This window comes from Oceaniserpentilla sp. 4NH20-0058, from assembly GCF_040371755.1.
Classification (GTDB): domain Bacteria; phylum Pseudomonadota; class Gammaproteobacteria; order Pseudomonadales; family Oceanobacteraceae; genus Bermanella.
This window is the reverse complement of sequence record NZ_BAABWE010000009.1, coordinates 1-115,343: the sequence shown is the minus strand read 5'-3', so window position 1 is coordinate 115,343 and position 115,343 is coordinate 1. Positions and strand designations below refer to the sequence as shown.

114 protein-coding genes and 2 tRNA genes (1 of these 116 running past the window's edge) are annotated in these 115,343 nt (G+C 41.8%); 61 read left to right on the top strand and 55 right to left on the bottom strand.

Annotation, left to right across the window (positions count from 1 at the left end):
* Positions 1-1,394: the 3' portion of a ribosome biogenesis GTPase Der gene (gene der, locus ABWV45_RS12595; RefSeq protein ID WP_353352063.1), read on the top strand. It extends 67 nt beyond the left edge of the window; the window shows 1,394 of its 1,461 coding nt (coding positions 68-1,461); the start codon falls outside the window, past its left edge; it ends in the stop codon at positions 1,392-1,394.
* Positions 1,395-1,543: 149 nt separating this feature from the next.
* Positions 1,544-1,942, top strand: a complete 399-nt coding sequence (locus ABWV45_RS12590) for a group II truncated hemoglobin (protein WP_353352062.1) — start codon at positions 1,544-1,546, stop codon at positions 1,940-1,942.
* A gap of 55 nt (positions 1,943-1,997) precedes the next feature.
* Here the strand turns inward: ABWV45_RS12590 and ABWV45_RS12585 are convergent, their stop codons facing one another.
* A complete protein-coding gene (locus ABWV45_RS12585; protein ID WP_353352061.1) occupies positions 1,998-2,414 on the bottom strand; it encodes a hypothetical protein in 417 nt (138 codons plus the stop codon).
* A gap of 114 nt (positions 2,415-2,528) precedes the next feature.
* Positions 2,529-3,902, bottom strand: a complete 1,374-nt coding sequence (locus ABWV45_RS12580) for a PhoH family protein (RefSeq protein ID WP_353352060.1) — start codon at positions 3,900-3,902, stop codon at positions 2,529-2,531.
* Positions 3,903-4,115: 213 nt separating this feature from the next.
* On the opposite strand from ABWV45_RS12580, the gene ABWV45_RS12575 reads away from it, so the two are divergent.
* The 3 genes from ABWV45_RS12575 (at position 4,116) to trxB (ending at position 10,244) form a co-directional block, all read left to right on the top strand.
* Positions 4,116-5,267 carry a response regulator gene (locus tag ABWV45_RS12575; RefSeq protein ID WP_353352059.1) on the top strand — a complete coding sequence of 384 codons (1,152 nt, stop codon included), beginning with the start codon at positions 4,116-4,118 and terminating at the stop codon, positions 5,265-5,267.
* Positions 5,264-9,046 carry an ATP-binding protein gene (locus tag ABWV45_RS12570; RefSeq protein WP_353352058.1) on the top strand — a complete coding sequence of 1,261 codons (3,783 nt, stop codon included), beginning with the start codon at positions 5,264-5,266 and terminating at the stop codon, positions 9,044-9,046. The genes ABWV45_RS12575 and ABWV45_RS12570 overlap by 4 nt, the downstream gene beginning before the upstream one ends.
* Positions 9,047-9,290: 244 nt before the next feature.
* Complete coding sequence (gene trxB / locus ABWV45_RS12565; RefSeq protein ID WP_353352057.1) at positions 9,291-10,244, top strand: thioredoxin-disulfide reductase; 954 nt, start codon at positions 9,291-9,293, stop codon at positions 10,242-10,244.
* 126 nt (positions 10,245-10,370) lie between these two features.
* Here the strand turns inward: trxB and ABWV45_RS12560 are convergent, their stop codons facing one another.
* Complete coding sequence (locus tag ABWV45_RS12560; RefSeq protein ID WP_353352056.1) at positions 10,371-10,637, bottom strand: peptidylprolyl isomerase; 267 nt, start codon at positions 10,635-10,637, stop codon at positions 10,371-10,373.
* 124 nt (positions 10,638-10,761) lie between these two features.
* Between ABWV45_RS12560 and ABWV45_RS12555 the strand changes: the two genes are divergently transcribed.
* Positions 10,762-11,049, top strand: a complete 288-nt coding sequence (locus ABWV45_RS12555; protein ID WP_353352055.1) for a hypothetical protein — start codon at positions 10,762-10,764, stop codon at positions 11,047-11,049.
* Positions 11,050-11,112: 63 nt separating this feature from the next.
* On the opposite strand, the gene minE is transcribed toward ABWV45_RS12555, so the two are convergent.
* The 5 genes from minE to ABWV45_RS12530 all read right to left on the bottom strand — a co-directional run bounded on the left by minE (position 11,113) and on the right by ABWV45_RS12530 (position 14,577).
* A complete protein-coding gene (minE, locus tag ABWV45_RS12550; protein WP_353352054.1) occupies positions 11,113-11,361 on the bottom strand; it encodes a cell division topological specificity factor MinE in 249 nt (82 codons plus the stop codon).
* A gap of 1 nt (position 11,362) precedes the next feature.
* The gene (gene minD, locus ABWV45_RS12545) at positions 11,363-12,169 is read right to left on the bottom strand and encodes a septum site-determining protein MinD (RefSeq protein WP_353352053.1); all 807 of its coding nucleotides are present in this window, start codon (positions 12,167-12,169) and stop codon (positions 11,363-11,365) included.
* A gap of 62 nt (positions 12,170-12,231) precedes the next feature.
* A complete protein-coding gene (gene minC / locus ABWV45_RS12540; RefSeq protein WP_353352052.1) occupies positions 12,232-12,906 on the bottom strand; it encodes a septum site-determining protein MinC in 675 nt (224 codons plus the stop codon).
* A 65-nt stretch (positions 12,907-12,971) separates the two neighbouring features.
* Positions 12,972-13,616, bottom strand: coding sequence for a HopJ type III effector protein (locus ABWV45_RS12535; RefSeq protein ID WP_353352051.1), 645 nt, complete (start codon positions 13,614-13,616; stop codon positions 12,972-12,974).
* Between the two features lie 61 nt (positions 13,617-13,677).
* Positions 13,678-14,577: a DUF6685 family protein gene (locus ABWV45_RS12530; protein ID WP_353352050.1), complete on the bottom strand. Its 900-nt coding sequence runs from the start codon at positions 14,575-14,577 to the stop codon at positions 13,678-13,680.
* A 140-nt stretch (positions 14,578-14,717) separates the two neighbouring features.
* Between ABWV45_RS12530 and ABWV45_RS12525 the strand changes: the two genes are divergently transcribed.
* The 3 genes from ABWV45_RS12525 to ABWV45_RS12515 all read left to right on the top strand — a co-directional run bounded on the left by ABWV45_RS12525 (position 14,718) and on the right by ABWV45_RS12515 (position 16,106).
* The gene (locus ABWV45_RS12525; RefSeq protein WP_353352049.1) at positions 14,718-15,173 is read left to right on the top strand and encodes a hypothetical protein; all 456 of its coding nucleotides are present in this window, start codon (positions 14,718-14,720) and stop codon (positions 15,171-15,173) included.
* On the top strand, positions 15,145-15,453 hold the full coding sequence (locus ABWV45_RS12520; RefSeq protein WP_353352048.1) for a hypothetical protein: 309 nt from the start codon (positions 15,145-15,147) through the stop codon (positions 15,451-15,453). Before ABWV45_RS12525 ends, ABWV45_RS12520 begins: the two co-directional genes overlap by 29 nt.
* 284 nt (positions 15,454-15,737) lie before the next feature.
* A complete protein-coding gene (locus ABWV45_RS12515; RefSeq protein WP_353352047.1) occupies positions 15,738-16,106 on the top strand; it encodes a response regulator in 369 nt (122 codons plus the stop codon).
* An 88-nt stretch (positions 16,107-16,194) separates the two neighbouring features.
* Here ABWV45_RS12515 and ABWV45_RS12510 read toward each other — a convergent pair whose 3' ends face one another.
* Together ABWV45_RS12510 and ABWV45_RS12505 are read right to left on the bottom strand one after the other, a co-directional pair.
* Entirely contained in the window at positions 16,195-16,950 is a 756-nt protein-coding gene (locus ABWV45_RS12510; RefSeq protein ID WP_353352046.1) for a DUF481 domain-containing protein, read from the bottom strand.
* Positions 16,951-16,991: 41 nt separating this feature from the next.
* Complete coding sequence (locus tag ABWV45_RS12505; protein WP_353352045.1) at positions 16,992-17,441, bottom strand: hypothetical protein; 450 nt, start codon at positions 17,439-17,441, stop codon at positions 16,992-16,994.
* Positions 17,442-17,672: 231 nt separating this feature from the next.
* On the opposite strand from ABWV45_RS12505, the gene ABWV45_RS12500 reads away from it, so the two are divergent.
* Positions 17,673-18,386, top strand: coding sequence for a TetR/AcrR family transcriptional regulator (locus ABWV45_RS12500; protein WP_353352044.1), 714 nt, complete (start codon positions 17,673-17,675; stop codon positions 18,384-18,386).
* 92 nt (positions 18,387-18,478) lie between these two features.
* Here ABWV45_RS12500 and ABWV45_RS12495 read toward each other — a convergent pair whose 3' ends face one another.
* The gene (locus tag ABWV45_RS12495; RefSeq protein WP_353352043.1) at positions 18,479-18,742 is read right to left on the bottom strand and encodes a hypothetical protein; all 264 of its coding nucleotides are present in this window, start codon (positions 18,740-18,742) and stop codon (positions 18,479-18,481) included.
* A gap of 220 nt (positions 18,743-18,962) precedes the next feature.
* On the opposite strand from ABWV45_RS12495, the gene ABWV45_RS12490 reads away from it, so the two are divergent.
* The 9 genes from ABWV45_RS12490 to ABWV45_RS12450 all read left to right on the top strand — a co-directional run bounded on the left by ABWV45_RS12490 (position 18,963) and on the right by ABWV45_RS12450 (position 27,338).
* Positions 18,963-20,444: an AbgT family transporter gene (locus ABWV45_RS12490; protein ID WP_353352042.1), complete on the top strand. Its 1,482-nt coding sequence runs from the start codon at positions 18,963-18,965 to the stop codon at positions 20,442-20,444.
* A 46-nt stretch (positions 20,445-20,490) separates the two neighbouring features.
* Entirely contained in the window at positions 20,491-20,691 is a 201-nt protein-coding gene (locus tag ABWV45_RS12485; protein WP_353352041.1) for a DUF2788 domain-containing protein, read from the top strand.
* Positions 20,692-20,828: 137 nt separating this feature from the next.
* On the top strand, positions 20,829-21,083 hold the full coding sequence (locus tag ABWV45_RS12480; RefSeq protein ID WP_353352040.1) for a DUF4404 family protein: 255 nt from the start codon (positions 20,829-20,831) through the stop codon (positions 21,081-21,083).
* 20 nt (positions 21,084-21,103) lie between these two features.
* A complete protein-coding gene (locus ABWV45_RS12475) occupies positions 21,104-21,538 on the top strand; it encodes a CBS domain-containing protein (protein ID WP_353352039.1) in 435 nt (144 codons plus the stop codon).
* Positions 21,539-21,593: 55 nt separating this feature from the next.
* Positions 21,594-22,229 (top strand): hypothetical protein, encoded by a 636-nt coding sequence (locus tag ABWV45_RS12470; RefSeq protein ID WP_353352038.1) that lies wholly within the window; start codon positions 21,594-21,596, stop codon positions 22,227-22,229.
* 505 nt (positions 22,230-22,734) lie between these two features.
* A complete protein-coding gene (locus tag ABWV45_RS12465) occupies positions 22,735-23,079 on the top strand; it encodes a hypothetical protein (protein WP_353352037.1) in 345 nt (114 codons plus the stop codon).
* Positions 23,080-23,113: 34 nt separating this feature from the next.
* A complete protein-coding gene (locus ABWV45_RS12460; protein WP_353352036.1) occupies positions 23,114-25,330 on the top strand; it encodes a CHASE2 domain-containing protein in 2,217 nt (738 codons plus the stop codon).
* 175 nt (positions 25,331-25,505) lie between these two features.
* Positions 25,506-25,844, top strand: a complete 339-nt coding sequence (locus tag ABWV45_RS12455) for a DUF6436 domain-containing protein (protein WP_353352035.1) — start codon at positions 25,506-25,508, stop codon at positions 25,842-25,844.
* Between the two features lie 9 nt (positions 25,845-25,853).
* Positions 25,854-27,338 carry a methyl-accepting chemotaxis protein gene (locus ABWV45_RS12450; RefSeq protein ID WP_353352034.1) on the top strand — a complete coding sequence of 495 codons (1,485 nt, stop codon included), beginning with the start codon at positions 25,854-25,856 and terminating at the stop codon, positions 27,336-27,338.
* Between the two features lie 43 nt (positions 27,339-27,381).
* Here ABWV45_RS12450 and ABWV45_RS12445 read toward each other — a convergent pair whose 3' ends face one another.
* Positions 27,382-27,588, bottom strand: coding sequence for a hypothetical protein (locus ABWV45_RS12445; protein WP_353352033.1), 207 nt, complete (start codon positions 27,586-27,588; stop codon positions 27,382-27,384).
* 185 nt (positions 27,589-27,773) lie between these two features.
* Here ABWV45_RS12445 and ABWV45_RS12440 point away from each other — a divergent pair, with 185 nt between their 5' ends.
* Positions 27,774-28,823, top strand: coding sequence for a patatin-like phospholipase family protein (locus ABWV45_RS12440; protein WP_353352032.1), 1,050 nt, complete (start codon positions 27,774-27,776; stop codon positions 28,821-28,823).
* On the opposite strand, the gene ABWV45_RS12435 is transcribed toward ABWV45_RS12440, so the two are convergent.
* Both ABWV45_RS12435 and ABWV45_RS12430 read right to left on the bottom strand, forming a co-directional pair.
* Positions 28,818-30,170: an ATP-binding protein gene (locus tag ABWV45_RS12435; RefSeq protein ID WP_353352031.1), complete on the bottom strand. Its 1,353-nt coding sequence runs from the start codon at positions 30,168-30,170 to the stop codon at positions 28,818-28,820. The genes ABWV45_RS12440 and ABWV45_RS12435 overlap by 6 nt on opposite strands.
* A 3-nt stretch (positions 30,171-30,173) precedes the next feature.
* Positions 30,174-30,851, bottom strand: coding sequence for a response regulator transcription factor (locus ABWV45_RS12430; RefSeq protein ID WP_353352030.1), 678 nt, complete (start codon positions 30,849-30,851; stop codon positions 30,174-30,176).
* Between the two features lie 142 nt (positions 30,852-30,993).
* Between ABWV45_RS12430 and ABWV45_RS12425 the strand changes: the two genes are divergently transcribed.
* From ABWV45_RS12425 to ABWV45_RS12405, 5 genes are all read left to right on the top strand, one after another.
* A complete protein-coding gene (locus ABWV45_RS12425) occupies positions 30,994-31,461 on the top strand; it encodes a Spy/CpxP family protein refolding chaperone (RefSeq protein WP_353352029.1) in 468 nt (155 codons plus the stop codon).
* 124 nt (positions 31,462-31,585) lie between these two features.
* Positions 31,586-32,242: a DsbA family oxidoreductase gene (locus ABWV45_RS12420; RefSeq protein ID WP_353352028.1), complete on the top strand. Its 657-nt coding sequence runs from the start codon at positions 31,586-31,588 to the stop codon at positions 32,240-32,242.
* A gap of 193 nt (positions 32,243-32,435) precedes the next feature.
* Positions 32,436-34,316 carry an alkaline phosphatase PhoX gene (locus ABWV45_RS12415; RefSeq protein WP_353352027.1) on the top strand — a complete coding sequence of 627 codons (1,881 nt, stop codon included), beginning with the start codon at positions 32,436-32,438 and terminating at the stop codon, positions 34,314-34,316.
* An 81-nt stretch (positions 34,317-34,397) separates the two neighbouring features.
* Positions 34,398-36,008, top strand: coding sequence for an Aq_1262 family (lipo)protein (locus tag ABWV45_RS12410; protein WP_353352026.1), 1,611 nt, complete (start codon positions 34,398-34,400; stop codon positions 36,006-36,008).
* 12 nt (positions 36,009-36,020) lie between these two features.
* Positions 36,021-36,713, top strand: a complete 693-nt coding sequence (locus tag ABWV45_RS12405) for a hypothetical protein (protein WP_353352025.1) — start codon at positions 36,021-36,023, stop codon at positions 36,711-36,713.
* On the opposite strand, the gene ABWV45_RS12400 is transcribed toward ABWV45_RS12405, so the two are convergent.
* The 7 genes from ABWV45_RS12400 to xseA form a co-directional block, all read right to left on the bottom strand.
* Positions 36,710-37,930: a DUF3530 family protein gene (locus tag ABWV45_RS12400; RefSeq protein ID WP_353352024.1), complete on the bottom strand. Its 1,221-nt coding sequence runs from the start codon at positions 37,928-37,930 to the stop codon at positions 36,710-36,712. The two genes, ABWV45_RS12405 and ABWV45_RS12400, sit on opposite strands and share 4 nt — an antisense overlap.
* An 84-nt stretch (positions 37,931-38,014) precedes the next feature.
* Complete coding sequence (locus tag ABWV45_RS12395) at positions 38,015-38,332, bottom strand: Rieske (2Fe-2S) protein (protein ID WP_353352023.1); 318 nt, start codon at positions 38,330-38,332, stop codon at positions 38,015-38,017.
* Between the two features lie 64 nt (positions 38,333-38,396).
* Positions 38,397-39,545 (bottom strand): methyl-accepting chemotaxis protein, encoded by a 1,149-nt coding sequence (locus ABWV45_RS12390; RefSeq protein ID WP_353352022.1) that lies wholly within the window; start codon positions 39,543-39,545, stop codon positions 38,397-38,399.
* Positions 39,546-39,609: 64 nt separating this feature from the next.
* Positions 39,610-39,804, bottom strand: coding sequence for a hypothetical protein (locus tag ABWV45_RS12385; protein WP_353352021.1), 195 nt, complete (start codon positions 39,802-39,804; stop codon positions 39,610-39,612).
* 2 nt (positions 39,805-39,806) lie between these two features.
* Entirely contained in the window at positions 39,807-40,376 is a 570-nt protein-coding gene (gene smrA / locus ABWV45_RS12380; protein ID WP_353352020.1) for a DNA endonuclease SmrA, read from the bottom strand.
* Positions 40,377-40,439: 63 nt separating this feature from the next.
* On the bottom strand, positions 40,440-41,258 hold the full coding sequence (locus ABWV45_RS12375) for a peptidoglycan DD-metalloendopeptidase family protein (protein ID WP_353352019.1): 819 nt from the start codon (positions 41,256-41,258) through the stop codon (positions 40,440-40,442).
* A gap of 2 nt (positions 41,259-41,260) precedes the next feature.
* Positions 41,261-42,604 carry an exodeoxyribonuclease VII large subunit gene (gene xseA, locus ABWV45_RS12370; protein WP_353352018.1) on the bottom strand — a complete coding sequence of 448 codons (1,344 nt, stop codon included), beginning with the start codon at positions 42,602-42,604 and terminating at the stop codon, positions 41,261-41,263.
* A gap of 124 nt (positions 42,605-42,728) precedes the next feature.
* On the opposite strand from xseA, the gene ABWV45_RS12365 reads away from it, so the two are divergent.
* The 10 genes from ABWV45_RS12365 (at position 42,729) to tadA (ending at position 52,938) form a co-directional block, all read left to right on the top strand.
* Positions 42,729-43,031, top strand: coding sequence for an alpha/beta hydrolase family protein (locus ABWV45_RS12365; protein WP_353352017.1), 303 nt, complete (start codon positions 42,729-42,731; stop codon positions 43,029-43,031).
* 107 nt (positions 43,032-43,138) lie between these two features.
* The gene (gene guaB, locus ABWV45_RS12360) at positions 43,139-44,608 is read left to right on the top strand and encodes an IMP dehydrogenase (protein WP_353352016.1); all 1,470 of its coding nucleotides are present in this window, start codon (positions 43,139-43,141) and stop codon (positions 44,606-44,608) included.
* Between the two features lie 263 nt (positions 44,609-44,871).
* Positions 44,872-46,446 carry a glutamine-hydrolyzing GMP synthase gene (gene guaA / locus ABWV45_RS12355; protein WP_353352015.1) on the top strand — a complete coding sequence of 525 codons (1,575 nt, stop codon included), beginning with the start codon at positions 44,872-44,874 and terminating at the stop codon, positions 46,444-46,446.
* A gap of 406 nt (positions 46,447-46,852) precedes the next feature.
* Entirely contained in the window at positions 46,853-47,986 is a 1,134-nt protein-coding gene (locus ABWV45_RS12350; protein ID WP_353352014.1) for a hypothetical protein, read from the top strand.
* A gap of 90 nt (positions 47,987-48,076) precedes the next feature.
* Complete coding sequence (locus tag ABWV45_RS12345; RefSeq protein WP_353352013.1) at positions 48,077-49,372, top strand: protein kinase; 1,296 nt, start codon at positions 48,077-48,079, stop codon at positions 49,370-49,372.
* Positions 49,373-49,394: 22 nt separating this feature from the next.
* Positions 49,395-49,820, top strand: a complete 426-nt coding sequence (locus ABWV45_RS12340) for a hypothetical protein (protein ID WP_353352012.1) — start codon at positions 49,395-49,397, stop codon at positions 49,818-49,820.
* 2 nt (positions 49,821-49,822) lie between these two features.
* Positions 49,823-50,986 (top strand): MalY/PatB family protein, encoded by a 1,164-nt coding sequence (locus ABWV45_RS12335; protein ID WP_353352011.1) that lies wholly within the window; start codon positions 49,823-49,825, stop codon positions 50,984-50,986.
* A gap of 84 nt (positions 50,987-51,070) precedes the next feature.
* The gene (zapB, locus tag ABWV45_RS12330) at positions 51,071-51,292 is read left to right on the top strand and encodes a cell division protein ZapB (RefSeq protein ID WP_353352010.1); all 222 of its coding nucleotides are present in this window, start codon (positions 51,071-51,073) and stop codon (positions 51,290-51,292) included.
* Between the two features lie 196 nt (positions 51,293-51,488).
* Positions 51,489-52,475 carry an alpha/beta fold hydrolase gene (locus tag ABWV45_RS12325; protein WP_353352009.1) on the top strand — a complete coding sequence of 329 codons (987 nt, stop codon included), beginning with the start codon at positions 51,489-51,491 and terminating at the stop codon, positions 52,473-52,475.
* A complete protein-coding gene (gene tadA, locus ABWV45_RS12320; RefSeq protein ID WP_353352008.1) occupies positions 52,465-52,938 on the top strand; it encodes a tRNA adenosine(34) deaminase TadA in 474 nt (157 codons plus the stop codon). The genes ABWV45_RS12325 and tadA overlap by 11 nt, the downstream gene beginning before the upstream one ends.
* 56 nt (positions 52,939-52,994) lie before the next feature.
* Here tadA and ABWV45_RS12315 read toward each other — a convergent pair whose 3' ends face one another.
* From ABWV45_RS12315 to ABWV45_RS12275, 9 genes are all read right to left on the bottom strand, one after another.
* Complete coding sequence (locus tag ABWV45_RS12315; RefSeq protein WP_353352007.1) at positions 52,995-53,360, bottom strand: DUF2306 domain-containing protein; 366 nt, start codon at positions 53,358-53,360, stop codon at positions 52,995-52,997.
* A gap of 230 nt (positions 53,361-53,590) precedes the next feature.
* Positions 53,591-54,685, bottom strand: coding sequence for a redox-regulated ATPase YchF (gene ychF / locus ABWV45_RS12310; protein WP_353352006.1), 1,095 nt, complete (start codon positions 54,683-54,685; stop codon positions 53,591-53,593).
* A gap of 216 nt (positions 54,686-54,901) precedes the next feature.
* A complete protein-coding gene (gene pth, locus ABWV45_RS12305; protein WP_353352005.1) occupies positions 54,902-55,489 on the bottom strand; it encodes an aminoacyl-tRNA hydrolase in 588 nt (195 codons plus the stop codon).
* A gap of 21 nt (positions 55,490-55,510) precedes the next feature.
* Complete coding sequence (locus ABWV45_RS12300) at positions 55,511-56,140, bottom strand: 50S ribosomal protein L25/general stress protein Ctc (RefSeq protein ID WP_353352004.1); 630 nt, start codon at positions 56,138-56,140, stop codon at positions 55,511-55,513.
* A 103-nt stretch (positions 56,141-56,243) separates the two neighbouring features.
* Positions 56,244-57,188, bottom strand: coding sequence for a ribose-phosphate pyrophosphokinase (locus tag ABWV45_RS12295; protein WP_353352003.1), 945 nt, complete (start codon positions 57,186-57,188; stop codon positions 56,244-56,246).
* Between the two features lie 51 nt (positions 57,189-57,239).
* Positions 57,240-57,314 (bottom strand) — tRNA-Gln (locus tag ABWV45_RS12290).
* Between the two features lie 8 nt (positions 57,315-57,322).
* Positions 57,323-58,165 (bottom strand): 4-(cytidine 5'-diphospho)-2-C-methyl-D-erythritol kinase, encoded by an 843-nt coding sequence (ispE, locus tag ABWV45_RS12285; protein ID WP_353352002.1) that lies wholly within the window; start codon positions 58,163-58,165, stop codon positions 57,323-57,325.
* 3 nt (positions 58,166-58,168) lie between these two features.
* On the bottom strand, positions 58,169-58,702 hold the full coding sequence (gene lolB, locus ABWV45_RS12280; protein ID WP_353352001.1) for a lipoprotein insertase outer membrane protein LolB: 534 nt from the start codon (positions 58,700-58,702) through the stop codon (positions 58,169-58,171).
* Positions 58,703-60,382, bottom strand: coding sequence for a tetratricopeptide repeat protein (locus ABWV45_RS12275; RefSeq protein WP_353352000.1), 1,680 nt, complete (start codon positions 60,380-60,382; stop codon positions 58,703-58,705). It abuts the gene before it with no gap.
* Positions 60,383-60,541: 159 nt separating this feature from the next.
* Here ABWV45_RS12275 and hemA point away from each other — a divergent pair, with 159 nt between their 5' ends.
* The 3 genes from hemA (at position 60,542) to prmC (ending at position 63,990) form a co-directional block, all read left to right on the top strand.
* Positions 60,542-61,807: a glutamyl-tRNA reductase gene (hemA, locus tag ABWV45_RS12270; RefSeq protein ID WP_353351999.1), complete on the top strand. Its 1,266-nt coding sequence runs from the start codon at positions 60,542-60,544 to the stop codon at positions 61,805-61,807.
* A gap of 173 nt (positions 61,808-61,980) precedes the next feature.
* Positions 61,981-63,069, top strand: a complete 1,089-nt coding sequence (gene prfA / locus ABWV45_RS12265; protein WP_353351998.1) for a peptide chain release factor 1 — start codon at positions 61,981-61,983, stop codon at positions 63,067-63,069.
* Positions 63,070-63,147: 78 nt separating this feature from the next.
* Positions 63,148-63,990, top strand: coding sequence for a peptide chain release factor N(5)-glutamine methyltransferase (prmC, locus tag ABWV45_RS12260; protein ID WP_353351997.1), 843 nt, complete (start codon positions 63,148-63,150; stop codon positions 63,988-63,990).
* A gap of 4 nt (positions 63,991-63,994) precedes the next feature.
* Here the strand turns inward: prmC and ABWV45_RS12255 are convergent, their stop codons facing one another.
* On the bottom strand, positions 63,995-64,600 hold the full coding sequence (locus tag ABWV45_RS12255; RefSeq protein WP_353351996.1) for a hypothetical protein: 606 nt from the start codon (positions 64,598-64,600) through the stop codon (positions 63,995-63,997).
* Between the two features lie 472 nt (positions 64,601-65,072).
* Between ABWV45_RS12255 and ABWV45_RS12250 the strand changes: the two genes are divergently transcribed.
* Positions 65,073-67,325 carry a DUF6351 family protein gene (locus ABWV45_RS12250; protein WP_353351995.1) on the top strand — a complete coding sequence of 751 codons (2,253 nt, stop codon included), beginning with the start codon at positions 65,073-65,075 and terminating at the stop codon, positions 67,323-67,325.
* Here ABWV45_RS12250 and ABWV45_RS12245 read toward each other — a convergent pair.
* Positions 67,322-67,531 (bottom strand): DUF2970 domain-containing protein, encoded by a 210-nt coding sequence (locus ABWV45_RS12245; RefSeq protein WP_353351994.1) that lies wholly within the window; start codon positions 67,529-67,531, stop codon positions 67,322-67,324. The genes ABWV45_RS12250 and ABWV45_RS12245 overlap by 4 nt on opposite strands.
* 12 nt (positions 67,532-67,543) lie before the next feature.
* Positions 67,544-67,948 carry a hypothetical protein gene (locus ABWV45_RS12240; protein ID WP_353351993.1) on the bottom strand — a complete coding sequence of 135 codons (405 nt, stop codon included), beginning with the start codon at positions 67,946-67,948 and terminating at the stop codon, positions 67,544-67,546.
* A gap of 273 nt (positions 67,949-68,221) precedes the next feature.
* On the opposite strand from ABWV45_RS12240, the gene trpE reads away from it, so the two are divergent.
* The 4 genes from trpE to ABWV45_RS12220 all read left to right on the top strand — a co-directional run bounded on the left by trpE (position 68,222) and on the right by ABWV45_RS12220 (position 71,420).
* Positions 68,222-69,706, top strand: coding sequence for an anthranilate synthase component I (gene trpE / locus ABWV45_RS12235; RefSeq protein ID WP_353351992.1), 1,485 nt, complete (start codon positions 68,222-68,224; stop codon positions 69,704-69,706).
* A 3-nt stretch (positions 69,707-69,709) separates the two neighbouring features.
* Complete coding sequence (locus tag ABWV45_RS12230) at positions 69,710-70,531, top strand: ion transporter (RefSeq protein ID WP_353351991.1); 822 nt, start codon at positions 69,710-69,712, stop codon at positions 70,529-70,531.
* Positions 70,531-71,115, top strand: coding sequence for an aminodeoxychorismate/anthranilate synthase component II (locus ABWV45_RS12225; protein ID WP_353351990.1), 585 nt, complete (start codon positions 70,531-70,533; stop codon positions 71,113-71,115). Before ABWV45_RS12230 ends, ABWV45_RS12225 begins: the two co-directional genes overlap by 1 nt.
* A gap of 68 nt (positions 71,116-71,183) precedes the next feature.
* A complete protein-coding gene (locus tag ABWV45_RS12220) occupies positions 71,184-71,420 on the top strand; it encodes a DUF1059 domain-containing protein (protein WP_353351989.1) in 237 nt (78 codons plus the stop codon).
* A gap of 277 nt (positions 71,421-71,697) precedes the next feature.
* Here the strand turns inward: ABWV45_RS12220 and ABWV45_RS12215 are convergent, their stop codons facing one another.
* Positions 71,698-73,767 carry a TonB-dependent receptor plug domain-containing protein gene (locus ABWV45_RS12215; RefSeq protein WP_353351988.1) on the bottom strand — a complete coding sequence of 690 codons (2,070 nt, stop codon included), beginning with the start codon at positions 73,765-73,767 and terminating at the stop codon, positions 71,698-71,700.
* A gap of 89 nt (positions 73,768-73,856) precedes the next feature.
* Entirely contained in the window at positions 73,857-74,816 is a 960-nt protein-coding gene (locus tag ABWV45_RS12210; RefSeq protein WP_353351987.1) for a YbgA family protein, read from the bottom strand.
* Positions 74,817-75,173: 357 nt separating this feature from the next.
* On the opposite strand from ABWV45_RS12210, the gene ABWV45_RS12205 reads away from it, so the two are divergent.
* Both ABWV45_RS12205 and pgm read left to right on the top strand, forming a co-directional pair.
* Entirely contained in the window at positions 75,174-75,503 is a 330-nt protein-coding gene (locus ABWV45_RS12205; protein WP_353351986.1) for a hypothetical protein, read from the top strand.
* A 139-nt stretch (positions 75,504-75,642) separates the two neighbouring features.
* On the top strand, positions 75,643-77,286 hold the full coding sequence (gene pgm / locus ABWV45_RS12200) for a phosphoglucomutase (alpha-D-glucose-1,6-bisphosphate-dependent) (RefSeq protein WP_353351985.1): 1,644 nt from the start codon (positions 75,643-75,645) through the stop codon (positions 77,284-77,286).
* Between the two features lie 101 nt (positions 77,287-77,387).
* On the opposite strand, the gene ABWV45_RS12195 is transcribed toward pgm, so the two are convergent.
* Positions 77,388-79,196, bottom strand: a complete 1,809-nt coding sequence (locus ABWV45_RS12195; RefSeq protein ID WP_353351984.1) for a hypothetical protein — start codon at positions 79,194-79,196, stop codon at positions 77,388-77,390.
* 476 nt (positions 79,197-79,672) lie between these two features.
* On the opposite strand from ABWV45_RS12195, the gene ABWV45_RS12190 reads away from it, so the two are divergent.
* From ABWV45_RS12190 to ABWV45_RS12170, 5 genes are all read left to right on the top strand, one after another.
* Positions 79,673-80,251 carry an RNA polymerase sigma factor gene (locus ABWV45_RS12190; protein ID WP_353351983.1) on the top strand — a complete coding sequence of 193 codons (579 nt, stop codon included), beginning with the start codon at positions 79,673-79,675 and terminating at the stop codon, positions 80,249-80,251.
* Positions 80,244-80,963, top strand: a complete 720-nt coding sequence (locus ABWV45_RS12185) for an anti-sigma factor (RefSeq protein ID WP_353351982.1) — start codon at positions 80,244-80,246, stop codon at positions 80,961-80,963. The genes ABWV45_RS12190 and ABWV45_RS12185 overlap by 8 nt, the downstream gene beginning before the upstream one ends.
* Positions 80,963-81,610, top strand: coding sequence for a leucine-rich repeat domain-containing protein (locus tag ABWV45_RS12180; protein ID WP_353351981.1), 648 nt, complete (start codon positions 80,963-80,965; stop codon positions 81,608-81,610). The genes ABWV45_RS12185 and ABWV45_RS12180 overlap by 1 nt, the downstream gene beginning before the upstream one ends.
* Positions 81,570-82,856, top strand: a complete 1,287-nt coding sequence (locus ABWV45_RS12175; RefSeq protein ID WP_353351980.1) for a hypothetical protein — start codon at positions 81,570-81,572, stop codon at positions 82,854-82,856. Before ABWV45_RS12180 ends, ABWV45_RS12175 begins: the two co-directional genes overlap by 41 nt.
* A gap of 163 nt (positions 82,857-83,019) precedes the next feature.
* Positions 83,020-85,245 carry an FG-GAP repeat protein gene (locus ABWV45_RS12170; protein ID WP_353351979.1) on the top strand — a complete coding sequence of 742 codons (2,226 nt, stop codon included), beginning with the start codon at positions 83,020-83,022 and terminating at the stop codon, positions 85,243-85,245.
* 298 nt (positions 85,246-85,543) lie between these two features.
* Here ABWV45_RS12170 and ABWV45_RS12165 read toward each other — a convergent pair whose 3' ends face one another.
* Entirely contained in the window at positions 85,544-86,224 is a 681-nt protein-coding gene (locus ABWV45_RS12165; RefSeq protein ID WP_353351978.1) for an SOS response-associated peptidase, read from the bottom strand.
* A 38-nt stretch (positions 86,225-86,262) separates the two neighbouring features.
* Between ABWV45_RS12165 and ABWV45_RS12160 the strand changes: the two genes are divergently transcribed.
* The gene (locus tag ABWV45_RS12160; protein ID WP_353351977.1) at positions 86,263-86,664 is read left to right on the top strand and encodes a S24 family peptidase; all 402 of its coding nucleotides are present in this window, start codon (positions 86,263-86,265) and stop codon (positions 86,662-86,664) included.
* Positions 86,652-87,911, top strand: coding sequence for a Y-family DNA polymerase (locus ABWV45_RS12155; protein ID WP_353351976.1), 1,260 nt, complete (start codon positions 86,652-86,654; stop codon positions 87,909-87,911). Before ABWV45_RS12160 ends, ABWV45_RS12155 begins: the two co-directional genes overlap by 13 nt.
* A gap of 622 nt (positions 87,912-88,533) precedes the next feature.
* Here ABWV45_RS12155 and ABWV45_RS12150 read toward each other — a convergent pair.
* The 5 genes from ABWV45_RS12150 to rpsU all read right to left on the bottom strand — a co-directional run bounded on the left by ABWV45_RS12150 (position 88,534) and on the right by rpsU (position 93,532).
* Positions 88,534-88,610 (bottom strand) — tRNA-Ile (locus tag ABWV45_RS12150).
* Between the two features lie 151 nt (positions 88,611-88,761).
* Positions 88,762-90,609, bottom strand: coding sequence for an RNA polymerase sigma factor RpoD (rpoD, locus tag ABWV45_RS12145; RefSeq protein WP_353351975.1), 1,848 nt, complete (start codon positions 90,607-90,609; stop codon positions 88,762-88,764).
* A gap of 119 nt (positions 90,610-90,728) precedes the next feature.
* The gene (gene dnaG, locus ABWV45_RS12140; protein ID WP_353351974.1) at positions 90,729-92,693 is read right to left on the bottom strand and encodes a DNA primase; all 1,965 of its coding nucleotides are present in this window, start codon (positions 92,691-92,693) and stop codon (positions 90,729-90,731) included.
* A 144-nt stretch (positions 92,694-92,837) separates the two neighbouring features.
* Positions 92,838-93,290 carry a GatB/YqeY domain-containing protein gene (locus tag ABWV45_RS12135; protein ID WP_353351973.1) on the bottom strand — a complete coding sequence of 151 codons (453 nt, stop codon included), beginning with the start codon at positions 93,288-93,290 and terminating at the stop codon, positions 92,838-92,840.
* 26 nt (positions 93,291-93,316) lie between these two features.
* Positions 93,317-93,532 (bottom strand): 30S ribosomal protein S21, encoded by a 216-nt coding sequence (rpsU, locus tag ABWV45_RS12130; RefSeq protein WP_283787916.1) that lies wholly within the window; start codon positions 93,530-93,532, stop codon positions 93,317-93,319.
* Between the two features lie 264 nt (positions 93,533-93,796).
* Between rpsU and tsaD the strand changes: the two genes are divergently transcribed.
* The 3 genes from tsaD to folK all read left to right on the top strand — a co-directional run bounded on the left by tsaD (position 93,797) and on the right by folK (position 95,964).
* On the top strand, positions 93,797-94,822 hold the full coding sequence (gene tsaD / locus ABWV45_RS12125; protein WP_353352130.1) for a tRNA (adenosine(37)-N6)-threonylcarbamoyltransferase complex transferase subunit TsaD: 1,026 nt from the start codon (positions 93,797-93,799) through the stop codon (positions 94,820-94,822).
* Between the two features lie 296 nt (positions 94,823-95,118).
* Positions 95,119-95,472 (top strand): dihydroneopterin aldolase, encoded by a 354-nt coding sequence (folB, locus tag ABWV45_RS12120; RefSeq protein ID WP_353351972.1) that lies wholly within the window; start codon positions 95,119-95,121, stop codon positions 95,470-95,472.
* Positions 95,473-95,481: 9 nt separating this feature from the next.
* Positions 95,482-95,964 (top strand): 2-amino-4-hydroxy-6-hydroxymethyldihydropteridine diphosphokinase, encoded by a 483-nt coding sequence (folK, locus tag ABWV45_RS12115; protein WP_353351971.1) that lies wholly within the window; start codon positions 95,482-95,484, stop codon positions 95,962-95,964.
* Positions 95,965-96,137: 173 nt separating this feature from the next.
* On the opposite strand, the gene ABWV45_RS12110 is transcribed toward folK, so the two are convergent.
* The 4 genes from ABWV45_RS12110 to ABWV45_RS12095 form a co-directional block, all read right to left on the bottom strand.
* A complete protein-coding gene (locus ABWV45_RS12110; RefSeq protein WP_353351970.1) occupies positions 96,138-96,872 on the bottom strand; it encodes an SDR family oxidoreductase in 735 nt (244 codons plus the stop codon).
* Positions 96,869-98,104 carry a multifunctional CCA addition/repair protein gene (locus tag ABWV45_RS12105; protein WP_353351969.1) on the bottom strand — a complete coding sequence of 412 codons (1,236 nt, stop codon included), beginning with the start codon at positions 98,102-98,104 and terminating at the stop codon, positions 96,869-96,871. Before ABWV45_RS12105 ends, ABWV45_RS12110 begins: the two co-directional genes overlap by 4 nt.
* A 329-nt stretch (positions 98,105-98,433) precedes the next feature.
* Positions 98,434-99,012, bottom strand: coding sequence for a YceI family protein (locus ABWV45_RS12100; protein WP_353351968.1), 579 nt, complete (start codon positions 99,010-99,012; stop codon positions 98,434-98,436).
* A gap of 32 nt (positions 99,013-99,044) precedes the next feature.
* Positions 99,045-99,566 (bottom strand): cytochrome b, encoded by a 522-nt coding sequence (locus ABWV45_RS12095; RefSeq protein WP_353351967.1) that lies wholly within the window; start codon positions 99,564-99,566, stop codon positions 99,045-99,047.
* Positions 99,567-99,791: 225 nt separating this feature from the next.
* Here ABWV45_RS12095 and ABWV45_RS12090 point away from each other — a divergent pair, with 225 nt between their 5' ends.
* Entirely contained in the window at positions 99,792-100,127 is a 336-nt protein-coding gene (locus ABWV45_RS12090) for an Mpo1-like protein (RefSeq protein ID WP_353351966.1), read from the top strand.
* A gap of 89 nt (positions 100,128-100,216) precedes the next feature.
* Here the strand turns inward: ABWV45_RS12090 and ABWV45_RS12085 are convergent, their stop codons facing one another.
* Positions 100,217-102,139: a RecQ family ATP-dependent DNA helicase gene (locus ABWV45_RS12085; protein ID WP_353351965.1), complete on the bottom strand. Its 1,923-nt coding sequence runs from the start codon at positions 102,137-102,139 to the stop codon at positions 100,217-100,219.
* A gap of 73 nt (positions 102,140-102,212) precedes the next feature.
* Positions 102,213-102,848, bottom strand: coding sequence for a TetR/AcrR family transcriptional regulator (locus ABWV45_RS12080; RefSeq protein ID WP_353351964.1), 636 nt, complete (start codon positions 102,846-102,848; stop codon positions 102,213-102,215).
* A gap of 114 nt (positions 102,849-102,962) precedes the next feature.
* Here ABWV45_RS12080 and ABWV45_RS12075 point away from each other — a divergent pair, with 114 nt between their 5' ends.
* Positions 102,963-103,805 (top strand): crotonase/enoyl-CoA hydratase family protein, encoded by an 843-nt coding sequence (locus ABWV45_RS12075; protein ID WP_353351963.1) that lies wholly within the window; start codon positions 102,963-102,965, stop codon positions 103,803-103,805.
* A 151-nt stretch (positions 103,806-103,956) separates the two neighbouring features.
* Here ABWV45_RS12075 and ABWV45_RS12070 read toward each other — a convergent pair whose 3' ends face one another.
* The 7 genes from ABWV45_RS12070 to ilvC all read right to left on the bottom strand — a co-directional run bounded on the left by ABWV45_RS12070 (position 103,957) and on the right by ilvC (position 111,552).
* Positions 103,957-105,321: a tetratricopeptide repeat protein gene (locus ABWV45_RS12070; RefSeq protein ID WP_353351962.1), complete on the bottom strand. Its 1,365-nt coding sequence runs from the start codon at positions 105,319-105,321 to the stop codon at positions 103,957-103,959.
* A 4-nt stretch (positions 105,322-105,325) separates the two neighbouring features.
* A complete protein-coding gene (locus ABWV45_RS12065; RefSeq protein ID WP_353351961.1) occupies positions 105,326-106,012 on the bottom strand; it encodes an energy transducer TonB in 687 nt (228 codons plus the stop codon).
* Entirely contained in the window at positions 106,012-106,416 is a 405-nt protein-coding gene (locus tag ABWV45_RS12060; RefSeq protein ID WP_353351960.1) for an ExbD/TolR family protein, read from the bottom strand. Before ABWV45_RS12060 ends, ABWV45_RS12065 begins: the two co-directional genes overlap by 1 nt.
* A complete protein-coding gene (locus tag ABWV45_RS12055) occupies positions 106,413-106,967 on the bottom strand; it encodes a MotA/TolQ/ExbB proton channel family protein (RefSeq protein WP_353351959.1) in 555 nt (184 codons plus the stop codon). The genes ABWV45_RS12060 and ABWV45_RS12055 overlap by 4 nt, the downstream gene beginning before the upstream one ends.
* On the bottom strand, positions 106,960-108,390 hold the full coding sequence (locus ABWV45_RS12050) for a MotA/TolQ/ExbB proton channel family protein (RefSeq protein ID WP_353351958.1): 1,431 nt from the start codon (positions 108,388-108,390) through the stop codon (positions 106,960-106,962). Before ABWV45_RS12050 ends, ABWV45_RS12055 begins: the two co-directional genes overlap by 8 nt.
* Positions 108,390-109,184: a DUF3450 domain-containing protein gene (locus tag ABWV45_RS12045; RefSeq protein ID WP_353351957.1), complete on the bottom strand. Its 795-nt coding sequence runs from the start codon at positions 109,182-109,184 to the stop codon at positions 108,390-108,392. Before ABWV45_RS12045 ends, ABWV45_RS12050 begins: the two co-directional genes overlap by 1 nt.
* A gap of 877 nt (positions 109,185-110,061) precedes the next feature.
* Positions 110,062-111,552, bottom strand: a complete 1,491-nt coding sequence (gene ilvC, locus ABWV45_RS12040; protein WP_353351956.1) for a ketol-acid reductoisomerase — start codon at positions 111,550-111,552, stop codon at positions 110,062-110,064.
* Between the two features lie 312 nt (positions 111,553-111,864).
* Between ilvC and ilvY the strand changes: the two genes are divergently transcribed.
* The 4 genes from ilvY to msrQ all read left to right on the top strand — a co-directional run bounded on the left by ilvY (position 111,865) and on the right by msrQ (position 115,314).
* Positions 111,865-112,755, top strand: coding sequence for an HTH-type transcriptional activator IlvY (gene ilvY, locus ABWV45_RS12035; RefSeq protein WP_353351955.1), 891 nt, complete (start codon positions 111,865-111,867; stop codon positions 112,753-112,755).
* Between the two features lie 118 nt (positions 112,756-112,873).
* The gene (gene pssA / locus ABWV45_RS12030; RefSeq protein WP_353351954.1) at positions 112,874-113,671 is read left to right on the top strand and encodes a CDP-diacylglycerol--serine O-phosphatidyltransferase; all 798 of its coding nucleotides are present in this window, start codon (positions 112,874-112,876) and stop codon (positions 113,669-113,671) included.
* A gap of 57 nt (positions 113,672-113,728) precedes the next feature.
* Complete coding sequence (gene msrP, locus ABWV45_RS12025) at positions 113,729-114,697, top strand: protein-methionine-sulfoxide reductase catalytic subunit MsrP (RefSeq protein ID WP_353351953.1); 969 nt, start codon at positions 113,729-113,731, stop codon at positions 114,695-114,697.
* Positions 114,697-115,314: a protein-methionine-sulfoxide reductase heme-binding subunit MsrQ gene (gene msrQ, locus ABWV45_RS12020; RefSeq protein ID WP_353351952.1), complete on the top strand. Its 618-nt coding sequence runs from the start codon at positions 114,697-114,699 to the stop codon at positions 115,312-115,314. Before msrP ends, msrQ begins: the two co-directional genes overlap by 1 nt.
* Positions 115,315-115,343 lie beyond the last annotated feature (29 nt).

Genomic DNA, 115,343 nt, shown 5'->3' with positions numbered 1-115,343 from the left:
CTCGCAGCCGTGATGCCCTTGTGGCAGATGTTGCCGGTTTGACCCGTGACCGTAAATACGGCGCAGGCAAAGTAGGAGAGCGTGATTACATTGTTGTTGATACCGGTGGTATTAGCGGCATGGAAGAAGGCTTAGATGAACGCATGGCGGAACAAAGCTTCCAAGCCATGGATGAAGCTGACGTTGTGCTATTTTTGGTGGATGCCCGTGCTGGATTAACCTCTGCAGATATGATGATTGCCAATCACCTGCGAACCATCGAAAAGAAAACCTACCTTGTTGTAAACAAAATTGATGGCCTAAATCCAGAGTTAGCCGTGCTTGAATTCCATGAATTAGGCTTAGGTGAGCTGCAAGTCATTGCTGCTTCCCATAACCGTGGCATCAACGGGCTCATGGAGAAAGTATTAGAAGAATTGCCGCCTGAGTTTGATGTTATTGAAGGCGAAGAAGAATCGAAGCACAAAGGCATTAAAATCTCTGTAGTGGGTCGACCAAACGTAGGTAAGTCTACCTTGGTTAACCGCATGTTAGGTGAAGACCGCGTAGTGGTTTTTGACCAAGCTGGCACCACCATGGACAGTATTTATATTCCTTATGAACGACATGAAAAACAGTACACTCTAATTGATACCGCAGGTGTACGCCGTCGTAAGAACATTTCAGAAGCCGTTGAAAAGTTTTCAATCATCAAAACCTTGCAAGCGATTCAAGACAGTAATGTGTGTATCTTAGTGATCGATGCCCGTGATGGCATCGTGGAGCAAGATCTTACCATGCTGAGTTTTGTGCTTAACGCAGGCCGTGCATTAGTCATCGCCCTGAATAAATGGGATGGCATGGACACTGAGCAAAAAGATTTTGTGAAAAAAGAAATTGAGCGTCGCCTGACATTTGCTGACTGGGCAGATATGCATTTCATTAGTGCTAAACATGGTACTGGTGTGGGCAACTTGTATGATTCGGTTGAAGACGCATATGAAAGTGCTCATTTAGACATGACCACATCTCAGCTTACTCGCATTCTAGAAGATGCGGTGATGGATCATCAGCCACCTGTAGTGGGGACTTCTCGAGTTAAATTACGCTATGCACACCAAGGAGGTATGAACCCCCCCATTATTGTTGTGCATGGTAATAAAACGGCATCATTGCCAGACAGTTATAAGCGTTACTTAGCCAATACGTTTAGACGTGTACTTAAAATTAGTGGCACACCAATTCGCTTTGAATTTAAATCAGGTGAAAACCCATTTGATGATAAAAAAGAAGATCGTATTTTCAATAAATCAAAACGCGGCGATCGCCTTAAGCAGACTAAATCTATTCGCCAAGCGAAACATGATAAAGTGAAACAGCGTAAGAAGAAGGTCAACCGAAAGGGGCACCCATAGATATTAATAACGCCCTACGGGGCGTTTTTTATGTTCAGGACGAACGTATGCCGCGGTGCCAAGGATGGCAAAGAGCGGCGATGTTCAGGGAAAACATTTCCAAGCCTGAAGTCAAAATAAACATCACAGTTAAAAATAAGGGTAATAAAATGAGCAAGCCCTATGGCCAAGAAGATGCCACCTATCAAGCCGCTGGCGAATACGAGGGTATCAAAAAACTAGTGGATGACTTTTATGACATTATGTCTGAATTAAAAGCATCGCAGCATATTCGTGAAATGCATCCTGAAAACCTAGAGGAATCAAGAGACAAGCTCACGCGCTTTTTATGTGCTTGGACTGGCGGCCCTAGGCTGTATCGTGAAAAGTATGGGCCTATTTCTATTCCTCAAGCACATAGTCATTTGACCATTGGCAGCGCTGAGCGCGATGCTTGGTTGCTGTGTATGAAGCAAGCGCTGGCGAAACAAGATTACCCGCAAGACTTCCAAGATTATATGATCACACAATTGGCGGTGCCGGCTGGTCGTTGTATGAATGCTGAATAAAAAAAGGGTGCTTGAAACAAGCACCCTAAAGGTCAAAGGAAGTGACATGAAACAGTTAGTGAAGCTGTAACACTAAAGCGGCTTTCTCGCAGTAATCTTTTTGTTTAGTGTCGTTCTTTTGTTTGCTTTGCGTAGATTTCACCCAAATATAACTGGACGCTTTACCCTTACATAACTCAAGGCCAAGCACAGAGTTCTTTGATTTAACAAATAAATTCATTGTAATTTCACCGCGGCCCATGGTGCGCAAATGCATTTTTTTAGGTGATAGTGTGTAAGACTTGATGCCACTACGGCCGTTTACTGAAATGGTTTTCCCTGGAGGCGCGTTAACCCATTCTGCATCATCGCGAATTTCTATGCTGGTCCAACTGCTGTCAGTAGAAACAGAAAGCTCATAGATCGTAATATCACCTTGTGCGGCAATGGCGGGTACACTTAATAGTAAAAGTGAAAGCCAGATTCCTTTCATGTCCTCATCCTTGGCAAATAGACCTATTAGAAATTTAGGCAAGGACTGGCTTTTCGTCAAATGGACAAGGTCAGCCAACCCCTTCAAAAGAAGGGATTGGCTGAATACGGTAGGTTATAAATGGCTTTCTGCGTATTCTGCCAAGGCAGATCTTGGTACGCCTTGTAACTCTATGCTGCCACCAAGTGGAAAGCCCTTAAAACGTTCATTTAAGTAAGTTAAACCAGAACTGGTGGCATTTAAATAAGGAGTGTCAATTTGAGCAAGGTTGCCCAAGCACACCACCTTAGATCCCGCACCAGCGCGAGTAATGATGGTTTTCATTTGGTGAGGCGTCAGGTTTTGGCTCTCATCAATGATGATCAAACTCTTCTGGAAACTACGCCCTCGAATATAATTTAACGATTTAAAATGAAGCGGAACCTTTTGCAGAATATAATCAATGCTGCCATTGGTGCTTTCATCATCCATATGCAGAGCTTCAAGGTTATCGGTAATTGCGCCTAACCAAGGTTCCATTTTTTCAGCTTCCGTTCCCGGTAAAAAGCCAATATCTTCATCTAAACCACGAACACTACGAGTGGCGATAATTCGCGTGTAGCGGTTTTGCGATACGGTCATATCAATGGCCGCCGCTAACGCCAATATGGTTTTACCTGAACCCGCGGCCCCTGTTAAATTCACTAAGTGAATATCAGGGTCAAGCAGTAAATCTAGCGCAACAGCTTGATAGATATCTCTTGGGGTTAGGCCCCATGCTTGTTGTTGCATGAGGTGATCACGGGAGCGATCCCATAGGGTAACTTGCTCATCATTCATATCGCAGATACGGGCTACAAAGCCTTGCTCATCTACTATGTATTGATTCACAAAAACGTCTTTACCTAGCTCACTACGGGCTATTTTATGTACCGTGCGCCCCGGTTCATGGGCGGTTTCAACTTTATTGATAGTATCCCAAAAGCTATTTTTAAATTCGTGAAAGCCCTTGGTGAGAGATTCAATATCACTGACCAGTTGATCGTTGTGATAATCCTCGGCGGCGATACCGCAGCCACGCGCTTTAAGGCGCATGTTAATGTCTTTGGTGACTAATACAATTTGTGTTTTGGGGCGTTGCTGTTGCAGAAATATTAAGCTGTTGATGATTTTATTATCATTTAAATCATTGGGTAAAACGGTGCTTTGTGAGACAGGCTTGTCCATAAGCACACTCAAGTAGCCATGTTTCTCCGTGGCTGCAGGAATGGCAACACCATCACTGATTTCTTCCGGACTAGCCTCTCCAAGGATTTTATCAATATTACGTATGGCTTGGCGGCATTCCATGGAAACGCCAGATTTGGACAGTTTGAGTTTATCGAGTTCTTCAAGGACGGTCATAGGGATGACCACTTGGTGTTCTTCAAAATTAAATATGGCAGAAGGGTCGTGAATTAAGACGTTAGTGTCGATGACGTAGGCTTTAGTACGACGTTGGTTGGGCATTCAGCACTCCTCTTTACGAGATTATGCAGGTAGCGACGATTACTACTACTGCTACCACTTTGTGTCTAAGAGAAGCCTTTTTATCGGCTTAATCTCATTCAACATGGTCTAGGTGAGAATGGCAAGCAAAATTTAGCGAAATACGACGTATGGTTTTTTTGTCTTCTGCTACTCTTTAAACAAGTGTGCGTAAATCAATCTTAGGGGCGCGATATGGCTAAAACTAGTACTAAAAGTACATATAAAGTGCTAGTTGTGAGTGATGATAAATTTGATGCCGAAGAAGTCATACGATTAATTAGAATGCCTCTTCTAAAAATTGAACATGCTCTTAATGATCAAAAGGCAATAGAGCAGTTTGATCGCAACCCGTTTGATCTAATCGTATTAAGCCATAGTGATGTGTCAATAGCTCATAGCTTTTATATGAATTTCCTTATGCAAAGCAAAAAAGCATTGGATTATCCTCACCAAGTCATTTTGATGTGCGATGGCAAAGAAATCAGTTCCGCTTATAAACTATGCAAAGAGCAATACCTTGATGATTATGTGGTCTATAAGCCACTTTATGATGTTTACGGTGCAAAATTCTCATTAGAAAAATCCATAGAGCGACTTGATTTAATCAATTATAAAACCCTCATAGAGAATAGAATTAAAAAAATACTGTCTCAAATGGAAGATATAAAATTTCTTATAAAAGAACAGTCAAATAATATAAAGCAAGAAGAGAGTTCGGCAGTCGATAAAAGTGATGAGCTTGAAGTAATTATTAAACAAGGCTTTGAGCATCTTAAAAGTAAAATAAGTGATTCTGATATAGCAAAAGAGCATAAGGATTCATTAAGCCAACAATGTGATGAAATTAAAAAAACGACAGTAGATGAAGGGTTGGAGCAGCATAAAAAAGAAATTGAAAAATTAGGGCAGTCTTGGATGGATGAGATGCTCGGTCAATTCAAAGATGAACCGGAAGAGATAAAAGAAGAAACTGAGGTGAAAGTTTTAATTGTTGAAGATGAACTGGTAAACCAAAAAGTTATGAGTTTAATTCTAACCGAAGAAGGTTTCATCACTAAAGTAGCATCAGATGGTGAAGAAGGATATTTATTAATAAAGAAATGGCAGCCGGATGTGGTTTTGATGGATATCAGGATGCCTAAAATGAACGGACTTAAGGTGGTTAAAAAACTAAAAGAGAGTGGTAACTTAGGAGAGGTAATAATCATAATGCTAACAGCACATAGTGAAAAAGTCGTTGTAAATGAATGCTTGAAGTCCGGTGCCAGTGATTTTATTGTTAAACCGGCTAAAAGAGATGTGTTGCTAGAAAGAATAAATCATTTTCTAGAGTTAAGAGGATGATTATTTTTATACTGGTAGCAATTAATTTGTTGCTTATTTTTTTAGTAAGCATGTTTAGTGAATTTTCTTACTTGATAATTACTGGGGCGGTATTAATAAATAGTCTGATTGGAATGTATTATTATAAATTAAAATCAGATGGGTTTGGTTTTAATGGATTAGAAATTCTAATAAATGAAAACGGAAAGATATTAAAGTTAGGTTCAGATCTTTCAGATATTATTGGAAACAAAACCAAAATCGTAGGTAAGGTTTTGTACGATCAGGATATTATAGAAAAAAGTTCATTATTGAAAATTAAAGACTCAATAAACAATAATAATATTAATGATTTTTTCATATATAATACAAAAACTATAAACGGACGAAATAGTATATCCATAAAATCTTTAATGTTTAAAAATGCGACCTGTTTTGTTATAGAAATATTACACATTAAACCTGAAAATAATCCTTTCTTCTATTTGCATTTTCAAACATCACCACTTGGTATGGTTGGTATAACTCTAAAAGGAAAAATTGCGTATTGGAATGACTCGGCTGAAAGAGTGTATGGCTATCACTCAAGTGAAGCAGTTGGGAAAAGCATCGTAAGCTTATTAAAATTAAATAAGGATATATTTATCGCGGATTGTAAGTCTTGTCTACGCTATGATGGTAGTCGACTTGCAAAGGTTTTAAGTAAAAGAAAAGATGGTCGTGAAGTCATATGTGAATGGAATATGGCTCCAATTTATGATGAAGAAAATAAAGTCAGAGCAATATCAGCAATGATTTCTGACGTAACTGAAAAGGTCTATGAGTATAATTATTTAGAAGACCTTGAAAGAAGATCTACGCTGATAAAAGACACAACTAGCGACATTATTAGTGAAAATAAAATCGAAGAAATAGTACATAATGCATTAGAAAATATGCATAGTTACACTATGTGGTCAGCGTATAGTATTAAGTTCCACGATAGAAATCATCCTACACAATTTAAAACAGTAGATGTTTGGTGTGCTCAGGAAGAAATAAATTTTAGTCAATTTGTTTCTGATGAGTTAAGTAAGCCAGTAATATTGGGCGAGGGTTTTCAAGGTGAGGTTTTGTGTGGAAATGAGCCTATTTGGATAGATGACCTAGCCGGTATAGAAGAGTTTAAAGTATATGGATTTAACTCGGGATATTTTGTCCCGTTATTAATATCGGGTAGACCCTTAGGGTTACTATGTATGTTCAGCGTTGAACATATACGCCATGATGATCGTATAACAGATTTAGTTGAAAAAATATTCGAACAAGTTGCAGTTTTAATAGATAGGCTGGAATCTAATTTTGAGCGTGAAAGATCGATAAAAATAATCGATAGAAAAATGATGCAAAGTAATTTTTTATATTCTTCTCTTAATATTATGTTAGATACCAGTTATGAAGCATCAGATGTATTGACTATTTTAGTCAATATGCTAATGACTGCCATGGATGAGCCGAGTTTTTCATGCGTGAAAATCACTTATTATGATAAAGAATTCATCTCTCATGAGTGGGAAGAGCCAATCGTTCATGAGTCTAGTCCATTGTTAATAGATGGTGAAGAGGTTGGAGAGTTACTTGTAGGATATAGGAAAAATGATATTAATATTAAGGAAATTTCCAGTGATGAAGAGGAAATTGTAAAATCTTTATCAGGGCAGATTTCAGTTTATTTTTCACGTATAAAAACACAGCAAGATTTACGGAAGGCGCTGTTGGATGCAGAGCAGGCAGGACAGGCAAAGGCTGAGTTTTTAGCTGCAATGAGTCATGAAATAAGAACCCCCATGAATGGTGTGGTGGGTATGATTGACCTGTTGCAATATACTGATCTTGATTCAGAACAAAATCAAATGCTATCAACGGTTAAAAATTCAGCGTTCGCCTTATTGCAAATCATTAATGATGTTTTGGACTTTTCAAAAATTGAAGCTGGAAAGCTTGAAATTGATATTCATAAATTTGATTTATATGAGTTGATAGATGATGTCGGCGTAATAGTTTCTTCATCTGCATACAATAAAAAAATTAGACTCTATACAAATATTGATCGTGATGTCTCAAGAATAGTGAATGGTGACTCTGTTCGTGTTAGACAAATCCTATTTAATTTAATTGGCAATGCAATTAAATTCACATCTTCTGATGAAAACAAAGGAGTTGTCTATATTAATGTAGAAAACTGTGATGAGAAGGTTAAGTTTTCAATCATTGATAACGGCATCGGTATGTCAGAAACCGTTGTGGATAAACTATTTTCTCCCTTTACTCAAGCTGAATCAGACACTACAAGAAAGTACGGGGGGACTGGGCTTGGATTGTCTATTTGCAAGCAATTATGTGAGATGATGGATGGTGAAATAAGCGTTGAGAGTAAAAAAGGGCATGGTTCAAAATTTTGTGTATTGTTGCCTTTGACTCAAGATATTGATGATAATAAAGAAATTCCTGATCATTTATTGAATGAAAAAATTGCTTTATGCATTGCAGATGAAACTCAAAAGAAGAATATTAAACTATATATGAGTGAGTTTAATATTACATTTGTAGATTGTATTGATACGGCTGAATCTGTTAATACAGATTATAAGTTGATTATATATGATGAATCTCTCGATAAATCGACTGTTGATTATATCCTTAAAAAGAAAGGCAATGCTCAACTACTTAGATTAAAGTATTTTGAAGATGTAGAAGGTATAAATAGTATTCCGTCAAATCCTTTAAGTAAAATAAACTTATATACGAAATTAGAAGAAATATTTAAAAACCAAGTTTCTGATAGAGTTGTTACATCAAAAATGAAAGTACCTGATAAGTTATCAGGTCATGTATTGATTGCTGAGGATAATATAACCAATCAGGCCGTACTGAAGCGTCAAATGAATTTGATTGGGCTGGATGTTGTTATAGCAGATAATGGGTTAGAGGCATTAAATCGCTATAAAGAAAATGAATATGATTTAGTGTTATCTGATATGCATATGCCAGAGTTAGATGGTGTAGGGTTAACAAAGGCGATTAGAGATATAGAGGCACAAACAAATCGTCGTCGAACGCCTATCATAGCAATCACGGCTAATGCTTTAGAAAATCAGCAGCAAGATTATTTAACCAAAGGGATAGATGAAGTTATCACTAAGCCCATAGAGTTAGAAAAACTACGAGAATGCTTGTCACGTCAGTTAGATGAGTTAAAAGAATTATCTGCATCCCACGGTCAATCAAAGCAAGGTTTACTTGCGCCAGATTTACATGATCAAGAACTTACCAGTAAGAGTGACAGCAATAATACAAGCGTAGATAATACCGACAATGTAGTGAATGACTCGGATAGTGAACAATCTAACATAGAAGCTATTAATGACTCATCAAAAGTTGAGGTGGACATAGATGAACCAGAAGGTAGTGAACTCATTAATTTAAATAGTTTGAGTGAGTTTGTGGGGGACAATAAAACCATTCAGGCTGAAATATTAAAAGAGTTCATTGCACCGACATTGGAGAATCTAGATTGTATTCGAAAATCTGTTGCTGATGGCGACATGAAAGAGGCTTCTGAACTTGGCCATAAATTAAAATCCGCTGCTAGGCTGATTGGTGCTCAAGTACTGGCCGACTATTGTGAGCAGCTGGAACATGCCGGCAAAGAAAATGACGCAGAGTTAGTCACTTCAGTTAGTGAAAAGATCTATAAAAAATCCCAAGATACAATCGCATATATTGAACTGTTTTTAATGGATTCTACCGATTCCCATTAATACTCTATCCCTCAATTGTGATTTGACTACAGTAAAGCGACCCATAAGTATTGATTTATATAATCACCCTAATAGTTAAAAATAATGGGTAAATTTGAGGTAACACTCATATATTGAATATATATCAAGATTTCCTCAGAATTTTGATATAATTCACGGCTATTGCTGCATCAAATGTAATTGTTATAAAAAGCAATTTGGAATATAAGTTTATTCCAAATTGCTTTTGTTTTAAGGAGACATCATGTCTGACCGTCACATCAAATTGTTAATTTTGGGTTCTGGCCCTGCGGGTTACACAGCCGCAGTGTACGCGGCTCGTGCTAACCTTAATCCAGTGGTCATCACAGGTATGCAAATGGGTGGTCAATTAACCACCACCACTGAAGTAGACAATTGGCCAGGGGACGTGGAAGGCCTGCAAGGCCCAGAATTAATGCAGCGCATGCAAGCCCATGCTGAGCGTTTTAATACTGAGATCCTGTTTGATCACATTAACAATGTGGATTTAAGTAAAAAACCCTATACATTAACTGGTGATCAAGGCACTTACACCTGTGATGCGTTGATTATTTGTACAGGTGCATCGGCTCAATATCTTGGCCTAGAAAGCGAAGAAGCGTTTAAAGGCAAAGGTGTATCAGCTTGTGCAACCTGTGACGGTTTCTTTTATAAAAATAAAGAAGTGTGTGTTATTGGTGGTGGTAATACTGCCGTTGAAGAAGCCCTGTATCTGTCGAATATTGCTAGCAAGGTTCACGTAATTCATCGTCGTGATAGCTTCCGCAGTGAGAAAATCCTAGCGGACAAATTGAAAGAAAAAGCCGCCAACGGTAACGTTGAAATCCACTGGTTCAATGAGCTAGACGAAGTATTAGGCGACGACATGGGCGTAACTGGCGTGCGCATTAAAAACAGCCAAACGGGTGAGAAAACTGAACTTGAGCTTGATGGCGTGTTTGTGGCCATTGGTCACACACCAAACACCGAGATATTCCAAGGTCAGTTAGACATGAATGGCGGCTACATCAAGGTACAAAGTGGCCTTGAAGGTAACGCAACACTCACCAGTAAAGAGGGTGTATATGCTGCTGGCGACGTGATGGATCATATCTACCGTCAAGCCATCACCTCCGCAGGCACTGGCTGTATGGCCGCACTCGATGCCGAGCGTTATTTAGATGGTTTAGAAAAGTAATACACGTATAGTGACTAAACATAACGGCCCATTCTTTATTAAGTTTGGGCCGTTTTTTATGTAGATAACTAGTATTTGTGGTGAGAATAAAAATATCGCACATTTCATAAACTCAATGGGCAAGCATTAAACACTTTCAAGTTTAATTAAATGTAATCCATGGCGGGTTTTAATTGGGCCAATTATCTCACCAACATTAGCTTCATTCAGGGCGTCTAAAATTTCAGTGGGTAGGGCTTCTTGAGTTAATTGCCCCCAGTCGCCATCATTTTCGGCGCTTGGACAAGCACTGTGCTCACGGGCTAGCTGTGCAAAGTCAGAACCGTGTTCCAGTAATTCTAATATGGGGTCAACCAGTAAGGGTGTTTTTAATAATATATGCCGAGCTTGCATGGTTTATCCCCCAATATAATTGTTTTCAGTCTAGACTATAAACACTGACCTCAAGTAGGTAGAATGCGTCAGCTAAACCGCCTTATGGGCGGATGTATCGTTTCATGATCATCAGGGGGAGTACATGGCTCGAGGTGGGTTTCGTCGCAACAAGGTTCAAAAGCAACAAGGTAAAGGTGAATTGCAGTCCTTTACTAGCGAAGGTCCTTTCATTGAGTGGGTAGGTAAGCCTGAATATTTTCGCCATCAATTAGTGATTGACGATAAACAGTATCGTTATGAGAGTGACAGTACTGACTTAGGGGTTGAGATTGGGGATATGGTGGTGTTTCGCTTTGTGGATCATGCTGATGGCTTGATTGTTGATCGTCGCTCCTTAGGCAAGTGGATAGATCCAGCTAGCTTTTCATAAGCGTGTTATTTGCCTTATATAAAAAACGCCAGCTAAGCTGGCGTTTTTTGTTTTGGGTTGTGATTAATTAGGCAATGTAATGTTCAACTCTAAGACTGAAAGCTTATCATTGCTGTCTATTTCGACCTGAATTTCCTCATCGGTGATGCTCACATATTTAGCCACCACCGCCATAATGTCTTTTTGCAAAGCGGGAAGGTAATCAGGGGCATTGCGCTGGTTACGCTCATGAGCGACGAGAATCTGTAATCGCTCTTTGGCTACCGATGCGCTTTTAGGTTGTTCATTTTTAAAAAAGCTTAATAGTCCCATGCTACCCCCCAAAAACTCGTGCTAGAAACCCTTTCTTTTGGGCTTCGAGGAACCGATGAGGCACGTCTTTCCCAATAAGGCGTTGTACTGCGTCGTTATAGGCTTGTCCTGCATCACTGGTGCTTTCAAGTATGACGGGAGTGCCTTGGTTAGAGGCTTTGAGTACATCTTGAGATTCAGGGATTACGCCTAATAGTTCAACCGCTAAAATTTCTTCAACGTCGGTAACCCCTAGCATTTCACCGTCGTCAACTCGCTTGGGGTTGTAACGGGTAAGCAATAAATGTTCTTTTACTTGTTCGCCATTTTCTGCTTTACGGCTCTTGCTTTGCAAAATACCAATGATGCGATCGCTGTCGCGTACCGAACTCACTTCTGGGTTGGTGACTATGATGGCTTCGTCAGCGAAATACAGGGCCATTTGAGCCCCTTGTTCGATGCCCGCTGGGCTGTCGCAAATTATGAAATCAAACTCTTGTTTAAGTTCATCAAGGACTCTGCCAACTCCTTCTTTGGTAAGCGCGTCTTTATCACGAGTTTGTGAAGCCGGAAGCACGTATAAATTTTCGGTGCGCTTATCTTTAATTAGGGTTTGTTTTAAGTTGGACTCGCCATTGATGACATTAACAAAGTCATATACAACACGGCGTTCGCAGCCCATGATTAAATCTAGATTACGTAAGCCCACATCAAAATCGATAACAACGGTTTTGTAACCGTTAAGCGCAAGACCTGTACTAATGGCGGCACTGGTGGTGGTTTTCCCCACTCCCCCTTTGCCGGATGTGACTACGATGATTTTTGACATGTGTTCTAGCTCGCTTGGCAGGCATTAAGCCTGCGTTGTCTTGATTATGTACTGAGTATTTATTAAACGCTTTGTATAATCAAGCGTTCATCTTTTAAGAATATATGGCAAGTCTGTTGTCGATGCTCGTTGGCAACATCCTCACTGACTTGGTATTGCCCTGCAATGGCCAATAGCTCACTTTCTAATTTTTGGCAGGTAATGCTGGCAGTTGTATCGCCGTTGATACCGGCTAAAGCACGACCATATAGTGTGCCGTAAATATGTATGCTGCCGCTGGCTAATACTTCGGCCCCTTGGCCTACGTTACCAAATACCACTAAGTCACCTTCAGGGTTGATGACTTGCTGGCCACTGCGTACCGCTTGTTTTACTAATTTTGCAGGTGTGCTTTGTGGGGGCTTCGTTTTATTGGCTTTTGGGCTGTCATTAAATAGAGGCAGGTTTAGGTGCTCAGCTACTTTGTGCTGTTCTTGTTGACAGCGAAGGCCCACTGGGATGAAACCGAGGACTTTTAATTCAGTAATTAATTCTTCGCTCCATTCCAAAGAAATAGGCTGATTAGGCAGCTCGATGACAATAGGGGCATTTTTTAACAACTGCGGGGCTTTTGCTAGGCGCTGCTGTAAATCAGAAACAATGGCGGATGTATCTTGAGTGTCGAGTTGTAAAACCGTAAACGGGTGCAAACTGGCTTTAAGTTGAAATGCCGCAGTGCTTTGTTTCGCCGCGTCCATGTTGAGTTCCTTGCGCGTAGATGGGCCAGTGATGACACTGGCGTTTTACTTTACTGCTTTGTGGCTTAAGCCTCAACGGCTTTTAGGCGAAGAGGCGCGTTTTCGAATTGAATACCGGCCCAGCCGTGGCGCATAAACTGGCGTATGTTTTGGTGGTCATTACCTTCTGGAGTGGCGATGACATCACGATAGTGTTCTCCAAAGCTTGCTAATGCTTGTTCAGGGGTGAAACCGTTTAATCGACCCAGAGCAAAAACCTTTAAGCTACCTTCGTTTTTGCCTTGTGGGTTGTCAACGGTGTATTCGTCTTGGCCGTTTTTAAAGGCGCTCGGGGTTAGCTCGTACCATTTATCAACAAGGGCTAGGGTTTCACTAAACTGGTTCTCACCGCTGGCTAGACGTTCGCGAAATGCGCTCATGTCTTTCTGTAGGGCTTGTTGCTGATTAAACAGGGCCATTTCATGTTCAGCTGTATCTAATTGATATTCGCTTTTCCATTGCTCATAGCTCATGCCGTAAGCCCATTGGCGGGCTGTTTGATCATCAATGCTTTCGCCTGCGTCTTCAGCGGCACTTTTATACCATTTGCTTAGGCAGTTGCGACAGAAGCCTGCAAGAGTCATTAGTTGGATGTTTTGCACATCTTTACGGGTGTCTAGGTGTTTCAAAAAGCGGCGCATAACCGCGGCTTCGATGGCGTTTTTATCCATGGTACTCAACTTAACGATTGGAAAGTTGAGCTATTGTACTTAGCTGTTTTGGTGGGTCAAATTAACGATTACGAAAAGGTACTTGGTGAGTGCAAAGATAGCGCCCCCATTCGATGAGTCCTCGGGGGAAATGGCGACGAAACATAGCTTCGACAATTTGGGCTGTGCGGTAATCGGTTTTCTTTAGGACCAAAAAGATTAAGTCACTACGGCGAGATTCAAACTCAGCCATTTGGCAGGGTATTCTAGCGGCTCGAATTAAATAGGCCACTTGGTAGGCTGTTTCACGCTTCATCAGAAGCAACCAATAACGACTGCGCATGATTTCAACGGTACGCATATCCACATGCTGGATTTCGATATCGGCTTTAACGGTTAAGTCTCGGCCTTTGTCTCGGCAGTGCTGGAGCAATGATGCAAATTTCCTAGGCTCTTCTTCATTGCAGTAATAGTAGCGGCCATCCCATTCTCGGTAGGCGAAAGGGTGGTGCATGGATTTATCGCCAAACACTTCGGCGGTCAGTTGGTCGTAATGCTCAGCGTGGTGCTTGGGTATGTCTTTACATTCGTTTTCGGAGTATTCCAAAATATCGCCATAATCATAGTCAATAATGCTGGATTTTACTGCGGTGATATTTTTCATGGAGAGATAGCGTTTAAAGCGCTTTGTTCTGTAGATTTTTCGTAATAGCTGGCTTAGATCCTTCCATTGAGGCCCTGCTTTCTCAAGGGAGTCAGCGGCGGCATTATTGGTATCAGCCACAGATAGCCAGCGATGGGCTAGAAAGCTTTTAGGGTTGATGTCACCCAGCATTTCCATGGGCATTTCAGAAACATAGCGTACACAATACCAAACAGGGAACATCTTCTGTAGCAACAGATTGGCCCATGTTTCGATATCCACAGGGCCTATTTTTGACTTTTTCGATCCGGCTGGGCCGGGCAATTTGGCATTACTCATAGGTGTGATACATCTTCCATTCTACTTCAAGTGCCGCAGGCAGCCGATTCCTTTAGGGTAATATCGGCTAATTACTCGACAACTTTAATGAACTCTGCTTTAAAACTAAGTAACCCATTCATAAAGTATAGGGGAAAAATATGGCTTCTCCTCAGGATGAACCCAAACCTAAGTACATGTGTTTGAAAGGAAAAACGCAGTTTGAAATGGCTCAGGCTATTGATGAGGCGCTGGCCCAAGCAGAGCGGAACTGTGATCAAAATGTGGAGCAGGTTGCTTATCAGCTATGGTATGAGCAATTTGAGCAAAAACTACAGGAAGTGTTGAATATTTCTCATGAATCCATGCCGACAGGTGATGTCAATTCAGCTCAGGATTTCCGATGTTTTTGCTTAAAGCTACTGAAAATGGTTGATGCTATTAATGTAGTTAAAGTGACAACGGATTCAGAGGTTGTTGCCATTTTAAAGCATAGTCAGGTGGATGCGTTGGATATGCTTAAGGCTCGTAACTTGTGGCGTTTTGATTTGCAACGATCCATGCAAGAAATTCAAGGAATAGCGCTTCATGAGTGGCGACCCCAGCGAACCTTCTAAGTTTGGATACAAACCTAGATTTCGTATTCAGCAGGCCATTCTGATTTTACGCGAAGGAAAGTCCCACCCTGCGTGGCGTGAAGCAGCTTGGCACTTGATGGAGCACGCCGGTAAAGATACTCAATTACTACTTGAAGCTCAGCGAGAGTTATTGCTGGCGGCTCAACCTAAGCCTTCTTTTTTGCAGCAGTATGGCGCTTTTTTAGTTCTGAGTATTCTAGGTATAAGCTGTTTAAGTTTTGCATTTTGGGTATATATTAATAAGTTATATTGCGGTTAATATACTTTCTTGGCGTATTTTGCGGCATAATGCACGGATGAAATCTGACATTTAAATATGGCTAAGTTGAGTTGGGATGCTCGTCATTTGTTCAGTATATATGTGACTTAGCTGGGCAAATGAGATATCTGCGTATCGATTGCAAATGAGCATGCTATAACACGGTTGCATACTTGACCAATTGGTAAGTAGACGAAACCCATGCTAGCGGGATAGACTGGCCAGATGTCATTGGGTTTTAGCCCAAAACTCCTCATAACATTAACTATAAAAACAGAGGCAACATGGCAACAGTACTGATTGTGGACGATTCCGCTACTATGATGGAAGGTCATAAACGACTTCTAGAGAAACAAGGGCACACCGTACACTGGGCAGAAGATGGCCTACAAGGTGTGGAAAAAGCCACAGAATTGCTTCCTGATATCATCTTAATGGATGTGGTGATGCCGAATATGAATGGCTTTCAGGCTACTCGTAAAATCACTAAAAGCGAAAGCACTAAGCATATTCCGGTTGTAATCGTGACATCAAAAGATCAAGAAACCGATATCATGTGGGGTAAGCGTCAAGGTGCGAGCGATTACCTAATTAAGCCTGCGGATGATGATCACTTAAAGGCGACCATTGATCGATTATTAGCCACTGCATAACTTTTCATATTTAAGTATCTTTCCCGCAGTGATGTAGAGTGGATTACTCCACTCTACATTCTCAGAACTTGCCAAATTAAAAGTAAGTTTAAAAATTATAAATAATAATGCTGTTGTAGCTTAAATCGGTTTCGCTGTTGCCGTTTGGCGCGTGGTTATCATGGGTTAGATCCCACTTTAAACGCAAGCTGATGGTTGAGGTTACGCTGATAGTGACAGCATTTTGCCAAAGGCCTTTGGTATCATTCAATGCAGCCACATCTGGTTGGTAGTAAAGCGTACTGGTGTAGGTGGTGTTTTCGGTTACGTTGTTGCGGTACGTCCAATAAATATTTAAGCGTATATTCTCTTCGTTGTCTTCGGTAATGGTGCGAGCGTATTCCTCATTTTCATAGAATAACCCTAAGCCAAAGTGGTTGGCTGTTTTTAGTGTAAGGTCTGAGTTTAAGGTGTATCGAGCACCGGCACCAATCAATGAACGGCTGCGTAAATCAGTGAATAGATCTTCTTCATATTGGGTGTATATCTCGTGTCCCCAGTGATCTGTATGCTTGGTAAGGTGTCGAAGGTGGATTAAGGTTTCGTCAGAATAGACTTCCCCTTCTTCTTCAGAGTATTCGCGATTAAATAGCACAATCCATTCGTCTTTAATGTATGAGCGTATAAGCGTCATAGAAGAGCCAAGGGTAAATCCATCGCTTTCGCCCAGTTCCCCATCAAGGGTAAAGCTGATGTTGCCAGAAGTGCCAGGCTCACTACTTTTTAAGCGTTGGCTTTCAATGTTGGTGATGGCATAGGCACTGTTAGTGAGTAACAGCAGGGCAAGTATTCTAAGTAGCATCATAAATTATATTCATAAAACTTAAGCTGTAAGTTTAACATAGTTTATGCGGCGTGCATGGATTGCTCACGAGCACTGGCTAGATTGCGAATGATGTTGAGCATGTGCTGACTTTCTTTGTAATCATCTAAGACCGCGGGTTTGTCCTTTAGGGTGCTCAAGTGGGTTTCCAGTGCCGCCTCCACGTTCATGGGGCCGGTTTGTTGGTGTTGATAGGCCAGTTGAGTTAATAAGCCTTGTGCCCGTACTTGATGAGGTTGGATCAATAATGCGTCTTTTAGGCTTTGTTGTAATGGCATTAAGTCCTGCACGGGCAATTCTTTTACATCAAACTGCTGAGATAGATAGTCAATTCGTTCACTCATGGAAGACAGGGCCATATCCACGGCGGGTGTTTTAATCGGCTTGTTTGAAACGGCGCTGGCTTTTTCAGTGTGCGCCATTTGTTCAAATTGCTGCATCATGCGCTTTGGAAAACCAAGAATATCCATCATGTTTGCTGACCAAAAAAGAATAATATGAGTATGACTAATCAAGAACTAAGCCAACTATGCAAGTAGTTGAATTTGCAGGTTTAAAATGGAGTTAGTACTCTAAAAAAGGCAAGCACTTGCCCTTTTTTGCAATTGATTTTGCCGTTGTAATCAGTAATCTAGTACGCGCTCACCAAAACTAAAAAATAAAAATAATAACAATATATATAACGCTACATTAGGAATCCGTATATGACCGCACTAGAAAAGGTTTCATATAATCAAGCTGCGCCTATTCAATATAGAGGGCGTAAAACATCCCGTGCCAGAAGCGAACAACGCCGTCGTGCTATTTTAGAAGCATCTTTGCGAATCGTGGTAAACGAAGGGGTACGTGCTATTCGTCACCGCAGTGTGGCCAAAGAAGCGAATGTCCCGCTGGCTGCAACTACATACTATTTTAAAGATATTCAAGAGCTGATCAGTGATACCTTCATGCTGTACGCTGAAAAAGCCCAGTCCATTGTTAGTGTATTTACTCGTAAAATGTATGAGCCTCTTGAAAATGCCGATGGTAAAAAGCTGGCGGAATTAACCACTGGGCCAAAACTGATTGAAGTAATGGTGGATCAACTTTTAGCCTATGTGTTAGAAAAAACCACTCACTCTCGTGAAATGGCGGTTGCTGATCAAGCTTTCCGCTATGAGGCTTTGCTAAATCCAAACCTGCGTGGCTTAGCTAATCAACACGCTCAAGCCATGGAGCAAAAGCTGATTGATTTTTTGAATCTTGTACACAGCTCACATCCTAAAGAAGATGCTAAAATTTTAATCAGCACATTAAGCCGTGTGGAATATGAAATTTTATTGATGACGGAAGATCAGCTGAGCTATAAAGCACAGCGTGATTTATTAGAACGTCAGGTGTCTTTAATCTTGAAAATTGAAGTACCCGAAAAAGACTAAATTTGTGAGCTCCACAAAAAAGGAGGCCCTAAGGCCTCCTTTTTTTGTATCTATTATTTTTATTAGTGCGATATCTTGTGTACTAGGCTGGGTTATGCAGTTTTTTGTAAGTAATAACCCAGTTCGTTTAAGGTTTTTTCAACCACTGTTAGTTCAAAATGGCTAAATGCTCGTGAGTCGCCACATGCTTTACAAGAAAGTGTTGGTAGCTTGCGCAATTGCGTCATTGTATAAGTTTGTTCATGATCACATTGATCACAACAAATAGGCATTGGGGTATTTGCTGGTAGTATTGTGGCCAAGCTTGCACTTTTACTGTGGGTGACTTGGCTGGGGGATGCTTGTATCAGCGCCATTGTTCGCTCCTAATAAATGAGATACGGGCGCCATTTTAGTTATAAAAGTTTGTATTTCTAGTACCAAAGTATCGAAAATAAATGAATTGATGTTTTAAAGTGTGCTGTGGGTTTATTTTTTCAGGGTAAGCATTTGAAAAATAACAACTTTTATGGGCTTGGCTTGAAACCGCCAATTTGAAAGCAAATTGTTTAAATAAGAATAAAGACTGAGGGTGGTATGAGTCATTTTTTACAAAATGTGGAGCGTGTCGCAAATCGTCTTCCACATCCTATGGCGTTATTTGTGTATTTGTGCGTGATTGTCTTTGGTGTGAGTGCACTGGGGCAGTTACAGAATTGGCAAGCACAGCACCCAACCACAGGAGATTGGTTAACGGTAAAAAGTCTAGCCAGTGAGCAAGGGCTGATTTTTATATTTAGCTCTATGGTGAAAAACTTTATGGGGTTTGCACCGGTGGGCCCTGTGGTAATTATGGCACTGGCGTTTTCATTGGCTGAGCGCAGTGGCTTGCTTCCAGCTCTTATTGCAAAGTTAACTCTAAATACCCCTGCCAGTTTGCTTGCGATTGCAGTGGCATTTTTAGGTGTCATGTCCAGTATTGCAGTGGATTCTGGCTATGTGGTGCTGCTGCCATTATGTGCGGCTGTATTTTTAGCCGCGGGTCGCCACCCATTAGCGGGTTTAGCCTTGGGGTTTGCCTGTGTTTCTGGTGGATTTAGTGCCAATTTATTGGTCGGCCCTGTGGACGCAATGTTATCTGGTATTAGCAGCGAGGCGTTATCTTTGGTGACAGAGCAGCCTGTTAGTATTTTGGCCAATTATTATTTTATGGTGGTCAGTGTGTTTTTGGTGGTGCTGGTGTGTGTATCAGTAAACCGATTTTGGGTTGAACCGTATTTACTAAAAACCTCACCTATCTCGCAGTTGTCTTTTGTGAGTGCAGACACTCAAACAGCAAGCCATTTTGGAAAATGGTTTTATGGCACCTTGATTTGTATTGTGGCCGCTTGGTTGGTGTTAACTTTACCCAGTGATGCAATTTTAAGAAATGAGCAAGGAGGATTGCTAAAAGGTCCGTTTATGGCCTCGTTGGTGGTGATGATTGCCTTAAGCGTAGCGGTATTAGCCACGGTTTATGGCTTAGAGAATCGGCGCTTTGCCAATTGGCAAACATGGGTTGAAACCTTAGAGCAGGGCATTAAAGACATAGCCCCATATTTGGTGCTGATGTTTGTAGTAGCCCAGTTTATTGCATGGTTTAAGTGGAGTGAGTTAGGCATTGTGCTGGCGATTCATCTTGCAGGGGTACTGCAAGATTTTGCAATTTCAGGCACGTTTGCGTTAGTGGCGTTAATGGTCTTTAGTGCGGTTTTAAATTTATTTATTGGTAGTGCGTCTGCTAAGTGGGGCTTGCTGGCACCGGTTGTGATTCCGGCTTTTTATATATTAGGGGTAGAAGCGCCAGCGGTGCAAGGGGCTTATCGTGTGGCGGATAGTAGTACTAATATCATTACTCCGTTAATGCCGTATTTCCCATTGGTACTGGCTTACGGCCTAAAATATGAGAAGCACTTATCTGTTGGACGATTGCTGACCATTATGTTGCCGTATGCAGTGGCACTTTTTTTGATCTGGGGCAGCTTATTGGTTTTATGGTACGGATTTGACTGGCCTTTAGGGCCGAGTGACTCGAAATAAATTCAAAATTGGTTATAATGCGCCCAATCTTAAAGTGAGCCCACATATGACTTTTGATCAGTTTGAAGATGCCGCGTTTTATATTGGCTTGGCCGCACTAATCGGCTTTATGATGTTCATTATTTACGATCTTGCTAAGCGCTCAAATGCCGGTAAATTTGGTATGGCTGTTTTGTTCTTTGCTTTGGGGCTGGGGATGCTTGGTTTTATCATTAAAGGGGTATTAAAACTCACGATGGGCATATAGCCTGTTATTTCTCATGCCAGTGCTCACTGGCATGTTTCTTTGTGTTTAAGTCTTTATTTCCCGTGCTTGTTAGTTTAGTTGATCTATATTGTTACAGTGGCAGTATATGAATATCCCCTTTGACTAGGAGTCGATCTATGCAGCAAGAACTTAAAAACAAGCTGACTCAGCTTAAGCAAGCTGTTTCGGATATTCGCGAGTTAGACGATGAAAGCCGTGAACTGCTTGCCCAGCTTGATGGAGACATTAAGGCGGCTTTGGATACAGGTGAGCCGGATGAGAGCTTATCTGGGCGCATTGAGCAGCAGGCCATTGAGTTTGACTCACAATACCCTAGTGCTTCGGCTGTATTGAGGGATATTATGGATGCACTTGGGAAAATGGGTATTTAACCTTAACAGGGAGTGATCACATGAAACGCATGCCAAGGGTTAAGGAAGTGATGACGGCTTTTCCGTTTTCCATTGCCGAAAGCGCCACCATGGCACAAGCAAAAGCCATGATGAAAGAACACAGAGTCGGTCATCTACCGGTGAAATTCGCAGACGGAACGTTAGGTGTACTATCTAAGAGTGAACTGCAACGTACTGAGTTGCCGGGGCACACCCATACGGATTTTGATGAGCTTAATGTGGCGGATTTATGTCCTAGCGAATGTTATATCGTTGATCTTCAGACTTCATTAATTGAAGTATTGGATTATATGAGTGAAACCCACTCAGATTGTGTACTGGTAACCCGCCATGATAAATTGGCGGGCGTATTTACCGCTTCCGATGCTTGTCATGCCTATAGTGAAGCATTAAAAGATGAGTTTTTCCCCGGAGGCGGTGACAGCGTCGCTTGATCTAACTCTTTGCCATTGTTAGTGTGTTTGCTTTCTGACAATGAGTGAACCCACCATGGCTATCACCCTTTTCATTTTGCTGTTCAGCATTGGCTTATTGGCCTTATTAACCGTCTTGTTGCATACAAAAAAAATCACCTCAGTGGTTTTCGCTGCTTTAGTTGCATTGCTAACGATATTTGATTACGCCTTATTAAGTTTAGATAAGATTTATTACCTGCACTTAGATCAAGATAAGCAGCTGCAATCACAAATGAAAAAACAAAAAGACGTGATAGGGCAATTAACTCAGGTTCAGTTGGACATGACGTTACAATTACTGAGCCAGTCCAGTAGCCAAGATAACGAGACCAGTATTACTAAAAAGCTTCAGTGGCGTGATTTACTTTTAGCTCAGTTACGTTTGGCGGAGTTCCAGCAAGTTAAAATTGATAAAGTGAAACAACAAATTGACTTGTCTGTGCATGTTTATCTAATGGAGCAATTAAATAAACAATTAATACAAAGTTTAGGGCATCGAATTTATTCAGATTTTGTGCGTTCTCGTCCAAGAGATGAATGGACGGATGAGTTATTTATTAAAGACTTAAACGAATATTTAAACAAAGAAACATTGATGAAACCTGAGATCGAATTTGCCATTAAACGTATTGTGCAATTTGATCAAACAGGGGAGTTATTAAATCGTTAGGCATCGGCCAGTTAGTTTTTGGTAGGCAAAAAAAAGCGTAGATTCATTCAGTTAAATCAAATTAATCCGTGCAAGATTAATTGGCCCCGATATAAACTGAGTCTAATGACACGAATCTACGCTATGCGAGTATGATTACCTCGCCTAATATCAATATTGCAGGTTCCTTGCCAAGTTATTAAATTCTTAAAAGTGCCTAAAATTGTCCCCTTCACGCCCAAGTTAAGATCACTTTTTAAGTAAATAGATGAATTTGATTAAATACCAATCAAAGTAGGTTTTATGCCTCATATTTTAATGGTTTCAAATGGTGCGCATAATTTTCATTATGATTTGATTTGGTGCTTTTTTTTGGGTTGTTTTGAAAATGCTTAAAACTGAATAATTAATAACATCAATAGGAATAAGGCCTTACAAAGAATGGAGCTATTTTATTTCGTTTTGATCTATTGGTACGCGCTTTGCTCATAGCCTTAATACTGAAACATCTACTCAACGAGAAATTATGATTCCTAACTTAAGTAAAGACATGATTGATATCATGCAGCAGCTTCGAAAACGGCTTCGTAGTGAGTTCGGTGTAGAGCTTAGGCTAAGTCAGGCTGATATTGTGCAAAACATATTAGAGTATGTTAGTAAAAGCCATGATCAGCGAACGCAACTGCTTTTTGCTGACCTAGAGGATATGATGGGCATTGACTTAATGCCTCGCTCTGCTGCTCAGATGGATGACAAACCTACCGCTAGCGGTAAGCGAGTATACAGGGGGCAAGTAATGCCTGACCCCATTCCTGCTGCTCGCAGAGATACACGGCCCAAACGCATTTATCGAGGACAAGTTGTGGCCTAACGCTTTTGCATGAAAACGGCTATGCTTAACAGCTATGGTCATATCAAAAGCTATCTCCAGTTATGGAACACGTTTTCTTGCAGCAGTGATCTCTGCTGTCATTATTTGGGCTGCCTTAAGCCAAGGTAGTTCAGCATCTGTTTTTACGCGTATCGAATATTTATTATACGATATTCGCTTTAATCTCTTTTTACCTATTACTAAACGCGAAAGCAGTGATCATAAAATTGCCATTATTGATATTGACGAGCAGTCCATTGTTAACGAAGGACGTTTCCCATGGAGTAGACAAAAAGTCGCCCATCTAATTGAACGTTTGGGAGAGGCTGGAGCGATTATCATTGCATTCGATGTGGTGTTTAGCGAAAAAGAAACGAACCCTGTTGAGCGAATTAATCAAACTGTCCCAGCTGACTGGCTGCAATCCATAGATACCGCTAAGTGGCAAGAAATATCTCAATTAGCCGACGCTGATGCCGTGATGGCTAAAGCGATGGGGCAAAATGACGTGGTGTTAGGTTTTTTCTTTCAAGACGAAGAAGCCTACCAAAATGGTCAGCTACCACCTTCGGTTTTTAGTGTTCCACAAGAGTGGCAAAATAAGTTAGTGGTTACACAGCGTCCGGGTTACACCGCCAATATACCGAGCCTGCAATCACATGCAGGTGGCGGTGGGTTCGTCACTATGTTTCCTGATTTTGACGGCACGGTTCGACGGGCACCGTTATTAATTCGTCATGGTGATCAACTGTACCCCTCTTTGGCATTAAGTGCCGCTATGCGTTATTTATTTATAGATTCTATTGAACCCAGTGTGGTGGAAGTGGGGGATGTGTTAGCGCTCACCCATGTGGCTGTGAGTGAAAAGCCTGCTCCGACCAGCCCTGCTGGATTTGTCTCTGTGCCATATCAAGGGCCCGCGTTTAGCTATCCCTATTATTCAGCAACCGATGTATTGCGCGGTAACCTTGAGCCGGGCGTGTTAGATGGTGCTGTGGTGTTTGTCGGCGCATCAGCCATTGGCTTAGCGGATTTAAGAAGTACTCCCATGGGGCCTCAATACCCGGGTGTTGAAGTACATGCCAATATTTTAGATGCCTTATTAAGCGGAGGTTTTCCACAAAAACCAGAGTGGCAGGCAGGTGCGGTTTTCTTACAGTTAATATTAATTGCGGTATTGATGATTGTGTTACTGCCAAAGTTAGGGCCGACGTTTATGTTGGTTGGTGGCTCGACCATTATTGTTTGCGTGATTTTATTTAACGGTTATTTGTGGTCGCTAGGTTTGGATTTGCCTATGGCTGGGGCGGTGATGCTTACGTTATTTTTAACGGCCACATTTATTACTGATGGCTTTTTAAAAGAGAGTGCAAGCAAGCGTATGCTCAAAGGTATGTTCGATCAATATGTGCCACCTGCGCATATTGATAAAATGTTATCAGACCCAGATTCCTATAGTTTTTCAGGTGAGAGTAAAGAGTTAACTGTATTGTTTAGTGATATTCGCAGCTTTACCAATATCAGCGAAACCCTTAATGCACAAGAATTAAAGCATATGCTAAATAGTTATTTCACCCCTATTACTAAAGAAATATTTGACCGAAATGGCACCATAGACAAATACGTAGGTGACATGGTTATGGCGTTTTGGGGGGCACCTATTGACGATGACAAGCATCGTGAGAACGCCGTGTTGGCGGCGTTGAATATGCAAAGAATTACTGAAGATTTAAAAGCAGAATTTAAAGAGCAGGGCTTACCTGAGGTGAATATCGGTGTGGGGGTGAACACAGGTCTTATGAATGTGGGCGACATGGGATCAAACTATCGCCGTTCTTATACTGTTTTGGGAGATGCGGTAAATTTGGGTTCACGCTTAGAAAGCATCACAAAGTTTTATGGGGCTAAAATATTAATTGGCGAAGATACCTATGACAACATCACGGGTTTTGTTTGCCGTTTTGTTGATCGCATACAGGTTAAAGGAAAAGAAGAAGCCATTAGAGTATACGAACCTTTGGGAGTTGAGGGGGAGGTTGAACAATCCACATTGGATGAAATCCAACAATACGATCAAGCATATTCGCTATACTTAAAACAAGATTGGGTTAAGGCCAGTGCTGCGTTTAGTCACCTATATGAACAAAATCCTCTTAAACTTTATCAAGTGTACATTGAACGCATAGCTGATCTGACTGAGCAAACTTTAGCGGATGATTGGGATGGCACCTTCAGGCACACCAGTAAATAACACCCCTAAACCCTCTGTTTTTCTCCTTTCCTCCATTATAGGCGCTTGGCTGATTTTGAGTGCTTGCGCCTTTTGGTGGTTTGAGTGGCGTTATTGGGGAGCGTATCCAAAACAACTTATTCAGTTTGATTCACAAGCAGTTGCTGATCTTTATCCTATACTTATGAAACATGGTATGAATCAGAAACTTGTCGTGCATTTTACTGATGCTAGTTGTCCGTGTGAGTCTTATCGAGTTGCCCATGTAGATAAATTAGAGCACATGCTAGACAGCAGTCATCAAGTTAATATCAATCCGGCTGAACAAACTCGATTACGCGTTAATATACCAGCAACCCCTGCCGTCGCCATTTGGGATGAAGATGGAGAGTTTGCATATTTTGGCCCTTACAGCAGTGGGATGACATGCGGAGCCGGACTCGATTTTATTGATTTGGTGTTTAATAAGTTGGCGGATGGGGTTAATCCAAGCTGGCTAAACACACAAGGTTATGGGTGCTTTTGTGCTTTGTAGGAGTGGTAAATGACATTATTAGATGAACACTACAAAAAAGCGGATAAAACCATGTTGTATGTGGTGTGTTTGGCATCAGCATACAGTTTAGGGTTGGCAACATGGCATAACACATGGGGGCAAGCGATTGTTATAGGCCTTGGTACATCTGCAGTGGCGTATTTATTGGTTAAGCAATTTCCAGGGCAGGTCTTGACTCGAATATTTATGGGGCTTGCATTAATGGTATTAACAGCGCTGCATGTGAATCAGGCTCACGGCATGATTGAGATGCATTTTGGTTTTTTTGCGTTTTTAGCATTACTGCTTTATTACCATGATTGGAAACCAATCATTGCGGCGGCGGGTTTAGTTGCCGTACATCACATAGGCTTGTTTTATGCTCAGCAATTGGGAAGCCCTGTTTATGTTTTGGAAGATGCAGGTCAAAGTTGGGGAGTGATTTTCTTACATGCCGGTTACTTGATTGTAGAAGCTGTTATTTTAGTGGTTATGTCTAAAAACATGTATGCCAGAGAAGTGGCAACGTTTGATTTACTTGACACGGTTTCAAAAATTAATCAAGACGATGCATTGCATCTTGACTACCGTTGTATGTCAGATCGACCTGTTAGTAAAACGTTTAATAGTTTTATTGATCAAATACAGCGTGTTGTGAAAAATATCGATACCTATGGCGGGACTTTGGATCAAGACAGTTTTAACTTAACCGACCTTATGGGGAAAAACTCACATCAACTGAAGCAGCAACATTCCGATTCACAGGCCATAGTGCAAGCTGTCACCGATTTATCTGATGCGATACAAACCATTACTCATAATGCCGAAGAAGTCTTGAAAAGTTCGAGTGAGGCTCAAGTCAGTCTTGAAAGCTGTAATCAAAAAAGCGAGCGTTCCAAGCAAAATATGAAGTTATTGGGTGGGCAGATTAATCATTCTATGACAACCATTGCTGACCTGGCTAAAGACAGTGAAAACATTGGTTCGGTATTGGACGTTATTCGCGGTATTGCTGAGCAGACCAATTTACTCGCTTTAAATGCGGCCATTGAGGCTGCTCGGGCTGGTGAGCAAGGTCGTGGTTTTGCAGTAGTAGCTGACGAGGTTCGTTCACTTGCTTCGCGAACACAAAATAGCACGCAAGAAATTCAAACGATGATCGAGAAACTTCAGCAAACCAGTAAAGAAACCGTCGATACTATGTCCAGTAGTCAGCAGACTATGGAACAATGTATAGAGGATACCGAGTCGACGAGTGCGGAATTAAAACAAGTGGTTTCGGCCATGAAAATTATTTTGCAAAAAAATCAATCCATCGCTCAAGCAACCTCAGACCAAGAGGATGTGATGCACAATATGACGAAAAGTGCGAGCGAAATGCAAATACTAAGTCAATCTAATACCGAGCAATTACTAGGTGTAAAAGCGGCTGCAGACTCGGTTCGAGAAGTGGCTGTTAAAATGAAAGATAATATAAAAGTGTTTAAGAGCTAGTGAAAAGCATAAAAAGCCCAATGATTGGGCTTTTAGTTTGAAATCAAAATTTCACGGCATTTAAGTATTGCACACCTAAACGGGCAGAAAGCCTAAAGCCCAATTGATTGCCTCGACTCCAAGCTCTTGCTGCATGAGGGCTTTGCGAGATGCAATACGGGTTTTTTGTGGTGAAAGTAGCCTTTAGGCCTTCATGAAACGCCTGTTGTTCGATGGCGGTGGTAAATTGATAGCTTTTCCCTGTATACATTTTAATGCTCCTGCTTAAAGGTGATGGCCTTAGTATTGTTATCGGACAATACCCGCAAGACTTTACTGTTTTTTTGTGCTTAATATGGTTGAATTCGTTTTTAATACACAGTGTTTCAGATCATATTGATTGCCTGACAATTTTAAATAGGCAATATGTAATCTGACTTAGAAATAGATACCGCTATGACCATTGAAATCCTGGCTGGAGCTAAAGCTCTTCATCACATACAAAACAAAGGTTTACAGCCTCAAGATATTGAATTAATGGTAGGAGCCAGTGGTGGCCCTAAATGGTTAATCCTTTCCCGTTTAGATCAGTACTTAGCAGAGCATTTTTTACCTAAAGCAACTCAATCTATTGATTTAGTCGGCTCTAGTATCGGTTCTTGGCGTATGGCTTGCTACGCCCAAAAAGATCCATTAGCCGCATTTAAGGCCTTTGAATCCATATACATGCATCAACGTTATGAAACGTTGAATCCTCAAGAAATCACTGAGTTCGTCAATTTAGTTCTTGATACCATATTTGATGACGAGCAATCTGAATTTATTGTTACTAATGAAAAGCGCCGTTTACATGTGGTGGCTGTGCGTAATCGTTTTTTGATGAATGGGCGCAGTAACGTGAGCCAAACATTGGGTTTGTTAACCGCCGCTACTGGTAACTTATTGTCGAGTAAAGTGGTCGAAGCTCTATACCCGCGAGTATTAATCTCACAGGGTGGTAGTCATGCACCATATCATGAGCGTCCAGAAATTATTGAGCTAGGTGTACATAATCTTCATGGGGCGCTAGTGGCATCTGGAGCTATTCCTATGGCTTTAGAGCCTATCAAAGTGGCTGGCGGTAAAGATCGTTGGCATTGGGATGGTGGCATGGTGGATTATCATTTTGCCGGTCCTTTTAATGCTCAAAAGGGGTTAGTTTTTTATCCTCATTTCTCACCTAAAGTGGTGCCGGGCTGGTTTGATAAAGCCATTCCATGGCGTCGTGCAAAAGCGAAAAATTATGAAAACGTGGTCATGGTTGTCCCAAGTCAGAAATTTATAGATTCGCTTCCTTACGGAAAAATTCCCGATCGTAAAGACTTTATTAAAATGGACGACATACAACGGGAGTCGTACTGGCAGAATGTACTTTCAGCAACAGATCGCTTAGTGGCTGATTTCCATCAAAAATGGCATAAAGATCAATTTGCCAGTGCAGTGAAACCAATAGAAGTGATTCTATAAGTTATTTAAGGGCAGTGTAACCATCACACAGAGCCCTTGAGGTGTATTATGAGTGGCTTGTATATTGCCACGGTGCAATTCAATAGCACGTTTGCTAATCGCTAGACCCAATCCGTGTCCACCGCTGCTTCTTTCCCGTGCTTGGCTGATTCGATAAAACGGTTTAAAGATTTCTTCTAGCTTATCTGTGTCTACCCCTGGCCCGTTGTCTAGGCATGTGATTATTAAGGCGTTGTTATTTATCTCTGAAGTCACCTTAATGTGTTGATCGCCTTGATGATAGTACTGAGCATTTTTAAGGATGTTTTCTAAAGCACTGCGTAATAATTGTGTATTGCCAGATATATTAGGCCCCGTTTCATGCTGGATGACGAGCTCAATAGGTTTGTCTTTATGGGTAAAGCTCAAATCATGACAAATGGACTTGAGCAGTTGATTAATATCGATAGTATCCTGCAATGCCAGTGACGGATCGAGTTCATAAGCGGGTAAATTTAGCAATGTATTAATAATGGTATTAAGTTGATTACATTCTTTTTCAATGCGCATCATGTCAACTTGATCATCAGGAATTTTAAGTCGTTTCTTGCATAACTCTAATGCTAGTTGAAGCCGAGCCACTGGACTGCGTAGTTCATGACTAATATCTTGAATCAAATGTTTATGAGATGACATGGTTCTATCCAGCTTATCTGCCATGTCATCAAAGTCTTGAGCCAGTAATGACATTTCCCCCCTTCCAGATTTAATATCATCCTGCACACGGATAGATAGGTCTCCCGCTGATAGCTTCTGAGTTGCTTGCCGTAAATGAGAGATGGGCTTCATTATGTAAAGGGCTAAGAGATAACTGATAAGCCCGCTAATTAAACAAGCTGAGATAACAAACCCTAGCCATTGGTCTGCAATAACATGGTGAAGTGGTGGTTTATTATGGGGGCTTTTTACTAAGATATTAACTGTTTTTCCACTTGGTAATAAAAGCTGGCGACCTACAAATACAAAACCTCTGCGAACTTTATGAATGAACGGACTGGTAGACGATAGATTTTTATTGATCTTAGCCAATGCCGGCGGTAATGATCGTTTAAGTATTTCTTGGCCATGATTAATAACAAATAGACGCTTGATTTCTCGATCCTTCTGAATTGCAAACCAAGACTGAACGTCAATATATTCGTCACTCAGTAGTTTGAGTGTGAGGGTTTGAGCAATTTTAATAGGAGGGAATTCATGTGGCTCGTGTTCATCATCGTTTTGGCTGATAAAGATGATGACCATTGCAATGACAACTAAAATCAAAGTAAGCCAAAAGCTAAAAAGTATGCGCCCCGTTAATCCAAACATAAGTTATTCAGGCTTGAGCAGGTAACCTGCTCCTCGTTGATTAATGATAACGTCACTTTGGGCCCCTGCTTCGATTAGTTTTTTGCGCAAGTTACTAACATGTACATCAATACTTCGGTCATATCGAGTTAAAGCCCTACCTAATGCCTCTTCACATAGGGTTTCCTTTGTCACAATTTCTCCAAATCGGCTATGTAATGACTCAAGGGTCTTAAATTCTGCGCCCGTTAATTTAAGGATTTGGCCTTTATATTTGGCCTCAAGTCGACGAGTATCCACACTGAAATGACTGGATTGAGGTGAGGTGGTTTGGGTATTAAGTGAGCGCCGTAAAATCGCGTTAATTCGTGCGAGTAGCTCTCTAGGGTTGCACGGCTTAGGGACATAATCATCAGCACCTAACTCTAAACCAAGAATGCGGTCAACATCATCACCTTTGGCGGTTAGCATTAAAACAGGCGTCATGATGTTGGATTGGCGCATTTGTTTTAGCACCTCAACACCATTCATATTAGGTAGCATTACATCCAGAATAATGAGCTCATATTGACCATTTTTAGCCATTTCTAAGCCTTGGTTTCCGGTGTATGCTGCTTCTATCTGGAAGTTTTCAGCTGTGAGGTACTCACACAAAAGCTCAGATAGGTCATGGTCGTCGTCAATTAGTAATATAGTATTCATGGTGACATTTTTATCTGCATATGGACTTATATCAAGCAAGTAGTCTGGGCTTTACCCTACTTTACGCTTTCTTATCCCAACTTGACCTATTCTCGAGTAGAATCTTTAGGTAGTTGCTTAAATCAATCAAGAGGAATACTTAATGAAAATTAAACAACCGGTTATTCAACTTCTAAGCGTATTATCATTATTATTGATATTTGGCATGAATGCGAATGCATTTGAAGGCAAAATGGGTAAACGTTTTGTCAAAGAACTTGATTTAACCCCTGCCCAGCAGAAGAAGGTTGAAAGCATTAAACAAAGCCAAATGGATAATAGGGCTGAAAACAAAGAAAAATTCAAGGCCCTTAAGAAAAAGAAACGTGAGTTACTTGCAAATTACTCTGACTCAAAAGCGAAAGAAATTGCTGAAGAGTCATCAAAATTACATAAAGAAAAAATGATCAAACGTCTAAAAACTCAAAATGAGATTTACCAGATTTTAGATGATCGTCAAAAAATTCTTTATCAAGCTATGTTAGAGAAAAAATCAAACCATAAAGGGAAGGGTAAACATGGTAAACGCCATGAAAAGGGTGGCCATAAGCCTAAAAATCATTCTCACTAATTTTAGTAAAAACATTTAATTAAAAACCTGATTGATCCATTGGATTGATCAGGTTTTTTTATAATTGTCATTTAATATCGCTTGTTTTAATCTATCCGTTTAGAACCTCATAAGAGTCTTAACTATGAAAGAACCTCTTGCTATCCAATATTATTCTGACGTGCTTTGTGTTTGGGCATGGATTGCACAAAGACGCATAGAGGAACTAAAAAATACATTTGGAAACTCAATTGAATTTAATTATCACTATGTTGATATATTTGGTGACGTGCCCAATAAAATGAGTACTTCGTGGCATGAAAAGGGAGGATATTCAGGTTTTGCAAATCATGTAAAAGAAAGTGCTTCTCAATATGATGCCGTTATTCACCCTGATGTATGGACTAAAACAAAACCTACGACATCAGCTAATTCTCATTTATATATAAAAGCCGTTGAGCTTAGTTATGATTCAAATGAAGCAATTAATTTTTCTCTGCTCGTGCGTAAGTATTTTTTTGAACAAGCAAAAGATATTTCTGATTTGAATGTACTTTCTGAATTAGCAAAATCCCATTGTTTAGATCCTCAAAAAATAGACGAAAAAATTGTAAATGGCTTAGCAATGGCAAGCTTAATGAGCAATTATCAAATGGCCGGACAAAAAGGCATAAAAGGAAGCCCATCTTATGTAATTGATGGCGGTCGTCAGACTTTGTATGGCAATGTTGGGTATCGAGTACTTAATGCCAATATAGAGGAAATGCTAAAACAGCCGCAATTTGAAGCCAGTTGGTGTTAATTAAATTCTTTATATTCATATTCAGAGGCTAATTTCAAGCCTCTAGGCCTAAGTCCACATTCATATTTTGTCTATATTTTATTCATAAAAAAGAAGTAAACCTTTCACATTTTATTTATCTCTCTGTCATTTTTCATCTTTAGTTTACCCACCAGGAAATGATTCCTAAATTCAGAATTAGAAGGGCATGATGATGGGTAATATAAAAAAACCTTTAGCCAGTGCAATTATGCTGGCAACACTTGGCATGTTAACGGCATGTGGTTCAGACGGTGATGAGGGTATCTCTGGCCGTAATGGCGTTGATGGTACAAACGGACTAAATGGAACAGATGGTATTGATGGCCTAAATGGCACTGACGGAAGTAACGGCTCAAATGGAGCAGATGCAGGTCTAATGACGGCAGGACTGACACGTCTTGCAACTGTACCCGCTGGCGCCGAGGTGACCGGTGCATTTTTAACGCAGCAAGGTGATTTATTTTTTAATGTTCAGCATCCGTCAGATGCTAACTTAGAAACAGACAAAGACGATAAAGTTTTTAACAAAGGTACTGTAGGTGTACTAAAAGGGGTGAATATAAATAATTTACCTAAAAACTTAATTTCATCGCCTGTGCCTCAGAGTACAAAAGAGCGCCAAACGGTTGTATCAGCATATGGTGAGTATCAAGTTATTGCACAAACCGGAGACACGTTCAGTGGTGGCTTACCAAATGGACTAGGTGTGGTTTACGATAAAAACGGAACCGCTGAAGTGGTTACCATTGATGATCCTGATTTTAATGGGTTTGTGGAAACTGCGGAAAATGAAGGTTACTTATTCACAAACTGGGAATCAATTCCTGGGGGTATGAGTCGTTTAAAAGTTAACAAAACCAATGCAGGTTGGGTTGTTGATAACTCTGATGTAATGATGTTGGACTTTGGTGATTGGGGAACAATAGCAAACTGCTTTGGCTCTGTTTCACCTTGGGGTACACCACTTACTTCAGAAGAGTGGGGCAACTTTGGCGATTCAACTCACCTTTGGGATGACTTAAGTGCTGACGATTCTTATGGTAACCGTGATGCATTAAAAGCATATATGGACCCAACCAATTCATCTCCTAACGTCGTGCCAAATACATATCGTCTTCACTATATTGTTGAAATCGAAGATGCTATCTCTGCAAACCCTACCCCAGTTAAGCGTTATGCAATGGGTCGATTTGAACACGAAAACTCAATTGTTATGCCTGACCGTAAAACCGTATATCTTTCACAGGATAATACAAACGGTGTGATGTTTAAGTTTGTTGCGGATGTGGCAGAAGACTTAAGTGCAGGTACATTGTATGGCGCAAAATTAACTCAAGATACCGGTAGTACAGAGCCACAAACTACAGGGTTTGATATTACATGGATTGAACTGGCCCATGGTTCTGATGCTGAAATAGAAACTTGGATTGCTCAGTACGATGCAATTGAATATCACGATGGTGGGGATACTTCATATCTAACGGATGCTGACGCACAAGCTTGGGCAGATGGAGCCGCGAATTATCCAACAGTGGCAAACGGTGGTGGTAAAGTGACTGCTGAGCAAGCAATGGATAACAGAATAGCTTTCCTTGAGTCTCGTAAAGCTGCTCGTGCTAAAGGCGCGACAGCCGAGTGGCGTAAATTTGAGGGCATTTACGTTAACCAAAAACGTGCAGAAGAAGCGGTTGAAGGTACTGATTTAGTATCTGGTGAAGATGTTGACCAAGCATTCGTATATTTTGCTATTGCTGATATGGATAAAGGAATGATTGACGATGAGGGTGATATCCAACTTTCAGCTCGTGTGAAAGATTGTGGCGGCGTATACCGTATGCCATTGCTTGCAGGATATGACGTAGCACGCATCGAACCCGTTGTTATGGGGTCGACTTATCGTTCTAGTTTAACTGGTGCGGAACGTTGTGATGTAAACGCTCTTTCTCAGCCTGATAACGTCATCGTTATGGATGATGGTCGTATTATTATCGGTGAAGATGGCTTCCAAGAAAACAATACACTTTGGATCTACAACCCAAAAGTAAATGATTAATTGATAGTTTGAATTAGTCATAAAAATGTAAGAGGGGTGGCTTAGGCTGCCTCTCTTATAATATTTATCAAGGTGTAGAAGATGAAACGTTTGAGTTTAATTGGACTACTTTTATTACAAGTAGCTTGCAGTAATGAAGCACCGTCTCTTGAAGTGTTTACGTCAGTTCAAGCAAATGAAATAGCTGCTTTGGAATATGAAAAACATGGAGAGATATATAACCCAGAAGCGGTCATTCCTCCCCAGTGTTACACCAAAACAGAGGGGAAACATAATCCTTGTTATGTTTGTCACCAATCATATAAAGAACAAGATAGATCAAATTTAATGAATGATGGAGGCTTACAAGGTAGTTATGATTTTTCTGATGTAGGTTTAACAAATAGTTGGAAAAATCTATTTATTGACAGAAGTGAAAAGATAAAAAATATCAGTGATCACGAAATCTTAACGTATATTAATCAAAATAATTACTCAGATCTTATTACATGGATGAAAACGGATGAATGGAGTGGTGTCGTTCCTGAAATTAAAGATTATGAATATGGTGCTCAAGCATTTGGAGAAAATGGCTTAGCAAAAGATGGTTCTATGTGGGTGGCATTTAATTATAAACCAATGCCTAGTACGTTTTGGCCTACCAATGGATCAACAGATGATGTCGCAATACGTTTGCCAAAAGCGTTCTATCAAATCAGTTCTGAAACGAACATAGATGTGTACTTTATCAATCTTGCATTGCTCGAAATATCAATACTAGACTTACCGCACACGACAACAAACCCCATTAACGAAGTGGAATTGAATATTGATATAGACCTTAACGGTGTATTAGAAGAAAAAGTAACAAATGTAGTTCGCCGACCATTTTATGTGGGTGATGCAAATACCATATCTTTAGGTCATATGTTGTACCCGAAAGGTACGGAATTTATTCACAGTGTTCGCTATTTAGGTGTGAATGATTCAGGAGATATTAGTGTCGCGCCGAGAATGAAAGAATTACGCTACATGAAAAAACATACTCTATACCCACTGAGTCGTATTCGACAAACTTACTATAAAGAGTCTAAAGAAAAACATTTCGAAAACCTACCTAGGGTATCTGATTTTCAAGATAGAGGTATTGCCAATGGTTTTGGTTGGATGATTTGGGGATTCATTGAAGATGAAAAAGGAGACTTACGTCAACAAAACAAAGAAGAGCAGTTTTTTTGTGCGGGTTGCCATAAAACCATTGGTACGACCATTGATCATACTTTTTCATTTCCTAGAAAATTAACAGGTGCCAAAGGGTGGGGGTATATAGACCTGAAAGTACTTAATGATGCTCCTAATAAGGGAGAGAGCATGGGTGAGTATCAGACTTATATGTCACGAGTAAGTGGGGGGGATGAATTTAGACAGAATTCAGAAATGTTAGATAAATGGTTTAAAAAAGATGGCTCTATTCATCATGAAAAAATTGAAGCAATTTCGTCAATTTATGAACTAATAACCCCATCAAAGCAGCGTGCATTGGACTTAAATAAAGCCTATAAAACCATTGTTGAGGAGCAAAGTTATATTTTTGGTCGTGAACCTATGCTTTCTAAAAGTACGAATATCTTTAAAGAAGTGGATGCTGATGTGTCGCCACTACAGAAAGAGCATCGATATGCTTGGGATATTAGACTAGATTGGGACCAATGAGTGTAAATAGCGATGAGTGATATTTATGTGTTTTTTCTTGCCAGTACAGTAATGGCATTAGGCATAGGTCTTGATGCGGCTTTGGCAATATTTATACGCTCAGCGCAACTTAGCAGTAAAAAGCAAAAAGTATTTTGGGTAGTTGGTGTATCGGCTACCCATACTTTATTTCCTATGCTTGGCTATTTGTTGACGTATTTTGGCCTTCAAGTATTCCCTTTGATAACACCAATAATTGGTATTATGGCGTTTATCTTGGTTGCTCATTTTATTTTTAATGAGTTAACTCAGAATTCGGAGGACTCGGAGCAGTCACAGGGTTGGTTAACATTTGGCTTGATTATGGCAGTAAGTTGGGATGCGTTGTGGTCTGGCCCTGCAAAGTCTGCACAGGTGGTAGATTGGTCTACGTTAATGATTTGGTTATCCTTTCTATGGGTTGGAATGCTAGTCAGTGGACTATGTATTTTGAGCTGTATCCTTGCTAATAAAGTTTCGGTTGTATCGTTAGAGAATACAAAATATATCCACTGGATTACATGGTTGCAGTTCAGCGTGATCGGTTATTTTGGTTTGTTGGCTTTTTTCCGCTATACACTTTCGATTTCTTGGAATGAAGAATATGTCTTTTTATTAAGTGCATTGCTTATTTATATACTAATGAAACTTAATAAAACGGAATATAATCAAGCTATAAGAGCTTAATAGTTTCTGACTTTTACCGGCACTTCTTCACCTGCTGCATTGGTTAGAAGCCAACCTCGAATGCGCCTAGAAATCATATTGTCGGTATTATTTAGATTGTATTTAACAGCAGGTAAATAAATTTGTTGATACTTCTTATTTTGCTTTCGCTTAATAGAACCTTTACGTGCTTTGCTTAATCGTAATTGTTCTGGCGAGTCTTGGGTAATAATATCCAGCATGGGAATATCAAGTTCAGCGAGAGTTTCATTTAAGTCTATTTCTGGGTATTGGCTTTCTTTGGCGTCAATTAAAATTAAAGCGTAACCGATTTTATTTCCATTTAATCTTGCTTGTAACATTTTAGCGGCCCAATTAGCACTTAAACCATTAGCTATTATAGCGGTATTAAATTGCCCCATGGTATTAAGTGAATTTAAACCATCTTCTGTGCGTTGAATCATATTTTCTATAAAAATATCTTCTGTTGGTATTACTGGTTGTTTTAGTACTGATTGAGGAATGGGCGGTACAAAATCCGGTACGTCATTGATGTTTTCAGCTACTGCATCTAATGGGTCCGCTAATTCATTAGGTGTATTCGGATTTTCGCTGGTGTTTGATACTTCATTATTGTTTAAGTTGTCTGTTAGTTCATTGCTATCTGTAGGGTTAGGCTCTGCTGTGTTTTCTGATTGTTGGTTTTCTGCTTGTTGGTTTTCTGCATTGGGATCTAGTGTATTTGCATCAGTGGTTACTTGGTCGGCCTGTGATTCAGCAAGTTGTAATGGCTCAATTTTGGGAAGCGGCTTTTTGATATAACTGTTATAAAATATGCTCAAGGTATTCCATCCATAATCAGGTAAATACTCTCTGATAGGTGTGACGGTATTAGGCCAATGGGCGTGCTGCTCAATATCATGAAGAATCAACACCCCACCTTGCGGCATTCCGGTATTTTCCGGTAAATATAGGCCGCTCATATTGCCGTTTTTACCGACAATTTCGATAAGCTCATTCTCACGTTGAAAGCTCTTCAAGTAACGAATAACGTCCTGATTTCTTTCCTTTGCTTTATCTGGCGTGACGTATTCTTTAGGGGGAGAAATTTCCTTAGCGGGTTCTGGAGTATTTACTACTGCATCTTGAGAGTCTGGCGAGGGCGTTTCGGCCTCGTCGGCGGCAAAAAGTAATATTGCATGGGTTAAACCCATTACCATCATAAGAAGTTTGAACATGGAAATATAATCAGTGGCTCTGTTTAATTAGGTAATACAAGAGCTGTGCCAGATAGGATTAATAGGCTTAGCCCAAGTAGTTGGTTACAAGTCGACTATGATTTGATCGTTTTCAATTGTGAACGGGATGCTTTGAAGAGCTTGATCTAAGCAAGGGCCACTGATGCAATATCCATCTTCAATACGAAATAACGCCCCATGCATGGAACACATAATGAGGCTATCACTACTATCTAAAAATTGATCGGGCACCATTTCTAATTGTATGCCCAAATGGGGGCAGCTGTTTTTATAGATGTGAATTTTACCGTATTTTTTTACAGCAAAGATCAATTGTTGGTTTATGGTAAAACCTTTGCTGTGATTGTCTGAAATGTCATTAAGGTGGCAAAGGACGGGCATAATAATTTTTTATATGGTCAGGGAGGGTTAATCTTATCAGGTTAAGCTATTCGGTTCATATAAACTAAAAAAGAACATCCCCTTCATCCTGATTATCTTTGGTTTGGGGTGACATGAGTTGTAGTTCATCGTTGAGATTTTCTAGGTATTTAATCAATGTAATGCTTTCTTGTTCCATTTTACTTAAGCTGGCTAGCTTATCTTTTGAAGACCCTTTAGAGGCTGAATATAAAGCGTCGTATGCGTTTTTATGTAAATTAATTAAATGTTTTTCTATATTTTGATAGTTTTGTAAATGGCTAAAAGTACTTTTACCTAAACCATCGTAATACCAGCGACCAAAACGTCCGCCACTATGGTCCCTAACCATTAGAATTTTTTCATCGTCGGGACTTTCAGTGGCAATAAACTCATATACTCGGGATTTAAAAGACAGCAAACTTAACATAGCTACTTGTATGTAGCTTTCATTGGTACTGCGGTTAATGATGTTATTCATGTCTTTACTAAGGTCGGTAATTAACTTTACCGAAGACTCAATAGTAGAGGTGGTATCTTGCAAGTCTGTAGTGCCTTTTTTAATGGTATCAATACCTTGATCTACTTGCTTGATATACCCAGTGGTGGTTTGAATGATTCCGCTGATTTCTTGTGTTGTGGAGCTGGTTTGTCCCGCTAGGGTACGTACCTCATCGGCGACAACGGCAAAACCTCGGCCTTGCTCTCCTGCGCGGGCGGCTTCAATGGCGGCGTTTAACGCAAGTAAATTAGTTTGATCACTAATACCTTCAATTTGGTTTACGCATGCATTAATTTTTTGTGCTGATTGATTCAGATTTGCCATATTGGAGCTAGTTGCTGATGCTCTTTGGTTTATGTCGGAAAGATTTTTTCCAACTTGTTGCAATATGACGGTTATTTGATCAAAAGTAGCTTCACTGTCTTTAAGGCGGGTACGTTCAGCACCTAATGACTCGGCATTTTGACTAACTAGGTTGTGAATATCATTAACACTGTGGATACTTTTAAATAAAAGAGCGTTTAAATCGTCTTGCTCGCTGGCCATATCACCAATGTGATTTTTTAGCTCATCAGCAGCGACTTTACTCAACTCAGCATTTTCTAGCTGAACTTTAAGGGACTCTATTTGTTGTGTCAGCGCCTTAATCTCAGCATCTTGCTGGGGTTGTTGTTGAGTTGAAAACCAAGCCATGAGATTACCAAATAATTAGTTCTCTATTAACTTTAGCCTAGGAAGGGGTTATGACAAGTGCATTCTATTTTTCGCTTGTTACGCTACTAGGTTGTTTTTCTTGAGTTTTTTGATCATCACTAGCTGTGTCATCTAAAAACTGTTTAGCTTTAGAGAAGTCCACAGAGAATGAGATCTCCATGGCTTCTTTACTTGGACGCACTCCGCAACCTGTGCCTGTAACTGGCATGGCTGCGGCAGTTCCTGGTTTTTTACTCATGGTTATTTGATCCGGTGCTTTTCGCGGGTTTCTTGCTTTTTACGTTCACTCTTACGCAGCATCACATAAACCGCTCCTGTACCACCGTGCTGAGGTTGGGCGCTGTGAAAGGCAATGACGTCTTCAAATTCTCTGAGCCATTTATTGGTCCAGCTTTTCAAAAGGGCAGGAACCGCTTCTTTTTCACCCTTACCATGCAGGATAATCACATTACGCAGATCGTATTTCATGGCGTCTTCTATGAAGCGAAATACCTCAGTGCGGGCTTGATCTACAGTACGTCTATGTAGGTCTAAGCGGGCATCCAGCTGGTATTTACCTAATCGGAACTTGCGATAAACCCCTTCTTGAACCCCTGAATTTTTATACTCGATAATGTCATATGGCTGCACCATATCCACATAGCTGTCACTGAGATGATTTGTGTCATCTTGATTATCTGTAATCGCAGCCTGACGGCGCTGGGCCAGAGTTAATGAGTCCTTTTGAGACTTCTTAAGAATGACTTTAGGCTCCACCTTTAGCGGGGTAACGTCCCCAATGGCGGCTTTAAATTCTGAGAAATCGTCCATTGTTAGCCCCCTTATATGGTTAATTCCTGAGTATTATACGCAACTTTGGGCATTTAGGATGACCTAAGGAAGCAATAACATTGGGTCTATACGGGCATTGTTTAAACTTACCGACCAATGTAAATGAGGCCCTGTTACACGTCCTGTGGCCCCAACTTTACCAATTGGCTGTCCTTTTTTGAGTGTATCGCCTATTTCTACCTCAATTTCACTTAAGTGACAAAACATGCTGATTAAGCCTTGGCCGTGATCCACATAGACCGCATTACCATTGAAAAAGAAGTCTCCAGTTAGCACTACCTTACCGCGTGAAGGCGATAAAATCGGGGTGCCAGTGGGGGCCGCGATATCTAGGCCGCTGTGAGGATTGCGAGGCTCGCCATTAAAAAAGCGCTTTAAGCCAAATGGACTGGAATAGGGGCCATCAACGGGTTTGATGAAGCTTAAATCCATAGGTGTGTTTTCAAATACCTTAAATACTGCTTGAGCGCGCTTCTTTTCTCCGCGATGACGTTTTAAATCGGCCTCTGAAAGGTCAATGTGTTTGCGGGTTTTAAGGGTGATGTGCTGCTCTTCATATTGTTTATCGGTAACTGTAAAAGGATATCGCTTGCCCTGACTGACAATAAAGTGCTCACCTGTCTTGGTGGAAAGTTTGAGTCCGGCTACTGCAAACCATGTTTGATTGTGCTGAATAACGGCAATGGGTTTTTTATTATAAAAGGCTTGGGGCTGGGTCTCTTTTGCGTCTTGCAGCGGTATCACGGCAATGCCTCCCGGAACCAAGCTCGATTGTGGCAAGCTGTGGGTATTGCTTATGAGTAAGGTACTGCACAGTAAGACTGTAAATAGAGTGCTTAGACGCTTGAAAATAAGTTGCATGTTTATTTATCGAAAACCTCGTTTACTGTGCAGTTCAATTTACCATCGTGTAATTGTGCAATTAAAGTATCACCTTTTTTTACTTGGCTATGGGAGTGGATCACTTGCCCTAGTTCGGTGGTGTTAATGGCATAACCACGATTGAGAGTACTCAATGGGCTGACTACATTCAAGACTTCTGCTTGACTGGCTAACCGATGCTGTAAGCGGCTTAAGTTATCTCTGATCGCTTTAGTTAAGCGCATATTTAGTTGGCTATTGTGTTGCTGTAATAGAGCCAGTTGCTTATCAGGTTTGAATTGTGACAGGCTATGGCCATACTCCTGAAGCCGTTGTTTTTCATGGCTTAATTTAGTTTGAACGGCATTTTTTAAACGCATTTCTGCCATATCCAAGCGCTGCATATTCTCGTTAAGCTTTTCTTTCGGATGACGTAGTCGTTTGACTAATTGCACTAGATGGAAGCGCTGCTGGTTAATGCGATTTTGTAAAATACGTATCAGCGAGCGCTCCAGTTGTTCAAAGCGTCCAAGCCATTCAAAGCGATCAGGGCTGACTAATTCAGCTGCAGCGGATGGTGTGGGGGCGCGAAGGTCTGCTACATAATCGCTAATGGAGGTGTCCACCTCGTGACCTACGGCACTAATAGTGGGAATGCGGCTATGATAAATTGCCCTTGCGACTACCTCTTCGTTAAACGGCCATAGATCTTCTAAGCTGCCGCCTCCTCGGCCTACAATCAGAACATCACACACGTTGTCGCGATTAGCTCGCTCGATGGCTTGTGCAATTTGTGAGGCCGCTTGTTGGCCTTGTACTTGAGTCGGGTAGATAGAAATAGGTAAGTTAGGGAATCGACGCTTTAAAACAGAAATAATGTCTTTCACCGCGGCCCCTGTTGGGCTGGTGACTATGCCTAAATGTTTTGGGTGAGGTGGTAATGATTGCTTGTGCTGTGCATTGAATAAACCTTCTTGAAACAATCGCTGCTTGAGCTCTTCAAATGCCAGTTGTAACGCCCCTTCGCCAGCACTTTGCATGGCATCGACAATCAACTGGTAGTCGCCGCGGGCTTCATACAAACTGACAGAGGCCGTTACCACTACTTGATCCCCTTCTTTGGGAACAAACTTCAAATACTGGGTGCGGCTTTTAAACATGGCACAGCGAATTTGAGCTCGCTGGTCTTTAAGCGTGAAGTACCAATGGCCACTGCTGGGGCGAGCTAGGTTGGAAATTTCCCCTGTAACTTTTACTTTGTGCAAGTAGGTTTCTAGCAGCTCTTTGCTTTGTCGATTTAGCTGGCTAACACTCAGGATGTTATTTTTTTGTGCGAAGTTACTCATAACCACCTAATTAAGTGAATCAAATTTAAAAAACACTAGACAAAAACCTAGGGTTACTGGCTATGCTGGGGGCAATGCTTGATTCAACTATTTTCTTTGTATTCCAGTGAATAAGGAATCATACATGAAAAAGTTCATCGCTGGTGCTGAGGCAAGTATTGCTAGTTACATCATCACTGATGAATATGATCCAATACATTGGATCAATCACATAGGCCCTAAGCCACTGCTTATGCTTCATAGCCCTGATGATCAGACAGTTCCCTTTGGTAGAGGTCGGGATTTATATGATCAAGCCCGCGAGCCTAAAACTTGGGTGAGCACTCATGGTGCCCATATTGCTACGTTTGCTTTTGCGCAATATAGACAAACAACCCTAGAATTCATCGAAAACCTACCCTTTGGACCAGTAAAATCAAAGGAATAGGGTAATAGGCTTAAAATTCATACAAACTTAAGTAAATTTTGTTTTCGCCTATGCACCATTTAAGGTAGAATTACGCGCCATTCTTATTCAGGTATGGCGGTCCCATCATGTTGCGAATTGCCCAAGACGCATTGACGTTCGACGATCTTCTTTTAGTTCCCGGTTACAGCGAAGTACTGCCTAACCAAGTGAATCTAAAAACCAAGTTAACCCGTGATATTGAGCTTAATATTCCCCTCGTTTCAGCGGCGATGGATACGGTAACCGAGTCTCGTTTGGCCATTGCTATGGCTCAAGAAGGGGGTTTGGGTATCATCCATAAAAATATGACCATTGAGCAGCAAGCGGCTGAAGTTCGTAAAGTTAAAAAATACGAAAGTGGCGTGGTGAAAGACCCTATTACTGTTCCAAGCAATACCACGATTCGTGAGCTGATTGAAATTACCCGTCAAAACAATATTTCAGGTGTACCTGTGGTGGATGGTGCTGAACTTGTGGGTATCGTAACCGGCCGTGATGTGCGCTTTGAAACCAACCTAGACGCGAAAGTGTCTGCGGTAATGACACCTAAAGATAAACTGATCACCGTAACAGAAGGTGAAAGCAATGAAGTTGTGCAAGGCTTATTGCACAAATACCGTATTGAAAAAGTACTGGTTGTTAACGATAGCTTTGAGCTAGTGGGTTTAATGACGGTTAAAGACATCGATAAAGCCACGGCTTACCCTAATGCTGCTAAAGACGAGCAAGGTCGTTTACGTGTAGGTGCGGCCGTTGGTACAGGCCCTGAAACCCCTGACCGTATTACAGCCCTTGTGAATGCCGGTGTGGACGTAGTCATTGTGGATACCGCTCATGGTCACTCAAAAGGTGTAATTGAGCGCGTTCGTTGGGCAAAAGAAACCTTCCCTGAATTACAAGTGATCGGTGGCAACATAGCAACTGGCGCGGCGGCAAAAGCATTAGCAGACGCTGGCGCAGATGGCGTGAAAGTTGGTATTGGTCCGGGTTCTATTTGTACAACACGTATTGTTGCTGGTGTGGGCGTCCCACAAATAAGCGCCGTAGCGGATGTGGCCGCCGCACTCGAAGGTACTGGCATCCCATTAATTGCCGACGGTGGTATTCGCTTCTCTGGTGATATGGCCAAAGCGGTTGTGGCTGGCGCGTATGTGATTATGGCGGGCTCTTTATTAGCGGGTACTGATGAAGCACCGGGCGAAGTGGAATTATTCCAAGGTCGTGCGTATAAATCATACCGTGGAATGGGCTCGTTAGGTGCCATGGGTCAAAGCCAAGGCAGTGCGGATCGCTATTTCCAAGATTCAAAAGCGGGTAACGACAAACTTGTCCCTGAAGGTATTGAAGGTCGTATCGCCGTTAAAGGCCCAATGAGTAATGTTGTGCATCAAATGATGGGCGGTTTGCGTAGTGCAATGGGTTACACTGGTTGTGCCACTATTGACGATATGCGTACCAAGCCTGAGTTTGTGAAAATCTCATCAGCGGGTATGAAAGAAAGTCATGTGCATGACGTTCAAATTACCAAAGAAGCCCCCAACTACCGTTTAGGTTAAGGCGGCTTACTGGGCTCGTTCTAACTTTGTTAAAAATAAATTGGGTATCGTTATTTATAACTAATAAACGCCTCTACTCAATTTATTTTTAACCTAAAGGTCACAGGTGCCTCGTTAGACCTTTGTCAGCAGAGCCTCCCATCATTGATTGTGAGGCAGTAAAAGTATTTGTAGGTTGGGTTAGCCGCAGGCGTAACCCAACATAGAATTTCAACCTGTTGTTATTGCAACAGGTTTTTTAGTTTTAAAGATATGAGGTTTTCATGGCGGACATCCATTCACAGAAGATTCTAATTCTCGACTTCGGCTCCCAATACACTCAGTTGATTGCACGTCGCGTACGTGAATTAGGCGTGTTCTCTGAGATTCGTGCTTGGGACATGAGCTTTGAAGAAATCAAAGAGTTTGCCCCTAAAGCGATTATTTTAGCCGGTGGCCCAGAGTCCGTGCATGAAGAAAACAGCCCTCGCGCCGCGCAAGAAGTGTTTGATCTGGGCCTGCCAATTTTAGGTATTTGTTATGGTATGCAAACCATGTCAGAACAACTAGGCGGTAAAGTGGAAGGTTCTGACGTTCGTGAATTTGGCTATGCTCAAATTAAAGCAGAAGGTAACAGCGCATTATTTAAAGACATTGCCGACCATGTAAATGATAAAGGCGATAAGTTGCTGGACGTTTGGATGAGCCACGGCGATAAAGTCTCCACCATGCCAGAAGGGTTTGAGTTAATGGCGTCTACGCCGTCTTGTCCAATTGCTGGCATGTACCACCGTGAGAAAAATTTCTTTGGTGTACAGTTCCACCCAGAAGTAACGCACACCTTGCAGGGTGGTCGTATGTTAGAGCACTTTATTAAAGACATTGCTGGTTGCGAAGGCTTGTGGACCCCAGCCAATATCATTGAAGACCAAATCAAGCGCGTACAAGAACAAGTTGGCGACAAAAAAGTGCTGTTGGGTTTATCAGGTGGTGTGGATTCATCAGTGGTAGCCGCACTTTTACATAAAGCTATTGGCAGCCAGTTAACCTGTGTGTTCGTTGATAACGGCTTATTGCGTAAAAACGAAGGCGACATGGTTATGGATATGTTTGCCAAAAATATGGGTGTAAAAGTGATTCGCTCAGACAGTGCGGATTTATTCCTTGGCAAACTGGCAGGTGTGTCCGACCCAGAAGCCAAGCGTAAAGTGATTGGTAATACCTTCATTGAAGTATTTGATGAAGAAGCGGGAAAAATCAAAGACGTAGACTTTCTAGCTCAAGGCACCATTTACCCAGACGTAATTGAATCAGCAGCCTCTAAAACCGGTAAAGCCCATGTGATTAAATCTCACCATAATGTGGGCGGTTTGCCAGACGATATGAAAATGGACTTAGTTGAACCATTGCGTGAATTGTTTAAAGACGAAGTACGTAAAATTGGCTTAGAGCTTGGTTTACCTTACGACATGGTTTACCGTCACCCGTTCCCAGGCCCAGGTTTAGGGGTGCGCATTTTAGGTGAAGTGAAAAAAGAATACGCTGACGTACTGCGTGAAGCGGATGCCATCTTCATTGAAGAACTACACAACTTTGATTGGTACCACAAAACCTCACAGGCGTTTGTAGTGTTTTTGCCAGTTAAATCAGTCGGTGTGGTAGGGGATCAACGTCGCTACGAGTGGGTTGTATCTTTACGTGCCGTTGAAACCATCGACTTCATGACGGCTCGTTGGGCGCACTTGCCTTATGATTTACTAGAAAAAGTATCAAACCGCATTATTAACGAAATCGAGCATATTTCCCGTGTGGCCTATGATGTGTCATCTAAGCCTCCGGCTACGATTGAGTGGGAATAACGCTTAAAGCAGCCTAGTTCATCATGTTTTGTTGAAGATCATTTATCTTCGCGTCGCTTATAAAGCAGAAGCGCTTCTTAGATAAATGATTTTCGCTTTATCTTGTTATTGATGTTTTCTCTTTGAAGTGCGAATTGTATGAAAATGATATTCATGAAAGAGATAAGTCTTTGGTTTTTAATGCTATAAGCTTCTTTAAAATCAGATGACTACGAGTTTTTTCGATTAGTTATTCGGTGCGCATCTAAGCAAAGTTATGTCTAGCGGTCTTATATATTTAACTTGGCTTGAATCATCGTATTGTTTAATATGTATTTTGAGACTTAGTTAACAATTTAAAGGCTTGAAGTCGGAAAATAGCAATGGGCAATAGTCTTTAAAAACAAATATATTCGGAGTAGAAACAGTGAAAAATGTAATTTTACACGTGGGTCATGGTAAAACAGGAAGCTCTTATTTGCAGTCTGTTCTTGCCTTAAACACTTCTTATCTGCTCGATGCCGGAATTTTATACCCTGATCATCGCAGTTTGAGTAAGGCAGCTAAAGGACTAATTTCTTCGGGTAATCAAGGGTCTCTTGATATAGAGATGATTGAGAAAGCTGATCAAAATACTGTTTTATTTAGCGGTGAAGCATTATTTTTAAAAATGCTAAAAGGGGATTTGTTGGAGGCATTATCAAAGAATTACAAATTAAAAGTAATTATGTATACAAGAGATGTTATAGATAATGCGATTTCTAGATGGGCGCAAGAAGTTAAAAGGAGTGGCGGTACACAGGATATAGATACTTATTTGAATACAGTCTCTGTAGGTCCTTATCCTAAAGTTGTCGAATGGATTGAAAAGTCGAAAGAATTAAATTTTGAATTAGTACTGAAAAATTATTCTTTACATGAAAAAGATCTTGCTGCTGAATTCTTTAGTGATGTGATAGGGAAAGACATCGATGTTTCAAATTTGGTGTTACCAAAGGCTGAAAAAGTTAATAGAAGCTTAACTCATTCCGAAAATGAAATTCAAAGGTTGTTTAATATATTCGATCCAGAATCAAGCTCCTTATATATATCAGATTTTCTAGTTAATAAATTCCCTGACTTGGAATCATCATCAATCAAAATTTCTAAAAAAACGTTCAGAATTTTAAATAAGAAGAACTCTGAATATATTAATAAGATAAATGAGTTCACAGCTGAAAATGAGAAAGTAAATATTGGTGATGAGAAAGAGCTTGTAATTAGAAGAAATGCCGATAAATCATTACCGAATGAAGTGCTTGTTGCTCTTGGTGAGAGTATAAAAAATAAATTTTCTAAGAAGGAAGACGTCAATGAAAATCAAGTCAAGGATGGTATAAATACTTTTAAAGTGCTACGCGATACAGCTTTGAAAATCGAGAAAGGTGCCAAACTGGATTTATCTGATGCGCTTGAACTAATGAAAGCCGCTCAAGAGTTGAGACCTAATGGTGCTGTGATTAATCAAAAAGTAGAAGAGTGGTCGGAAAAACTAGCTTCAGAAGAAACAGTGGAAGCTTAAATTTCAATGACTCTTGGAAAGGGGTTAGGATCTTACTATTTTAAAATGCCTTTATAAGGCATTTTTTTGGATAAAAAATAGAGGAATAGAGTGTTCAGCTTATCGAATATAGAACATCAATTGGCATCGGATGACTACCTTTCCAATAAACGTATAAAGTTAAGTGATGACTTAACAGAATTCCCTCAGGAAATTTTCCAACGTGCCTCAGACGTTGAGATTCTAGATTTAGGTAATAATCAGCTAACAGACCTGCCGGATAATTTTTCGGACCTTAAAAACCTGCGTATTCTGTTTTTAACCAATAATCATTTCGAACATATTCCTAAGGTGCTGTCTCAATGTGAAAGCCTAGAGATGATCGCTTTTAAAACTAATCGGTTAAAAAAACTTGACGAGCACTGCTTACCTAAAAGCACTCGCTGGTTAATTTTAACCGAAAACAAAATTGAGTCATTGCCCAATTCTATGGGTGAACTTACACAGCTAAAAAAACTCGCCTTAGCAGGGAATCAGCTACGAGCCTTACCAAAAAGCATGCAGAGTTGTACGGAGTTAGAATTGGTTAGGTTGTCTGCTAATCAATTATCCGAAATACCAAATTGGTTATTACGGTTACCTAAATTAAGTTGGTTAGGGTTTTCAGGTAATCCGATATCTCAGCCTATTAGTACCGTAACCAATATTCCCGCCTCTAATATGGATAGGTTAACTTTGCACCATCAAATTGGCGAGGGAGCTTCGGGTATTATTCATCAAGGGCATTGTCATGATGCAGATCAGCTGGTGGCGGTGAAGTTGTTTAAAGGGGATGTGACCAGTGATGGTTACCCAAAAGATGAAGTTCATTGCTGCTTAAAAACGGGTTACCACCCAAATTTGATCAAAGCCATATCCAAAGTTGAAGAGCCGAATCAGCTGGGGTTGGTTATGGAGCTTATACCGCAGGGTTACGGCAACTTAGGTTTACCACCTAGTTTAGAAACCTGTACCCGCGATACGTTTCCCGATAAAACGGAATTTACCTCAACAGAGATACTTAACATTGCCAAGCAAATGGTATCGACACTTTCACAAATGCATGAAAATCAAGTGAGCCATGGTGATGTATATGCCCATAACATCATGATCGATAAACAAGCTAATATCTTATTTGGAGATTTTGGTGCGGCCACGGATTTATCGAAATTAAATGACGGGCAGCGCCAGTGCATGCAGGCAGTTGAAGTACGGGCACTGGGTTGCTTGATGGATGACTTATTATCACTATGCGAACAAGATGATTTGTATCATGCATTATCAAGCACAACAGCGTTATGCATGTCATCTGAAATGACTCAGCGACCAAATTTGGCGGATTTAAATGAAGTGCTAGCAGCCATGTGACCGTTTTGAAATAGGGATGTTTATGAAGATATATATTTTGCTTTTAATGTTAATTGGTTTGCAGGGCTGTGTTGCTTATCCAAAAGAGGTTTGGGATCGTGCGGACTATAAGCGCTGTGATCTAATTACTCGTGAATTAGAATTAAAAGTATCAAATATGGGGAAGCCAAGTCCGGGTTCAGTTCGGTTTAAGTCAGCAGAAGAATTGATTGGTTTTATTGTCGCTTCTGGCTTTGTTGTTTCGACAACGGCTGTTATTTCAGGTTCTATTGTTATTGTGGGTAACACAATTCATTTTCTAGAAAAACAAGGTCGTTGTGACGATAGTATATTGAATGAAACCATAGAAGTATTTACAGAGCCTTTCTTGGAAACTGGTGGCGAGCTGATTGAAAACACCAAGCAAGATAAGTTGGTTGTAGATAAAGACCAGCGGAGCACTGATTAAAAATGGAACCATTTTTTTTACATAATGTTGATCGCAGCGAATCCGAGTCTATTAAATGGAAGCGCTATAAAAATAAAGATGTGATTCCACTTTGGGTGGCCGATATGGATTTCCACGTGGCACCACAGATTGTTGATGCCATTAAAAATAGAGCAAATCATGGGGTATTCGGTTATGGGTCCGATAGCCCTGTATTACGTGAACTAATTATTAAACACTGCCAAACACATTATAGCTGGGCCATTAAGCCTGAATGGATTGTGTTTACTCCGGGAGTGGTGAAGGGGTTAAATCTTGCCCGCGCCATTTCTGCGAATCACGGCAAGCCCGCTGGTATTACGGCGCTGCCGGTTTATCCACACCTTATGCATAGCGCGCCTATTCTGTCGTTTAAAGATCAAACGTTTAATACCATTAAACAAGGCGATTCTTGGTCATTAGATTTAGAGGGTATGAAGGCAAGCATAACAGATGAAACAGGTGTTGTGCTTTTATGTAACCCTCACAATCCAATTGGTAAGGTGTATAACCGTGAAGAGTTGCAAGCCCTTGCGGATGTGTGTATCGAGCATGACCTAATTATTTGTTCTGATGATATCCATTGCGATTTAATCTTAAATGGCAAACAGCACATCCCTATAGCGAGCTTGAGTGAAGAAGTGGCAAAACGATCCATTACCTTAATGGCGCCAAGCAAAACCTTTAACATTCCCGGTTTAGACATGGCATTTGCCATTATTTCTGACTCGGATTTACGCAAACAATACGCCCAGTTAATGGATGGTTTAGTGGGGCATGTGAATATCATTGGCATGCACGCAGCAGAAGCTGCTTTCAAGCATGGTGAGCCATGGCGTTTAGAATTGATTGAGTATTTAAAAGGCAATGCAGTGTTAATAGAGAGCACGGTTAATGGCTTAGCACTAATTGCCATGCAGCCCATAGAAGCCACTTATCTTGCTTGGATTGACGTTTCCCAACTAAACCTAGAAAACCCATATGCTTACTTCGAATCATTTGGCTTGGGGTTCTCCGATGGAAAAGACTTTGGTGATAATCAATATGTGCGCTTGAACTTTGGTTGTCAGCGCCCGTTATTAGTTGAAGCGTTAGCTCGATTTGAAAAGGCGATTAATGCGCGTTTAAAAGAATTAGCAAAAGGCTAAATTGTCGCAGGTCTGTGAAATTTCTTGCGCCTTTATTTTTTGGCGCATATGATTCCTCCTCGATTCACCAGAGGTAGAATAGTTATGGAATTATTAGATCAATTAGAAGCAAAAATCACCTTAGCACTTGAAACCATTGAGCTGTTAAATATGGAAAATGAAGAGCTAAAACAAGAACTAGATGCGTTGAAGTTAGAAAAAACACAAACGGCTCAACAGCATATGGCGATAGAAGAAAAAATCACAAAATTAATAAGTCAATTTAATCACGAAGCAGTGGATGCTTTATTAGCCGCTAATAGCTAACTGATTAATTGAACATAAAGCCCTCTAATGGGCTTTATTATGTGTGACGACACCTTAGTATTTAAGTCGGTATGTGCTTCATATTCAAATCTCAAATCCATTAATCGAACTCATTCAAGTCACAGGTTTCTTCACCTAGGGCTGCCTTGCACGAAAGCTGCGTAATCGCTAATCTAAGCCTCTTGAGGAAATCTAAATGAAAATAATTATAAGCATTCTGGCTTTCATAATTTTGTCTGGTTGTACTAGCTTGAAGCACTCTTTATTTGATATGGGAGTGGGCATTGAACGTAGCCGATCAGACTTAGAACAAAAATCCATCATCATTGATAACTTTGAATGGGCCTACTTAGAATCCACTGAACAAACCAATAAGCCAGTGGTTGTGCTATTGCATGGTTTTGGCGCTGACAAAGACAACTGGACCCGTATGGCGGGCTTTTTGAGTAACTTTCATATCATTGCACCAGATCTCCCCGGCCATGGTGACACCCCTTTTATAGAAGGTGAGCAGTACGGCTTTGACAAACAAAGCTTACGGCTTGCTAAATTTTTAAATGAACTTGGTCTGAAACGCTTTCATTTGGTCGGTAATAGCATGGGCGGTGGCATTGCTGTGCTATATGCTCATCGTCACCCAGAGCAAGTGGCCACATTATCCTTAGTGGATGCCGTAGGCTTTTACGGCGATCAACCTAGTAAATTAGAGCAAATCATCGAAGCTAATGGACCAAACCCATTAATAGTACGCTCAAAAGCTGACATGGAGCGGTTAATGGGTTTTACCATGGAGCAAGTACCAGATTTGCCATGGCCTGCCACAGAAGTACTGGCTGATCGCGCCATGGCCCGAGAGCAAGCCAATGACAAAATATTTAAACAGCTTAATCAAGAAATAGACGTGACTCACAATGCAGGTGGATTCCGTTATGCGTTTGAAAAACTTACCATGCCCACCTATGTATTGTGGGGAGAAGAAGACCGTGTGTTAGACGTATCCAGTGTGGATAAGTTTTTGCAATATACCCCAAACGTGCAAGTGGATATCCTGCCAAAAGTGGGCCACGCCCCTATGCTAGAAGTACCAGAAAAAACCGCAGACTTATTAAAAGACTTTTGGCGTTTAAGTAACGTCACATCATTGAACGCTGAACACAGATTAACCGACAATAATGAACTCTGATGAACAATACATGCAAGCAGCCATTGAACAGGCCATGCTTGCAGATCAACTAAACGAAGTACCTGTGGGTGCGGTGGTGGTGCTGGATGACCAAATCATTGGTCGTGGATTTAACCAACCCATAACCTCCCACGACCCATCCGCACATGCGGAAATCATGGCACTGCGCCAAGCTGCACAGTTTGTAGAAAATTATCGCTTAGTGGATGCTGATTTATACGTCACAGTAGAGCCGTGCACCATGTGCTCAGGTGCCGTTGTACATAGCCGCATTCGACGTTTAATTTACGGCACCACCGAACCTAAAGCGGGCGTAGCCCAAAGCCAAGAACAGGTTTTTGAAAAGCCCTACTTTAACCATCAAGTGGACGTTATTGGCGGTGTATTAGCGCAAGAATGCACAGACGTGATTCAAGCCTTTTTTAAAAGAAGAAGGGAAGAGAAAAAAGCGGCGAAGAAATAATCGTGCTTTAAGGTGTTTTTAAACACCTTAAAAAATTGTCTTGTAGTGATTGAAGCTCAACCGCCGAATAAAAAGTTATGTACGATTCGTCCAGGTGAGACTGTTGCAACAATACCCGCGATAAACGTTCCGGTAAATGCGCCAATCATGCAGCCCTTATGTATTATTAATTTATTATTCCGTATGGCCCATATACCAACAGAGATGCTTGATATTGATATAATTGAAAGTATATGGATCCAACTAAACCCACCATTTGTTTGAATGAAAAATGAAACCAGCGAACTGGTAAGCATTAAAACGACCCATGTTTTACCTACAAGCTTATGGGTATGAGTGCCTTTTTCTTGTGTGAGTATAAAAATACCAAGTAGCAATGCAGGTATAATCGATATTAAATGGATCATGATTTGAATTGACATTAATTATTTCCTTATTAAATGTCTAATGTAAATTGTGAAGGCTGTTAAGTAAAATTATCACCCTCATGGTTGTGACAACTTAACGCAAAGCTAAGCGTCCAGTGACGAGCGTCTTTGTGGGGGTATCAAGTCCTATGGAATGGTTATCGAATGTTTAGTGCTTTATTTTGCGCATAAAAAAATCCCTTGTATTACTACAAGGGATTGTTAATTTCTAACGGATTTTTTGTTTAAACGTTAAACAAGAAGTGTAATACGTCACCGTCTTTTACTATGTATTCTTTACCTTCTATACGCAGCTTACCCGCTTGTTTGCAGCCGGCTTCGCCCTTGTATTCGATGAAGTCGTCATAGGACATGGTTTCAGCACGTATAAAGCCTTTTTCAAAATCTGTGTGGATGGCCGCAGCGGCACGTGGCGCCGTACTGTTTTGTTTAATGGTCCAAGCACGCACTTCTTTTACGCCAGCTGTGAAGTAGGTTTGCAAGCCAAGTAGCTCATAACCACCACGAATTACGCGGTTAAGCCCCGGTTCACTTTGCCCCATTTCTTCAAGGAACATGGCTACGTCTTCAGGGTCATCAAGCTCAGAAATTTCTTGTTCAATTTTATTACAAACCGGTACAACTACGGCATTTTCTTTCGATGCAATCTCGCGAACGGTATCTAAGAACGGGTTATTTTCAAAACCATCTTCGGCCACGTTTGCAATGTACATGGTTGGCTTGACGGTAATCATGTGAAACATACGCACACGTTTTGTCTCATCGTCGCTTAGGTCCATTGCACGGATTGGTAAGCTGTTTTCTAACTGAGTGATCATTTTTTCAAGCAGGGCTTTGTCAGCAACGGCGTCTTTATCACCGCTTTTTGCGGTTCGGGTAACACGCTGTAATTGTTTTTCGGCAGATTCAAGGTCTGCTAGGATGAGTTCTAAGTTGATAACATCAATGTCATCAGCTGGGTTGATACGGTTTTCAACGTGGATGACATTTTCATCTTCAAAGCAGCGTACAACGTGTGCTATAGCATCCGTTTCACGGATGTTGGCTAAAAACTGGTTTCCTAGGCCTTCACCTTTTGAAGCGCCTTTCACTAAACCTGCAATATCTACGAATTCCATGGTGGTGGCGATGACTTTTTCAGGGTTTACGATCTGGGCTAATGCATCTAGACGGGCGTCTGGCATTGGCACTACGCCGCTGTTTGGCTCGATGGTACAAAATGGAAAGTTCTCTGCACCAATACCGGATTTGGTTAATGCGTTAAAAAGAGTAGATTTACCAACGTTTGGTAAACCAACGATGCCACATTTAAAACCCATGTTGTGTTCCTCGCTGTGCGCTATACGGGAGACGGGAGACGCTCTAAAGTCTTCGTTACACCGCTGCGGATATAAAAATTCTATTAGAAAAGTGGCCGCTTAATTTTGGCATTTTTCAGGTATTAATTTTTTGTACTACTTTTAATTGATCTAGAGTTGTTTCTTTAGTTTCAGAGTTCCGAGGACTTCAGTGCGTCTCCCGTATTTCGTTGTGCTTTAACTCTTGAAGCTGTGTAAGCGATTCATGGCTCCAGCCCAGTCCCCAGTTACTAAACTGTCTATTTCGGAGGAGGCTGCATCAATGATTGTCTCAATTTTTTTCAATTCGTCTTTATTCGGTTTACCTAATACATGACCTGTAACTTTGTTTTTATCGCCCGGATGTCCGATACCAATTCGCAATCGATAAAAATTTTTGTTGTTGGCCATTTTACTAATGATGTCGCGTAAGCCGTTTTGCCCACCATGCCCACCGCCGAGTTTGAGCTTAACGGTACCTACAGGTAAATCTAATTCGTCATGTAGGACTAGAATTTCATTTACGGGGATTTTATAAAAGTTAGCAAGGGCTTGAACCGCTTGTCCGCTTAAATTCATGTAGGTAGTAGGAAGGAGTAAAAAGACTTCTTTGCCTTTGATTAAGGCTTTACCACTGAGACCGTGGAATTTTTTTTCAGGTTTGAGCTGCACGCCATATTGGCGTGCAATCTCGGCGAGTAACCAAGCACCTGCGTTGTGACGAGTATTCTCATATTCCGAGCCTGGGTTACCCAAGCCCACAATTAGACGAATGTTATCCTTCACGCAAATGCCTTTAAGTAGTAGTTACTCTGCTGGAGCTTCTTCAGCGCCATCTTCTTCATCTGCCGCAACACCTTTAGGGATGTCGATAGATACAACTGCTGCATCGTGATCAGAACCGTGAGTTAGCTCAAGGATCTCAACGCCTTCAGGTAATACAAGGTCAGAAAGGTGAAGGATAGTACCAACTTCAGCATCTTTAAGATCTACTTCGATGAATTCAGGTAGTTTACCTGCTTCACAAATTACCATTACATCAGAGATAGTGTGCTTAACTTTACCGCCTTGTAGCTTAACGCCTTTACAAGATTCTTCGTTGATGAAGTGTAAAGGAATGTGCTGCTTGATGATGGTAGTGTTAGATACGCGCTGAAAGTCAACGTGTAATACAACAGGCTTGTATGGGTGACGTTGTACGTCTTTGATTAGTACGCTTTCAGTACCACCCGCTACGTTTAGTTTAATAATGTGGCTGAAGAAACCTTCGTCTTCAAACGCTTTATTAAGTTCTTTAAGCTCTAAAGTAACCTGAGTTGGTTCTTTGTCGCCACCGTATACGATGCCTGGAGTTTTGCCAGCTTCGCGACGAAGGCGGCGGCTCGCACCCTTACCTTTCACTTCGCGAACTTCTGCATTTAATTCAAAATTTGTCATGGTTTATAACCCTTTATAAATGAACTTAGCCCTAACCCCGCGACCAGAGTTAGAGCCCTTACTTAAAGCGAACTTTAAGCTCTACCAATTACCATGTGCCGTATTAGCGGAACATGGCACTGATGGATTCTTCGTTATTAACGCGTCGGATTGACTCCGCTAATAAGCCGGCTAAAGTCAGTTGGCGAATTTGCCCACAGGCTTTAGCTTCGTCTGTTAAAGGAATGGTGTCAGTAACAACCAATTCGTCTAACTGAGACTTTTCAATATTTTCGATTGCGGCGCCGGATAGTACAGGATGTGTACAGTAGGCGACAACCTTTTTCGCACCAAATTGCTTAAGCGCGTCGGCGGCTTTACATAATGTACCAGCAGTATCGACCATGTCGTCTACGAGTACACAAGTACGATCAGTTACGTCACCAATAATGTGCATAACTTGAGCTTCGTTGGCTTGCGGACGACGTTTGTCGATGATGGCAAGATCTGCGTCGTTAAGCTGCTTAGCGATTGCGCGGGCACGTACAACACCACCCACGTCTGGAGAAACAACCATTAGGTTGTCGTAGTTTTGCTTTTCAATGTCATCCAATAAAATCGGTGAACCATAGATGTTATCCATAGGGATATTGAAAAAGCCTTGAATTTGGTCAGCGTGTAAATCAACCGTTAGTACGCGGTCAACACCAGCTGTTTGTAGCATGTCGGCTACTACTTTTGCAGAAATCGGCACACGAGCAGAACGAACACGACGGTCCTGACGGGCATAACCATAATAAGGAATAACAGCGGTAACACGTCCAGCAGAGGAGCGACGTAGTGCATCAGCCATTAACAGAACTTCCATAAGGTTGTCGTTAGTGGGTACACAAGTAGGCTGGATGATGAAAACGTCTTTACCGCGTACGTTTTCTTGAATATCAATGGTGATTTCGCCATCACTGAATTGGGCGCATGTGGCCTCACCTAGGGGAAGGTCTAGACGCTCTACAATAAGACGCGCCAATTCCGGATTTGCATTACCGGTAAAAACCATTAACTTAGACACGTCGGATACCCCATGTGCTAATTGCTTTATCAATGATGGATTTTGAGAAGATGGCAGGGGTGGCAGGATTCGAACCTACGCATGACGGGATCAAAACCCGTTGCCTTACCGCTTGGCTACACCCCTAAATTGACTCAGCTATTTAAAGCTTTTTGCATTGGCGATTGGTTTATGCCTTTCGCCACGAAAGCTTCAGTATCAGCTGGTAGCTTGGCTAGAACCGAGTTTGCTTCTTTCTCAGAATTTAATTCTAAAAATACGCAAGCGCCAGTGCCAGTCATTCTAGCAGAGCCGATTTTTTTTAGCAAATTCAATGAGTTAGAAACTTCTTGATGGAGTTTGCAAACCACTGATTCACAGTCATTTCGACCCTCGCCCCGAAGAGCGGCGCTAATTCTGCACGTTGGCGTGTCCCTTGTCAAATCTTTGTGTGAAAAAATTTCAGCTGTATTCACATGACAAGCAGGCACAACCACTACAAACCAATTTTCTTCTAAGTCATCCAACGGTATAAGTGTTTCGCCAACCCCCTGTGCCCATGCCGCTTGACCACGAACAAACACAGGAACGTCAGAACCTAGCTGTAAGCCTAGTTCAGCTAGTTCATCTTCGCTTAATTGAGTCTCCCAAAGCTGGTTTAATCCCACGAGTGCAGTGGCCGCGTTTGAACTGCCGCCCCCTAGGCCGCCGCCCATGGGTAGAATTTTGTTTAGCTGTATGTGGGCACCTTGCCTGCAGCCTGTTTTTTCTTGAAGTATTTTGGCTGCTTTGTAGATTAAGTTGTCTTCAAGAGCAACCCCTTCAATAGCAGGGGTGATGCTTATAGTGCCCGTGTGATTAGTGCTTAGGGTTAGCTCATCGCATCTATCTATAAACTGAAAAATGGTCTGTAGCTCGTGATATCCATCAGGGCGTTGGCCTGTTATGTGTAAGAACAGGTTTAATTTTGCTGGGCTTGGTAATTTAAGCGAAGTCATAAATTAGCTTACATTCCAATGTTTAATCACAATTAAAAATTTCCACTGCCCTTGGCTGATGCGAATGCGCTGTGGAAGCTGGTGATAATCGTCGTAGCGTAAAAATTCCACCTGCCATGCATCTTGTTGTAGGGAGCGTAGTTGCTTGTCATCGGTATATTGTTTTTTTACAGGTGTAAAAGGTGCTGCTTTTCCTTTTAGCCAATAGGCCAGATTTTCAATGGGGAAAAACCATCCTAGTTCATCATATATGAGCTGTTGTGGATTAATGCCTTCTACGGTTTTACCTTCACGGGTTAGGCTAATGCTGGCGGCATTACCTTGAATGCGCGTGCTGCCCACACTTAAGGGGCCACTGACATAAATATCAAAGTCGTTGCCTTTTTGTTGCCATTGGATAAAACCGGCGATGGATTCATTTGGTGTGGTGATGCCAATTTTGCCAGAAATGTCCCAGAATTCTTTTGGTTTACTTGGGGAAAGGCTGCAGCCAATAAGGCACAGGCTTAATAGGCCGGTGCTAAGTAGTTTTAACATTTATAGGTCTATGTCTAGTCGTTGCAAAGTTTGCAGTAGGATACTGCTTTGAGGCTCTTTTTCTAGAGCTTTTTTCCAAATGTCCTTTGCTTGCTGGTGTTTGCCTGTGCTCCAAAGCACTTCCCCTAGGTGAGCGGCCACTTCAGCGTCGGGGAAAATTTCAAACGCTTGCACTAGAAGTGTTATGGACTGATCAAATTGGCCTAGTCGGAAATAAACCCAGCCAAGACTGTCCATAATGGCAGGGTCTTTAGGGTTTATTGCTTGAGCTTGTTGAATAAAAGAGAGCGCCTCTTGTAAGCGAATATTCCGATCAGCAAGAGTGTAACCAAGTGCATTTAATGCAATTGAGTTGTTTGGGTCTATTTCAATAATGTGCTGAAGGTCTGCTTCTAGTACGCTTAATTGCCCAAGTTTTTCCGCCACCATAGCCCGCGCGTAACGCATTTTTTTATTGTTTGGGTACAGTGAAATGCCTTTATTTGACACCTCCATTGCGGCTAATGGTTGGTTGGTGCGGTTAAGTACGTCAATCTCCATCAAAAAATAGGTGGATTCATTTTCGTGATCGATGTTGCGTTGCTGCTGAATGTGATTAATGGCGGTGTCTATTTGCTCATTTTTTAGGTAGATGTTCACAATAGCACCTTGTGCGGATAAATACTCACGCCCGCTGGTCATGGCAAGGTAATGCTCTAAGGCAGCATTTGAATTACTTAAATGCTCTTCAATGCGGCCAAGGTAAAAATGAGCTTCGTTTTGAAACTGCTGCAAATTTAATAGTTTTTGAAAGGTTAGTTTCGCTTCTTGGTATTTCTCAAGGTCTAACTGAGTTAATGCTAAAGGCAGCAGGATGTGTGGATCATTTGGGTCTAACACACTGAGCTGATTGAATACGGCCTCTGCTTGGAGGATGTTTTTTAGCTTAATTAACAGGCGTGCTTTTAATAAAGTGAAGGACTTATCGCTTTGAAATTGCTCCAGTGCCTTATTGACGATGTTTAAGGCTTCTTTGTGTTGATCGTCATTTGCCAGAATACGGGCGTTTAATGACCATGCAGGGTAAAAACTAGGGTGATATTCCATCAAACGTTCGCAGATTTTAATGGCTTGATCATTGTTGCCTTGTTGTTGGTGTAGGCTGGCAATATTAAATAACAGTGCTTGATTTTCACTGAATTGAGAGGCCAGAGGGGTTAAGGTTTCGAGCCATAATTCCCTTGCCCCTTCGGTTAAATCATTTCCTTGGGTGCTAATGAAATTGACATTTAATAATGGGTCTAAATATAACGCTTGTTGTAAATGAAGTACCGATTCACTAAAGCGGGCGGCCTTTACCAGTTCTGAGCTAAGTGCAACTTGTGCGAGCGGGTTCTTTTCGTCCAGCTTCACCCATAACGTTGCAGCGTCTAATGCGGCTTGATCTGCACCGATGAATTGAGCAATTTGAGTGGCTCTTGCTGTAACTCCTGGGTCTTGGGTGCGGTGGGACTCTAATAAGTAATTGCCAAGGGCTAGGTCATACAACTGGCGTTGCCCAGCCATTTCTGCCACAAGCAGGGCATAGAAGGTGTTGACGCTATAGGTTTCGTTTTCCGTTAGCTCTGACGAGTCTTGTGCCCAGCTTACTGTAAGCGGTGCAAAGCAAAGAATGGCGGCTAACAATAAGCGGTTGGTCATAGTTTCTCTGGAATACTAAAAAGTTTTATAAGGCTAATATTAATAAGTTTGTCTGTCAGCCAGCTATTTTGTTCAATTATGGATATAATACGGCTCTTTTTTTAAAGTTTGAAATAAATGCCCCTAATTCGGCGCTTTCAATAGAAAACTAAGTAATACATGACGTTATTGACCCTAGGCATCAATCATAAAACAGCGCCTGTTGCTGTGCGAGAAAAAGTGGCCTTTGCCCCAGATAGTTTGCCTGCTCAGTTAAGGCAGGCTAACTCGAGTCTGGGAATTGATGAAATTGCCATTTTATCTACCTGTAATCGCACAGAACTTTATTATACAGCGCCAAATGATGACCCTACGCCTCTACTTAATTGGTTACAGCAAGTCCATCACGTGGAGCTTGGGCAGTTACAAAGTTGCCACTACTCTTTGAGTAATGAAAAAGCCGTACAGCATATTATGCGTGTGGCCAGTGGTCTTGATAGTTTAATTCTAGGCGAACCTCAGATTTTAGGTCAGATGAAAAGCGCCTATGCAGTGGCACAAGAAGCAGGAACGATTGGCCCTGAGCTTGATAGGCTGTTTCGCCAGACGTTCACCGTGGCTAAGCAAGTACGTACTGATACCGCCATTGGAGAAAACCCAGTTTCTGTTGCCTATGCGGCGGTTAATTTAGCGCAGCGTATTTTTGCTGATTTATCTACCAGCTCGGCATTATTAGTTGGCGCCGGTGAAACCATTGATTTAGTGGCTCGACATTTAGTGGATGCAGGGGTGAAAAACATCACCGTTGCAAACCGCACCTTGGAACGTGCAGAAGCGTTGGCTGAACAATTTGGAGCCAAAGCAATTTTACTGTCTGAAATTCCGGATGAGCTGTACAAAGCCGATATCGTCATTGCTTCTACGGCCAGCCCATTACCGATCTTGGGTAAAGGTACGGTAGAGCGTGCGTTAAAGAAGCGTAAACATGATCCCATGTTTATGGTGGATATTGCCGTACCAAGAGACATAGAAGCGGAAGTTGGTGATTTAAATGACGTTTACTTGTATACGGTTGATGACCTAAAAGACATCATTGAAGAAAACGTACGACAACGTGAGCACGCTGCACAAGATGCCATTGAAATCATCGAGGCAGGCAGCGCCGACTTCATGCGTCAGTTACGCACCTTAGATGCGGTGAGTACGCTAAAGGCGTTTCGCCATCATGCACAAGAGATTCGTAATCAAGAATTAGAAAAAGCCCTAAAGCGACTGCAAAAAGGGGATGATGCCCAAGCGGTAGTGACCACGTTAGCCAATATGCTAACCAATAAGCTCATACATCAGCCAACGGTGCAAATGCGAGAAGCCAGCAGTGTAGGGCGCAAAGAGGTAATGACTTGGGTACAAGAACTTTATCAGCTCTCTGATCAAGATCTGGATTAGCTGCGTTATTAATATAAAGCGAAGTGCCTCGCTAACGTCGACACTCGACCAAATGAAAAGCAGGCTAAAACATATAACGCGTTTTTTAGCCTGATATATAGCGTTATTGCTTATAAAAGAACTCAACAAAAAGCGTCTTGCGTCTGACATACGGCGTCAGACAGGAAACAAAAATGAAAGATTCAGTAAAAACAAAACTAGAGACCATTAGCGAGCGCTATGAAGAGATTGGGCATCTACTGTCTGATGGTGGCGTCATTGGCGATCAAAATCGTTTTCGTAGCTTGTCGAAAGAATACGCAGAAATTGAACCCGTAGTAAAAGCGTTTGAGTCATATACCGAGGCAGAAGGTAACCTTGAAGAAGCCCATGTATTAATACAAGACCCAGATCCAGAAATGCGTGAAATGGGTCAGGAAGAGTTAAAGTCAGCCAAAGCAGAGATTGAGCGCCTAGAGGGCGAATTGCAAATACTGTTACTGCCAAAAGACCCTAATGACGGTAAAAACGTAATTGTAGAAATTCGTGCAGGAACCGGTGGTGATGAAGCCGCTATCTTTTCTGGTGATTTATTCCGTATGTATACCAAGTACGCGGAAAAGCGCGGCTGGAAGTTTGAAATTATGAATTCAAACGCCGGCGACCATGGGGGCTATAAAGAGATCATTGTTCGCATAGCCGGTGACGCGGTGTACAGCCAGCTTAAATTTGAATCCGGTGCCCACCGTGTGCAGCGCGTACCAGCAACAGAAAGCCAAGGCCGTGTGCATACATCGGCCTGTACTGTGGCGGTTATGCCAGAGGTAGAAGATGAAGCTGAAGTGGATATTAACAAGGCTGATTTGAAAATTGATACCTTCCGCGCCAGTGGCGCAGGTGGTCAGCACGTTAACAAAACAGATTCTGCCATTCGTATTACCCACATCCCAACTGGGTTTGTAGTGGAGTGTCAGGACGAACGTTCACAACATAAAAACCGCGCACGAGCCATGTCGATACTTGCAACTCGCTTGAATGACGCCATTGCTCAAAAAGCACAGGCAGAACAAGCGGCAGAGCGTAAGAGTTTGGTTGGTAGCGGAGATCGCTCAGAGCGCATACGCACATATAATTACCCACAAGGGCGTGTAAGTGATCATAGAATTAACTTGACTCTATATAAGTTAGACGAATTAATGGAAGGCGATTTGGATTCAGTTGTTCAGCCTCTCATCCAAGAGCACCAAGCGGAAATGCTGGCGTCACTTGGGTCTGATCACTAGCCCGTCATCTTAGCAGCCAAGTGATTAATTTAACTTGGCTGCGTTCTCTTTCTCTTCCCAATCGTATTTATAGTATTTATGCCTGTCTTAAATCTACTGCCAATCAAACAAGCACTTTCAATGGGTGCAAATGAACTGTCTGAGTCAGATACGCCAGCATTAGATAGTGAATTGATTTTATTGCACTGCTTAAATGCCCATCGAAATATTTTGTTTACCGATCCTAATCAGTTGCTAAGTATCAAGCAGCAACAGCAATTCATTGAGTTAATTAAACGGCGCAAGCAAGGGGAGCCTGTAGCGTATATTATCGGCGAGCAAGGATTTTGGGATTTAACCTTAAATGTTTCGCCAGACACTCTGATTCCAAGGCCGGATACGGAATCATTAATTGATTGGGTACTTGAGAACAATCTGGCCCCGAATCATATTTTAGACTTAGGCTGCGGAACCGGAGCCATAGCATTAGCTTTAGCAAAAGAGTTTCCAAATGTGCAAGTTTTAGGTGTGGATTTGGTTGAAAGTGCTGTTTTACTTGCAAAGAATAACCAACAAAAAAACGGCATTGCAAATGCGCAGTTTATCCAAAGCAGTTGGTTTAATGGTATTGCGAATCAACATTTTGACCTGATCGTCAGTAACCCACCTTATATTGATGAACGTGATGAGCATCTGTCAAAAGGTGATGTGCGTTATGAGCCGTCCTCAGCTTTAATTGCTAAGCAGCAGGGGTTTGCTGACTTATTTCATATCGCACAGCAGGCACCACATTTTTTAAATACTGGAGGCTGCTTGTTGATGGAGCATGGTTGGCAACAAGCACAAGGGGTACAAACTGAACTGAAACGTTTAGGTTATAACAATGTAGGCAGTGGGCAAGATCTAGCAGGACAATGGCGATTTACATTTGGCTTTAAATAGCGCTTTATTTTTTACGCTCAGTTAACGATTCTTTTAACCCGTTTAATGCCCACTTTTCTTTAAATGCTTTCACACCTTCCATAGCTTGATCTATAGATTGGTTTGAATGCCAAATCACTTCGTTATCAACTAGTTTTTTATTTTTCACAGGTTTTACTACGTTGTGGGTAGAAATGGGGTGGTCAGGGTATTGAATCTGACACCAGTCGTTGCTGACTACTTCATATTGACGCCAATTGGTTTTTTTATCCCAGCTAAATTTTACCTCTTGCGAGAACAATTCAAAAACAGGTGTGAGTGTAATATCAATTTTTATAAATACACTTTCAGTGCTGGTGGTTTTTAGTTCATAACCTTTACATAAGTGAGTGCAATCACGAATGGCTTGGTCAACTGAGCTTAAATAGCCTTCTCTGTCAGTATAGTGATTTAAAAATTGAATAGGCTGTGAGGCATCACGCATGCAGACAGTGGATTCACTTTCTTGTAACCACCAAACTTGCGTTTTTAGTGCAGAGACTGGTTTTCCCGGCTGAAACTGAAAGTCAGCAGGAATAAGATGCATTGATTCAATGCTGGCCACAGGACAGCAGCTTAATATTTTTTTCATTAAAAAATATAACCACTTAAGAAGTACTCATCAATCATAATGCATACCCCATCACAAGTGTGTTAATTAGTGTAATTTTTTGCGTTTTGCTATTACTGAACAGGTTGACAACATTCATTAGTTGGTCACATAGGGATAAAGTATGATTTATGTAAGTTGTCCACTGTGAATTTGACTTGGCAGTATTGTACGAATGGATTCTATATTTTATTCATCCTAAAAACCATTGCAGTTATAAGGTTTGGCTATTTGCAATTGTATTTCGTAAGTATAGTGTGCCATTACTAACCTGCTATAACCCTATTTCCTCATGGTGCTGTTCTGTAACAACAAATAAAAAAAACATTTTTTTTTAAATGAATAATTTGTTCTTTCATACACTGTTTTAGAAACAAAATATTTCCATTAGTAACTACTGGTTTTTCAGATTAACACTAAATTACAAAGAGGGGTTTTGTGCTTTGAGGTGCTTATGAAAACAGTATTGATTGTTATGGCGTTAGTTGTCATTTGTACCACCAGTTTAGGTGTGTTTTATGATCGCCTAGAACAGAGCTTTTTACCTACAACCAGTGGCTTATTAGTACTTGATATTCCTAACGATTTTTCAGTTAAAGCTGATATGCAAGGCTATCAAGGAGAGCATCCGAGACTGATTAAACGACCAGAAGAGTCGTTCTCGTTTCCCATCCCCATAGGTCGTTCTGGCCCAGTTACGCCATTGTTTTCTGGGAAGAACTCATATCCTTTTATTTGTGATACAGAACAAAGTGATCTTGGTCAGCCATTAGTGGATAACCAAGACCATATTGGGATTCAGGTATACAAAGAAGATAATCAAGGCAAAAAAATTAAGCAGATTGAGGGTTACAGTAAAGATTGCAGCTTACCCACACATGTTCAATATTACATAAAGAAAGAGGGGCAACCCGGTTTCTTAAAAGTGGATCAATTAAATGAAGCAATGCTCGCTCAGCAAATTATTAGAATTGAAACTGGTACTATTAATCGATTTATTTATGTGTTGGCCATACCTGTAAATCAACAAGATAAGCCACTCGTGTTTAATGACAGTAAGTGGAATCAAAAATTAATTTATCGATTTAAAGGCGGTGTGGGTATTGGTCGCAAACAGGGGCATGTAAATATTGACCGTTTGCTTTATGAACATGAATCCCAACTACAACAGGGTTATGCGGTTGCTTTTAGTACCGGAACTCAAACCAGTAATCATTATAATATTTGGCTTAGTGAAGACACCGCTTTACGGGTTAAGCGACAATTTTCTAGTCGTTACGGAGAGCCGTTATACACCATTGGTATTGGTGGATCGGGTGGCGCAATTCAGCAATATTTATTGGCGCAGAATCATCCCGGAATCATAGACGGTGCGATTCCGTTATATTCCTATCCAGACATGGCAACACAGGTTAACTACGCCTTAGATTGTGAATTACTTGAATATTATTTTGATGAAACCAGTGACAACCTGCTTTGGAAAAACTGGCCGGATCGAGTTTTAATTGAAGGCAGCAACGCTTTAAACGGGGTTAAAAATAAATACGGCCGTCTCCAAGGTATTGCGGCTATGTTTAATGGGGATTTCAGTAAAATGCCCACAGGTGCCAGTGAATGTACCAATGGCTGGCGTGGCCCATCACATTTAATTAATAATCCTCGATTCTTTTCAGACTATCACGAAGTGGACCCACTATTACTTGGTAAAATTGATTGGAGCCACTGGGGGGATTTACATCAGTTTTATGGCACAGATGAAAATGGCTTAGGCCGACGTTTTTGGGGAAACAGTGGGGTTCAATATGGCCTAGGCTCATTAAAAAGTGGCCTGTTGGATGTTGATGAGTTTATCCAGCTTAACCGAAATGTAGGAGGCTGGAAGCCCACTAACGAGATGAAAAATGAATACTTTTGGCATATTAGTGGTGATACCTCATTTAAGCGTTTGTCCTTATGGGGGCAACAAAACATGACCCACGAAGGTAATAAGCAACTAGCCTCTCGTACTCAAGGCGACAAACAAGCAGCCACTAAAGCTTATGAATCAGGATTAGTCTTTTTGGGATTTGCCGATTTACCTATTATTGATTTACGGCATTACTTAGATCACAAGCTAGACATGCATCACTCTATAGCTTCATTTAGTTCACGTAAGCGGATTGAGCACGCCATGGGGAATAGTGATCACCAACTAATTTGGATGATGGAAATAGACGATAAGCTGTCCCGTCGTGAGGTGTTGCGTAGTTTGCCAATCGACGATGCTCTAAGGGTATTGGACCAATGGATATTCAATATTAAAACCAATCCAGAAAAAGCCGTGGCCGAAAATCGCCCTGAAGTGGCGCGAGACCGTTGTTATGACAAAGAACATAACATCATTGATGATGCTGTAAATACATGGGATGGGCAGTGGAATGAAAAACCTAGCGGAGTGTGTCAGTCACGTTTCCCTCACTATAGTCATTCGCGGATAGTAGCAGGAGAGAGTGTCTACAGTGATAGCCTAGTATGTGAGAAAGTCCCAGTTCGCTTTGCGATGGAATCAGGAATATATGGTGATGTGGATATGTGGGAGTATTTATCTCAGCTTGAAGGTATATTTCCAAATGGTGTGTGTCAGTACCCTAAGGGACCAAATCGTCATGCTGCGCAATTAGTGCAAAAATTAAAAGGCGCTGCACCTGCGTATGGCCAAGTTCATTAGTTGGGTGTGACCATGCTCACTACAAAAATAATGGCGGCGATAAATAAGATAAAAAATACTATGGCCGCCATTATATAAATCACAGGGCTATTTGAATTAAAGTCCCTTTCCATGTTGTGCCGTTTTTGTACGCCAAACGCGCCTGCCATAATACTGAGCAGGGCCGTGATAAAACTCACCTTATTTTTATTAAGTGGCTCGGACATGACAGATCCTAATTAAGTGGGGTTGGTTAATGAAAAACCTTCGCTAGCCAGCCATTCAACCGCACTGGCTTGATCATTGAATGTACGGCGTTTAAATGCCTCTTTTTTTTCCTTTACGATTCGATTGAGTTGGAATTGCTTAAGTGCATGAGAGGAAAAGACTTGTGCGCTACAGGTTAAGCCATTTAGGGCTAAGTATCTAACCAGATCAGTCATGATGACTTCCACCTCAGGGGTGGCCAAGTCCCAATCATCAAGATATAGAATATGGGCCCAAGGTTTACCTGATAAAGGTTTGATTGCCTCCCTAAATGCGTGGGCGTATTTATGAGCTAAATCCTCATTACATTGGCCTTTTATACGAGCTAATACAACTCGATTATTTAACCAAATATTAAATTGACCATGGGCATGCATTGTTAAGCCTCCTGTTGGTTTAAATATAGGCTATATTTTGCATTACAGCCTTTAAGCCAATGTGAAGGGCTGATATAGTACGCCTTCTTTTGACAATGCTTAGGAATATCTGGGTGAACACAATTAGTACCCCTAATTCATTACACATTGGTGCCAGCCTCAAGCGATGGCTATAGCAGGGCGCCGTGCTCCTGTTATGCATCGTAGTATTCGCGTCCTGCCTGTTCCCCGTTTCTCTATATTATTTACTATTTCGTATTAGGATTAAGATCCATGACGCCAGAATTGTATACTGAGTTGTCTAAGCAAGGTTTCAACCGCATACCGGTTTCACAAGAAATCCTCGCGGATTTAGACACGCCATTAAGCACTTACCTAAAAGTGGCCCAAGGGCCATATTCATATCTGCTTGAATCCGTTCAAGGGGGCGAAAAATGGGGCCGTTACAGCATGATTGGCATGCCGTGCACCCGCGTATTAAAAGTCTTTGCCAATATGGTGCAAATACTTGAGCACGACAAACTGATTGAACAACACGAAGTGGACGACCCTCTAGAGTTCATTGCCCAATATCAGAAGCAATTTAAAGTGGCTCAGGTGGAAGGCTTGCCTAAGTTTGATGGCGGGTTGGTGGGATACTTTGGTTATGACGTGGTGCGCTATGTGGAAAAACGCCTAGCGGAATCGACTCCAGAAGACGATATAGGCAACCCTGATATTCTGCTGATGCAATCAGAAGAAGTCATGGTGTTTGATAACCTAAGCGGCAAATTGCACTTCATTGTGCTGGCTAACCCTAATGACCCAGATGGCTATGATAAAGCTCGTCGTCGCATCACCATTATGCGTGGCCAAATTCGTAGCACCTATCAAGGCCAAATTGGTCAGCCACTTATTCAGCCTCGCGATGTGCAAGAAAGTGATTTTGTTTCGGGTTATGGCGAACAAGCCTTTATGGATTCCGTTGAAAAAATCAAAGAATACGTGCTGGCGGGTGACATCATGCAGTGTGTAATTAGCCAGCGTTTGAGTGTGGACTTTCATGGGCACCCGTTAAACCTGTATCGCGCATTGCGCACTTTAAACCCAAGTCCTTACATGTATTTTATGAACTGTGGTGATCACCATGTGGTGGGTTCAAGCCCTGAAATTTTAGCCCGATTTGAAGACGGCACTATTACTGTTCGCCCAATTGCCGGAACCCGCTATCGCGGCGAAACCCCAGAGCAAGACTTAGCCCTAGAACAAGAACTGCTCAGCGATCCTAAAGAAATCGCCGAGCATTTAATGCTGATTGATCTAGGCCGCAATGACGTGGGCCGTGTTAGTGAAATGGGGCAAGTACAAGTGAGCGATCAAATGGTGGTGGAGCGTTACAGTCATGTGATGCACATCGTCAGTAATGTTGAAGGCAAGGCCAAACCGGGCATTACCTCTATGGATGTACTCAAAGCCGCCCACCCAGCTGGCACTTTAAGCGGCGCACCTAAAATTCGTGCAATGGAAATCATTGATGAGTTTGAGCCGGTTAAGCGTGGTGTTTACGGCGGAGCGGTGGGGTATCTTGGCTGGAATGGCAATATGGATACTGCCATTGCCATACGTACCGCAGTGATTAAAGATAAAAAAATCTATGTACAAGCCGGAGCAGGGGTTGTGGCCGACAGCGTGCCGCGTCTTGAGTGGAAAGAAACCATGAATAAAGCCCGTGCTGTTTTTAAAGCCGTAGCCATGGCGGAATCGGGTTTGGATAACTAAGTCATGAATACATTAAATTTACAAAAACGATTTTTAGCCTTACGAAGTAATAAAGGGTTTGAACTTTTTGTGGTGGCCGTAATTTTATTCTCGGCTGTTGTTGTGGGTGCAAAAACCTATGACCTACCAGAAAGCATGCTGACGCTTGTCGCATGGTTGGATCACTTTATTACCGTTATCTTTTTAGTGGAATTAATCGTACGTTTTATTGGCGAAGAAAATAAACGACATTTTTTTAAAAATGGCTGGAACATCTTCGACACTATTATCGTAGTTGCGAGTTTAATCCCCGTAAATGAAAGTGAAATGGCATTTATAGGGCGCTTACTGCGGATTTTCCGTGTACTGAGGATGGTCTCCATCATTCCAGAATTACGGGTACTGCTTAATTCATTATTAAAGGCATTGCCACAATTAGGCTATGTCATGCTGTTGATGTTTATTATTTTTTACATCTACGCTGCCATTGGTGCCACCCTGTTTGCATCTATTAACCCAGAATTGTGGGGGGATATTTCTATCTCGCTACTTACCTTATTTAGGGTGATGACATTTGAAGACTGGACAGACGTCATGTACGAAACAATGGCTGTGTATGGGTTTAGTTGGATATATTATCTGACATTTATCTTTTTAACGGCCTTTGCCTTTTTAAATATGGTTATTGGCATTGTGGTCAGTGTGATAGAAAAAGAAAACGCCATTGAAGAAGCGGCACATTCAACTGAGCCCACCATGGCAGACTTACAAAGCGAAATTCAATCATTGAAGGCCATGGTTAGCCAGTTGGCTAAACATGATGAACCGAATAAAGGAAATGAATAATGTTATTAATGATCGATAATTATGATTCCTTTACCTATAACGTGGTTCAGTACTTTGGTGAACTGGGCGCAGATGTAAAAGTGTATCGTAACGATGAAATTACCATCGAAGACATTGAACAATTAAACCCTGATCACCTCGTGATCAGCCCTGGGCCATGCACCCCAAACGAAGCAGGTATATCGGTTGCGGCTATTAAGCACTTTGCGGGCAAGCTGCCTATCTTAGGTGTATGCCTTGGCCATCAAAGTATTGGGCAGGCATTTGGTGGTGACATTATCCGCGCAGGGCAAGTGATGCATGGTAAAACCAGTGATGTATATCATGAAGACAAAGGCGTGTTTGCAGGCTTAAATCACCCGTTTGTGGCGACACGCTATCATTCGTTAGTGATTGATAAAAACACCTTACCAGATTGCTTAGAGGTGACCGCATGGACACAAAATGAAGACGGTAGTGTTGAAGAGATTATGGGGGTGCAGCACAAAACCTTAGCAATTCAAGGGGTGCAATTTCATCCGGAATCCATATTAACTCAGCAAGGACATGATTTATTTGCTAACTTCTTAAAGATGAAGGTATAACGCTTAAATCAACTGAACCGATAACAAGCCACCTTAGGGTGGCTTTTTAATTTTTACCGGAGGGCACTATGAAAACCATGACCTGTAAGCAACTAGGTGGTGCATGCGAAGAAGCTTTTACAGCACAAACGTTTGCAGAAATTGCCGAACTCAGTAAACAACATGGTATGGCTATGTTTCAAAAACAAGATGCCGCGCATCTTGAAGCCATGGAGAATATGAAAAGCTTGATGCAAGATCCAGCTGCCATGCAGGCGTGGTTTGAAGGTAAAAAGCAAGCATTCGAGGCGTTACCAGAAGATTAAAACGGGGAATTGCTTCCCATCAACGGGTAGTTTAACCTATGTTTCACAAGGGGTATTTAGAAGTATTTAACTCCCCGTATTGTTTATGTGCAGGCAGTTAAAGCCAACACGTTTACTTTGTAAGGTTGTATTTCGGAGCCTTATAAAAACAAAAAAGCGAACCTCAAATGAGATTCGCTTTATATTGGTAAGCTATAAGAAAGCAGGGCTGCTTAGAGGCCTTTTTGTTTACCTGTTGTTATGCATTTAAAAAACAACACGTTATTCACGTATCACGTTAAAAAACCAGTTTAGCTCCTACCGAAAATATAATCGGAAGTGATGTGACGTCTTCTTTTTCTGAATAATCCTTATTGTAAGAATAATTACTGACATTGGCGCGGTTATATAAATTGATAGCTTCAAAATATAATGTGCTGCGCTTAGAAAGCTTATGATCCATTCTGAAATCTAGGCGGTGATAATTAGATAAACGCTCAGAGTTGGGTGAACCTTCAATCGGATCGTAAATATAGACACTATTAATATCTGTATTATCGGGCAGTACATTACCATTTTCATCGTATGGCGTAGCACCTGTAACGGGTGTAATTAAACTACCGCTTTGATAGCGCCATTTAAATCCATAAGAGGTTTCGGAACTTTTTTGGTAGCTGGCAACAAGGTTCACAATCCAAGGACGATCCAGTTCATAATCAATTTCTTGTTGAGTGATATCGTTTGTACGTTTGGTTTTACTGTAAGCCACACTTAGCCAACCGTACCATTTGTCGGTTAGGTTTTTATTAATTAACAGCTCTAGGCCGTAAGCATGTCCGCTGGCAATATTTAAGTAAGGCTCAACCGTATTGTTGGTGAGATAATCGTAATCTGCGTTCCCTGCAATGAGGTTATCAATGGTTTTGTAATACACTTCTAGTTTAGTACTGATGGCGTCATCGTATTGGTGCTCAAATCCAAACACATAATGAATGGCGTTTGGTTGTTTTAAGTCTGGATTGCCTAACTCTTGTGCAATAAATCGAAACTCACGAATGAATTGGCTATGGCGACCAATGGCTCCGGTGAGAGTCCAGTCATTGTTTACGCGATATCGGCTTTCAATGCGTGGTTGGAAGATTTGTTCACCGTTAAAATCGTTGTATGTGTGGCCTAAGCCTAACGTGATTTCTAAGTTAGGTGATGCTAACCAGTCATAAGCAATAAAGCTGTATGCTGTATTGATGCTCAGGGTGTCGGTATTAGGGCCAAAATCATAACCTAAAGATGCAGGAGGGCATTGGTCGCCTACCTCCTGATTACAAGGTATGTATTTACCAGAAACAACATAATCTAGTTTTTGGTTCGCTAAATCTAAGCCGTATCTAAGGGTGTCGCCGCTATCTAAAGGTGTGTTGTAATAATTTTTTAAGCGGTACTCAATATTGACAGCATCCAAACTGAAAAGAGAACCAATGGAGAAACTAGCATCTTCTTCTTTGCGACTTAAGCTGAACATGGTGCTGGTTCCGTCTCTAAACAGGGTATCAAATAAAATACCTTGGTTGTGGTAAAACGTACTGGCACCTAAGCCACCATCTAGACCGGGTTCAGTTTCAAGGGCGTCGGATTCTGGGCCAAAATCAATGCCGACACTGTCTTTTGCACCGGTAGCAATGAACCTTAGATTCGACACAGGGCTTAAGCGCCAATGATATTTAAATTGGTAGTCGTTATTTTTTGGCACCTCGGTAAAGGTGAGCTCTTCTTCATCAATGAAGTTTTCCACATAAAATTCTAAAAGACTTTGGCGGTAAGAAAAATAAAAGGCGCTATCATCAGATACAGCGCCTTCTAATAATGCACCTACTCGCAGAAAGCTTAAATCTAAGGTGGTTGTTAGAGGCTCCATATAAGGGTCTCGCAGTTTAGTGGCTAACACCGCGCCAATGGCATCGTTATACTCTGCTCCCCATGCTCCAGCTTTCAGGCTGAAGCTTTCAATTAAATTATCGTTGTATGTACTATTACCATCGTTATGAAACACATACCCCACAGGGACAAAATCAGTAATATAGGTGTTATCCCGTGGGCTTGAGCCGCGAATTGCAGGCACACTGAATGGCCCAGATCCACTCAATACGACACCGGGCAAGGCTTCAATGGCTTTTAAAGGGTCGTTACCAGCGCCGGGTACTTTGAGGAGTTTTTCGGTGGTGATTTCAGGGCCTTTGACTTGAGTACCACTGACACTTATTTTTGAAAGTTCAGCAACATCAGACTTGCTGTTTTGCGCATTATCATTGGCAGATACACTGGTTACGGTTATGCAAAGTGTAAGTGCCGTGGCTATGGGCGAGAGTTTCATTTATCGACCTTGCTGTTTTATTTAGGCTGAACTCTAACAAGAAATGTTTAAGTACACATTATCTAACGTTAGAGTATTGCGATAATTATTTAAATAGCGTTACGTAGCCCTAATTCATAAGGGTGTGGGTTTAAATATTTTTGTTTACGTAAGTAATTATCATCAGTGGTGTGTTTATTTATATGGTGTTTCAATAAGGTAAGCGGTACCACAATTGGGATGAGTCCGGTGCGATACTGGTGTATCAAATTGTGCATTTCTTGTTTTTCATCTTTGGATAATTCTTTTTTCAAATAGCCTTGTAAGTGCTGCAAAACGTTGCTGTTTTTTTTACGATTAGCAATGTGTTTTAGGGCGGACATAAACTCAGTAATGTATTGGTGAGCAATATCCCCTAAAGGCTGAGCTTTGAGATTACTTAAAAGCTTACCAAGGGATTGATAGCTTTTAATATGATGGGCCATTAATAAATATTTATAACGCACGTGAAAACCGAGCAAAGTTTGGGCGCTAAGCTTATCGGCCACATTGTGTTGCCAGTCGTGGTAAGCCATTACGCGAGTGATAAAGTTCTCTCGAATCATTGGGTCGCTTAGGCGGCCCGCTTCTTCTTTTGGCATTAGTGGTAATAGTTTATCTAATTCAGCGGCGTAAATGCCCTGAGACACCTCTAAAGGATTACCATTCTCATGATACAGCTTGACTCGGGTAAAACCGCAGCTTGGGCTCTTTTGCATAAATAGGTAACCACTTGCATCAGATAAGTGGTCAACTTGTTGTCTAGCATAGTCTTTGAGCTGCTCAGTATACCGAACACTGTGATCTTCAGTCAGCGCTGCTTCTATGCCTGTTTCGTTGTTACCTGATGTGGTGATGAGACGAATAGGCTTTCTAGGGACCCCAAGTCCAATACCCATTTCAGGGCATAAAGGCGAATACTCGAAATATTCAGACAGCACCTCCTGTATATAACGTGAGCGTTTGTGACTGCCGTTGTAGCGCACTTCTTGACCTAATAAACAGGCGCTGATACCAACTTTGATGCTCATTTTGTGTGCTCCTGAGTGATGTTAACTTTAAGAGAAACAGTTGCCGTTATTTTAATATACGTGAACTTTTTAGCATTGGACGTTTAAAAAATGCTTTTATATGTCGCTTTTGTCGATATTGGTCTATCCTTTATGTGTAAAAAGCATAAAGCATAGTGTTTAATGAATTTGTCATCATTTTTTAATCAAGGAGTAGATTTTTAGATTATCAAGGCACGTGCCCCGTTAATTTTAGCTAAATTCGCTATAAGCATGACGACTTTAATTATTTGTTAACTTTTATGGGCCTTGTCTTTGCAAAGCGACTTAAACCGGACTAGATATTTAATATAGGGTTTCAATAATAGGTTAATAATTATGAGTTTAAGCAAACAACAAAGCGCACAGATACTTTTCCAATTCGATGCTTCTTTTGAGGTGAGTTACGTTAATTATTATCGTGGCAATGAATTGGCCGATCCACAATTAATTGTCACCCTTGAACGTGATGGTGAGCGTCAAAGCTTTGCTTTCATGCATCCACACTTTAATGACGTTGATCGAAATTTGATCAGCGCTCAGGGCTTAGCCATTAGCTCTGTAAAATTGTCCCCATTTGGTCAAAACCAAATAGAGGTCTCCGATTTAAAAGACAGCTTGGTGTACTTCACGGCTAGGGTCGTTAAAAACATTACTCCAACTGCCTAGTAGCACAGCCCTATATTCTCATTTTGCCAAGACACGTTCTTGGCTTTTTTTTGCCTGTTATTTCCTGTACGTGTTTATGTGAACCATGCCATAGGGTAAAGTTAGCCAATCTAATGTTTAACCTATATGGATACATCATATGAGCACCCACCCTCTAGCGGGCCAATTACCGCCAGCTGACCAACTGGTGAATGTCGCAAAACTGATTACCGCCTACTACAGTGAAAAACCCGATCCCAGTGTAGCGGCCCAACGTGTGGCCTTTGGTACCTCGGGGCATCGTGGTTCATCATTTAAAAACAGCTTCAATGAAGATCACGTATTGGCCATCAGTCAGGCCATTTGTTTATATCGCGAAAAAGAGGGCATAAATGGCCCATTGTTTTTAGGTATTGATACCCATGCTCTATCAGAGCCTGCCTATGTGAGCTCATTAGAAGTATTTGCAGCAAACGGAGTGAATGTCATGGTCTCAGCTGGGGATGAGTACGTACCCACCCCAGCGCTATCTCATGCCATTATTGTTTACAACCAAGGTCGGACGTCTGGGTTGGCGGACGGAGTGGTGATTACACCATCTCATAACCCACCTGATGGTGGTGGTTTCAAATATAATCCAACCAATGGTGGGCCAGCAGACGGCCATATTACCAAGTGGATTGAAAACAAAGCCAACGAGCTATTAGAAGCGAAATTAAATGGCATCAAACGTATGCCGTTTGAGCAGGCACGTAATGCCTCTACCACACACGAATATGACTTTTTAAATAGCTATGTAAACGACCTTGAAAACGTCATCGACATGGACGCCATTCGCTCAGCCAGTATTCGTATGGGTGTTGATCCATTAGGTGGGGCGGGTGTGAATTATTGGGGAGCCATTGCAGAGCGTTACAAGCTGGATTTAACCGTTTTAAATAAAGACGTGGATTTAACTTTCCGCTTCATGACCCTAGATTGGGATGGCAAAATCCGTATGGACCCATCGTCTTCTCACGCTATGCAAAGCCTCATTGGTCTGCGCAATAAATATGATATTACGTTTGCCTGCGACACTGACCATGACCGTCACGGCATCGTCACCAATAGCGCAGGTTTGATGCTGCCTAACCACTATTTGGCTACATCGATTGATTACTTATTTCAGAATCGTCCAAATTGGTCCGCAGATGCTGCTATTGGTAAAACGCTGGTGAGCAGCTCTATGATTGATCGTGTGGCTAATAAAATTGGACGCAAATTGTACGAAGTACCTGTGGGCTTTAAGTGGTTTGCAGACGGCTTATTTGATGGTTCATTGGGCTTTGGCGGTGAAGAAAGCGCCGGTTCATCGTTCTTACGTAAAGATGGCAGTGTATGGACAACTGACAAAGACGGTCTTGCACCTGCGTTATTGTCGGCTGAAATGACTGCGGTAACGGGCAAAGACCCGGGTGAACTGTATCGTCAATTAACAGAACAGCTGGGCGAGCCAAGCTCAGACCGTGTAGACGCACCTGCCACACCAGAGCAAAAAGCGATGCTTTCACAGTTGTCGCCAGAACAGGTGACATCTGACATGTTAGCCGGTGAAAAAATTACCAGTGTGTTAACCCAAGCACCGGGCAATGATGCAGCCATTGGTGGATTAAAAGTGACCACAGAAAACGGCTGGTTCGCAGCACGCCCATCAGGCACTGAAGACATTTATAAAATTTATGCCGAAAGCTTTAAAGGGGATGCACACTTACAAAACCTATTTGAAGAAGCAAAAGAGCTGGTGAGTTCGGCGCTGAAAGCCTAATTTTCACAGGTCAAAAAAAACCACACAAACGTGAGTCTGTGTGGTTTTTTTATGCTTTGAATTTCAAACGTTGCGATTAACAGCAACGCTTGAATAACAACTTAATCTACGATGTAGCTAAAGTTGTTATAAACTGCTTGGTAGCTAGACGATGAAGTCGTGCCCCAAGTTCTGAAACCAAAGGTATCGCCAGCTTGTACGGCAATATTCGTTTCAGAACCAGATGCGCTACCAGCACTTGATAATACAACGGCAGTGCCATTGATGAAGTATTGGATAGAATCGCCGTATTGACCCGCAGAGTACACATTCATTGCCCAATCAAAGTTGATAGTGCCGTTTGCAGGAATGGTGATTGATGCATCCGTACCGCCACCGCCGCCGCCAACGGTTGCTGTTACTTGAGTAGCTCCGATAGATGTAGAAGCTACACCGCTTACAGTCCAGTTAGATGAATCAAAGTCACCAGTGAAGCCAATGGCGTCAGAGAAAATATCTTCAAGAGTTAGCTGTACGTTTTCAACTTCAAGCGGAGACAGGCTAACCGTTGCTGTTTGTGCTTGGCTGTTGTTTAAGTCAGTGGCAGTGATGTCATGATCACCAGCAAGTACATAAACTTTTAAGTAACCAGCTGTACCGTAAACACCGCTACCAGTAATACCCAAAGTGTCGCCGCTTGCATTAGTCACTACCGCGCCGCTTACAGGCTCGCCTGCTTCATTGAATACGTTCAAACCTAATACCGCTAAGATATTGCTGCTAACAACCGCACGACGAATCAGTGTGATGTTACATAGGAATGATTGGCTTTGGTTATTAATGGTCCAAGTGTTGTTGCAGCTAGCAATTTGATCTGTCGTAGCCGTGTCTTCAAACGTCATGCTTAAGGTAACGTCTTCGTATTGAAGATCAGTTAATACGATGTCTGCTTGGTAAGTACCATTGCCTTGATCAATAAATAATAAAGCACTTTCTTGTAGTGGGTTTTTAACACCAACTAGAGCAAGAGTGGCTGTTAGGTTGTTGGTACCGCCAACTTCGTCTACCACTTCCGCAGGTACGATTACGCTTAGGTTAGCGTCGCCACCGTCTTCGGTTAGGACTAACTGCATTTCACCGTGAAGAGGTACAATATCCATTGCTAAATCAGTACCAAATGCAACTGTCTGGGTTTCTTGAGCGGCAATGGATTTACCTACTTGAGTGCCTGCTTCATAGAATTTTAGGGTTAAGGTGTGTGTGCCTGTTGGAAGGTTAACAAAAGTATCACTTAAACCGGTTACAGCATTAATGGTGAAAAGTTGTTCAGCGTCGCCATCTACTTGAATGCCAATACTTGGAGTGGCAATTGCGGCTAAGTCATCAAGGCTGTATTGGAATTTAAAGAAAGCTAAGCGATCAATGATCGTTACTTCTTCAAGTACATCACCAATAATTGGCTTAATAGTCATGGCCACATCGTTAGCACCATCAACTAATGTTTGGTTAGAGTAACCAGCGTATTGCTGATCACCTTTTGTTAGCAACAATTCAAAATCATAATTGCCAGGATCAAGCGTTAACGTTAGGTTGCTTGATGCCTCTAGGGTGTCTGCATCTAAGTAAACTGTCCAAGGAAATACTTCAACGTTACCGTCGTTAGCACCGCCAATGGTCGTTGCAGATAATTCACCACGAAGAATTTGCTCAGAGGTATAAGAAGCGGTAGTGGCTTCTTCATTAGAAATAGTCAGGTTAGAGCTGTTTGAGGTTGGACTCACTTCCTGAGAAAGGAAAGCCGAAACATCGTAGCTCATATCTGCGGTGGATTCACCACTGTTATCTTGAGAAGCATCATTACTGCCACATGCGCTAAGTAAGGTGGCCATGCCAACGAGGCAGGCCCACTTTTTAAAAGAAGTGATCATCATTGTTATCCCGAATGTCTCATTATTGAGGGGACCGAATATTACTTTAATGAATAATGTAAAGTAAAACACTTGTGATGTGCTTCACATAAATATGGCGAAATTGATCTTATCTAGCACTATATGCTGACTAAGTAGTTAAAATTGATCATTTTCCTATAAGGGATTTGGTTTCCTAATGAGTAAAATAAATACAGCTATTGTTTGTATGTTTTATATGCAGTTAAGGGGCGATGGTAAAAGTCCGGATGCGTTCATGGAAGGAGTGCTAGACTGAATTTTAGTTTAAGGCGGTCATTACTTACTGGCTTAAAACGTCTTGGAAGCGTGTGAAAAGTTTCTTATTAAATACTCATAATGAGACTCCTTTAATGTTTCTCGGCTTTTGATTTAAGTAACACACTTGTACTATTCAGGGTTTTTATTCTGGCACTGCAACTTAATGGCATGGCTGCGCGTATATATGAAGGACGACGTTTTTGGATAACAAAGAATTAATGGAGTTGCTTGCACGTTGCGCATTGAACGATCAAAAGGCGTTAGAGGCTTTATACCTGAAAACATCAGGTTATCTTAATGCGGTCGCTTATCGTATTTTGGGCTCAGAAGAGGCCAGTAACGAAGTACTGCAAGAGTCCTTCTTACAAATTTGGAATAACGCCTCCAGCTATTCTTCTGTGCAAGGAGAGCCAAGCACATGGATAACCAGTATTGTTCGTTACCGTGCTATTGATAAATTGCGGCATGAAAAACGCCATCAGAATCGCCCTAATCATGAGGAAGAAGCAGACATTTTGCTGCGAATTCCCAATGAAGATACTCAAGAGGAAGCATACAGTCGTTTTCGCTTAAATGAACAATTACAAAAATGTTTAGACATGATGAATAGCAAGTTTAAGCACAGTATTGAGCTGGCTTATTTGTATGGTTATTCACGGGAAGAGTTGGCCGAGGCTCTAGGGGCTAATATCAATACAGTAAAATCGTGGTTAAAGCGTGGCGGTGCAAGGCTAAAAGACTGCATGGAAGGTAAAGACGGAGGGGCTGGCAATGAATAGCTCAGACGATAAAAACGCGCTGGCTCTTGAATATGTACTGGGTACATTAAGAAATGAAGAGCGCGATGCGTTCGAACAACAACTCGCAACCGATGATCATTTACAGCAGGAGGTGCGCAGATGGGAAGTGGCTTTGATGCCGCCACCGCACAGTGTTCCGGTTTTAGAACCCAAAGCAGACACGCTTAAAAAGATACAAGCGGCTATTAATCAAGAGGAGGCTAACCCAGCACTTAGTATTTGGGAAAAAATACTACCGTGGAAAGTGATTACAGGGATCGCCTTTGCCATGTTAGTTGTAGTTAGTAGCTTGTTTGTAAATAACGCTTTGTTCCAGCCCTCAGGACTAAATACAGATTACGTTGCCGTATTAGTGGATGATGAAGATCAACCTATTTTAACCGCCCTTACAGCCAGTGAAGGCAATACCCTGTGGTTAAAGTGGGAAAATTGGCAAGCACCGCAAGAACACAGCTTGCAGTTATGGGCCAAGTCTCGACGTGACGGACAGATTCGACCATTACTGGTTTTTAACAAAACAGAATTAACTGAAGTGAAATTAGATCAAGCCACGTTACGATTAATACAAGACTCCTCTCACTTAATCATTACTCAAGAAGAAGTAGGTGGCTCTGCATTGGATGAACCTAGCGATAGGGTGATTGCCAAAGGGGTGTGTATTCGTTTGAGAGAAACGCAGGATAGTGTGTAATGCCGGCTTGTCGCTTAACGGGTTTGTTTTTTTTGTTGCTGTTGTTGTCTATGAAAGCCAACTCATTAGAGTTGGCGGTTAAAGATCGCTTCTTACAGGGGTGCTTAGAAACATTAGCTAAAGATCATGGCTGGGTGCAACTTAAAGACGTAACGGCTATTAAATGTCACAGCCTAGATATTCAATCCTTAGCGGGTTTAGAGCAATTTACAGGTTTAGAGAGCTTATCACTTTATAATAATCGCATTGTAAAACTGGATGTGGATTTTGCAACGTTAAAGCATTTAACGCATTTGAACTTGGCTCGTAATCATTTAAAAACCGTTAATATTTCGGGCTTATTAAAACTAAAAAAATTATATTTATTCGATAATCAGCTAACGAATGTAACCCTTTCTCAGTTACCTGAGTTGACTGAAATGAAAGCCAATAACAATAAGATACAACGCTTCATTTATCAGGGGACACCCAAACTTGAAAAAATATATATTTTTAACAATCAACTGGAAACCGTTGATATACATCATTTACCAAGTTTGCACTATATGGACTGCCGCCAAAATCCCATGCCAGATACCCTATATGATGAAATGGATAAACAAGAAAATGTCAGCTATCTCCACGATGGCAATGCAGAAGACTGGTAAACTTTCAGGTTATACGGTTTCGTGTTTAGTTGGGTTGATATGCCTAGCCAGTATGCAGGCACCTGCGGTTGCTCTTGAGTACTCACAAGACAATCATACTTTTGAATTTGGCAGTCGTGGGCGTCTCGCAAATGTGGATGCCAACACCCACAGCAAAGCGGCCTCCTTATTGCTGCGCCTTCATGTAGAGAGTGAATGGAGTTCACATTTCTCCACGCTACTTGAAGTAGATCATGTGGAACTGGGTTGGAAAGATGAGTTCAGTAACGGGGTGCACTTTAATGGCAATCCAGTAATTCCTGATGCTCAAGGCAGTGATTTAAACCAGGTTCTTATACGTTACGCCCCAGCCAATACATGGCAATTGACCTTAGGGCGGGAGGCAGTCAATTTAGGTAATCAGCGTTTTGTGGGCACCAATGGGTTTTGGCAAAACCAACAGACACTGGATACCTTAGGTTTCAAATATGAATTTGGAGTGGCATCCCATGTTCTGTACCGCTATGTGGATAATGTGAATCGTATTAATGGCGACCATGCAGGAAAATACCTTAGTCCATCGGATTCCAACTTTGTTGAACAAAATGGTATACGCCCAGCCTCTTTTTTAGGGGACCATGATCACAATACACACCTAGTATTTGCACAGTTTAAAGAATGGGATTACTCACAAATACAAGTTTATTATTTTGATATGGATATCAAAGAGGCCGCTGCGTTATCCAATCAAACTCTTGGTGCGCGTTACCAGTTTAAAGGGCGTTGGCATACGTTACGCACACAGGCTCATGGGGAAATAGCACTGCAAACGCGTACGGAAATTAACAACAATAGGACCCTTAGTTTTTACGATATAGGCGCAGGGGTTGGCTACCATAGCCATGAGGTATCACTCAATTACCAGCATTTAGGAGCAAGTAACGGTGCGAGTTTTGTAACACCTCTTGCATCTTTGCATGAAAAAAATGGATGGGTTGATAAGTTCTTACTAACGCCCAGTACTGGGCTGCGGGATTACTCTTTGCAGTATATTTGGCGAAGCAGCCCTTTCAAATTGGATGCCCGCTATCATGCTTTTTATTCAGATAGGCATAATACTGCAATAGGGGAAGAGCTCGATATGGACCTGATTTTTAAATTTAATCGTGAGAATAGTTTGTTATTCCGTTATGCCGAATTTAAAACACGAACCGATAGTCGTCCCAATGAGCAACGCCTTTTTTTAATGTTTACCCATAACCTGTAAGCGCCTGCAACCAGTCATAATAAAGTCTCCCTACGCCATTTATCAAAATGGCGACATAATTTTAACTTTTCTAATAATTTGTATTGAAAACTGCAACTTTTTAAAACATCCCTTCGTAATGCTCTATGTAACTTAAAACATAATGCTCAACAGGAAGGCGATAATGATAAGCACAATAACAAAAAACCTTAGTATACTGATGCTGGCTAGTTTACTAGCCGCATGTGGTAGTGAGAGTTCGGGTGATGATAATCCGACAACCGGTACACCTAATGAAGCCCCAGTGGAACCACCGGTAGAAACCCCAGTGGAACCGCCAGTAGAAACCCCAGTGGAGCCGCCAGTAGAAACCCCAGTGGAGCCGCCAGTAGAAACCCCAGTGGAACCGCCAGTAGAAACCCCAGTGGAACCGCCGGTAGCAATCCCAGTAGAACCACCAGTAGAAACCCCAGTGGAACCGCCAGTAGAAACACCGGAAGAGCCACCAGTAGAAACGCCGGAAGAGCCGCCAGTAGAAACACCGGAAGAGCCACCAGTAGAAACGCCGGAAGAGCCGCCTGTTGAAACACCAGAAGAACCACCGGTTGAAACGCCGGAAGAACCGCCAGTTGAAACTCCAGAAGAGCCAATCACCTTATTGCCTCCTGAAAATTTTTTAATCAGTTCTGGTGGTATTAAAACCTTCCAATTCACTTGGAATGATTCCGAAAATGCCACCTATTACAAATTGCTCGAAAACATTGATGGTCAGTCAGGTTTCACTGTAATTCGTGATGGCATTCCTCAGGGTGAACAAAATATTCTTGTAGAAAAGACATTGCACCAATCTCAAAACGCGCAATATATGTTACAAGCGTGTATTGAGGATCAATGCTCAGGTTTCTCAGACATCGCCTTTGTTCAAGACAATGTTGAAGAACTTGTACAAACAGTTGCCTTTATTAAAGCATCCAATGCTCAAGCCAATGACCGCTTTGGTGGAATTATTGACCCAGATTTATATTCAAACGCATCTATGAGCTTAAGTTCTGACGGACTGACTCTGGTAGTGGCTGCCCCACATGAAGACAGTGCTTCTACCACTGTAGGCGGAGTAGAAGATAACAACGGTCGAGCTAACTCTGGTGCGGCGTATGTATTTTTTAAAGACGATAACGGCTGGCAGCAACAAGCGTATATCAAAGCCCGTAACTCAGGAGTCGATGATAATTTTGGCGAGTCCATTAGTGTCAGTGCAGATGGCAATACCCTAGTGGTAGGCGCACGTCTAGAAGACAGTAATGCACAAGGTACGACTCCTACGGACATTGATGAGCAAAACAATGGTGCTTCAAATTCAGGTGCGGTGTATGTATTTACTCGCAGTGGTGATCAGTGGAGCCAGCAGGCGTATATTAAATCCAGCAACTCAGAAGCATTCGATCAGTTTGGTGTGTCGGTTTCTATCAGTGCAGATGGCCAGCGCATGGCCGTGGGAGCATTCCGCGAAGACAGTAATACCACAGGAGTGAGTGAAACCAGTGCAACCGATAATGCTGCTGGTAATTCCGGTGCCGTATATGTGTTCGATTTAGTTGAAGATATTTGGGTTGAATCCGCATATATCAAAGCCAGTAATACGCAAGGTGATGACTTGTTCGGTGCAGACATTAGCTTAAGTGACGACGGCAACACTTTAGCAGTAGGAACACGTTTTGAAGACAGCAACGCCAGTGTGATTAATGGTGACGGCACCAATAATGGAGCAGGCAATTCTGGAGCCGTGTATGTGTTTGCATTCGATAATGATGCATGGTCACAACAAGCTTACATTAAAGCCAGCAACAGTCAGGGTAACGATGCATTTGGTGGCGCCATAGATATCAGCGCAAACGGCAGCACGTTAGTAGTGGGGGCTCGTTTAGAGGACAGTGGAAGCCTTAACGAATCAGATAACAGTCGAGGTGATTCCGGCGCAGCGTATGTATTTGTGCGTGATGATGTAAATAGCTGGAGCCAAAAGGCCTATCTAAAAGCCAGTACCATTCAAGGGGGTGATCAATTTGGCCGCTCAGTGAGCATCAGTGCAAACGGCAGCATGATCGCAGTGGGCGTTAATGGTGAAGACAGCTCAGGTGCTTTTTTAAGTGAAGATGAAAGCAATAATGGTCGAGACAATGCCGGTGCGGTTTATGTGTTTGAACTGCAAGCGGATACCTGGGTACAAACCAGCTTTATTAAAGCCAGTAACCCAGGCGTCCAAGATCAATTTGGTCGTGCGCTTAGCCTAAATGCTGACGGAAGTACATTAGCCGTAGGCACCGACTTAGATGATAATAGCGCAACAGGTATTAATGGTGATCAAACCACCAAAGGCGCTAATAATTCAGGAGTTGTTTACTTGTATTAATTATTAAAATTATAAAGTAAAGAAGCTTTTAGCCCGCTCATGCAGTTCATAGCGGGCTTTTTTCTTTGGCGTTGTATTGTTTTTGGCTTTAACTCATTTGAGTGAATATCTCGGCCAGTTTTTGTGGGTCATTTAAAAACGTTTTGTGTATTTCTGTAGAAAAATTATCTGGGTACACTTCATGCTCGCCAGAATCTAAAGTGAGCGTGGCTTTTTCGCCACGGTTTCTGATTTAGGGAGAGCATGATAGTAGGCAGGGCATCTTTTGAATGCAGTTCCAATTAAAGTCAGTTGGAATTTAAAATAGCGTCATATTTATATTGGAGATCATTTTTGTAGGCTTAGCTTTATTGTGCACATTACCAATCGAGTTATCTATCATGTGATAATACATGGGCATGTCTAAATCGGCTTGAAGCCATGACTTAAGGTCGTTACTTGAAATCTCCATATTAATCCATTGTTTAGCTTTAACACTATTTAACATAACAGGCATGCGCTGATGGATAGGAGCAAGTACTTCACTGGCTTGTGTGGTAATCATGGCGCAAGATGTTATTTCACCGTTCCACTCATCCCACATACCTGCAAAGAGCAAAGGCACGTCAGAAAAAACCTCGTAGGCTTGTTTTCGGCCGTTTTCACTTTTCCATTCAATGTAGCTACTGGCCGGTATCAAACACCGTTTGTGTTTAAACGGTTCTTGAAAGGCACGGCTGGACGCCAATGTTTCGGCCCTAGCATTAAACATGGCAAATTGGCTGCTTGGTCCATCTGACCAACTGGGCACTAGCCACCATCGGGCTTCTAGTGACTGCGGCTTTCCGTTTGTTTGGCGAATGATGGGCACTTGCTCGGTAGGAGCAAGGTTGTATCGGGTAGCCCCCGAGACCTCCACGCCAAATTCATCAAATAAGCTCACCATGCCTTCGCTTATAACGTAATTGAATCGACCACACATTGATATTCTGCCTGTCATGGTTTAAGTTTACTGTATATTTGTACAGTAATAGTATTATGAAAATACCGATTTATCATCAGTTTGTTTCAGCGGGTGGCTTTGAAAGCCCTGCCGACGACTACTTAGAAGATAGCTTAAGTTTAGATGAGTTATTAATTCAACACCCAGCCGCGACTTATATGGTGTGGGCTAAGGGCGGTTGCCAAGAAGCCATTGGCATATTCGATGGTGACTTATTGGTGGTGGATCGTGCGCTGCGGCCCCGTCATGGTGATGTGGTGGTTGCATTATTAGGCGGGGAATTAACCTGTAAAGTACTGGATTTGAAACACAATCGTTTACTGGCCACCAGTCCAAATGAAACCGCCATCGTGATACCGGATGAATTGGACGTATGCATTGAAGGGGTGATTCCGTTTTCTATTCGCGCCCATAGAGGTTGGCCGTGTTTGCCCTAGTGGATTGCAATTCTTGCTATGCCAGTTGTGAGCAAATCTTTCGCCCTGAGCTCAGAGGCAAACCCGTTGTGGTGCTATCCAATAACGACGGTTTTGTAGTGGCCAGAAGTAAAGAAGCCAAGGCGTTGGGCATTGCCGACTTAAAACCCTTTCATGAAGTGGAGGGCATTCTCAAACAAAATAAAGTGGCTATTTTTAGCTCAAACTACCCGCTATATGGGGACATTAGCCAGCGAGTGATGCGCACGTTAGATACGTTTTCACCTCATGTGGAAGTGTATTCCATTGATGAAATGTTTTTGTCGTTTCATGGTATGCAGCACTTTGATTTGAATCAAATAGGACAAACCATTAAACAAACCCTTTGGCGGGACATTCGAATGCCAGTGGGGGTGGGCATTGCGCCGACAAAAACCTTATCTAAATTAGCGAATCGAGCCGCTAAGAACATCGAAAAACTCAATGGTGTGTGTGTCATGGACACACCCGAAAAATGGCAATGGATACAAAAGCGGACACCGGTCAATAAAGTATGGGGCATCGGCAACCGCCTCGCGGCCCATTTAAAAGAATTTGAAATATACACCGCCTATGATTTAGCGACGGCTAATGCAAAAACCTTAAGAAGACGCCTAAGTATTAATGTGGAAAGGCTGATTGCAGAATTAAACGGCATAGCTTGCTACGAGTTAGAAGAAATACCGCAGCCTAAAAAGCAGATTTATTGCACTCGTTCGTTTGGTGAAAAGCTCACGGAGCTAGAACCCATACAACAAGCCATTGCTGTTTATGCGGGTAGAGCCGCGCAAAAGTTACGTAAGCAAAATAGCTTCACCCCCGCCATTCATGTGTTTTTACATACCTCCCCATGGCAACCAAATTACTACTCCAATAGCATGACGGTTAAATTGCTGCATCCAACCAATGATACGCGCATGATTTCTCACTATGCTCAAACGGCTATTAAAAAAATGTATCGAGAAAACGGTCGTTTTATGAAAGCGGGAGTGGGCTTGTTGGATATACAAGATCGGCATTTCTACCAATACGACATGTTTGCACAAGGGCAAGCCGCACACAGTGATGTGTTAATGACGATGCTGGATAAAACCAACGGCCGATGGGGGCGAAACACCGTATTCTTCGGCGCAGAAGGCATTCATAAAAAATGGGCCATGCGACAAAACTATACATCGCCTGCGTACACAACCAACTGGACTTCATTGCCCAAGGTGCAATGTGTTTAACAATGGGTAATCAGTGGGATATATGCGTTATTAGGAGCAAGCAAATGCGCTTATAAGTGGCCACAATAAGTATACGCTACACAGTAAGATGGTAAGTAATGGTTCAACGAACATAAAAAGTCAAAGGATAAATTGTGGGTCTAAAGTGACTGAACTATGGACTACCCCACGGATTTATAGAGAGTCGAGGCCGCGCAGCGGACATTTAGATAACAAAAACTAATTAAGGGAAATTGTGCTCACGTATACTTGAACCAGAGATCAACCCACGGATTTATAGAGAGTCGAGGCCGCACAGCGGACATTTAGATAACAAAAAATAATTAAGGGAAATTGTGCTCACGTATATTGGAACCAGAGATCAACCCACGGATTTATAGAGAGTCGAGGCCGCACAGCGGACATTTAGATAACAAAAAATAATTAAGGGAAATTGTGCTCACGTATATTGGAACCAGAGATCAACCCACGAATTTATAGAAAGTCGAGGCCGCGCAGCGGACATTTAGATAACAAAAAATAATTAAGGGAAATTGTGCTCACGTATATTGGAACCAGAGATCAACCCACGGATTTATAGAAAGTCGAGGCCGTTAGATTACAAAAAAATTAGGGGGATAAATGGTGGGCCCACCTGGACTCGAACCAGGGACCAACGGATTATGAGTCCGCTGCTCTAACCAACTGAGCTATGGGCCCGCAAAACCAAGAACTTGGTATTGAGGTCTTTCTAATAACGCCAACTTTGAGTTGGGCCATAAAAAAGAGCATCGGATTATAAAGGCCGATGCTCTCTTTGCCTACCCCTAACTGTCTGATTTTGTTAGAAAGTTTCGGGGTTGGTGATTTCTTACTCGTCTAAGAACGAACGTAAGTGATCACTGCGACTTGGGTGACGCAATTTACGTAACGCTTTTGCTTCAATCTGACGAATACGCTCACGGGTCACGTCGAACTGTTTGCCCACTTCCTCTAGGGTGTGGTCAGTGTTCATGTCGATACCAAAGCGCATGCGCAGTACTTTACTTTCACGAGCGGTTAGGCCGCCAAGTACGCCACGAGTTGCATCGACTAGGCCGGTTTCCGTGGCATGGTCGATAGGACTTGAGCCGTTGGCGTCTTCGATAAAGTCACCTAGGTGGCTATCTTCATCGTCACCGATTGGGGTTTCCATGGAGATAGGCTCTTTGGCGATTTTAAGTACTTTACGAATCTTGTCTTCAGGCATGTCCATGCGTTCGGCCAACTCTTCAGGGGTGGCTTCGCGGCCCATTTCCTGAAGCATTTGACGGCTTACACGGTTTAGCTTGTTGATAGTTTCGATCATGTGTACCGGAATACGAATGGTACGGGCTTGGTCAGCGATTGAACGAGTAATCGCCTGACGAATCCACCATGTGGCGTAAGTCGAGAACTTGTAACCACGACGGTATTCAAACTTATCAACCGCTTTCATTAAGCCAATGTTGCCTTCTTGAATAAGATCCAAAAATTGTAGGCCACGGTTGGTGTATTTTTTCGCGATGGAGATAACCAGACGTAGGTTGGCTTCAACCATTTCTTTTTTCGCACGACGAGCACGGGCTTCACCGATGCTGACGCGGCGGTTAATTTCTTTGATGTCGATAATTGGAATGCCAACGCGTTTAGATACTTGGCCAATTTTCTTTTGTGCGCGTTCTAGGTCGTACTTGTTATTCAATACTGATGGTGCGTAAGGTTTGTCGCTGTTGGCGATTTCACCTACCCATTCAATGTTGCCTTCGTTGCCTTGGTAAGATTTGATGAACTCTTGACGGTTCATCTTGCACTTACGTGTAAGGATGGTCATTAGCTGACGTTCTTGCGCACGAATGGCATCAAGGTTGTCACGGGCGCTGCCTACTAGTTCGTCAAAGTATCTTGGCGATAATTTGATAGGTGCGAACAGTTCGGCCAGTAATAGGTTTTCTTTGTCGGCTTGTTTGCTACCACGGCCATGCTTTTCAATGGCTTTGTCGGTTTTAGCAAGCTGCTTATCAATTTCGGCCATGCGACGTTTTACTTCAACTGGATCTGGCCCAGTTGGAGCATCTGATGTGTCATCATCGTCTTCAGAGTTATCGCCTTCTTTTTCAGCTTTTTCTTTTTCTTTTATGGCTTTGTCTTCCGCTGAAATAGGGGTAGCTGGTACAGGGTCATCGTCGCTGGCGTCGATGAATCCGTTAAATACATCACCAAGGCGGTTGATTTCTTCATCGGCCATGGATTCTTCAACGGCATCAAGTACGGTACGTACGGAGCCAGGGAAGTAAGATAATGCAGCCATTACTTCACGAATCCCTTCTTCGATTCGTTTAGCGATGACGATTTCACCCTCACGGGTAAGTAGCTCAACGGTACCCATTTCACGCATATACATGCGTACGGGATCGGTGGTGCGGCCAACATCACTTTCGACAGCAGCAAGTGCCGCAGCCGCTTCTTCTATTGCGGCTTCATCAGTGGTGCCTTCGCCCATGATCATGGTGTCAGAATCCGGCGCGACTTCGGCAACGGTAATACCGATGTCGTTGATCATGCGGATGATGTCTTCAACCTGTTCTGGGGTGGCAATGTCATCGGGAAGGTGGTCGTTTACCTGTGCATAAGTTAGGTAACCTTGTTCCTTGCCTTTGGCTATGAGCTCTTTAAGACGGGACTGTTGTGTGGCGGCCATATATACCCTGTGTTGTCCTGTACTGTACGCGAATCGAACCCGCAATTATAAAGATCTGACTGCGGGTTATCCAGCATTGATGTGATTAAGTGATTGAAATGGGGTTCTTTTTTACGCTTTCAAGGGTTTTGCCCTGTTAATTGGCGGTATTTATCCTGTTCTTGTTGGCTAAGCGCTTCTAGCTTGCCACCCACTTTGATGAGCTTGGTATGTAAAAGGTTCAACTCCTCTATGGAATTGGCCCATTGATACATTTGCTGATCTTCCAATATTAGATTATTAAACCCTCCTTTGCTGGCAGCTTGGCGGATTAATTTTGCCTTGAGTTGTTTGGCGGCTTTGAGTCGTAACTGACTTAAGCAGTCGGCGGCCACTTGCTCTTGGCTAAGGTGTCCTTCACTTCGGTTGTACTGTTCAGTGAGGGTTTTATATTCCTGATAATGCTCGTCTGTAGCTAACAAGCTCAGTGCATCGAGTAAGGTTTGTTGGGGTGAGTCTTGCAAATGCGTAACTAGGTTTTGTAATAGCTGGCTATTGTGCCCTTGATATTCTTGTAAAAACGCTAAGTCCCCAAAACTTTGCACTACATGAGGCGCATGTAAAATCAGTGCAATGGCTTGTTTGATTAACGGGTGTTCAGCCACTTGGTGTGTGGGTTCTTGGTATTCTGGGTGTTGGTATTGGGCATCGTACGAGTCATGCTCACTCTGAGCGGGAGCAGGGGTATAAGTGGATGTTTGCTTATCTCGTTGTTGCTCGCGCATGAGTTGAATATTTTCTTCCGCTTGCCCCATTTCTTTTAATTCGCTGGACTCTAAGCGGGTTTCATCTGCAAGGGCTTGCCAGAATAAGCTTTTAAGGGCAGTGCCTGGGATTTGTTGGATCATAGGGGCGGCCAATTTGGCTAAGCGAGCGCGTCCTTCAAGACTATCGCTGTCGTCGATGTCTTGTTTGATGGTTTGCAGTAAAAACTCACTGATGCCTTGGGCGTGTTGTAGGCGTTGTTCAAAGCCTTCTTTGCCTTCTTTGCGCACCACTGTGTCTGGGTCTTCCCCTTCAGGTAGAAACATAAACCGAATTTGTTGCCCATCTTCAAGTACGGGCAGGACAAGCTCTAAGCCTCGCTTGGCGGCTTTGCGTCCAGCTTCATCGCCATCAAAACAAAAGACGATTTCAGGTGCGATTTTGAACATTTTTTGTAAGTGAGTTGTACTGGTGGCGGTGCCTAATGTGGCTACGGCGTAATGCACGCCATATTCATGCAGGGCAACCACGTCCATATAACCTTCTACCACCACAAAACGCTTGAGCGGTTGGCGGATTTGGCGACATTCGTACAGGCCGTAAAGCTCATGGCCCTTGTTAAATATGGGGGTTTCTGGACTGTTTAAATATTTTGGTTTGTCATCGCCTAGGGTGCGGGCTCCAAAGCCGATAGTACGTCCGCGCACATCGCGAATGGGGAACACCACGCGATTGCGAAAGCGGTCGTAACATTTACCGTCGTCTTTACTGATGATCATGCCGGTATCAATGAGGCTTTTCAGTTTGTCGTCGTCGGTGGCCAGTGTGCTTTTTAAGTTGTCCCAGCCAGGTGGGGCGAAGCCGATTTCAAAGAATTTAGCCGCTTTACCGGATAGCCCGCGTTTTTTTAAATAATTAACTGGTGCGTCTTTTTCTGCATGAAAGCGCAGCTGTTGCTGGTAAAATTCGTTGGCACTGTTCATTAGGTCGTAATGAGTGCTGCGCTCTTGTTGCTGCTTTTGCTGTAACGGGCTGGTTTCTTCTTTAGGGACTTCAAGGCCCACAGTACCTGCTAGTAATTCGACAGCCTCAGGGAAATCAATGTGATCGTATTCCATCACAAAGCCAATGGCATTGCCTTTTGCGCCACAGCCAAAGCAGTAATAAAATTGTTTATCTGAGGCGACGGTAAACGAGGGTGTTTTTTCACTGTGGAACGGGCAGCAGGCGTGGTGATTTTTACCCGCTTTTTTCAGGCGTATGCGTGCATCTACCACATCAACAATGTTAACGCGGGACAATAGGTCGTCGATGAAGTTTTGTGGAATACGGCCAGCCAAAAGTTAAAACCTACCTATGTTACACGGTGATCGACTGTTTTGGGCGTAAGTAGTCACAGCCAAATACGAGTTCGAGAAAACACATCTGACTAAGAATGCCAGTTTGATAGGAATCTTAAAAGAGATTGCTTAGATTAGGGTTGCTTACGCAAAGCTGGCTTTTACAAGCTTGCTTACGGCACCCATGTCAGCACGACCTTGTACCTGTGGCTTAACAAGTGCCATGACTTTACCCATGTCTTGCATGCCAGTTGGATTAACCTCAGCCACTGCTTTATCAACAATGGCTGAAAGTTCTTCCGCAGATAGGGCTTCTGGTAGGAAGTCCTGAATAACGCTCACTTCGTAGTGTTCTACTTCGGCAAGTTCGGTACGACCAGCGTCTTCATATTGCTTAATAGAATCACGGCGTTGTTTTACCATTTTATCCATAATGGTAAGGACACGAGCGTCATCCAGTTCGATGCGTTCGTCAACTTCAACACGTTTGAGCTCGGCCTGAATCAGACGCAGGGCTTGTGTACGTGGCTTATCTTTCGCACGCATAGAAGCTTTTACTGCATCTTTTAACTGTTGAACCAGTCCTTGCTCACTCATGTCTGTGTCTCTATAGTCTGTGAATCTTAGTAAAGACGAGTCATTTTACGCTGTTCGCGTGAAACTTTTTTAGCGTGACGCTTAACGGCAGCTGCTTTTTTACGCTTACGCTCAGCAGTTGGCTTTTCGAACTGTTCACGACGACGCACTTCAGAAAGTACACCGGCTTTTTCGCAAGAACGCTTGAAACGACGTAGTGCTACGTCAAATGGCTCGTTTTCTTTTACTTTAACTTGTGGCATTCAATCTACCCTATGTGTATCAGTTGACTTAGCAGGCCTTAAAAGCCTACTAGGATTTAATCAGTTTCCTGACTCTGAGCGCATTAAAACACTCAGGCCCTATTGAGGCGGGGGATTCTACTCGCTTTGCCCCTTAATTGCAAAGCTCTGACCAGTATAGTTCACATACACTTTATAAAAGGGCGAGGCCCCATGATCACTGGGTTCTGGTGTTCTGTGGCTAGGCTGCGTAAAATGGCCCGCGCAAAAAATGTGAGGAATACCATGCGGGTTTTAGCCATAGAAAGCAGTTGTGACGAAACCGGAATCGCCATTTACGATTCTGAGCAAGGGCTATTGTCCCACGCATTGTACAGTCAGGTGGAAATGCACGCCATTTATGGTGGTGTTGTTCCTGAACTGGCCAGCCGTGATCATATTCGTAAAGCCATACCCCTCATTAAAGAGGTAATGGCAACGGCTCAAACCACATCAGATGAATTAGATGGCGTAGCTTATACATCTGGCCCCGGTTTAGCAGGCGCATTATTAGTAGGCGCGTGTTTGGCGCGCAGCCTTGCATGGAGCTGGGGTTTGCCAACACTGGCGGTTCACCACATGGAAGGACATTTATTGGCCCCTTTATTAGAAGATAATGCGCCAGAATTTCCGTTTGTGGCTTTATTAGTGAGTGGCGGCCATACCCAGTTAGTGGATGTGAAAGGCATTGGCCAATATGAAGTGCTGGGGGAAAGCATAGACGACGCCGCAGGAGAAGCCTTTGATAAGACCGCTAAGATGATGGACTTACCTTATCCCGGTGGCCCACATATCGCCAAATTAGCTCAACAAGGCACACAGGGGCGCTTTAAATTTCCGCGCCCTATGACCGACAGACCGGGCTTAGACTTTTCATTTAGTGGTTTAAAAACCTTTGCCCGAAATACCATTGTTAAATGCCAAGATGAGAGCGGTTTAACTGAACAAGATAAAGCCGATATCGCTTTAGCGTTTGAACAAGCGGCGGTGGATACACTTAGTATTAAGTGTAAGCGAGCATTAGAACAAACTGGCAGAAAACGTTTAGTGATCGCAGGCGGTGTAAGTGCTAACAAATACCTACGTGAAAAATTACATGGCTTGATGAATAAGCTTAATGGCGAAGTGTTTTACCCGCGCCCAGAGTTTTGTACGGATAACGGTGCCATGATTGCCTATGCAGGTTGCCAGCGCATGAAGGCGGGGCAAAAAGACGGTGAAGAGATTGTGGTTCATCCGCGGTGGCCCATGGACCAATTAGAAAGTATTTGAAGCTACTTGCGTTGCCAATACGGCGTTGCTGAAAAAATTTTACTCGTTACATAGGCGAGCTATGCGCCTCGCAAAATTTTTTCATCGCCTTGTCTTGGCTGCCTCAGTGACGCTTCATAGGACGTAGGGCGAATGTAATGCTTAAAAAAGTTTCAATAAATGTATAACAGAATTCGTAGGATGGGTTAGTGAGGCACGAGCGTAACCCATCAATATAAATAAAGAGTTTGAGGGAGAGGACATCTCTCATCTCACATTCAGCATCTTACGATGCATAAAACATTTAACGGGTCATAATGGATAAAGTCTTTATAGATGGTTTAGAAATCGAAACCATCATCGGCATCTATGATTGGGAACGCGAAGTAAAACAGGTCGTGCGTCTCGATTTACAAATGGCATGGGATAACCGGCCAGCGGCTCAATCAGAAGACATTGAAAAAGCACTCAATTATAAAGCCGTGTGTGATCGCTTGAGTGATTTTATCGCGACAAGTGAATTTTTATTGGTGGAAACCATGGCCGAAAACGTGGCTGATATTTTAATGAAAGAATTCAACGTACCTTGGTTGCAGTTAAAGCTCACAAAACCGACGGCGATTCCACAGGCCAGCGGTGTGGGTGTTATGATCGAGCGCGGCGTTCAGTAGGAAAAATACATGGCTCAAGTTTTTGTCAGTATTGGCAGCAATATAAACAAGCAAACTAACATTCGTGGTTGTTTAACTGCATTAGCCGAACATTTTGGCGCTTTAGTATTATCGCCAATTTATGAAAGTGAAGCGGTGGGGTTTGATGGTGATAATTTTTACAATCTTGTGGCTAAGTTTGAAACGCAATTAAGTGTAGGTGAGTTAAACGAATCCCTTAAACATATTGAAGATCAGTTTGGCCGCGAACGCAGTGGCCCTAAATTCAGCGGACGTACGCTGGATATTGATATTCTGACCTATGATGATCTGGTGGGTGTGATTGATGGTGTACAGTTACCACGGGACGAAATCACTAAAAATGCGTTTGTACTGTTACCCATGAATGACATTGCAGCACAAGAGGTTCATCCTGAATTACAAGTTACTTATGGTCGGTTGTGGTTTTTCTTTGATAAAGACTCGCAAAACCTTTGGCAAGTGACGCTTTAATTTTACGTAGGTGTTTGGATTTGCACTCACCCATCGGTGAATAAAATAGGGTTTGATGGCTTCTAGCACCTTAATACATGGATGACGAAACACAGGTTTAAAAATTGACATCAATGAAGCGGAGTCTTTAGCTGCGTCTCCCGTCTCCCGTCTCCCGTCTCCCGTCTCCCATATTAGCTATATACCGTCCTGCCACCATCCACATTAATAATCTGCCCGTTGATGTAATCGTTATTACATAAAAATAAGACGGTATCGGCGATATTTTCTACATTCCCTAGTCGCTTCATGGGGACTTTATCTAAAACCTTTTTCTTGGCGTCTTCGCTCATGTTTTCTTCTTGATCGGGCCAAAGAATGGCGCCAGGACTGATGCCATTACAGCGAATGCGATAGCCCTCGTCTTTGGCTAATGACAAGGTTAGGTTCTTTAGGGCGGCTTTACTGGCACTGTAAATAGGGTGCTGCTCTAAGGTGCGCTCGGCATGAATATCGATTAGGTTGATCACCTGACCATTCACATGAGTTAGAAATGGCAGCATTTTTTGAATCAAAAAAAACGGGGTTTGTACGTTACTGGTGAAAATGGTTTGCCAGTCTTGCGGTGATGCATTTTGCCATGGGGTTGGAAAGAACTGAGAAGCATTATTGACCAATACATCAAGGGGGCGGTGAAATCCGCTGAACCATTCTTCTAATATAATTGGGCTGTTTTCATCGGTTAGGTCGGCACTGAATAACATGCACGATTGATCACGGATTGCGTTGAGTTCATTTTGTAATTTCAATGCCGCTTGTTTGCTTTGCCCAAAATGCAGAAATATATCGTAACCATTGCCATGCAATAGGCGTGCAATGGCCGCTCCGATGCGTTGCGCACCGCCAGTAATTAAAACGGTTTTGTTCATGATGACTGTTTCTCTAATTCTTTTTGTTTGGCAATTGCTTTAAGACGGGCTTGCTCAATGGCTTGGCCAAGTTCTGGGCCTGTGACACCTGTGGCGACAATATCTTGGTTATTCACTTGATTACAGGCATCTAGCATGCGTTGCATGAAGGGGGCTTGCGGATATGGCGTGTTTTCCAAACCAGTACGACCATGGGCATCGGCTTCGCATGCTAATAGTAGCTTGGCAAAACGTTCAGGCTTTCGAATGGCATCGCATTGTTTAAGTACTTTTAATATCGTGCTGGCTTTTAACTCAAAGGCGCGATGTATGTGAGTATGGTACTCACAGGTTTTTAAGGTGAGCTCTTTGTAGGCGTTTGGTACACGCAAGCGTTTGCACATAGCTTTTATGGGTTTTAAACCTAAGGTTTCGTGGGCAATATGCTGTGGCCATTTTTCTGGGTTGGTTTTCCCTTTGCCAAGGTCATGCATGAGCGCGGCAAAGCGCACATCACCCTCATGACTTAATAAGCTGGCTTGTTCTAGGGATAACAAGCTATGTAGTCCTGTGTCGATTTCAGGGTGATGCTTTTCCGGTTGAGGTATCCCAAATAACTCATCTAATTCAGTAAAGGTATCTTTTAAGCCTTGGCACTTTTTGAGGGTATCAAAATACACCCAAGGGCTTTTTTCATGCAGCGCCCGTTGTGTTTCTACCCAAACTCGCTCTGCAGTTAGGTGTTTTAACTCTCCTGACGCGCTAATGTGTTGCATAAGTGAGATGGTTTCATCTGCAATGCGAAACCCTAAATGATGGAAGCGGGCTGCAAAACGAGCCACACGAAGTACGCGTAAAGGGTCTTCACAAAATGCATGGCTGACATGACGTAGGATTTTATTTTGAATGTCTTGTTGACCATTAAAAGGGTCAATGATATTACCGTTTTCATCTTGTGCCATGGCATTGATGGTTAGGTCGCGACGGATTAAGTCTTCTTCTAAGGTCACGTTTTTACCAAAATCCACACTAAAGCCTTGATAACCATGGCCTGACTTTCGTTCGGTTCTGGCAAGGGCGTATTCTTCTTGGGTTTTTGGGTGTAAAAAAACAGGGAAGTCAGCGCCTACTTGTTTGTAACCAGCATCAATGAGCTCTTCTGGGGTGGCGCCTACGACGACCCAATCATTGTCTTTGCTTGTAATATTTAGGATGCGATCTCTAACCGCTCCACCAACTAAATAAATGTTCATTGGCCATTCAATGTTAAATTTTTGTTTAGTGTATACGAAATAGGTTGGGATTCAGAGATGTGCCCATGAGAATTTGCCTGTTAGTATAAAAAAGGCCCTGAAGACATTGCTTTTCATTAATAGCTTAATCAATAAACGTGGTTTGAAGGTAATAAACAAGGGTTTGAGTCGTTACCTGAGGATCAAAAAAGTAGGCTTGTTCTCAGTTAGCGACTACAGGGTAGGTCTACATGAGTTGATCTATTGTACTCTTACTTGCCCATTAAAAAATGAAGAGCAAAAAAAGGACAGCCTAAGCTGTCCTTTGGAGCCATATTAAAGATAAACGCTTACTTGCGTACACCTTCAATATTCAAAATTAATTCAACTTTCTCAGACGCTGGCCCAAGGTTAAAGTTAATGTTGTAGTCTTTTAATGCAATTTCAGTAGTGCCTTCAAAGCCACGACGGAAACCGCCCCAAGGGTCGTTACCGGCACCAATTTCTTGTGCTTCAATCACGATGTTTTTGGTCACACCGTTTAGGGTGAAATCACCATGGATTTTCGCTTCGCCTTTTTCTGTGCTGACAACTTTTGTGCTTTTGAAGGTAGCAGTTGGGTACTTGCTTACGTTTAAGAAGTCAGGGCTGCGTAAGTGCTTGTCACGCTCGGCATGGTTTGAATCCACACTGGTGGTTTTAATGGTTACATTAATGCTGGATTTGGCTGGATTTTTTTCATCGAAGGTGAAGTCGCCTTTAAAATCATTAAAACGACCTTTTAACCAGCTGTAACCAAGGTGTTTGATTTTAAATTCAATAAAGGCGTGCATGCCTTTTGTGTCAATTACGTAGTTCTCAGCGGAAAATGCTTGTGAGCTAAGTGATAAAATAAGGCCTGCGCCTAGTGCTTTGATGGTGCTTTTCATGGTTGTTTCCTCTTGTTTAAGTTTGTTGTTAGTTAAAGCATGCGTTTTAAGGTGGTGTCTTTGTCTATTACGTGATGTTTGATTGCACCCAATACGTGTAATGCGACCATGGCCATTAGTAGATATGCGCCCCATTCATGGATGTCTCCTGCTATGTCTTCTTGGCCCTCAAAAGGGGTGAACAATACAGGTAATGTGAGAACATTGAGTACTTCAATGCCTCGATTATCGGCGGTGGCAATTAAATAGCCGCTTACCATGATAATGAAGATTCCCAAGTACAATCCGGTGTGAATGGCATGGCCTAGGTTCACTTCCCAAGGTTTATGAGTGGGAAGTGGCGAAGGGGTTCCCTTTATAATGCGCCAAACAAGGCGAGTCACCATTATTAACAAAAGTAAAATGCCTATTTGCTTATGCCAATGTGGCGCGATTTGGTACCAAGAGTCGTAATAACCTAATGTGCGCATCCAAACACCTAAGCCAAATAAGCCCAAAATGAGCAGGGCGCTTATCCAATGTAGGACTTTTTGTGATGAAAGGTATGTTTGCATAGGGTACCCAGTTAATTAACTTTCTCGAGTATGTAGGTTAACCTCAAACCTATCGATAAAAAATCGTAAATTTTTGCTAGTTTATATCTATAATTTCGATCAATGGTTCAGAAAACCCCACTTGAGTTGTCCCTGAAGGTGAACCTGACGTCCTAAAATGCAAATGGAATTTACTCTCAGTAGTCCATAATGATGTAGTACCTAGAAGATCATTGAGAGGGTAGTATGGGCGAGCAACGGTTCACCAGTTTTAAAGCGTTTTATCCATTTTATCTATCACAGCACAGTAATAAGGTGTGCCGTGTTTTGCATTATATTGGTAGCTCGTTGGTTTTGTGCATAATGGCTTATACCTTTGCCACGTCTCAGTATGGCTTGCTTTGGTTGTTGCCAGTTATTGGATATGGATTTGCGTGGGTTGGGCACTTTTTTTATGAGCATAATAAACCGGCGACGTTTAAATACCCCTTGTATAGCTTTCTGGCGGATTGGGTTATGTTGGTACAAGGGGTTACAGGAACCTTACCAAAAGAGCACTTTTATAAAACCCCAGTTAAATAGTCGGAGTGACATGCCTTTAATAAGAAGGCTCTTTCATAATCCGTCTTTTATATAAGATTGTCTCGCTTTGGGATAATCTTATGGGGTCTTTAAATCAGGCTTTTTATCTCTTCATATCTAAGTTGTTCACATATTCCGTAACCTTGAATGCTTTTGGCTTTTATTTGCGTAAGCCGTGGTGTGCTCATACCTGCCAAAAAGCGTGTTTTTGCATCTAGGCTTGGGGGTTCAAAATCGTGTTCTTGTAATCTTGTACTGAGTGCTTCCAGTGCCAGCTGAATGTCAGCTTGTTGAGGGGCAATAGGTGCTTGGGAGTAACTGAGTTTAGCCACTTGGCCACGACATACCGAGCAGTGCCCGCAATGTTCAGGAGCATGTTGGTCATCAAAGTATTTAGCTAGCATGCTGCTTAAACATTTATCCAGTTCAAAAAAACGTACCAAGGCGGCAATGCGCTTAACTTCTTTTTGTTCACTGTCTTTAAAGTAACGATACAAAGCGTCGATTAGATCCGGTTGAGCAAGGGCTGCTTGGTTGATTTTGTATACCTCTGTCATTTGTTTGCTTTCGAGTTCTATGAGGTGTTGATCGTGCAAGTATTCTAATGCGGCTAATACTTTTGCTCGTTCTAGTTGGCTTTTTTCGTAACAGGCTTGAATATCTGGTACGGCCCAAATTTTATTAAATTTGGTGTGCTCAAATATGTTTTGTAAAAATACTTGGCGACGAGGATCAAATTGATTTATTACTGCTTGTTTGTCTTGTAAAAGCTTAAAGCGATATTCAGCGTAGTAACTATAGGCAGGGGTTATGGCGTCTTGTATTTCTAGTTGAACCAATAAGGTTTTTAACGGCAACGCTCGAATATTACATAACTTGGATAACGCAAGGATTTGCATTTCCCATTGCCCCTTGTTTTGGGCTTGTAGTATATGACTGATGAGGGTTTCAATATCTTTATGCTCGGGAGTGTCTGCGTATACAAAGTTTTCAACGGTATTTAATCCGTCTAAGTTTGCGAGGGTGATGCAGTTGGAGTTTTCCCCGTCGCGGCCAGCGCGGCCAATTTCTTGGCTGTAGTTTTCAATGGATTTAGGTAAGTCGTAGTGAATAACAAAGCGGATATCGCTTTTATCTATGCCCATACCAAAAGCGATGGTGGCGACTATTACTTGTATCTTGCCAGTCATGAAGTCATTTTGAATAGCCTGTCGTTTGTTGCTATCAAAGCCTGCATGATACGCCACTGCATTGATACCAGATTGCTGTAAATAGGCGGCTACTATTTCGGCGGTGTGTTGTAACGTCACATACACAATGCCGGCACCCTGTTGCTGTTGGATGCTTTTAATTAGCATTGTATTTTTTTGATCGTTACTAACAGGTAAAACACTGAGGTCTAAGTTGGCGCGATAAAAGCCGGTTTGTACGATGTTCTCCGGCTGAATATGAAACTTGACGGCCATGTCGTGCTTTACTTTTTTTGTGGCAGTGGCAGTTAATAAAAGTGTGAGTGGAATATTTAATGCCTGTTTGTATTGGGGAAGCTTTAAATAATCGGGTCTAAAATTGTGCCCCCATTCCGAGATACAGTGAGCTTCATCCACTACTAACATAGAGATAGGAATGGTTTGTATGAAGTCGCGAAAACGCTCGTTTTTAAAGCGTTCAACGCTGATCATTAAAATCTTTACTTTTTTATTTCGTACATCTTGAATGACTTGGCGATACTCATCACTGCTTAGGCTTGAGTCTAAGCTGGCTGACGGGATATTTTTACTGCGTAAAAATTCGATTTGATCTTTCATCAACGCTAGTAATGGGGATACCACTAAGGTTAATTCAGGCAGTTGTAATGCGGTAAATTGATAACACAGCGACTTGCCCGAGCCCGTAGGAAATATAGCCAAAGAACTATGGCCATTGAGCAGTTGAGAAATAGTCTGCTGCTGTCCACTACGAAATTGATCAAAGCCAAAATATTGTTGTAAAGAGGTGCTTAAATGATCCATAGGACTCAGATGAAAATTAATGTGACAATACTATGCCAGTTTAAAAACAATAGTTCATCAATGCTGAGTGATATCAGACCCGTAGGGTAATGACTAATTGAGAAATGGCCGTTTGTGCAATACTGTGGATGTCTTCTTTTTGGGCGAATACGCCATCGCTGGCTAGGCGAGCTAAACCATGAAGAGTTGCCCAAGTGATTTGCGCTAGGCGTAATGGGGACTCTTGAGTGTTAATTTTCGAGCTGCTTTGCAGTTTTTCAAATAAAATCACGTATTGGCGAAAGCAATCTTTTGCAGTGCGCTGAAACTCTGCTTGTTGCTTGTCTTGCCAAAGGGCGGCTCCAAACATGAGTTCGTATTCTGTGGGGTGTTTTATGGCAAAGTTTAAGTAATCCATTACTGAGCGTTCTAAAATTTTATTCAGTGGGTCATTTGGTTCAATAGAAACTTGGTCAAGCAATTTGTGCAATACACTAAACCCTTCACTGGCCACCGCCGCTAATAAAGCGTCTTTGTCTTTAAAATGATGATACGGCGCCGTACGTGAAACTCCCACCGCGTCGGCCAGCTTTCTAAGCGATAATCCAGCCACACCCTGTGCCCGAATAATATCCACGCTGGCATTGATCAACGCCAAGCGTAGGTTGCCATGGTGGTATGGCTGGTTGGCACTGGTTTCCAGTGAGTCGATAGGAGGTGTTTGTGACATAGCCAGTTCGTGGTGGTGTTTTATTGCAGTCTAAACCATATCTTGACGCTGTCTATATAAATGCTTATCTTGACGTTGTCTATTTAATATTAAGCCACAAAATAGGGTTGAAATATGCAGTTTAAAAGCTTTAGCGTAGAAGTAAGTAACCATATAGCCCATGTAATAATGAACCGCCCTGAGTCGTTAAATGCTATGAATATGGATTTCTGGCTAGAGTTACCTCAATGCGTAAAGGCCTTAGATGCTCAAGGTGAAGCAAGGGTTATTGTTATTTCTTCAAAAGGTAAACACTTCAGTGCAGGTATGGACTTAAGTGTGTTCAGTGATCCTAAATCAACTCCCATGACAGGGGACCCCGGTCGTATGGGGGAAAACCTTCGACGGGTTGTAATGCAGTTACAGGCATCGTTAAGTGCTTTGGAAGAAGTGCGAATTCCAGTATTAACCGCCATTCAAGGTGGCTGTATCGGCGGCGCGTTAGATATGGTGTGCGCCAGCGATAGTCGTTATTGCTCTCAAGATGCATATTTTACAATAAAAGAAACAGAACTAGGCATGACCGCCGACGTGGGCACATTACAGCGTTTACCCAAGTTGTTACCTCAAGGGGTTGTGCGGGAGCTGGCCTATACTGGGCGTAATTTCTCTGCCCAAGAGGCTAAAGAGTTGGGTTTTGTGAATCAAGTATTCGAAAGCCATGAGGCTCTGCTAGAAGGGGTGATGGCCATTGCTCAGTCTATTGCTCAAAACTCGCCGCTGGCGGTTGTAGGTTGTAAAGAAATGCTTAATTACTCTCGGGATCATTCTGTCGAAGACAGCTTGAAATATATGGCTACCTGGCAAGCGGGTATGTTTCGCCCTAACGATATGATGAAAACCTTTGCCGCAAAAGCGACTAAATCCCAAGCAGAGTTTGAAAATATTTGGCCGGTGAAAGGTTTATTTGAAAACTAAGATGAGGCGTTAATTGAAAATTGCTTCGATGTGCTGAAAAAACACGGCTTAAAAGTCGTGTTTTTTCATGAGCCTAGTATTTTGGCCGCCTAACCATTACCTATAATAAAGTTAAAACAAAGCCTTACGCAGTGAGTAGCCTGAGCAAGTATTAATTGTAATCACTTATGTTTATGTTGGGCGCTCCGCGAGTTTCGCTATCTTCTTCGCCACACGGTCCTTCATGCTTTTGCCTATAGCTGTTACCATAGGTGGAGCTATGGGATTTGTTTTTTACATTTATATAGTCTAAATACCGAGAGGCTTCTGTAGCATACCCTCCAATTAGTGATGCATTGTTAAAAGCTCGTGCAGCATCCTCAATATTATTCAGTTTTAATTCGCTTATTCCTAATAGGTAGTTGGCTCGACCCACATGCTGGCCACCTAAGCCAATATCACAGGCTTCTAAAATAGTGGTTTTCATCAGATTCCAACTTCGCGTTTGATAATATAATTCTGCGATATCAAGTCGTCGATCAATACTTGGAAGTAGCTTAACCATAATGTTGGCTACTTCAATGGCCTTGTCTATCTCATGGGCAAGATACCAGTATGAAAATAATTTTTCGTAGTGGGTGAATTCGGCTGTTATATGAAACTCATTGATCATTTGTTTAAGAAAACGAGCGGCAATATATGGGTTGTTATTTTTTACCATTAAATCACTGAGTAATAATATATGGTCTTTATTCAGTTCTATGCCTTTTTGTGCAGCTAATAATAACGTGTTAGCTGCTTTTTCTGACTGACCATCAACTAAGTAAATTTGACTAAGCCGTATCCAGTGATCAGCGTCCAAATGGTCACTTTCTAAAATGATAGTTTGTAATTCAATACTTGTGTTGTAGCGCTTATTCTCAAAGAAAATGAACAGAAGCTGGGTGAGTTGGCTAGTACTCATATCTAATTTTGGATAAACGTAAGGGTCAATGGCATGATTAAATATTGTTGTAGTGACAAAATCATATAATTTTTCAGCTGTTAAAAGGGCAGCTTGGGGTTGTTTTAAATGGTATTGGCTAAAGGCTAATTTTAATTGAAGATCAATGGAGAGTTTCCCTCCATAATCTTGAAACTGTTTGATGAATTGCTTAACCAAAGCGTATTCATTTAAAAAGTATTGAATATCAATAATTTCAATTAACATTTCTTGTTTAGCAATGTTGGATAAGCCATTTCCTGAAAGTGCTTGATTGTAATAAATCAGCGCCTTTTCAATATTACCTTCGCCATTTAATTGAGCGTAGTGACGGGCCAGAAAACGGGTGGTACTGTCACGGGTGTATTCATCTTTGAGTGTATTAAGCTCTTTTTCTAATTCTGAAATGGTTTTTTTTACTTCCTTTGTTGTCTTTCCTTTTGGAGCAACTAATTGGAAGCTTTTATATTGTTCAGCGTAACCATTACCAATATTAAAAAGGGCTAGAACCATAAGTAATTTAAATAATAAGGGGGCACAAGAAGGTATCATCATAAGTTTATTCCCAGTTATATGGGTAATCTTTCCATTGAAATTCTATTTTTTGTAATAGCTTACGGTTTTCTCCGTCTTGTGATTGATACCGCCAATGTTTTACGGTGGCTACAGCTTCATCTTCAAAAACCCCTCTAGGAGATGCGTCTATGACCTGTATATTTTCTGTAAAACCTGAAGGTGTGACTTCAATCGATACCGTTACCCAACCATTTATTTTATTTTCCCATGCAATTTTTGGTATTTGCGGTTTACGTGTCGTCATTGGAGTAATTTTTCGCAATGTTTTGGGTTTGCTGCCGATTTGCTCTCCCAATGCTTGTGCATCTATTTGTGAGGGCGCGGTAGGTTGAATCCAGTTTTCTTGTAGCTTAGGAATATTGCTAGATTTAAATTTAAACTCCGTTGGTGTCATGCTCATATTAATTAATGGTTGATTTAGGTTATTTAAATCATGATTGATAGTTGGTTGAATTTTATGTATTAAGTTAGGATCTGGTTCGTTTATTTTCTTTTTTCTAGATTTGGCTTCTTGCTCTGGCGCTTCTTTTTTCACGTTTTCAATATTTACTTGTACTATTTTCTCCTCCATTTCTAGAGGGGGAGTATCTTGATGAATCAAACCAATGATCATATAAAATAATGACACGACGATAAAAGCAGATATGAAGAAGGAGAGTAATATACGCATTATTTTTTCTGCGCTGCCAGAGCAATATTAAGAACACCTGCTTGCCTAACTTGATCCATGACAGTCATAAGTTGATCGGCAGATACAAGCTTATCAGCTTGTATTACAACGGAGCCTTCTGGATTACTAGTATGAAGTCGTGCAATGATCGCTCGTACTGTGGTGATATCTACTTGTCGTTTATCTATCCAAACTTCAGAATTTTCGTTAATTGCAATGAGTATGCTGGCCTTATCTTGATTGACAGATGTGGCTGCGGAAGGTGAATTAACCTCAATACCAGACTCTTTCACAAAAGACGTCGTAACAATAAAAAAGATCAACATGATAAATACTATATCCAGCATAGGTGTAATATCTAATTCACTATCATCTTGCTGAACTTGATGGCGGCGAGTGGTCATAAAACCCCCTGAGGATGCTGGTGTATATTTGATCTAATAGTTAATCTATCTTCAAATTGCGCACTATATTTTAGAACTAATTGCTTGATGCTATGGCTGAAATACAATGCGGATAATGCTAAACATAAACCGACCATAGTAGGAAGGGTGGCCTTATATATACCGGCACTCATGGCTTTTGCATCACTGTTGCCGGTAACTGCAATAACATCAAATACCGCTACCATACCACTGACCGTTCCGAGTAAGCCTAATAGCGGACAAATAGCAATTAACACTCTTATACTGGATAACCAGAGATTTAATCGAGCATTATTTTTTGAAATAAGTAGCTCTCGAATCTTATGAGCATTCCAAGATCTTTTATCCTTTCTTTGTGACCAGTGATCAATTTGACGTTGTGATAGTTTTGGATACGTGACTTTAATAAAATAAAAGCGCTCAATAATGAGTGACCACAAAATAAGCGCAAGCACAAACAAGGCAGGAATGACTTTCCCACCTTGATCAAAGAATTGTTGAAATAGCGCTATCATCGATTCGTTAAGCATTATTTTTCTGCTTTTCTTCGCTGATTGATTCGGATGACTCTCGTTCTCTTGCTAATATTCCGGCACTTTGTTCATCAAGGATTTGTAATAATATTTTACTAAATGAAACAAGCGCGTTGTGGCCTAGCAATAAAGGTATAGCAACCAGTAACCCTAAGACTGTTGTGACTAGAGCTTGGGAAATACCGGACGCCATTAACTTGGGGTCGCCACTACCAAATAAACTGATACTTTGGAAAGTAGCAATCATTCCGATAACGGTACCAAGTAGTCCAAGCAAGGGAGCAATGGCAGATAATAATTTAATTAAACTATGACCTTGTTCTAACTTTGGCAGCTCTTTGATAATGGCTTCATCTAATATGATTTGCAGGTTTTCATCATCTTGACGCTGCTTTGGTGTCATACTTTGAACTTGTAAAAATATGCGGCCCAATGGGTTGTCATTGGATGGTTGTTTTAGATTTTTAAGTTGTTGCTTGGTTTTTTTCCAAACGATACTCAGGAAAGCTAAACGATATAGAATAATTAAAAATCCGATAACGCCTAGAATAACAATAGAGTAACCAACTTCTTTGCCTTGTAATAAGCGTTCATACAAACTTGGGCTTTGCCCAAGAAGTGCGAGTAATTCACCTCGAGTAGGGTCAATAACACTTAAAACTGGCTCAGCGCTTTGCTTGTTATCTTCGTTGCTTAGCGCCTGCAAACTAAAAGTATTCATTATGCTGTGTTCACTTGGCTGATCACCTATGACCAGTAGCTCTTGATTTTGAGGTATGAATCGCAAAAAGTGCCCTTCAGAGAAGGCACTGAATGTACCCATGCGAATGACTTCTTGCTGATTACTTTTACCTTCTGGGGTTACAACAGTGGCTTGAAATGTTGTATTTTTTCCGGCTTGTGTCATTTCTGCTACAACCCAAAGCCATAACTCTCTCATGTCTTTTATGCTAGCGAGTGATTGATTCTCTTGTAATATAGTGAAGGCATTTTGACGATCAGGCATTTGTGCGTGGACTAGCGAGTCTTGAAGGCGTGCAATGAAATCGCCACTAAATTGATTATATAAACTATGAATATCACCTAATTCATTGACATGTTTGTCTAGTTCTTTTTGAAGCTTATCTAGTGTTTTTTTCTGTTTTTGTGTTTCTTTTAATAGGGGGTTACCAATAGCTTGCTGTTTGTTCCATTCGCCTTCAGCCACATCGACTAGTTTTTGTTGTTGCTTTTTCTCTTCTAAGAAACGAGATTCTCGTTCTTTATAGAGTATTTGTTCTTTCTTTTGATGCTCCTGTGTGGTTATTAACAGTTCATCTAAAGTTTTAATTTTGTTGTCTTCTAAGATATCCCCATAAACACTATGAGCCACCATGAATACAAGACAAAGAGCAGTATACCGAGTTAAATAACGTAACATTATTTCGCTCCTTTATTTGATTCTAGTGATGGCTGATCAAGCATTGTTAGATAGGGGAGAGTCAATAAATTAGGCGCTGTTTTTTTCCCAGCTACCCTCATGGCTTGCTGGATAGGTCGGTTGAACTCATTGCTCAGTATTTGCCATTCTTGTGAATGTTTATTCCATATGGCACTTAATTTTCTATCAAGGGTTTGCACATATAGAGCATTTCTACCTACACGCAGTATTTGCACTGAAAGCAACTCGGAGTTTAATTCGACATTGTCTCGATAGACCTCAAGGTCATAGTTGTAATCATTTTCTGCTTGATAAAAAGCCATAACCCGCCGAAATTTTTCTGTGACGGTAATACTGCTTCGGCTTAATAAAGTTTTTAATTCATTAACGCCTAGCAAGCGGTTTTCTCTGTGAAATGGCAGGTCTAATCGAATGAATTGTTCTAGTGTTTTAGTCATCTCACGTAACAAGGGCAATATTTGCTGTTTGGTCCACTTAACATCTTCAATTTTCTGTTGGAGTATCGCAATGTTTTCTTTTTGTTCTTCTTTTAATATACGGAGCTCTTGATTGTATTCTTTTTGATATTCCGTAGTACGTAATAGCTTTTGGTATTTTTCTAGTAACTGTTGCTGTTGATTGGCTAGTTTATTGACGATTTTCTGGCTGTGTTGTCCCATTTTCTGGGTTTTTTCTGCTACCTCTAAACTTTGTTTTAATTGGCCTGCCTCCCCATGAGCAGAAGCCATGGTGAATAGAGTTATGATAAAGCACAGTGGCGTTATGATTTGCATATCAATCCTTTAGCTCGGTGTTATTTTTGATTTGAGCTGTGTTAGTCAGTGATTTACGTAATTTCTAGTATATGTATACAGTCAAAGGCGTTTACAGGTTTTGATTACTGGCATACCTGATGATGCTGTTGATATTTGATTTGGTTATGCCAAATAGTATATGTTTTCAAATCTAGAAACATGTAGGAAAAGGCTAAAGAAGTGAACTTGGCGTAAATTGGCTTAAATTAATATGTAGGTGTTTAAATAAAAGCCAATAGGAAAACAAAAAAAGCCCAGCATTTCTGCTTGGGCTTTCTGGGTATTAGCTATCTAATTTTTAATTATTTAGATGCTTCTACGGTGCGTTTCAAGCTTGTCTAAATAGTGTCATATAGCCAGTGTTTCTTCGCCATCTAAAAACAAAAAAAGCCCAAACATTTCTGCTTGGGCTTTTTGTGTATTAGCTATCTAATTTTTAATTATTTAGATGCTTCTACGGTGCGTTTCAAGCTTGTCTAAATAGTGTCATATAGCCAGTGTTTCTTCGCCATCTAAAAACAAAAAAAAGCCCAAACATTTCTGCTTGGGCTTTTTGTGTATTAGCTATCTAATTTTTAATTATTTAGATGCTTCTACGATGGGTTTCAAGCTTGTCTAAATAGTGTCATATAGCCAGTGTTTCTTCGCCATCTAAAAACAAAAAAAGCCCAAACATTTCTGCTTGGGCTTTTTGTGTATTAGCTATCTAATTTTTAATTATTTAGATGCTTCTACGATACGTTTCAAGCTTGTCCAGATAGTGTCATGTAGCCACTTTGCTCTTGATCATAGGGAAACAAAAAAAAGCCCAGCATTTCTGCTTGGGCTTTTTGTGTATTAGCTATCTAATTTTTAATTATTTAGATGCTTCTACGATACGCTTCATGTCAGTCATGTAACCACGAAGTTCTTGACCAACCCACTCAACTGGGTGCTCACGAATTTCTTCGTTAACATCAACTAAACGCGCGTTGTCGACAGAGTTAGATTTAAGGTTTAGACCTTTACCAATCACTTCAGTGGTGATGTTAGGCATGAACTCTTCACGTAGCAATGGAACCGCAGCGTGAGAGAACAAGTAACAACCGTATTCAGCTGTGTCAGAAATAACCACGTTCATTTCGTAAAGTTTCTTACGTGCAATAGTGTTAGCGATTAGTGGTGTTTCGTGTAGAGATTCGTAATAAGCAGACTCTTCAACGATACCAGATTCAACCATGGTTTCGAATGCAAGCTCAACGCCTGCTTTAACCAAAGCAACAAGCATGATGCCTTTGTCGAAAAACTCTTGCTCGTCGATTTCAACATCAGATGCGGCTTCTTTTTCGAAACCGGTTTCCGCTGTTTCTTCACGCCATTTTAGCAGGTTCGCATCATCGTTCGCCCAGTCTTCCATCATGGTTTTAGAGAAGTGGCCAGTCATGATGTCGTCTTGGTGCTTGCGGAACAATGGACGCATTAGCACTTTAAGATCGTCAGCCATATCGAATGCTTTGATTTTAGCTGGGTTAGATAGACGATCCATCATGTTAGTGATGCCGCCGATTTTTAGTGCTTCAGTTACCGTTTCCCAACCGAATTGAATCAGTTTAGCGGCATATGGGCCGTCGATGCCGTCAGCAACCATTTTTTCGTAGCCTAGGATGGCACCCGTTTGCAACATACCGCAAAGGATAGTTTGCTCGCCCATAAGGTCAGATTTAACTTCTGCAACGAAAGAAGATTCAAGAACACCAGCACGGTCGCCACCAGTAGCAGACGCCCAAGCTTTAGCTTGTTCATGGCCAATGCCTTGAGGGTCGTTTTCTGGGTGAACAGCCATAAGTGTTGGTACACCGAAGCCACGCTTGTATTCTTCACGTACTTCAGAACCAGGGCACTTAGGTGCAACCATGATGACGGTTAAATCTTCACGGATTTGCATGCCTTCTTCAACAATGTTGAAACCGTGAGAATAACCAAGTGTTGCGCCTTGTTTCATAAGTGGCATAACAGTGGTAACCGCATCAGTGTGCTGCTTGTCAGGAGTTAGGTTACATACTAGGTCAGCAGTAGGCACTAATTCTTGATAAGTACCAACCGTGAAACCGTTGTCAGTGGCGTTTTTCCAAGACTGGCGTTTTTCAGTGATAGCGGCTTCACGCAATGCGTAAGAAACATCAAGACCAGAGTCGCGCATGTTTAGACCTTGGTTAAGACCTTGTGCACCACAACCAATGATCACAACTTTTTTGCCTTTAAGGGCTTCACAACCGTTAGCGAATTCGCTGCGGTCCATGAAACGACAACGACCAAGTTGGTCTAACTGCTCGCGTAAATTTAGCGTATTAAAATAATTCTGAGACATAATAGTTATCCTCTTTAGATAAGCGTTGTAACGTGAGATAAGCTAGCTTACTTGTCCTAGCGGCGTTAAAAGTGCCTCTGCTCAGTCATTTACTCGGTGTAAACTCCTAAGCCTCGACACTTTTTGTCTTGCTATGACTGCGTCGCTTACGCTTCCTCAAGTCACTTACATTTGATAAATCATTCAAAATCCCGTGCAGTGTAGGTGAAAATCACTGTTGCGTAAAACGCGATATATGAAATAGCTTATTGCAGTAAATGCAATATAATACCCTATATGTATTTCTAATTAATGAAATAGGTACGTACACGTATGGATTTCAAAGACTTATCTCAATTTCTTGTGCTGGCTGAAACCCTGCATTATGGCCATGCGGCACAAAAGTGTCATACATCTGCGTCCACTATTTCCCGTGTGGTGCAGCGTTTAGAAGAGGAAATTGGCCAGCAACTATTTGAACGGGACCGCCGTGATGTGCGTTTAACCCAAGCTGGTATGGAGTTTAAAGAGTTCTCTGTGCGTACGCTGGAGCAATACCAGCAGTTTCAACGGCAATTGAATACTCAAACCAGTGAGCTACATGGTGAGCTAAGTTTGTATTGTTCGGTGACGGCCAGTTACAGCTTTTTATCCGACTTATTAAGGGTCTTTCGTGAGCGTCACCCTAAAGTGGATATTCGCCTGCGCACTGGAGATGCCGCTCAAGCAGTAGATATGGCCTTAAATGGCGAGGTGGATATTGCCATTGCGGCAAGGCCAGACCAACTATCATCCCGCTTAGCTTTTAAGCCAATTACCCAAGTGCCACTGGCGTTTGTGGTTCCTAATCAAGCTGGGCCTGTGGCAGATGCGCTTGCACAAAAGCAGGTGGATTGGCAAAACGTACCCATGATTTTATCTGAACAAGGCTTGGCTCGTGTGAGGGTCGAGCGTTGGTTTAAGCAACAAGGGGCCAAGCCTAATATATACGCACAAGTCTCTGGGCATGAGGCCATAGTTGCTATGGTGGCTCTTGGTTTTGGCGTGGGTGTGGTGCCCGAACTTGTACTGACCAATAGCCCAATCGCTGAAAAAGTCAGAACCCTAAATGTCACGCCAGAGCTAGAGCCATTCTCCGTAGGCCTGTGCGTGGTGAATCAACATATGAATAACGGTTTAGTTAAAGCCTTTTGGCAAGTAAGTGAAGACTGGTTGAAACAATAACAGCACACTGCTTAAGCTATAATGTGATTAGATGCCAGACTCAGGTAAGTTATGACTCTATGAAGCGTTGATGATTCCAAGTAGAATCCACATGCTTTTAATAATAAACAGGTCTCGCATGTCTCAAGCTGACGAAAATAAGGTCGTTTCATTGAATCAAGAAGAAGAGCCCGTAGCGGCTAAAACAAAATTGCGCAGCAAAGGCATTTATTTACTGCCTAACTTATTTACCACTGGCGCATTGTTTTCAGGCTTTTATGCTGTTGTAGCATCAATGAACGGACATTTTGATAAAGCAGCCATTGCTATATTTATTGCCATGATCCTAGACGGTCTAGACGGTCGTGTGGCCCGTATGACTAATACTCAAAGCGAATTCGGCGCGGAATACGACTCCTTAGCTGATATGGTGAGCTTTGGTGTGGCGCCAGCACTGGTTGCTTTTAGTTGGTCATTGCAGTCTTTAGGACAAGCAGGTTGGATTGCTGCATTTATATATGTAGCCGGTGCAGCTTTACGCTTGGCGCGCTTTAATACTCAAATAGATAAAGCGGATAAAAATTATTTTACGGGATTAGCCAGTCCAGCAGCGGCGGCAATTGTCGCTGGGACCGTTTGGGCTTTGAATGATTACGGCGTAACCGGTACTGAGGTTTCTATTTTAATGGCAGTGGTAGTTGGTGCGACCGGTATATTAATGGTAAGTAACGTGCTGTATCACAGCTTTAAAGGCATAGACCTTAAAGGTAAAGTACCATTTGTGGCCATGCTTGCAATTGTAGGTGTGTTTGCAGTCATTGCGATTGATCCTCCATTGATCTTATTAGCGATTTTCTTAGCTTATGGTATGTCTGGCCCTGTGGTTACGATACTGAGAAAACTGAAAAAGCGTAAAGCTGCACGTGCTAAGCAGTAATTAGATCGAACTTTCTAAGCATGTCTGGTCTAATCTTCCATTGTCAGGAGACCAGACATGATCATTAAACCCCACGAATTCAAATCAAGCCATCTGCTCACTGAGTCAGATGTCACCCCAGAATCTATATACAACGACCGTCGTAAATTCATGAAGCAAGGTATGTTTGCTTTGGCGGGTGGCTTAATGGCGTCTATGTCTCCTTCGTTGTGGGCTAAAAAACTCGACTACGCCAAAACCGCTTACGGTAAACAAGACTCCTTAACACCGGAAGAGGCAGTCACCACCTACAACAACTTTTATGAGTTAGGCACCGGCAAAGATGATCCTGCCAACAATGCTGCGCAGCTTAAAACAGAAGGTTGGACTATAGAAGTTGAAGGGCATGCAGAAAAAACTGGTAAATTTGATCTACAGGATATTATTAAAAACCAGCAACTAGAAGAACGCATCTATCGTCTGCGTTGTGTTGAGGCATGGTCTATGGTGATTCCATGGGTTGGGTTTTCATTGGCGGACATGCTTAAGCAATTTAAGCCTACTTCTAAAGCAAAGTACGTTGAGTTTATTTCCATTCACGATCCAAAAAATCTAAAAGCTCAAGGTAGCTTATTTTCCACCATAGATTGGCCGTACCGTGAAGGGCTACGCATGGATGAAGCCATGAATGAATTATCATTTATGGCAACAGGCTTGTATGGCAAAACCCTACCTAATCAAAATGGCGCGCCGATTCGTTTAGTGGTGCCATGGAAATATGGTTTTAAAAGTATTAAATCCATTGTCAAAATTCGCTTTGTAGAAGAGATGCCAGCCACCACATGGAATGACATCGCCTCCAATGAATATGGCTTCTATGCCAATGTTAACCCGCAGGTGGATCATCCAAGATGGAGCCAAGCCAGCGAGCGTCGCCTACCAACCAGCTTCTTTAATATTAAAAAAATCCCCACGCAAATGTTCAATGGCTACGGTGAGCAAGTAGCTTATATGTATAAAGGCATGGACTTGAAGCGATTTTATTAATGAATAAACAAGCATTGAACATACTACTATGGGGACTAGTAGTTTTACCTATGTTCCAGCTTGGGTACGGCTTTTATCAGGTACAATATGCGGGGGATATTTTCTATTACGGACCAGAGCCAGCCAAAGCCGTTGTGCATACTCTGGGTTTATGGGCTATGGCTTTCTTATTTTTAGTGTTAGCTACTCGGCATCTTAAAAAATATACGCCGCTCAACCTTATACCGATGCGCAGGCGGCTTGGCCTATCTGCATTTTTTTACGCCGTGCTGCATCTACTTGCATATATCGCATTGATATTGGGGTTTCAGTGGCACGAGCTGGCAAGCGAAATTCAAAAACGCCCCTATATATTAGTAGGCACGCTTTCCATTTTGCTTATGTTGCCCATGGCAATTACCTCAACTAAAGGCTGGCAACGCAGGCTAAAGCAAAAGTGGAAAACACTACATCTGTTAGTTTATCCGGTAGCAATACTTGTATTGATTCACCTGTGGTGGCAAGTTCGCGCGGGCTTCTTATTGGCCAGTAGCATGACACTATTAATTACCATTGCATTTATTTTACGTTTTTTGCCTAACCGGCTTGCACAAGCTAAAACCTCTTCTAATCTATAGAACGCCTCGAGTGAAAATGAATTTGAAAC

Bases quoted from the DNA above. Each gene is read 5' to 3' on its own strand.
- tadA (WP_353352008.1), top strand. From the start codon at position 52,465: ATGAACTCTGATGAACAATACATGCAAGCAGCCATTGAACAGGCCATG.
- smrA (WP_353352020.1), bottom strand. From the start codon at position 40,376: ATGGACGATTTCTCAGAATTTAAAGCCGCCATTGGGGACGTTACCCCG.
- ABWV45_RS12340 (WP_353352012.1), top strand. From the start codon at position 49,395: ATGAAGATATATATTTTGCTTTTAATGTTAATTGGTTTGCAGGGCTGT.
- zapB (WP_353352010.1), top strand. From the start codon at position 51,071: ATGGAATTATTAGATCAATTAGAAGCAAAAATCACCTTAGCACTTGAA.
- ABWV45_RS12475 (WP_353352039.1), top strand. From the start codon at position 21,104: ATGAAACGCATGCCAAGGGTTAAGGAAGTGATGACGGCTTTTCCGTTT.
- ABWV45_RS12085 (WP_353351965.1), bottom strand. From the start codon at position 102,139: ATGGATCATTTAAGCACCTCTTTACAACAATATTTTGGCTTTGATCAA.
- msrQ (WP_353351952.1), top strand. From the start codon at position 114,697: ATGAATAAACAAGCATTGAACATACTACTATGGGGACTAGTAGTTTTA.
- ABWV45_RS12050 (WP_353351958.1), bottom strand. From the start codon at position 108,390: ATGTTACGTTATTTAACTCGGTATACTGCTCTTTGTCTTGTATTCATG.
- ABWV45_RS12135 (WP_353351973.1), bottom strand. From the start codon at position 93,290: ATGAGTGAGCAAGGACTGGTTCAACAGTTAAAAGATGCAGTAAAAGCT.
- ABWV45_RS12580 (WP_353352060.1), bottom strand. From the start codon at position 3,902: ATGCCCAACCAACGTCGTACTAAAGCCTACGTCATCGACACTAACGTC.
- ABWV45_RS12555 (WP_353352055.1), top strand. From the start codon at position 10,762: ATGGCTCGAGGTGGGTTTCGTCGCAACAAGGTTCAAAAGCAACAAGGT.
- guaB (WP_353352016.1), top strand. From the start codon at position 43,139: ATGTTGCGAATTGCCCAAGACGCATTGACGTTCGACGATCTTCTTTTA.
- ABWV45_RS12385 (WP_353352021.1), bottom strand. From the start codon at position 39,804: ATGAGTAAAAAACCAGGAACTGCCGCAGCCATGCCAGTTACAGGCACA.
- ABWV45_RS12495 (WP_353352043.1), bottom strand. From the start codon at position 18,742: ATGGCGCTGATACAAGCATCCCCCAGCCAAGTCACCCACAGTAAAAGT.
- folB (WP_353351972.1), top strand. From the start codon at position 95,119: ATGGATAAAGTCTTTATAGATGGTTTAGAAATCGAAACCATCATCGGC.
- trxB (WP_353352057.1), top strand. From the start codon at position 9,291: ATGTCTGACCGTCACATCAAATTGTTAATTTTGGGTTCTGGCCCTGCG.
- ABWV45_RS12045 (WP_353351957.1), bottom strand. From the start codon at position 109,184: ATGCAAATCATAACGCCACTGTGCTTTATCATAACTCTATTCACCATG.
- ABWV45_RS12400 (WP_353352024.1), bottom strand. From the start codon at position 37,930: ATGTTCAAACTTCTTATGATGGTAATGGGTTTAACCCATGCAATATTA.
- ABWV45_RS12075 (WP_353351963.1), top strand. From the start codon at position 102,963: ATGCAGTTTAAAAGCTTTAGCGTAGAAGTAAGTAACCATATAGCCCAT.
- ABWV45_RS12485 (WP_353352041.1), top strand. From the start codon at position 20,491: ATGACTTTTGATCAGTTTGAAGATGCCGCGTTTTATATTGGCTTGGCC.
- ABWV45_RS12445 (WP_353352033.1), bottom strand. From the start codon at position 27,588: ATGTATACAGGGAAAAGCTATCAATTTACCACCGCCATCGAACAACAG.
- ABWV45_RS12240 (WP_353351993.1), bottom strand. From the start codon at position 67,948: ATGCATGCCCATGGTCAATTTAATATTTGGTTAAATAATCGAGTTGTA.
- ABWV45_RS12395 (WP_353352023.1), bottom strand. From the start codon at position 38,332: ATGCCCGTCCTTTGCCACCTTAATGACATTTCAGACAATCACAGCAAA.
- ABWV45_RS12315 (WP_353352007.1), bottom strand. From the start codon at position 53,360: ATGTCAATTCAAATCATGATCCATTTAATATCGATTATACCTGCATTG.
- ABWV45_RS12410 (WP_353352026.1), top strand. From the start codon at position 34,398: ATGAAACGTTTGAGTTTAATTGGACTACTTTTATTACAAGTAGCTTGC.
- ABWV45_RS12465 (WP_353352037.1), top strand. From the start codon at position 22,735: ATGATTCCTAACTTAAGTAAAGACATGATTGATATCATGCAGCAGCTT.
- ABWV45_RS12535 (WP_353352051.1), bottom strand. From the start codon at position 13,616: ATGGATAAAAACGCCATCGAAGCCGCGGTTATGCGCCGCTTTTTGAAA.
- ABWV45_RS12515 (WP_353352047.1), top strand. From the start codon at position 15,738: ATGGCAACAGTACTGATTGTGGACGATTCCGCTACTATGATGGAAGGT.
- ABWV45_RS12160 (WP_353351977.1), top strand. From the start codon at position 86,263: ATGAAAATACCGATTTATCATCAGTTTGTTTCAGCGGGTGGCTTTGAA.
- ABWV45_RS12585 (WP_353352061.1), bottom strand. From the start codon at position 2,414: ATGAAAGGAATCTGGCTTTCACTTTTACTATTAAGTGTACCCGCCATT.
- ABWV45_RS12560 (WP_353352056.1), bottom strand. From the start codon at position 10,637: ATGCAAGCTCGGCATATATTATTAAAAACACCCTTACTGGTTGACCCC.
- folK (WP_353351971.1), top strand. From the start codon at position 95,482: ATGGCTCAAGTTTTTGTCAGTATTGGCAGCAATATAAACAAGCAAACT.
- trpE (WP_353351992.1), top strand. From the start codon at position 68,222: ATGACGCCAGAATTGTATACTGAGTTGTCTAAGCAAGGTTTCAACCGC.
- ABWV45_RS12480 (WP_353352040.1), top strand. From the start codon at position 20,829: ATGCAGCAAGAACTTAAAAACAAGCTGACTCAGCTTAAGCAAGCTGTT.
- ABWV45_RS12300 (WP_353352004.1), bottom strand. From the start codon at position 56,140: ATGACAAATTTTGAATTAAATGCAGAAGTTCGCGAAGTGAAAGGTAAG.
- ABWV45_RS12390 (WP_353352022.1), bottom strand. From the start codon at position 39,545: ATGGCTTGGTTTTCAACTCAACAACAACCCCAGCAAGATGCTGAGATT.
- ABWV45_RS12210 (WP_353351987.1), bottom strand. From the start codon at position 74,816: ATGAGCATCAAAGTTGGTATCAGCGCCTGTTTATTAGGTCAAGAAGTG.
- xseA (WP_353352018.1), bottom strand. From the start codon at position 42,604: ATGAGTAACTTCGCACAAAAAAATAACATCCTGAGTGTTAGCCAGCTA.
- ABWV45_RS12520 (WP_353352048.1), top strand. From the start codon at position 15,145: ATGAGTGGCGACCCCAGCGAACCTTCTAAGTTTGGATACAAACCTAGA.
- ABWV45_RS12195 (WP_353351984.1), bottom strand. From the start codon at position 79,196: ATGATGATCACTTCTTTTAAAAAGTGGGCCTGCCTCGTTGGCATGGCC.
- ABWV45_RS12455 (WP_353352035.1), top strand. From the start codon at position 25,506: ATGAATCAGAAACTTGTCGTGCATTTTACTGATGCTAGTTGTCCGTGT.
- ABWV45_RS12185 (WP_353351982.1), top strand. From the start codon at position 80,244: ATGAATAGCTCAGACGATAAAAACGCGCTGGCTCTTGAATATGTACTG.
- ABWV45_RS12590 (WP_353352062.1), top strand. From the start codon at position 1,544: ATGAGCAAGCCCTATGGCCAAGAAGATGCCACCTATCAAGCCGCTGGC.
- ABWV45_RS12425 (WP_353352029.1), top strand. From the start codon at position 30,994: ATGAAAATTAAACAACCGGTTATTCAACTTCTAAGCGTATTATCATTA.
- ABWV45_RS12245 (WP_353351994.1), bottom strand. From the start codon at position 67,531: ATGTCCGAGCCACTTAATAAAAATAAGGTGAGTTTTATCACGGCCCTG.
- minD (WP_353352053.1), bottom strand. From the start codon at position 12,169: ATGTCAAAAATCATCGTAGTCACATCCGGCAAAGGGGGAGTGGGGAAA.
- prfA (WP_353351998.1), top strand. From the start codon at position 61,981: ATGAAAGATTCAGTAAAAACAAAACTAGAGACCATTAGCGAGCGCTAT.
- ABWV45_RS12470 (WP_353352038.1), top strand. From the start codon at position 21,594: ATGGCTATCACCCTTTTCATTTTGCTGTTCAGCATTGGCTTATTGGCC.
- ychF (WP_353352006.1), bottom strand. From the start codon at position 54,685: ATGGGTTTTAAATGTGGCATCGTTGGTTTACCAAACGTTGGTAAATCT.
- ABWV45_RS12220 (WP_353351989.1), top strand. From the start codon at position 71,184: ATGAAAACCATGACCTGTAAGCAACTAGGTGGTGCATGCGAAGAAGCT.
- msrP (WP_353351953.1), top strand. From the start codon at position 113,729: ATGATCATTAAACCCCACGAATTCAAATCAAGCCATCTGCTCACTGAG.
- ABWV45_RS12170 (WP_353351979.1), top strand. From the start codon at position 83,020: ATGATAAGCACAATAACAAAAAACCTTAGTATACTGATGCTGGCTAGT.
- ABWV45_RS12450 (WP_353352034.1), top strand. From the start codon at position 25,854: ATGACATTATTAGATGAACACTACAAAAAAGCGGATAAAACCATGTTG.
- ABWV45_RS12060 (WP_353351960.1), bottom strand. From the start codon at position 106,416: ATGACCACTCGCCGCCATCAAGTTCAGCAAGATGATAGTGAATTAGAT.
- ABWV45_RS12415 (WP_353352027.1), top strand. From the start codon at position 32,436: ATGGGTAATATAAAAAAACCTTTAGCCAGTGCAATTATGCTGGCAACA.
- ABWV45_RS12500 (WP_353352044.1), top strand. From the start codon at position 17,673: ATGACCGCACTAGAAAAGGTTTCATATAATCAAGCTGCGCCTATTCAA.
- ABWV45_RS12180 (WP_353351981.1), top strand. From the start codon at position 80,963: ATGCCGGCTTGTCGCTTAACGGGTTTGTTTTTTTTGTTGCTGTTGTTG.
- ABWV45_RS12255 (WP_353351996.1), bottom strand. From the start codon at position 64,600: ATGAAAAAAATATTAAGCTGCTGTCCTGTGGCCAGCATTGAATCAATG.
- rpoD (WP_353351975.1), bottom strand. From the start codon at position 90,609: ATGGCCGCCACACAACAGTCCCGTCTTAAAGAGCTCATAGCCAAAGGC.
- ABWV45_RS12460 (WP_353352036.1), top strand. From the start codon at position 23,114: ATGGTCATATCAAAAGCTATCTCCAGTTATGGAACACGTTTTCTTGCA.
- ABWV45_RS12100 (WP_353351968.1), bottom strand. From the start codon at position 99,012: ATGAAAAGCACCATCAAAGCACTAGGCGCAGGCCTTATTTTATCACTT.
- ABWV45_RS12105 (WP_353351969.1), bottom strand. From the start codon at position 98,104: ATGAACATTTATTTAGTTGGTGGAGCGGTTAGAGATCGCATCCTAAAT.
- minE (WP_353352054.1), bottom strand. From the start codon at position 11,361: ATGGGACTATTAAGCTTTTTTAAAAATGAACAACCTAAAAGCGCATCG.
- ABWV45_RS12530 (WP_353352050.1), bottom strand. From the start codon at position 14,577: ATGAGTAATGCCAAATTGCCCGGCCCAGCCGGATCGAAAAAGTCAAAA.
- tsaD (WP_353352130.1), top strand. From the start codon at position 93,797: ATGCGGGTTTTAGCCATAGAAAGCAGTTGTGACGAAACCGGAATCGCC.
- ABWV45_RS12405 (WP_353352025.1), top strand. From the start codon at position 36,021: ATGAGTGATATTTATGTGTTTTTTCTTGCCAGTACAGTAATGGCATTA.
- hemA (WP_353351999.1), top strand. From the start codon at position 60,542: ATGACGTTATTGACCCTAGGCATCAATCATAAAACAGCGCCTGTTGCT.
- pgm (WP_353351985.1), top strand. From the start codon at position 75,643: ATGAGCACCCACCCTCTAGCGGGCCAATTACCGCCAGCTGACCAACTG.
- ABWV45_RS12165 (WP_353351978.1), bottom strand. From the start codon at position 86,224: ATGACAGGCAGAATATCAATGTGTGGTCGATTCAATTACGTTATAAGC.
- ABWV45_RS12090 (WP_353351966.1), top strand. From the start codon at position 99,792: ATGGGCGAGCAACGGTTCACCAGTTTTAAAGCGTTTTATCCATTTTAT.
- ABWV45_RS12575 (WP_353352059.1), top strand. From the start codon at position 4,116: ATGGCTAAAACTAGTACTAAAAGTACATATAAAGTGCTAGTTGTGAGT.
- ABWV45_RS12230 (WP_353351991.1), top strand. From the start codon at position 69,710: ATGAATACATTAAATTTACAAAAACGATTTTTAGCCTTACGAAGTAAT.
- ABWV45_RS12525 (WP_353352049.1), top strand. From the start codon at position 14,718: ATGGCTTCTCCTCAGGATGAACCCAAACCTAAGTACATGTGTTTGAAA.
- ABWV45_RS12435 (WP_353352031.1), bottom strand. From the start codon at position 30,170: ATGTTTGGATTAACGGGGCGCATACTTTTTAGCTTTTGGCTTACTTTG.
- ABWV45_RS12375 (WP_353352019.1), bottom strand. From the start codon at position 41,258: ATGCAACTTATTTTCAAGCGTCTAAGCACTCTATTTACAGTCTTACTG.
- ABWV45_RS12215 (WP_353351988.1), bottom strand. From the start codon at position 73,767: ATGAAACTCTCGCCCATAGCCACGGCACTTACACTTTGCATAACCGTA.
- ABWV45_RS12095 (WP_353351967.1), bottom strand. From the start codon at position 99,566: ATGCAAACATACCTTTCATCACAAAAAGTCCTACATTGGATAAGCGCC.
- ABWV45_RS12570 (WP_353352058.1), top strand. From the start codon at position 5,264: ATGATTATTTTTATACTGGTAGCAATTAATTTGTTGCTTATTTTTTTA.
- ABWV45_RS12325 (WP_353352009.1), top strand. From the start codon at position 51,489: ATGAAAATAATTATAAGCATTCTGGCTTTCATAATTTTGTCTGGTTGT.
- ABWV45_RS12335 (WP_353352011.1), top strand. From the start codon at position 49,823: ATGGAACCATTTTTTTTACATAATGTTGATCGCAGCGAATCCGAGTCT.
- ilvC (WP_353351956.1), bottom strand. From the start codon at position 111,552: ATGTCTCAGAATTATTTTAATACGCTAAATTTACGCGAGCAGTTAGAC.
- ABWV45_RS12080 (WP_353351964.1), bottom strand. From the start codon at position 102,848: ATGTCACAAACACCTCCTATCGACTCACTGGAAACCAGTGCCAACCAG.
- ABWV45_RS12250 (WP_353351995.1), top strand. From the start codon at position 65,073: ATGAAAACAGTATTGATTGTTATGGCGTTAGTTGTCATTTGTACCACC.
- ABWV45_RS12055 (WP_353351959.1), bottom strand. From the start codon at position 106,967: ATGCTTAACGAATCGATGATAGCGCTATTTCAACAATTCTTTGATCAA.
- ABWV45_RS12490 (WP_353352042.1), top strand. From the start codon at position 18,963: ATGAGTCATTTTTTACAAAATGTGGAGCGTGTCGCAAATCGTCTTCCA.
- lolB (WP_353352001.1), bottom strand. From the start codon at position 58,702: ATGTTAAAACTACTTAGCACCGGCCTATTAAGCCTGTGCCTTATTGGC.
- guaA (WP_353352015.1), top strand. From the start codon at position 44,872: ATGGCGGACATCCATTCACAGAAGATTCTAATTCTCGACTTCGGCTCC.
- ABWV45_RS12225 (WP_353351990.1), top strand. From the start codon at position 70,531: ATGTTATTAATGATCGATAATTATGATTCCTTTACCTATAACGTGGTT.
- ABWV45_RS12070 (WP_353351962.1), bottom strand. From the start codon at position 105,321: ATGATGATACCTTCTTGTGCCCCCTTATTATTTAAATTACTTATGGTT.
- ABWV45_RS12430 (WP_353352030.1), bottom strand. From the start codon at position 30,851: ATGAATACTATATTACTAATTGACGACGACCATGACCTATCTGAGCTT.
- ABWV45_RS12505 (WP_353352045.1), bottom strand. From the start codon at position 17,441: ATGATGGATATTCTTGGTTTTCCAAAGCGCATGATGCAGCAATTTGAA.
- ilvY (WP_353351955.1), top strand. From the start codon at position 111,865: ATGGATTTCAAAGACTTATCTCAATTTCTTGTGCTGGCTGAAACCCTG.
- ABWV45_RS12510 (WP_353352046.1), bottom strand. From the start codon at position 16,950: ATGATGCTACTTAGAATACTTGCCCTGCTGTTACTCACTAACAGTGCC.
- ispE (WP_353352002.1), bottom strand. From the start codon at position 58,165: ATGACTTCGCTTAAATTACCAAGCCCAGCAAAATTAAACCTGTTCTTA.
- ABWV45_RS12065 (WP_353351961.1), bottom strand. From the start codon at position 106,012: ATGCGTATATTACTCTCCTTCTTCATATCTGCTTTTATCGTCGTGTCA.
- ABWV45_RS12205 (WP_353351986.1), top strand. From the start codon at position 75,174: ATGAGTTTAAGCAAACAACAAAGCGCACAGATACTTTTCCAATTCGAT.
- ABWV45_RS12275 (WP_353352000.1), bottom strand. From the start codon at position 60,382: ATGACCAACCGCTTATTGTTAGCCGCCATTCTTTGCTTTGCACCGCTT.
- pssA (WP_353351954.1), top strand. From the start codon at position 112,874: ATGTCTCAAGCTGACGAAAATAAGGTCGTTTCATTGAATCAAGAAGAA.
- ABWV45_RS12440 (WP_353352032.1), top strand. From the start codon at position 27,774: ATGACCATTGAAATCCTGGCTGGAGCTAAAGCTCTTCATCACATACAA.
- ABWV45_RS12110 (WP_353351970.1), bottom strand. From the start codon at position 96,872: ATGAACAAAACCGTTTTAATTACTGGCGGTGCGCAACGCATCGGAGCG.
- ABWV45_RS12175 (WP_353351980.1), top strand. From the start codon at position 81,570: ATGTCAGCTATCTCCACGATGGCAATGCAGAAGACTGGTAAACTTTCA.
- ABWV45_RS12365 (WP_353352017.1), top strand. From the start codon at position 42,729: ATGAAAAAGTTCATCGCTGGTGCTGAGGCAAGTATTGCTAGTTACATC.
- rpsU (WP_283787916.1), bottom strand. From the start codon at position 93,532: ATGCCACAAGTTAAAGTAAAAGAAAACGAGCCATTTGACGTAGCACTA.
- ABWV45_RS12420 (WP_353352028.1), top strand. From the start codon at position 31,586: ATGAAAGAACCTCTTGCTATCCAATATTATTCTGACGTGCTTTGTGTT.
- prmC (WP_353351997.1), top strand. From the start codon at position 63,148: ATGCCTGTCTTAAATCTACTGCCAATCAAACAAGCACTTTCAATGGGT.
- minC (WP_353352052.1), bottom strand. From the start codon at position 12,906: ATGGACGCGGCGAAACAAAGCACTGCGGCATTTCAACTTAAAGCCAGT.